The 112,630-nt window shown below is 61.2% G+C and carries 105 protein-coding genes, 4 tRNA genes and 3 rRNA genes (1 of these 112 cut by a window edge); 60 read left to right on the top strand and 52 right to left on the bottom strand.

The annotated features are described in order from the left end of the window. Window positions 1-548 carry the 5' portion of a phasin family protein gene (locus JNO51_RS11470; RefSeq protein WP_215777290.1) on the bottom strand. Its footprint begins 13 nt before the window's first position, so only the first 548 of its 561 coding nucleotides appear in the window; its start codon is at window positions 546-548; the stop codon falls past the left edge of the window. A gap of 177 nt (window positions 549-725) precedes the next feature. On the opposite strand from JNO51_RS11470, the gene phaR reads away from it, so the two are divergent. Next, window positions 726-1,277 (top strand): polyhydroxyalkanoate synthesis repressor PhaR, encoded by a 552-nt coding sequence (gene phaR / locus JNO51_RS11465; protein ID WP_215777288.1) that lies wholly within the window; start codon window positions 726-728, stop codon window positions 1,275-1,277. A gap of 186 nt (window positions 1,278-1,463) precedes the next feature. After that, the gene (locus tag JNO51_RS11460) at window positions 1,464-3,989 is read left to right on the top strand and encodes an EAL domain-containing protein (protein ID WP_252346070.1); all 2,526 of its coding nucleotides are present in this window, start codon (window positions 1,464-1,466) and stop codon (window positions 3,987-3,989) included. A gap of 92 nt (window positions 3,990-4,081) precedes the next feature. Here the strand turns inward: JNO51_RS11460 and serS are convergent, their stop codons facing one another. Genes serS through JNO51_RS11440 form a run of 4 tightly spaced genes read right to left on the bottom strand, consistent with a single transcriptional unit; the run spans window position 4,082 to window position 8,897 of the window. Beyond that, entirely contained in the window at window positions 4,082-5,368 is a 1,287-nt protein-coding gene (gene serS, locus JNO51_RS11455) for a serine--tRNA ligase (protein WP_215777285.1), read from the bottom strand. A 2-nt stretch (window positions 5,369-5,370) separates the two neighbouring features. After that, on the bottom strand, window positions 5,371-6,687 hold the full coding sequence (locus JNO51_RS11450) for a replication-associated recombination protein A (protein ID WP_215777283.1): 1,317 nt from the start codon (window positions 6,685-6,687) through the stop codon (window positions 5,371-5,373). A 2-nt stretch (window positions 6,688-6,689) separates the two neighbouring features. Further along, a complete protein-coding gene (gene lolA / locus JNO51_RS11445; protein ID WP_215777280.1) occupies window positions 6,690-7,298 on the bottom strand; it encodes an outer membrane lipoprotein chaperone LolA in 609 nt (202 codons plus the stop codon). Window positions 7,299-7,304: 6 nt separating this feature from the next. Next, window positions 7,305-8,897, bottom strand: coding sequence for an NAD+ synthase (locus tag JNO51_RS11440; protein ID WP_215777277.1), 1,593 nt, complete (start codon window positions 8,895-8,897; stop codon window positions 7,305-7,307). A gap of 190 nt (window positions 8,898-9,087) precedes the next feature. On the opposite strand from JNO51_RS11440, the gene JNO51_RS11435 reads away from it, so the two are divergent. Together JNO51_RS11435 and JNO51_RS11430 are read left to right on the top strand one after the other, a co-directional pair. Beyond that, window positions 9,088-9,178: transfer RNA gene (locus JNO51_RS11435), tRNA-Ser, on the top strand. A 161-nt stretch (window positions 9,179-9,339) separates the two neighbouring features. Then, entirely contained in the window at window positions 9,340-10,278 is a 939-nt protein-coding gene (locus tag JNO51_RS11430) for a chemotaxis protein (protein WP_215777274.1), read from the top strand. A 15-nt stretch (window positions 10,279-10,293) separates the two neighbouring features. Here the strand turns inward: JNO51_RS11430 and JNO51_RS11425 are convergent, their stop codons facing one another. Continuing rightward, complete coding sequence (locus JNO51_RS11425) at window positions 10,294-10,887, bottom strand: coiled-coil domain-containing protein (protein ID WP_215777271.1); 594 nt, start codon at window positions 10,885-10,887, stop codon at window positions 10,294-10,296. A 601-nt stretch (window positions 10,888-11,488) separates the two neighbouring features. Here JNO51_RS11425 and JNO51_RS11420 point away from each other — a divergent pair. Beyond that, complete coding sequence (locus JNO51_RS11420; RefSeq protein WP_215777269.1) at window positions 11,489-12,766, top strand: amino acid permease; 1,278 nt, start codon at window positions 11,489-11,491, stop codon at window positions 12,764-12,766. A gap of 111 nt (window positions 12,767-12,877) precedes the next feature. Here the strand turns inward: JNO51_RS11420 and JNO51_RS11415 are convergent, their stop codons facing one another. Then, entirely contained in the window at window positions 12,878-14,488 is a 1,611-nt protein-coding gene (locus tag JNO51_RS11415) for a methyl-accepting chemotaxis protein (protein WP_215777266.1), read from the bottom strand. A gap of 262 nt (window positions 14,489-14,750) precedes the next feature. Here JNO51_RS11415 and JNO51_RS11410 point away from each other — a divergent pair, with 262 nt between their 5' ends. Further along, window positions 14,751-15,653 carry a DMT family transporter gene (locus tag JNO51_RS11410; RefSeq protein WP_215777264.1) on the top strand — a complete coding sequence of 301 codons (903 nt, stop codon included), beginning with the start codon at window positions 14,751-14,753 and terminating at the stop codon, window positions 15,651-15,653. A gap of 8 nt (window positions 15,654-15,661) precedes the next feature. Here JNO51_RS11410 and JNO51_RS11405 read toward each other — a convergent pair whose 3' ends face one another. From JNO51_RS11405 to JNO51_RS11395, 3 genes are all read right to left on the bottom strand, one after another. After that, window positions 15,662-16,543: a class I SAM-dependent methyltransferase gene (locus JNO51_RS11405; RefSeq protein WP_215777261.1), complete on the bottom strand. Its 882-nt coding sequence runs from the start codon at window positions 16,541-16,543 to the stop codon at window positions 15,662-15,664. A gap of 40 nt (window positions 16,544-16,583) precedes the next feature. Next, window positions 16,584-17,366: a glycosyltransferase family 2 protein gene (locus tag JNO51_RS11400; protein ID WP_215777259.1), complete on the bottom strand. Its 783-nt coding sequence runs from the start codon at window positions 17,364-17,366 to the stop codon at window positions 16,584-16,586. Between the two features lie 84 nt (window positions 17,367-17,450). After that, window positions 17,451-18,209 (bottom strand): lysophospholipid acyltransferase family protein, encoded by a 759-nt coding sequence (locus JNO51_RS11395; protein WP_215777256.1) that lies wholly within the window; start codon window positions 18,207-18,209, stop codon window positions 17,451-17,453. A 226-nt stretch (window positions 18,210-18,435) separates the two neighbouring features. On the opposite strand from JNO51_RS11395, the gene JNO51_RS11390 reads away from it, so the two are divergent. Genes JNO51_RS11390 through JNO51_RS11380 form a run of 3 tightly spaced genes read left to right on the top strand, consistent with a single transcriptional unit; the run spans window position 18,436 to window position 20,447 of the window. Continuing rightward, window positions 18,436-18,714 carry an acyl carrier protein gene (locus JNO51_RS11390; RefSeq protein ID WP_215777253.1) on the top strand — a complete coding sequence of 93 codons (279 nt, stop codon included), beginning with the start codon at window positions 18,436-18,438 and terminating at the stop codon, window positions 18,712-18,714. Further along, window positions 18,715-19,962, top strand: coding sequence for a beta-ketoacyl synthase (locus tag JNO51_RS11385; protein WP_215777249.1), 1,248 nt, complete (start codon window positions 18,715-18,717; stop codon window positions 19,960-19,962). Then, window positions 19,959-20,447 carry a 3-hydroxyacyl-ACP dehydratase FabZ family protein gene (locus tag JNO51_RS11380; protein ID WP_215777247.1) on the top strand — a complete coding sequence of 163 codons (489 nt, stop codon included), beginning with the start codon at window positions 19,959-19,961 and terminating at the stop codon, window positions 20,445-20,447. Before JNO51_RS11385 ends, JNO51_RS11380 begins: the two co-directional genes overlap by 4 nt. A 15-nt stretch (window positions 20,448-20,462) precedes the next feature. On the opposite strand, the gene fabG is transcribed toward JNO51_RS11380, so the two are convergent. The 13 genes from fabG to JNO51_RS11315 are packed head-to-tail and all read right to left on the bottom strand — an operon-like array spanning window position 20,463 to window position 31,653. Beyond that, window positions 20,463-21,182 (bottom strand): 3-oxoacyl-ACP reductase FabG, encoded by a 720-nt coding sequence (fabG, locus tag JNO51_RS11375; RefSeq protein ID WP_215777244.1) that lies wholly within the window; start codon window positions 21,180-21,182, stop codon window positions 20,463-20,465. Window positions 21,183-21,187: 5 nt separating this feature from the next. Further along, window positions 21,188-21,634, bottom strand: a complete 447-nt coding sequence (locus JNO51_RS11370) for a 3-hydroxylacyl-ACP dehydratase (protein ID WP_215777242.1) — start codon at window positions 21,632-21,634, stop codon at window positions 21,188-21,190. Next, window positions 21,631-22,419 carry a beta-ketoacyl synthase chain length factor gene (locus JNO51_RS11365; RefSeq protein ID WP_252346069.1) on the bottom strand — a complete coding sequence of 263 codons (789 nt, stop codon included), beginning with the start codon at window positions 22,417-22,419 and terminating at the stop codon, window positions 21,631-21,633. The genes JNO51_RS11370 and JNO51_RS11365 overlap by 4 nt, the downstream gene beginning before the upstream one ends. Before the next feature lie 2 nt (window positions 22,420-22,421). Next, on the bottom strand, window positions 22,422-23,618 hold the full coding sequence (locus JNO51_RS11360; protein WP_252346068.1) for a beta-ketoacyl-[acyl-carrier-protein] synthase family protein: 1,197 nt from the start codon (window positions 23,616-23,618) through the stop codon (window positions 22,422-22,424). Between the two features lie 4 nt (window positions 23,619-23,622). Then, window positions 23,623-24,501 carry a polysaccharide deacetylase family protein gene (locus JNO51_RS11355; RefSeq protein WP_215777235.1) on the bottom strand — a complete coding sequence of 293 codons (879 nt, stop codon included), beginning with the start codon at window positions 24,499-24,501 and terminating at the stop codon, window positions 23,623-23,625. After that, entirely contained in the window at window positions 24,498-25,175 is a 678-nt protein-coding gene (locus tag JNO51_RS11350) for an alpha/beta hydrolase (RefSeq protein WP_215777232.1), read from the bottom strand. The genes JNO51_RS11355 and JNO51_RS11350 overlap by 4 nt, the downstream gene beginning before the upstream one ends. Next, window positions 25,159-27,510 carry an MMPL family transporter gene (locus JNO51_RS11345; protein WP_215777229.1) on the bottom strand — a complete coding sequence of 784 codons (2,352 nt, stop codon included), beginning with the start codon at window positions 27,508-27,510 and terminating at the stop codon, window positions 25,159-25,161. Before JNO51_RS11345 ends, JNO51_RS11350 begins: the two co-directional genes overlap by 17 nt. After that, a complete protein-coding gene (locus JNO51_RS11340; RefSeq protein WP_215777225.1) occupies window positions 27,507-28,103 on the bottom strand; it encodes a LolA-related protein in 597 nt (198 codons plus the stop codon). The genes JNO51_RS11345 and JNO51_RS11340 overlap by 4 nt, the downstream gene beginning before the upstream one ends. After that, window positions 28,093-29,007 carry an acyl-CoA synthetase gene (locus JNO51_RS11335; protein ID WP_215777221.1) on the bottom strand — a complete coding sequence of 305 codons (915 nt, stop codon included), beginning with the start codon at window positions 29,005-29,007 and terminating at the stop codon, window positions 28,093-28,095. Before JNO51_RS11335 ends, JNO51_RS11340 begins: the two co-directional genes overlap by 11 nt. Before the next feature lie 4 nt (window positions 29,008-29,011). After that, window positions 29,012-29,314, bottom strand: coding sequence for a beta-hydroxyacyl-ACP dehydratase (locus JNO51_RS11330; protein ID WP_215777218.1), 303 nt, complete (start codon window positions 29,312-29,314; stop codon window positions 29,012-29,014). Then, window positions 29,311-30,663, bottom strand: a complete 1,353-nt coding sequence (locus JNO51_RS11325; RefSeq protein WP_215777214.1) for an AMP-binding protein — start codon at window positions 30,661-30,663, stop codon at window positions 29,311-29,313. The genes JNO51_RS11330 and JNO51_RS11325 overlap by 4 nt, the downstream gene beginning before the upstream one ends. Before the next feature lie 10 nt (window positions 30,664-30,673). Continuing rightward, window positions 30,674-31,366 carry a hypothetical protein gene (locus tag JNO51_RS11320; RefSeq protein ID WP_215777209.1) on the bottom strand — a complete coding sequence of 231 codons (693 nt, stop codon included), beginning with the start codon at window positions 31,364-31,366 and terminating at the stop codon, window positions 30,674-30,676. Then, window positions 31,363-31,653 (bottom strand): phosphopantetheine-binding protein, encoded by a 291-nt coding sequence (locus JNO51_RS11315; RefSeq protein ID WP_215777205.1) that lies wholly within the window; start codon window positions 31,651-31,653, stop codon window positions 31,363-31,365. The genes JNO51_RS11320 and JNO51_RS11315 overlap by 4 nt, the downstream gene beginning before the upstream one ends. Before the next feature lie 190 nt (window positions 31,654-31,843). Between JNO51_RS11315 and JNO51_RS11310 the strand changes: the two genes are divergently transcribed. Further along, window positions 31,844-32,518, top strand: a complete 675-nt coding sequence (locus tag JNO51_RS11310) for a phosphatase PAP2 family protein (RefSeq protein ID WP_252346067.1) — start codon at window positions 31,844-31,846, stop codon at window positions 32,516-32,518. Between the two features lie 45 nt (window positions 32,519-32,563). After that, a complete protein-coding gene (locus tag JNO51_RS11305) occupies window positions 32,564-33,595 on the top strand; it encodes a hypothetical protein (RefSeq protein ID WP_252346066.1) in 1,032 nt (343 codons plus the stop codon). Here JNO51_RS11305 and JNO51_RS11300 read toward each other — a convergent pair. Then, complete coding sequence (locus JNO51_RS11300) at window positions 33,580-34,488, bottom strand: hypothetical protein (protein ID WP_215777203.1); 909 nt, start codon at window positions 34,486-34,488, stop codon at window positions 33,580-33,582. The two genes, JNO51_RS11305 and JNO51_RS11300, sit on opposite strands and share 16 nt — an antisense overlap. After that, complete coding sequence (locus JNO51_RS11295) at window positions 34,485-35,705, bottom strand: winged helix-turn-helix domain-containing protein (RefSeq protein ID WP_215777200.1); 1,221 nt, start codon at window positions 35,703-35,705, stop codon at window positions 34,485-34,487. Before JNO51_RS11295 ends, JNO51_RS11300 begins: the two co-directional genes overlap by 4 nt. Before the next feature lie 273 nt (window positions 35,706-35,978). Here JNO51_RS11295 and JNO51_RS11290 point away from each other — a divergent pair, with 273 nt between their 5' ends. From JNO51_RS11290 to JNO51_RS17470, 4 genes are all read left to right on the top strand, one after another. Beyond that, window positions 35,979-37,271: an NAD(P)/FAD-dependent oxidoreductase gene (locus JNO51_RS11290; RefSeq protein WP_215777196.1), complete on the top strand. Its 1,293-nt coding sequence runs from the start codon at window positions 35,979-35,981 to the stop codon at window positions 37,269-37,271. A gap of 127 nt (window positions 37,272-37,398) precedes the next feature. Beyond that, the gene (locus JNO51_RS11285) at window positions 37,399-37,710 is read left to right on the top strand and encodes a cupin domain-containing protein (protein ID WP_215777192.1); all 312 of its coding nucleotides are present in this window, start codon (window positions 37,399-37,401) and stop codon (window positions 37,708-37,710) included. A gap of 93 nt (window positions 37,711-37,803) precedes the next feature. After that, window positions 37,804-38,334 (top strand): YfaZ family outer membrane protein, encoded by a 531-nt coding sequence (locus tag JNO51_RS11280; protein ID WP_215777189.1) that lies wholly within the window; start codon window positions 37,804-37,806, stop codon window positions 38,332-38,334. Window positions 38,335-38,461: 127 nt separating this feature from the next. Further along, a complete protein-coding gene (locus tag JNO51_RS17470) occupies window positions 38,462-38,593 on the top strand; it encodes a hypothetical protein (RefSeq protein ID WP_256444945.1) in 132 nt (43 codons plus the stop codon). A 53-nt stretch (window positions 38,594-38,646) separates the two neighbouring features. Here JNO51_RS17470 and JNO51_RS11275 read toward each other — a convergent pair whose 3' ends face one another. Next, the gene (locus tag JNO51_RS11275; RefSeq protein WP_215777187.1) at window positions 38,647-39,486 is read right to left on the bottom strand and encodes an SPOR domain-containing protein; all 840 of its coding nucleotides are present in this window, start codon (window positions 39,484-39,486) and stop codon (window positions 38,647-38,649) included. Window positions 39,487-39,618: 132 nt separating this feature from the next. On the opposite strand from JNO51_RS11275, the gene ndk reads away from it, so the two are divergent. The 13 genes from ndk to JNO51_RS11210 all read left to right on the top strand — a co-directional run bounded on the left by ndk (window position 39,619) and on the right by JNO51_RS11210 (window position 53,045). Then, complete coding sequence (ndk, locus tag JNO51_RS11270; RefSeq protein WP_215777182.1) at window positions 39,619-40,044, top strand: nucleoside-diphosphate kinase; 426 nt, start codon at window positions 39,619-39,621, stop codon at window positions 40,042-40,044. A gap of 52 nt (window positions 40,045-40,096) precedes the next feature. Next, entirely contained in the window at window positions 40,097-41,191 is a 1,095-nt protein-coding gene (rlmN, locus tag JNO51_RS11265) for a 23S rRNA (adenine(2503)-C(2))-methyltransferase RlmN (RefSeq protein WP_215777177.1), read from the top strand. Between the two features lie 86 nt (window positions 41,192-41,277). After that, window positions 41,278-41,925 carry a type IV pilus biogenesis/stability protein PilW gene (gene pilW / locus JNO51_RS11260; RefSeq protein WP_215777175.1) on the top strand — a complete coding sequence of 216 codons (648 nt, stop codon included), beginning with the start codon at window positions 41,278-41,280 and terminating at the stop codon, window positions 41,923-41,925. A 3-nt stretch (window positions 41,926-41,928) separates the two neighbouring features. Continuing rightward, a complete protein-coding gene (locus JNO51_RS11255) occupies window positions 41,929-42,903 on the top strand; it encodes a helix-turn-helix domain-containing protein (protein ID WP_215777171.1) in 975 nt (324 codons plus the stop codon). A 17-nt stretch (window positions 42,904-42,920) separates the two neighbouring features. Further along, window positions 42,921-44,201, top strand: coding sequence for a flavodoxin-dependent (E)-4-hydroxy-3-methylbut-2-enyl-diphosphate synthase (gene ispG, locus JNO51_RS11250; RefSeq protein WP_215777167.1), 1,281 nt, complete (start codon window positions 42,921-42,923; stop codon window positions 44,199-44,201). 40 nt (window positions 44,202-44,241) lie between these two features. Next, a complete protein-coding gene (hisS, locus tag JNO51_RS11245; protein WP_215777164.1) occupies window positions 44,242-45,513 on the top strand; it encodes a histidine--tRNA ligase in 1,272 nt (423 codons plus the stop codon). A 13-nt stretch (window positions 45,514-45,526) separates the two neighbouring features. Next, on the top strand, window positions 45,527-46,156 hold the full coding sequence (locus tag JNO51_RS11240; RefSeq protein WP_215777160.1) for a tetratricopeptide repeat protein: 630 nt from the start codon (window positions 45,527-45,529) through the stop codon (window positions 46,154-46,156). A gap of 3 nt (window positions 46,157-46,159) precedes the next feature. After that, a complete protein-coding gene (gene bamB / locus JNO51_RS11235) occupies window positions 46,160-47,302 on the top strand; it encodes an outer membrane protein assembly factor BamB (RefSeq protein ID WP_215777156.1) in 1,143 nt (380 codons plus the stop codon). Between the two features lie 11 nt (window positions 47,303-47,313). Further along, window positions 47,314-48,732, top strand: coding sequence for a ribosome biogenesis GTPase Der (der, locus tag JNO51_RS11230; protein ID WP_215777152.1), 1,419 nt, complete (start codon window positions 47,314-47,316; stop codon window positions 48,730-48,732). Window positions 48,733-48,821: 89 nt separating this feature from the next. Further along, the gene (gene hfq / locus JNO51_RS11225; protein WP_215777148.1) at window positions 48,822-49,082 is read left to right on the top strand and encodes an RNA chaperone Hfq; all 261 of its coding nucleotides are present in this window, start codon (window positions 48,822-48,824) and stop codon (window positions 49,080-49,082) included. Between the two features lie 88 nt (window positions 49,083-49,170). Continuing rightward, the gene (gene hflX, locus JNO51_RS11220) at window positions 49,171-50,304 is read left to right on the top strand and encodes a ribosome rescue GTPase HflX (RefSeq protein ID WP_215777143.1); all 1,134 of its coding nucleotides are present in this window, start codon (window positions 49,171-49,173) and stop codon (window positions 50,302-50,304) included. A 258-nt stretch (window positions 50,305-50,562) separates the two neighbouring features. Continuing rightward, window positions 50,563-51,714: an ATP phosphoribosyltransferase regulatory subunit gene (locus JNO51_RS11215; RefSeq protein ID WP_215777139.1), complete on the top strand. Its 1,152-nt coding sequence runs from the start codon at window positions 50,563-50,565 to the stop codon at window positions 51,712-51,714. 35 nt (window positions 51,715-51,749) lie between these two features. Further along, window positions 51,750-53,045, top strand: coding sequence for an adenylosuccinate synthase (locus JNO51_RS11210; protein ID WP_215777134.1), 1,296 nt, complete (start codon window positions 51,750-51,752; stop codon window positions 53,043-53,045). Window positions 53,046-53,195: 150 nt separating this feature from the next. On the opposite strand, the gene JNO51_RS11205 is transcribed toward JNO51_RS11210, so the two are convergent. After that, window positions 53,196-53,282, bottom strand: a tRNA-Leu gene (locus tag JNO51_RS11205). Between the two features lie 114 nt (window positions 53,283-53,396). On the opposite strand from JNO51_RS11205, the gene pncB reads away from it, so the two are divergent. Continuing rightward, a complete protein-coding gene (gene pncB, locus JNO51_RS11200; RefSeq protein ID WP_215777131.1) occupies window positions 53,397-54,605 on the top strand; it encodes a nicotinate phosphoribosyltransferase in 1,209 nt (402 codons plus the stop codon). A 5-nt stretch (window positions 54,606-54,610) separates the two neighbouring features. Here the strand turns inward: pncB and JNO51_RS11195 are convergent, their stop codons facing one another. The 3 genes from JNO51_RS11195 to JNO51_RS11185 form a co-directional block, all read right to left on the bottom strand. Beyond that, window positions 54,611-55,663 carry an oxidoreductase gene (locus JNO51_RS11195; protein WP_215777128.1) on the bottom strand — a complete coding sequence of 351 codons (1,053 nt, stop codon included), beginning with the start codon at window positions 55,661-55,663 and terminating at the stop codon, window positions 54,611-54,613. Window positions 55,664-55,779: 116 nt separating this feature from the next. Further along, window positions 55,780-55,866: transfer RNA gene (locus JNO51_RS11190), tRNA-Leu, on the bottom strand. 45 nt (window positions 55,867-55,911) lie between these two features. Beyond that, window positions 55,912-55,998, bottom strand: a tRNA-Leu gene (locus JNO51_RS11185). Window positions 55,999-56,067: 69 nt separating this feature from the next. Between JNO51_RS11185 and rnr the strand changes: the two genes are divergently transcribed. The 9 genes from rnr (at window position 56,068) to JNO51_RS11140 (ending at window position 68,347) form a co-directional block, all read left to right on the top strand. After that, the gene (gene rnr, locus JNO51_RS11180) at window positions 56,068-58,311 is read left to right on the top strand and encodes a ribonuclease R (protein ID WP_215777126.1); all 2,244 of its coding nucleotides are present in this window, start codon (window positions 56,068-56,070) and stop codon (window positions 58,309-58,311) included. Window positions 58,312-58,611: 300 nt separating this feature from the next. Further along, a 16S ribosomal RNA gene (locus JNO51_RS11175) occupies window positions 58,612-60,149 on the top strand. Between the two features lie 259 nt (window positions 60,150-60,408). Next, window positions 60,409-63,299, top strand: a 23S ribosomal RNA gene (locus JNO51_RS11170). Window positions 63,300-63,374: 75 nt separating this feature from the next. After that, window positions 63,375-63,489, top strand: a 5S ribosomal RNA gene (gene rrf / locus JNO51_RS11165). The 16S, 23S and 5S rRNA genes sit together here, the layout of an rRNA operon. A gap of 177 nt (window positions 63,490-63,666) precedes the next feature. Continuing rightward, window positions 63,667-65,091: a sensor histidine kinase KdpD gene (locus JNO51_RS11160; RefSeq protein ID WP_215777123.1), complete on the top strand. Its 1,425-nt coding sequence runs from the start codon at window positions 63,667-63,669 to the stop codon at window positions 65,089-65,091. Next, the gene (locus JNO51_RS11155) at window positions 65,088-65,588 is read left to right on the top strand and encodes a hypothetical protein (RefSeq protein WP_215777119.1); all 501 of its coding nucleotides are present in this window, start codon (window positions 65,088-65,090) and stop codon (window positions 65,586-65,588) included. The genes JNO51_RS11160 and JNO51_RS11155 overlap by 4 nt, the downstream gene beginning before the upstream one ends. Continuing rightward, entirely contained in the window at window positions 65,585-66,928 is a 1,344-nt protein-coding gene (locus JNO51_RS11150) for a sigma-54 dependent transcriptional regulator (RefSeq protein ID WP_215777117.1), read from the top strand. Before JNO51_RS11155 ends, JNO51_RS11150 begins: the two co-directional genes overlap by 4 nt. Before the next feature lie 224 nt (window positions 66,929-67,152). Beyond that, window positions 67,153-67,515 carry a BON domain-containing protein gene (locus JNO51_RS11145; protein ID WP_215777114.1) on the top strand — a complete coding sequence of 121 codons (363 nt, stop codon included), beginning with the start codon at window positions 67,153-67,155 and terminating at the stop codon, window positions 67,513-67,515. Between the two features lie 166 nt (window positions 67,516-67,681). Further along, window positions 67,682-68,347 (top strand): hypothetical protein, encoded by a 666-nt coding sequence (locus JNO51_RS11140; protein ID WP_215777111.1) that lies wholly within the window; start codon window positions 67,682-67,684, stop codon window positions 68,345-68,347. Between the two features lie 21 nt (window positions 68,348-68,368). Here JNO51_RS11140 and JNO51_RS11135 read toward each other — a convergent pair whose 3' ends face one another. After that, window positions 68,369-68,722, bottom strand: coding sequence for a DsrE/DsrF/TusD sulfur relay family protein (locus JNO51_RS11135; RefSeq protein ID WP_215777107.1), 354 nt, complete (start codon window positions 68,720-68,722; stop codon window positions 68,369-68,371). 310 nt (window positions 68,723-69,032) lie between these two features. Between JNO51_RS11135 and putA the strand changes: the two genes are divergently transcribed. Both putA and JNO51_RS11125 read left to right on the top strand, forming a co-directional pair. Then, on the top strand, window positions 69,033-72,653 hold the full coding sequence (gene putA, locus JNO51_RS11130; RefSeq protein ID WP_215777104.1) for a trifunctional transcriptional regulator/proline dehydrogenase/L-glutamate gamma-semialdehyde dehydrogenase: 3,621 nt from the start codon (window positions 69,033-69,035) through the stop codon (window positions 72,651-72,653). 112 nt (window positions 72,654-72,765) lie between these two features. Continuing rightward, entirely contained in the window at window positions 72,766-73,980 is a 1,215-nt protein-coding gene (locus tag JNO51_RS11125; RefSeq protein WP_215777100.1) for a branched-chain amino acid ABC transporter substrate-binding protein, read from the top strand. A gap of 54 nt (window positions 73,981-74,034) precedes the next feature. Here JNO51_RS11125 and JNO51_RS11120 read toward each other — a convergent pair whose 3' ends face one another. Genes JNO51_RS11120 through JNO51_RS11110 form a run of 3 tightly spaced genes read right to left on the bottom strand, consistent with a single transcriptional unit; the run spans window position 74,035 to window position 75,750 of the window. Further along, a complete protein-coding gene (locus JNO51_RS11120) occupies window positions 74,035-74,280 on the bottom strand; it encodes a hypothetical protein (protein WP_215777097.1) in 246 nt (81 codons plus the stop codon). Then, window positions 74,277-74,984: a glutamine amidotransferase gene (locus JNO51_RS11115; RefSeq protein ID WP_215777088.1), complete on the bottom strand. Its 708-nt coding sequence runs from the start codon at window positions 74,982-74,984 to the stop codon at window positions 74,277-74,279. The genes JNO51_RS11120 and JNO51_RS11115 overlap by 4 nt, the downstream gene beginning before the upstream one ends. Beyond that, entirely contained in the window at window positions 74,977-75,750 is a 774-nt protein-coding gene (locus tag JNO51_RS11110; protein WP_215777084.1) for a YggS family pyridoxal phosphate-dependent enzyme, read from the bottom strand. The genes JNO51_RS11115 and JNO51_RS11110 overlap by 8 nt, the downstream gene beginning before the upstream one ends. A gap of 98 nt (window positions 75,751-75,848) precedes the next feature. Between JNO51_RS11110 and JNO51_RS11105 the strand changes: the two genes are divergently transcribed. From JNO51_RS11105 to JNO51_RS11095, 3 genes are all read left to right on the top strand, one after another. Next, entirely contained in the window at window positions 75,849-77,300 is a 1,452-nt protein-coding gene (locus JNO51_RS11105; RefSeq protein WP_215777079.1) for a PLP-dependent aminotransferase family protein, read from the top strand. Between the two features lie 110 nt (window positions 77,301-77,410). After that, on the top strand, window positions 77,411-78,571 hold the full coding sequence (locus tag JNO51_RS11100; protein WP_215777077.1) for an iron-containing alcohol dehydrogenase: 1,161 nt from the start codon (window positions 77,411-77,413) through the stop codon (window positions 78,569-78,571). Further along, a complete protein-coding gene (locus tag JNO51_RS11095) occupies window positions 78,568-79,482 on the top strand; it encodes a glutathione S-transferase family protein (RefSeq protein WP_215777069.1) in 915 nt (304 codons plus the stop codon). Before JNO51_RS11100 ends, JNO51_RS11095 begins: the two co-directional genes overlap by 4 nt. A gap of 72 nt (window positions 79,483-79,554) precedes the next feature. Here the strand turns inward: JNO51_RS11095 and JNO51_RS11090 are convergent, their stop codons facing one another. Together JNO51_RS11090 and fabI are read right to left on the bottom strand one after the other, a co-directional pair. Next, entirely contained in the window at window positions 79,555-79,689 is a 135-nt protein-coding gene (locus JNO51_RS11090) for a DUF3149 domain-containing protein (RefSeq protein ID WP_215777064.1), read from the bottom strand. Between the two features lie 174 nt (window positions 79,690-79,863). Beyond that, the gene (gene fabI / locus JNO51_RS11085) at window positions 79,864-80,655 is read right to left on the bottom strand and encodes an enoyl-ACP reductase FabI (protein WP_215777061.1); all 792 of its coding nucleotides are present in this window, start codon (window positions 80,653-80,655) and stop codon (window positions 79,864-79,866) included. A 184-nt stretch (window positions 80,656-80,839) separates the two neighbouring features. Here fabI and trxA point away from each other — a divergent pair, with 184 nt between their 5' ends. The 4 genes from trxA (at window position 80,840) to JNO51_RS11065 (ending at window position 83,893) form a co-directional block, all read left to right on the top strand. Then, complete coding sequence (gene trxA, locus JNO51_RS11080; RefSeq protein WP_215777058.1) at window positions 80,840-81,166, top strand: thioredoxin TrxA; 327 nt, start codon at window positions 80,840-80,842, stop codon at window positions 81,164-81,166. Window positions 81,167-81,291: 125 nt separating this feature from the next. Then, the gene (gene rho, locus JNO51_RS11075; protein ID WP_215777055.1) at window positions 81,292-82,548 is read left to right on the top strand and encodes a transcription termination factor Rho; all 1,257 of its coding nucleotides are present in this window, start codon (window positions 81,292-81,294) and stop codon (window positions 82,546-82,548) included. 83 nt (window positions 82,549-82,631) lie between these two features. Then, on the top strand, window positions 82,632-83,276 hold the full coding sequence (locus JNO51_RS11070) for a trimeric intracellular cation channel family protein (protein WP_252346065.1): 645 nt from the start codon (window positions 82,632-82,634) through the stop codon (window positions 83,274-83,276). 2 nt (window positions 83,277-83,278) lie between these two features. Beyond that, complete coding sequence (locus JNO51_RS11065; RefSeq protein WP_215777052.1) at window positions 83,279-83,893, top strand: CoA pyrophosphatase; 615 nt, start codon at window positions 83,279-83,281, stop codon at window positions 83,891-83,893. A gap of 4 nt (window positions 83,894-83,897) precedes the next feature. Here the strand turns inward: JNO51_RS11065 and JNO51_RS11060 are convergent, their stop codons facing one another. Next, the gene (locus JNO51_RS11060) at window positions 83,898-85,781 is read right to left on the bottom strand and encodes a diguanylate cyclase domain-containing protein (RefSeq protein ID WP_215777049.1); all 1,884 of its coding nucleotides are present in this window, start codon (window positions 85,779-85,781) and stop codon (window positions 83,898-83,900) included. An 87-nt stretch (window positions 85,782-85,868) separates the two neighbouring features. Continuing rightward, window positions 85,869-86,711 (bottom strand): carboxylating nicotinate-nucleotide diphosphorylase, encoded by an 843-nt coding sequence (gene nadC / locus JNO51_RS11055; RefSeq protein WP_215777046.1) that lies wholly within the window; start codon window positions 86,709-86,711, stop codon window positions 85,869-85,871. A 108-nt stretch (window positions 86,712-86,819) separates the two neighbouring features. Here nadC and JNO51_RS11050 point away from each other — a divergent pair, with 108 nt between their 5' ends. Further along, window positions 86,820-87,494: an energy-coupling factor ABC transporter permease gene (locus tag JNO51_RS11050; RefSeq protein WP_215777042.1), complete on the top strand. Its 675-nt coding sequence runs from the start codon at window positions 86,820-86,822 to the stop codon at window positions 87,492-87,494. A gap of 19 nt (window positions 87,495-87,513) precedes the next feature. Next, the gene (locus tag JNO51_RS11045; protein ID WP_215777038.1) at window positions 87,514-87,891 is read left to right on the top strand and encodes an MAPEG family protein; all 378 of its coding nucleotides are present in this window, start codon (window positions 87,514-87,516) and stop codon (window positions 87,889-87,891) included. A 6-nt stretch (window positions 87,892-87,897) separates the two neighbouring features. On the opposite strand, the gene JNO51_RS11040 is transcribed toward JNO51_RS11045, so the two are convergent. The 4 genes from JNO51_RS11040 to JNO51_RS11025 form a co-directional block, all read right to left on the bottom strand. Continuing rightward, a complete protein-coding gene (locus JNO51_RS11040; protein WP_215777035.1) occupies window positions 87,898-88,500 on the bottom strand; it encodes an HAD family hydrolase in 603 nt (200 codons plus the stop codon). An 18-nt stretch (window positions 88,501-88,518) separates the two neighbouring features. After that, window positions 88,519-89,547: a UDP-N-acetylmuramate dehydrogenase gene (gene murB, locus JNO51_RS11035; RefSeq protein ID WP_215777031.1), complete on the bottom strand. Its 1,029-nt coding sequence runs from the start codon at window positions 89,545-89,547 to the stop codon at window positions 88,519-88,521. Window positions 89,548-89,550: 3 nt separating this feature from the next. Beyond that, a complete protein-coding gene (locus JNO51_RS11030) occupies window positions 89,551-90,945 on the bottom strand; it encodes an MATE family efflux transporter (protein WP_215777028.1) in 1,395 nt (464 codons plus the stop codon). Window positions 90,946-91,020: 75 nt separating this feature from the next. Further along, a complete protein-coding gene (locus JNO51_RS11025) occupies window positions 91,021-91,323 on the bottom strand; it encodes a hypothetical protein (protein ID WP_215777025.1) in 303 nt (100 codons plus the stop codon). A gap of 423 nt (window positions 91,324-91,746) precedes the next feature. Here JNO51_RS11025 and pcnB point away from each other — a divergent pair, with 423 nt between their 5' ends. The 7 genes from pcnB (at window position 91,747) to JNO51_RS10990 (ending at window position 98,178) form a co-directional block, all read left to right on the top strand. Further along, window positions 91,747-93,114, top strand: coding sequence for a polynucleotide adenylyltransferase PcnB (gene pcnB / locus JNO51_RS11020; protein WP_215777022.1), 1,368 nt, complete (start codon window positions 91,747-91,749; stop codon window positions 93,112-93,114). Beyond that, window positions 93,111-93,614 (top strand): 2-amino-4-hydroxy-6-hydroxymethyldihydropteridine diphosphokinase, encoded by a 504-nt coding sequence (gene folK, locus JNO51_RS11015; RefSeq protein ID WP_215777019.1) that lies wholly within the window; start codon window positions 93,111-93,113, stop codon window positions 93,612-93,614. Before pcnB ends, folK begins: the two co-directional genes overlap by 4 nt. Continuing rightward, window positions 93,611-94,237, top strand: coding sequence for a deoxynucleoside kinase (locus tag JNO51_RS11010; RefSeq protein ID WP_215777016.1), 627 nt, complete (start codon window positions 93,611-93,613; stop codon window positions 94,235-94,237). The genes folK and JNO51_RS11010 overlap by 4 nt, the downstream gene beginning before the upstream one ends. A gap of 26 nt (window positions 94,238-94,263) precedes the next feature. After that, window positions 94,264-95,055 carry a 3-methyl-2-oxobutanoate hydroxymethyltransferase gene (panB, locus tag JNO51_RS11005; RefSeq protein WP_215777013.1) on the top strand — a complete coding sequence of 264 codons (792 nt, stop codon included), beginning with the start codon at window positions 94,264-94,266 and terminating at the stop codon, window positions 95,053-95,055. 16 nt (window positions 95,056-95,071) lie between these two features. Beyond that, complete coding sequence (gene panC, locus JNO51_RS11000) at window positions 95,072-95,908, top strand: pantoate--beta-alanine ligase (protein ID WP_215777010.1); 837 nt, start codon at window positions 95,072-95,074, stop codon at window positions 95,906-95,908. An 11-nt stretch (window positions 95,909-95,919) separates the two neighbouring features. Beyond that, window positions 95,920-96,300, top strand: a complete 381-nt coding sequence (gene panD, locus JNO51_RS10995) for an aspartate 1-decarboxylase (protein WP_215777008.1) — start codon at window positions 95,920-95,922, stop codon at window positions 96,298-96,300. Window positions 96,301-96,426: 126 nt separating this feature from the next. Continuing rightward, complete coding sequence (locus JNO51_RS10990) at window positions 96,427-98,178, top strand: ricin-type beta-trefoil lectin domain protein (RefSeq protein ID WP_215777006.1); 1,752 nt, start codon at window positions 96,427-96,429, stop codon at window positions 98,176-98,178. A 19-nt stretch (window positions 98,179-98,197) separates the two neighbouring features. Here JNO51_RS10990 and JNO51_RS10985 read toward each other — a convergent pair whose 3' ends face one another. After that, on the bottom strand, window positions 98,198-98,665 hold the full coding sequence (locus tag JNO51_RS10985; RefSeq protein WP_215777003.1) for a MarR family winged helix-turn-helix transcriptional regulator: 468 nt from the start codon (window positions 98,663-98,665) through the stop codon (window positions 98,198-98,200). A gap of 111 nt (window positions 98,666-98,776) precedes the next feature. Here JNO51_RS10985 and JNO51_RS10980 point away from each other — a divergent pair, with 111 nt between their 5' ends. Next, a complete protein-coding gene (locus JNO51_RS10980; protein WP_252346064.1) occupies window positions 98,777-99,235 on the top strand; it encodes a GFA family protein in 459 nt (152 codons plus the stop codon). 16 nt (window positions 99,236-99,251) lie between these two features. Here the strand turns inward: JNO51_RS10980 and rraA are convergent, their stop codons facing one another. After that, window positions 99,252-99,731, bottom strand: coding sequence for a ribonuclease E activity regulator RraA (rraA, locus tag JNO51_RS10975; protein ID WP_215777001.1), 480 nt, complete (start codon window positions 99,729-99,731; stop codon window positions 99,252-99,254). Window positions 99,732-99,733: 2 nt separating this feature from the next. Next, window positions 99,734-100,450 (bottom strand): type 1 glutamine amidotransferase, encoded by a 717-nt coding sequence (locus JNO51_RS10970; protein WP_215776998.1) that lies wholly within the window; start codon window positions 100,448-100,450, stop codon window positions 99,734-99,736. 258 nt (window positions 100,451-100,708) lie between these two features. On the opposite strand from JNO51_RS10970, the gene JNO51_RS10965 reads away from it, so the two are divergent. Then, entirely contained in the window at window positions 100,709-101,530 is an 822-nt protein-coding gene (locus JNO51_RS10965) for an aminoglycoside phosphotransferase family protein (RefSeq protein WP_215776996.1), read from the top strand. A 46-nt stretch (window positions 101,531-101,576) separates the two neighbouring features. Here the strand turns inward: JNO51_RS10965 and JNO51_RS10960 are convergent, their stop codons facing one another. The 4 genes from JNO51_RS10960 to JNO51_RS10945 form a co-directional block, all read right to left on the bottom strand. Further along, entirely contained in the window at window positions 101,577-103,070 is a 1,494-nt protein-coding gene (locus tag JNO51_RS10960; protein WP_215776994.1) for a DegQ family serine endoprotease, read from the bottom strand. Window positions 103,071-103,189: 119 nt separating this feature from the next. Beyond that, window positions 103,190-103,822, bottom strand: a complete 633-nt coding sequence (gene nth / locus JNO51_RS10955; RefSeq protein ID WP_215776991.1) for an endonuclease III — start codon at window positions 103,820-103,822, stop codon at window positions 103,190-103,192. Then, the gene (gene rsxB / locus JNO51_RS10950) at window positions 103,819-104,505 is read right to left on the bottom strand and encodes an electron transport complex subunit RsxB (protein WP_215776989.1); all 687 of its coding nucleotides are present in this window, start codon (window positions 104,503-104,505) and stop codon (window positions 103,819-103,821) included. Before rsxB ends, nth begins: the two co-directional genes overlap by 4 nt. 81 nt (window positions 104,506-104,586) lie before the next feature. After that, window positions 104,587-105,453, bottom strand: a complete 867-nt coding sequence (locus tag JNO51_RS10945) for a GyrI-like domain-containing protein (RefSeq protein WP_215776986.1) — start codon at window positions 105,451-105,453, stop codon at window positions 104,587-104,589. A 181-nt stretch (window positions 105,454-105,634) separates the two neighbouring features. On the opposite strand from JNO51_RS10945, the gene JNO51_RS10940 reads away from it, so the two are divergent. Together JNO51_RS10940 and JNO51_RS10935 are read left to right on the top strand one after the other, a co-directional pair. Then, window positions 105,635-106,876, top strand: a complete 1,242-nt coding sequence (locus JNO51_RS10940; RefSeq protein ID WP_215776984.1) for a hypothetical protein — start codon at window positions 105,635-105,637, stop codon at window positions 106,874-106,876. Between the two features lie 172 nt (window positions 106,877-107,048). Beyond that, on the top strand, window positions 107,049-108,269 hold the full coding sequence (locus JNO51_RS10935; RefSeq protein ID WP_215776982.1) for a hypothetical protein: 1,221 nt from the start codon (window positions 107,049-107,051) through the stop codon (window positions 108,267-108,269). Window positions 108,270-108,394: 125 nt separating this feature from the next. Here JNO51_RS10935 and acs read toward each other — a convergent pair whose 3' ends face one another. The 3 genes from acs to JNO51_RS10920 form a co-directional block, all read right to left on the bottom strand. After that, window positions 108,395-110,362 (bottom strand): acetate--CoA ligase, encoded by a 1,968-nt coding sequence (gene acs / locus JNO51_RS10930; protein WP_215776980.1) that lies wholly within the window; start codon window positions 110,360-110,362, stop codon window positions 108,395-108,397. A 63-nt stretch (window positions 110,363-110,425) separates the two neighbouring features. After that, a complete protein-coding gene (locus JNO51_RS10925; RefSeq protein WP_215776978.1) occupies window positions 110,426-112,111 on the bottom strand; it encodes a cation acetate symporter in 1,686 nt (561 codons plus the stop codon). Beyond that, window positions 112,108-112,419, bottom strand: coding sequence for a DUF485 domain-containing protein (locus JNO51_RS10920; RefSeq protein WP_215776975.1), 312 nt, complete (start codon window positions 112,417-112,419; stop codon window positions 112,108-112,110). Before JNO51_RS10920 ends, JNO51_RS10925 begins: the two co-directional genes overlap by 4 nt. Between the last annotated feature and the right edge of the window lie 211 nt (window positions 112,420-112,630).

Below are 112,630 nucleotides of genomic sequence, written 5' to 3'. Positions count from 1 at the left end.
GCGGCACCGCGCTTGGTCGGGGTCTTGGCGGCATCGGCCGTGGCGCTGGTGGCGGCCTTGACGCTGGTATCGGCAAACTCGGCCACTTGCTGGGCGGCACGGGTCAGACTGCCGATGGTGGCCGAGGCGGCTGCAAACGAAGACTTGATCGCATTGAGCGCGGCATCGGAACCGGCCGGGCTGTTCTGCGACAGGGTATCCAGCGAGCTGAGCAGAGACTTGTTCAGGCGAGCCAGGCTGTCTTCGGTCAGGGCAGTCAGTTCGCTTTGCGTCTGCGACACGATCTCGTACAGACCGCGGGAGTTTTTCAGCGATTGCTGGAAGGATTGGCTGAAGACCTTGTTGATCTGGCCCAGCGCCTGTTGCGGATCTTTCAGGCTGCTCAGTTCCTGAGCAATCTTGACATTCTCTTCAAGCACCTGCTTGGAGAGCTCGAACTGTTGCTTGATCAGGCGTTCGCTGCTGTCCAGAGAGATCTGCGCCAGGCGCAGCAGGTTTTCAAAACCGTTACTGGAAAACTGGCTGAATGATTCGTTGATGGCAAACATGTTGTACCCTCGCAGGAGTCGATAAAATGCGCGATGGCCATAATAAATTGACGCACCGCAACATGACGGCAGAATGTATCATGTACAATTGCCAAAATTCTAGTGCTATTGCTTTAGACTGTTGCATTTATGGTAGATTCGACAGTGTAGGCTCACACACAATACAGGGAGTATTGAATGAGTGTTGAAAAGCGGGTCATCAAAAAATACCCGAACCGTCGCCTGTATGACACGGCGACCAGCTCCTACATCACTCTGGGTGATGTCAAGCAGCTGGTGCTTGACCAGGTCGACCTCCAGGTGGTGGATGCCAAGACGCAAGAGGACATCACCCGCAGCGTGCTGCTGCAGATCATCCTGGAAGAAGAAAACGGTGGTGCCCCGATGTTCAGCTACGAGGTACTGACCCAGTTCATCCGTTTCTATGGCCAGGCCATGCAGGGCATGATGGGGCCCTTCCTGGAGAAGAACCTGCAGATGTTCGAGCAGCTGCAGCTGAAAATCCGCGAGCAGGCTCAGGCGCTGTATGGCGATAACGCCATGTTCAATACCAATCTCTGGAGCGAGTTCATGAAATTCCAGGGGCCGGCAATGCAGAACATGATGTCGAATTATCTCGAGCAGAGCACCGGCATGTACCTGGAGATGCAGACCCGCATGCAGGAACAGGCCAAGCAGATGTTCTCCGGCTTCGGCTTCCCGCCTTACGGCGACAAAGACAAGTCCTGATTGTCATGGCATACGACCCCGTCGCCGGTTTCCGGCGGCGGGGTCTTGTTTTTTGTGCTCGCCAAATCGCCATCGACTGAACCTCGACCTATTCATCTTTGTCATAGTTATTGCGGGTAAACTCAGATATAAATAGAATGCTGTTCAATTACAGGTGTAATATTAAATAGAATGTTTAAATAGTAAATGATGTCGATTTTGTTTCAGCCTGTCAGCAGCATCATGAGCCGGGAAATCCTTACAGGGCCCCCCTCCATGCTGGTGACCGAGGCTGCCCAACGCATGTCCGAACGCCGGTGCAGTGCGATTCTGATCGTGGATGAAGCCGGTCGAGCGCTGGGCATCTGGACCGAGACAGACGCGGTACGCCCAGAGTTGCATGAAGGCGCCGTCGCCCCATTACGCCTGTCAGATGTGATGACCTCCCCGGTGGCAACCCTGCCGCCGGAAACCACTGTGCAGGATGCCGTAGTGATGTTTCACGACAAGCGCATTCGTCATGCGTTGATCGAGCACGATCAGCACCCCCTGGGCATCCTGTCGATGTCCGACATCATTCGCCAACAAGGTAGTGACGCTTTTCTGGCCTTGCGCCGGCTGGATACGGTGCCGGTGCAGACGCCTTGCATGCTCGACGGACACGAGGCGCTGCAGCAGGCCGTGAGCCAGATGCGTGCGCAAGGTCGTGATGCCGTGGTGGTGCGCCTGGGGCGTGCCAGCTATGGGATTCTGACTCAGCGTGATGTCGTGCGTCTGATGGCGCAGGGCATGCCGCAGGGCCCGCTGTCGTCGTACTGCACGCGCTCGCTGTTGGCCGTCAGTGGTCGTACCACGCTGGCCGATGCCCGCAATCTGCTGCTCACCCATCACATTCGCCACCTCGGTGTACTGGACAACGAGGGCGAGCTGGTCGGGCTGGTCGGCTTCTCCGATATTCTGCACAGCATCGAGCAGGCTTTTCTGCTGGAACTGCACCAGATGCTGTTCGAGCGCGACCGGGCACTGTCCGAATCGCAGCGCAGCCTGTTGCTGGCGGAAACGGTTTTCGAGTCGACCCGCGAAGGCATCATGATTACCGACGGGGATGGCTTGATCCAGTCCGTCAACCCGGCATTCTGCCGCATCACGGGATACGCGACCGACGAAGTCGTCGGCAAGTCGCCGTCGGTTTTGTCGTCCGGCAAACAGCCGCCTGGTTTTTACCAGCATTTCTGGCATTGCCTGCTCAGCGAAGGTCGCTGGCAGGGCGAAGTCATCAATCGCCACAAAGACGGCAGTCTGTATACCGAGCATCTGAGTGTCACCGCCGTGACGGGTGAGGAGGGGCAGGCGCACTATTTCGTCGGCGTATTCTCTGACATTACCCAAAGCAAGCAGACCGAGGCTCGCCTGAAATTTCTCGCCAGTCATGATGCCCTGACCGGGCTGGCCAACCGGCTGCTGTTTACCGAACGTCTGCAGGAGGCCCTGGAGCAGGCCGCCACCAATGAAATCAGCCTGGCGCTGCTGTATGTCGATCTGGATCGCTTCAAGTTGTTCAACGATACCCTGGGGCACAAGGCGGGCGATGAGCTGCTGACGCGGGTGGCCGATACCATGCAGGATCTGATGCCGGAGGGCAGCTTGTGCGGCCGGCTGGCCGGCGATGAGTTTGTGGTGCTGATTCCGGAAATCGAGAGTGTGCAGCAGGTGGCCTGCCAGGCGCAGAACCTGCTGGATGCGCTGTCCGGCGAGCGCATGGTTGCCGGTCATGATGTCTTTGTGTCAGCCAGTATCGGGATCAGCCTGTATCCGGCCGATGGTCGTTCGGCGCAGGGCCTGCTGGCCAATGCCGATGCCGCCATGGTGCGGGCCAAAGAATGTGGCAAGAATACCTTCCAGTTCTACGCCGGGGACATGAATGCCCGTGCGCTGGAGCGACTGAGCCTGGAGTCGGCGTTGCGGCGCGGTCTGGCGCAGGACGAGCTGGAGCTGTGGTACCAGCCCAAGGTGGACCTGAGCAGCGGTGAGCTGTGCGGTGCCGAAGCCCTGATCCGCTGGCGACATCCGGAGCGGGGGCTGGTGCCGCCGGACGAGTTCATTCCGATTGCCGAAGACAGCTCCCTGATCATCAATATCGGTGAGTGGGTATTGCATACCGCCTGCGGGCATATGCGCCGCTGGCGCGATGCCGGCTTGCCTGCCGGACGCATTGCAGTCAATGTATCCGGTCGTCAGTTCAAGTACGGCAGCATCGTCGATACCGTGCGCCAGAGTCTGCAGCGGTTTGACCTGCCCAGTGAATGTCTGGAGCTGGAGGTGACGGAGAGTGTGGCCATGGACGAAGGTGAGGCCATGACCGACGTGCTGCAGCAACTCAAGCAGCTGGGGGTGTATCTGTCGATTGACGACTTCGGCACCGGCTATTCCTCGCTGTCCTATCTGAAGCGATTGCCGGTGCAGGGCCTGAAGATTGATCGCTCTTTCATCATGGATCTGCACGCCGACAGTGATGATGTGGCGATCACCCGCGCCATTATCTCGATTGCCCACAGCCTGGGGCTGGATCTGGTCGCAGAAGGGGTCGAGCGCCCCGAACAGCGAGACTTCCTCATCGCCCAGGGCTGCCATGCCGGCCAGGGATACTTCTACAGCCGCCCGATGACAGCGGAGGCCTTTGAAAGCCTGCTGCGTCGCGAGGGGCGTGCTGCGTTTACCTCGCTGCTGCAATAGCCGGCAGGTTGCCCGAGCCTTGTGCCGGGTGGCTGCCTCACGATAAAAAAAACCGCCCTGAGGCGGTTTTTTTTATGACTGTCTGCCGGGTATCAGGCGCGCAGGGTTTCCATGCCGCCCATATAGGGGCGCAGCACGGCCGGAATGGTCACGCTGCCATCGGCGTTCTGGTAGTTCTCCAGGACGGCGACCAGGGTGCGGCCCACGGCCAGGCCAGAGCCGTTCAGGGTATGAACGTACTGGTTCTTGCCGCTTTCATCCTTGAAGCGCGCCATCATGCGGCGCGCCTGGAAATCGCCGCAGTTCGAGCAGCTGGAGATTTCGCGATAGGTGTTCTGCGCTGGCAGCCAGACCTCCAGGTCGAAGGTCTTGATGGCACCAAAGCCCATGTCGCCGGTGCACAGGGTGATGACACGGTAGGGCAGTTCCAGCTTCTTCAGAATGGTTTCGGCGTGGCCGACCATTTCGTCCAGCGCGGCCATCGAGTGGTCCGGATGGGCGATCTGTACCATTTCGACCTTGTCGAACTGGTGCTGGCGGATGAAACCGCGGGTGTCACGGCCATAGGAGCCGGCTTCGGAACGGAAGCAGGGCGAATGTGCCGTCAGCTTGAGCGGCAGGTCTTCGGCCTTGAGGATGCTTTCGCGCACGGTGTTGGTCAGCGAGATTTCCGAGGTGGAGATCAGGTATTGATCCGGGCCGTTTTCGTCGCCACCCTTGGTGACCTTGAACATGTCTTCGGCAAATTTCGGCAACTGGCCGGTGCCGTACAGCACATCGGCGTTGACGATGTAAGGCGTGTAGTGTTCGCGGTAGCCATGCTCGCTGGTGTGGGTATCGAGCATGAATTGCGCCAGGGCGCGATGCAGACGGGCCATGCCGCCGCGCAGCACGGTAAAGCGGGCGCCGGACAGCTTGGCGCCGGTCTCGAAGTCCATGCCCAGCGGTGCGCCGACATCGACGTGGTCCTTGACTTCGAACTCGAAGTGACGCGGTACGCCGACCTTGCGCACTTCGGTATTGTCATGCTCGTCCTTGCCGACCGGTACCGACTCGTGCGGCAGGTTGGGGATGCTCATCAGCCACTGGTCGAGCTTGCCCTGTACGGCGGCAAAAGCGTCTTCCGCCGCTTTCAGCTCATCGCCCAAAGTGGCAACCTGCGCCAGGATGGCGCTGGCGTCTTCGCCCTTGCGCTTGGCTTCGCCAATCTGCTTGGAGCTGGCATTGCGCTGCGCCTGCAGCTCCTGCATGCGGGTCTGCAGGGTCTTGCGTTCGGATTCCAGTTGCGAGAACAGCGCGGTATCCAGCTGATATCCACGGCCGGCCAGTCGTTTGGCCACATTGTCCAGATCGGTGCGAAGCAATTGAATGTCGAGCATAGCTAGTCCTGTTTATCCTTGGCGTCCTGATCGAGCTGATGCAGGAACGCCAGTTTTTCCTGAATTTTTGCTTCCAGCCCGCGATTGACCGGAAAGTACCATTGCTGGTCTTCCAGCCCGTCAGGCAAATAGGTTTCGCCCGCAGCGTAGGCGTGCGGTTCGTCGTGGGCGTATCGGTATTCCTTGCCGTAGCCCAGCTCTTTCATCAGCCGGGTAGGGGCATTGCGCAGATGCACCGGAACCGGCCGCGAGCCGTCCTGGCGAATATGGGCACGAACCGCATTATACGCCATGTAGCCCGCATTGCTCTTGGCGGCCACGGCAAGATAAATCGCCGCCTGGGCCAGTGCCAGTTCCCCTTCCGGGCTGCCCAGACGTTCAAAGGTGTCAGCGGCATCCAGTGCCACGCGGGCGGCGCGCGGATCGGCCAGGCCGATATCTTCCCAGGCCATGCGAACCAGCCGTCGTGCCAGATAGCGCGGGTCGGCCCCGCCGTCCAGCATGCGCGTCAGCCAGTACACCGCGGCATCCGGGTTGGAGCCCCGCACCGATTTGTGCAGGGCCGAGATCTGGTCGTAGAAGGCATCGCCACCTTTGTCGAAACGACGCGCGTTCAGCGAGAGCACCTCACTGAGGAAGGCCGCATCGATGCTGTCGGTTTTGCGCGCGCGCGCCGCCGTGCGCGCCTGTTCGATCAGATTGAGAAAGCGCCGGGCATCGCCGTCGGCATAGCCGATCAGGGTGTCGACAGCGCTTTGCTCGATGCGCAGGCCGCTGAGCTCGCCGAGCTGCTGCACGCGCTCCAGCAGGGCCTGCAACTCACTGTTGGCCAGCGGTGTCAGTACATAGACCTGGGCACGCGAGAGCAGCGCCGCGTTGACCTCGAAAGACGGATTTTCTGTGGTGGCGCCGATAAAGGTCAGCAGTCCGGATTCGACAAAGGGCAGGAAGGCATCCTGCTGGCTTTTGTTGAAGCGGTGTACTTCATCGACGAACAGAATGGTACGCCGACCGTGCAGTGCCAGCACCTGATGGGCACGCTCGACCGCTTCGCGGATTTCCTTGACCCCGGCCAGCACGGCCGACACCGGGATGAATTCAGCGGCGAAGCCATTGGCGAGAATGCGGGCCAGCGTGGTTTTGCCCACCCCTGGTGGCCCCCAGAGAATCATCGAGTGCGGAATGCCGCTGTCGATCGCCACCCGCAGCGGCTTGCCGGGGCCGATCAGGTGCTGCTGGCCGATGACCGCATCCAGCTTGTCGGGGCGCAGGGCCTCGGCAAGCGGCTTGGCGGGTTCGGCGGCAAACAGGTCAGCCATGGTTACTGATCACTGATGACATCCACGCCCTTGGGCGGGGTGAAGTGGAACAGGTTGGCCGGCAGGTCCGGATTCTTCTTCATATTGCTGAAGCTGATGTGGGTCAGGTTGCCAAAGGTATCCGACAGCTCCATGACCTGCAGGACATTGTTGCTGAAGCCCATGCGGATCGCGCGGAAGGTGTTTTCATCCTTCTTCGGCGTGGCGGTCAGCCACTCCAGTCCCTTGTCGCTGCCGGATTCCTTCAGCTTGTAGTCGCGCTCGATGGCATTGCTGCCGGCCAGCAGGGCCGCCGGGCTGGAGCCCAGTGCGGCATTCAGCGGCCGGGTGGTGACCTGTGCCAGCTCCTTGTCGTAGATCCACAGCCGTTTGCCATCGCCGTCGATAATCTGGTCGTAGGGCTTGGTGTACACCCAGAGGAACTTGCCCGGGCGGGCGATCGACAGGGTGCCGCTGGCCTCGTTGCGCTTGCCCTTGCTGCTGATGACCTGCTGGAAGTCGGCCGTGAGGGTCGAGGTACTGGCAATGAAGGCCTTGAGCTGAGGAATTGCCGCAGCCTGCAGGCTGCCGGCCAGCGCCAGCAGGCTGGCGGCAAGTAGGAATTTTTTCATGGGAACTCAGCTGAAGCGGTTAGTGATCGGATAGCGCCAGTCCTTGCCGAAGCCGCGATGCGTGATGCGCGGTCCGACCGGCGCCTGGCGCCGCTTGTATTCATTGATTTTCAGCAGGCGTACCACCCGCTCGACATCGGCCCGCTCAAAGCCGGCGGCAATGATCTCGGCGGCCGACTGATTGTCTTCCATATAGCGCGCCATGATGGCGTCCAGCACATCGTAAGGCGGCAGGCTGTCCTGATCGGTCTGATCCGGGCGCAGTTCGGCGGAAGGCGGGCGGGTGATGATGCGCTGCGGAATCACCTCGCCATCACGGTTGCGCCAGTTGGCCAATTGGTAGACCAGGGTTTTGGCTACATCCTTCAGCACGGCAAAGCCGCCGGCCATGTCGCCGTACAGCGTGCAGTAGCCGGTGGTCATTTCCGATTTGTTGCCGGTCGTCAGCACCAGCTTGCCGGTCTTGTTGGAGAGCGCCATCAGCAAGGTCCCGCGGATACGGGCCTGCAGGTTCTCCTCGGTCGTGTCTTCCTTCAGGCCGGCAAAGGCGGGGGCCAGGCCGTCGATGAACCGTTCGTACATCGGCCAGATTTCGATCTCGTCGTATTTCACGCCGAGGGTCTGCACCATCTGGCGGGAGTCATTCACGCTGATGTCGGCGGTATAGCGCGAGGGCATCATGACTGCGTGAACCTTGTCGGCGCCCAGGGCGTCGCAGGCGATGGCCATGGTCAGCGCCGAGTCGATCCCGCCGGACAGGCCAAGCAAGACGCCCGGAAAGCCGTTCTTGCCGATATAGTCGCGCACCCCGAGCACCAGTGCCTGGTAGGTGCTTTCCAGTGTGTCCGGCAGGGGCGCCATGCTGCCCTGGCGGAAGTCGCCATCGACCATGTCCAGCAGCAGCAGCTCATCGCGGCAGGTGCCGGCCTGCGCCACCACCTGACCTGACTTGTCCAGGGCAAACGAAGCACCGTCAAACACCAGTTCATCCTGACCACCAACCAGGTTCACATAGGCAATCGGCAGGCCGGTCTCTTCGCAGCGGTAACGCACCACCTCGTGGCGGGTTTCGACCTTGTTGCGATGGAAGGGGGAGGCATTCAGGACCACCAGAACCTCTGCCCCTTCTTCTGCCGCCGCGGCGGCCGGTTCGACCTGCCAGATATCCTCACAGATCACCACGCCCACTTTGACACCGTTCTGTTCGAAGACCAGCGGCGCGGCGCCGGGGGTGAAGTAACGGCACTCGTCGAATACTTCTTCGTTCGGCAGCATCATCTTGCAGTAGGTGCCAAGCCGGTTGCCGTCGCGCAGCACGGTGGCGGCATTGAAGCGCTCATTGCCCTGTTTGAAGGGGTGACCGACAACCAGGGTGATCCCATCCAGATCCATCAGACGGCCCAGGCCCTTGCTGCATTCGCGGTAAAAATGATCGCGCAGCAGCAGATCTTCCGGGCTGTAGCCGGTCAGCGCCAGCTCTGGTGTGACCAGCACCTCCGCCCCCTGGGCAATGGCCTGCTCGGCCAGGGCGAGAATCTTGTCGGTATTGCCGGCAATGTCGCCGACCACCGGGTTGAACTGAGCAAGGGCTATACGCATTGTTGGTAACTTGAACAATAGGCAGATGCATTGATTCTACCCGAAGATGTCGCTGAGGTCTTGGCCGAGCCTGAGCAGACGGCGCCTGAAGGCGTAGGAGAATTCCTCAGCAAAAGGCTTGCCAAAACCCGGCCGGGCTTTTATACTGCGCAGCCTCTGAGGTCGAAAACTCGCTCAGAGGCGACAATCCGGAGAGATGGATGAGTGGTTTAAGTCGCACGCCTGGAAAGCGTGTTCAGGGTAATACCCTGACGGGGGTTCGAATCCCCCTCTCTCCGCCAGCATTCTGAAAAGCCCGATTTCAACACCAGATAAAATGGTTGGCGAAGTCGGGCTTTTTGTCTTTCTGGTGCACGGCAGATTGCCATGTGAGCCAGCGCCTGTCAGATTGCGCTGACGAATCTTTTGATTGTGCGGGCCTTAACCCTGTCGAGGTGTTTCCATGCATGCTAAAGAGGTGTCCCTGTTTTCTCCTGCCGGCGGGCAACGTGAAAGTGCCGGCGGCATGGAAATCCTGCTGTTTTCACTCGGAACGCGGGAAATCTTCGGCATCAATGTGTTCAAGGTCCGTGAGGTGGCTCAGGCACCAGCCATTACCAAGACGCCGAACATGCCGGAAGGGGTGGTCGGGGTGCTGTCGATGCGTGGGCATATCATCCCGGTGCTGAAGCTGGCTGATTTCATCCATGGCCCGGCAGACCGGGAATACCCCACCATGATCGTGACCGAGTTCAATCGCGGCTCCTACGCCTTTCTGGTGGATGCCGTGGATCGCATCATCCGGGTCGACTGGGAGAAAATCCGCTCGCCCGATCGCATCATGCTGGTCGGTGCCGGGGCAGAGCAATCCGGTCTGATTACTGCCGTGACCGAAATGGACGACGGCAGTCTGGTCTCCATTCTGGATGTCGAGCAGATTCTGACGCGCGTGACCGGCGAGGCGGTGATCCCGGATGTGCCGAGAGTTGCGCTTGCCCCGGATCAGTATGTCTTCTTCTGTGACGACTCGGTGATTGCCCGCAAGGAGATCACCACGGTTCTGGAGAAAATGGGCGTGCGCTTCCAGCAGGCCAATAATGGACGCGAAGCCTGGGAGCGGCTCAACCTGCTCGCCGGGCACCGTTTCGACGACGGCGAAACCCTGCACGATCATCTGAAGGTCATTCTGGTCGATGCGGAAATGCCGGAGATGGACGGTTATACCCTGACCCGCAAGGTCAAGTCGGACAAGCGCTTCCATGGCATTCCGGTCATCATGCACTCCTCACTGTCTTCCAGTGCCAGCAAGGCAATGGGTGCCAATGCCGGCGTGGATGCCTATGTCTCGAAATTTGACGCTGTCGTGCTGGCAGAGACGCTGGTGCCCTTTCTGCAGCGCTGAGCAGAGGAGGGGGGGCTAGCTTCCGTCCAGCCCGAGTTGCCGTGCCAGCACCGGCATGATGGTAACGATGGCGATCATGGCGCCAATGATGGCAAAGGTCATGCGGTTGATGGTGGCGTGCATGTTGCTGTGCAGCCCGTGCATCTCGGTTCGCAAATCATGTATTTCACAGCGCAGCCCCTGCGTTTCGGCAGCCAGCTCGCTGCGCAGGCTTTGGGCTTCGCTGGCCAGCTCGCTGCGCAGGCTTTGGGCTTCGCTGGCCAGCTCGCTGCGAAGACTCCGGGCCTCGGCGGCCAGCTCGCTGCGCAGGCTCTGGGCCTGGGCGGCCAGTTCGCAGCGCAGGTTCTGCGTTTCAGTGGTGAGTTCGCTGCGCAGGCTCTGGGTCTCGGCCGTCAGATCGCGGCGCAGATCTGCCATGGCCAGTACGATGGCGCTGCGCTCTGCCTCTGCCTCCGGGCGGCTGACGTAGCGGTTTTCCGCCTCCTGGCGGATCGCGCCTGTCACCATTGCCACCAGTCTGAGCACCCGGCTCGCGGTCGCATCATCCACACCGGTTTTTCGCAGCGTCAGATAGAGGCGATGGGTATCGTAAGGGGTGGTCGTGGTCATGCGGATTGCGCTCCTGTCGCGTGCGGCGGGCTTGTTCGGAGTAACCCGAATCTGACCGTTGTCTGTGCCTGTTGTTCCCCATGCTTCATCATCGGCCCAGGATCGGTCTGATGCGCCGGCTGGGCGAGGTATCCCCTTGATTCAGCGTCCTTCTGTGCGATATCACGGTTCGCTCATTCAGCTGTTCAGGCCGGGTTTTATTAGCATTCAGGCAGAATTACCCCCTTTGCTTTAAGTCAAACATATGCATTAGAGTTATTTAATGTCTTGAAAATATGTCATTGCTGAGATAGGCTTTGACTCGAGGAAGTTGGTGATTCGAAAACAGCCTCGCTTGTTTTACTACCCCCGATCTGGTTGGTGCTGCATGTTTTGAGTCAGGCACCGGACCATTCCAACCTGTCCGTTTTCCGTAAGGGAATCCGGTCAGTCAGCCTTTAATGGTTTCTCCTTGGCAGCTGTCATTTTGCCAATCCATTCTTTTTGCTTTGTGCGATGACAGACCATGCCATGCAGCGTTGTTGGCAATATCAACCTGGCACTGGGGGTAATAATGAAGTCCGAATATAAAATTGGCGTAGGTCTAGCTACGTTTCTGGTCATGGCAAATATGCTGGGCTCGGGTATTTCCATGGTTCCGGCCTATATGGCATCGATCGGCACCATTGGGATGGTCAGCTGGCTGATTGCCATCGTGGGGGCTGTTTCTCTGGCACTGGTGTTTTCCCGGCTGGCGATTGTCGATCCGGCCGAAGGTGGTGTCGTGGCCTATGCCTCCAAGGTTTCGCCGGTGCTTGGGCGTCAGACGCAGATTTTCTACGTTCTGGCCAACCTGACCGGTAACCTCGCCGTCGCAGCCACCTCGATCGCCTATTTCAGCATGCTGTTCCCGGTGCTGCAGGATCCGCTGGTCTCCTCGATCGCCATTATTGTCGAAACCTGGATACTGGCCTTTATCGCCATGATGGGGATTGGCTGGGTGGCCCGTCTGGCGACGCTGGGTGTCGTGATGATTGCGCTGCAGATTGTCTCGGTCGGCTCCTATGGCTGGGTCGATTTCAGCCCGACCCTGTTCTCGCAGAACTGGAATGTCTCCGGTACCAGCTCCATGTCGGCCATCTTCTCCGGCATTCTGGTCTGCCTGTGGAGCTTCCTCGGTGTTGAAACCGCCAGCGTCAACAGTGGCCTGGTGAAGAACCCGACCCGTACCGTTCCGCTGGCCACCATGCTGGGTGTTGGTCTGGTATGTCTGGCTTACTTCCTGTCGTGCACGGTCGTTGGTGGTCTGTTCACCATGAAGGAACTGGCCAATACGCCTGCACCGTGGGTGCTGGCCGTCAGCACGCTGTTCTCGCCGAAGCTGGGCCCGTTGGTGGCCGCTGCCGAGTCGGTGCTGTGCTTTGCCTCGCTGTGCTCCTGGATCTTCATCGTGGCCGAAGCCGCCGCCCGCGCGGGCAAGGATGGCACGCTGCCGAAAATCTTTGCTGAAACCAACGCTCGTGGTGTGCCGGCCAAGGGCATCATCATTGAAGCTGCCATCATGACCGCGGCCATGATCGTCGCCATCATCATGAAGCAGAACCTGGTCTCGATTTTCGGTACCACGGCTGTACTGGCTTCGCTGTTTGTCCTGTTCCCGTACTTCTACTCGATCCTGTATCTGCTGAAGCGTCAGGAAAAGAAGGGTGCCTTGCTGACTGCCGCCGCGATCCTCGGCATGCTGTTCTGCTTTGTCGCCATTGCCGGCGGGACGCAGGGTCAACTGGCCTTGACCTTGATCGTTGCCCTGGCGCTGTTCCTGCTGTCGGTCCGCTCTGACAAGGCCGAGTCGGCCGAAGAAGACGTGGCCAAGGTCATCCCGCAGCCACAGGCTGATTAAAACCCGTCAGTCCGCGCCGTCCGCTCCCACGGCACCGTGCCGGACTGGCAGGTAGTAGTGGTCAAAGACCCCGGAACCCGTCCGGGGTCTTTGGCCGTCCATCAGAATGACTCAGACCTTGAAGCTGGCCACCGACTGATTCAATTCACCAGCCAGCTTTTCCAGCTCCAGCACACTGTCACGCGCGGCCTGAACAGACAGGGCCGACTCTTCCACCATGTGAGCAATCTTCTCGACATTGCTGGCCACATTGCTGTTGGCGATGCTTTGCTCCGAGGTCGAGTGTGCCACTTCGCGAATCTTGTGCAGGGTTTCCGACGTCCCCTCGCTGATCTGGCGCAGGGCTTCGGCGGCCTGCGAGGCCTTGTCCACCCCGAGGGCTACTTGCGGCTTGATCTGCTGCATGCTGCCGACCACCGAGTGCGTGTCCTGCTGGATGGCGTTGATCATCTCGGTGATCTTTCCGGTCGCATTGCCGGCCCGTTCGGCCAGCTTACGCACCTCATCGGCCACCACGGCAAAACCACGTCCCTGTTCACCGGCCCGTGCCGCCTCAATGGCTGCGTTCAAGGCCAGCAGGTTGGTCTGGTCGGCAATGTCCTTGATTTCGTTGGCAATGGTGTCGATGGTGCCGGCCCGCTCATCCAGTGAGGCAATGGTACGCGAGGCATCTTCAACCTGGCTGGCGACACGCTGGATTTCCTGCGCGGCCTGATTGACCAGCTGTCCGCCTTGTTCGGACAGCTTGCTGGCCTGAGCCGAGTTGCTTTCGGTTTCGCGGGCACTGTCCGAGATCTGATCCACGCTGACCGACAGTTGTTCGATCGCCGCGGCCGTGGCGGTGGTGGCAGTCGAGGATTCGTGCGAGGCCGAGGAGATCTGGGCCATGCGACCGGAGATCGATTGCGCCGTGTCGTGCAGCTTGCGTGCCCCCTGTTGAATATCGTGGACCACTTTCTGCAGATTGTGCTGCATGACGTTGATGGCACCCAGCAAACTGTCGCTGGCCGGGGAGCCCTGGATTTCCTGGCTCAGGTCACCGCGCGCAATCGCGGTGGCCACCTCGGCGGCATAGTCGGGTTCCCCGCCGAGACGGCGATAGATCTGGCGGGCCAGCAGTGCGGCGGCAGCGATCACCAGCATCATGACCACCAGGCCGATACAGACGAATTTGATTGCCTGTTGCCAGAAGATGGTGTTGACGTCATCGATATAGGTGCCACAGCCGACCAGCCAGTCCCAGTCATCAATATGCGTGATCCCCACCAGCTTGGGGACCAGATCATTGCCATTGGGACGTTTGGTGACGGTGCTGACGAAGCCGATCTTGCTCTGGGCAACAGCCTCACGATAACCCTGCATACTGGTTCGGCCATCCGGCAAGGTGCCGCCAGAATCGATCTTGCCCTCCTTGCGGGCGTCCGGATGCACCAGCACGTAGCCATCCATCCGACGGATGAACACATAATCGTCCGCCTCACGCAGACCACGAATGGCGCTCATGGCTTGCTGTTGCGCTTGTTCGCGCGTCAGCTTGCCGGATTTTTCCAGAGCCTGATAGGTGGCAATCTCATGACTGGCTAGTCGCAGAACCAGGGACAGGCTGGTCTGACGCTCGTCGAGAATGGTTCGGTTCAGGGTGTGCAGCGCCACGCCGCCAATGGTGATGAGGCCGAGAATCGCCGCGATGACGATAACGGCCAGTCTGGTGGACAGTTTCATGTTCTTGTTCTCCGCGAGAGGGACAGTCTGCGTTGTTAGCAAACGCTTAAGGTTTGTTGTCTGGGTGTGATCGTTTTAGTTAATACTATTAATGAATATGTATAGTTTCAACGTGGATTTATTGTCCATGTGGCAGGCATGGTCTTTGGATCTGGTGCCGCTCGGCCTGCTGGGCGGCAGTCTGCGCACGGAAGACATCGCTTCCCTGAGGGGGATAGGAGTAAAGTGGTAGATAATTTATTCCATATGAAAGTGTTTGGTCATGCCTTATGTTGTCCTGCTGCTGTCCATGCTGCTGTGGGCCAGTACCTTTATTGCGGTCAAGTATATTTTCCTGAGCTTTGATCCGGTTTTCGTCCTGTTTGCCCGCATGGCCATTGCCATGCTCTGTCTGCTGCCCTTGCTCGGCGTGCTGCGCGTTTCACTACGCGTTCGGCGCGAGGACTGGCGCAGTCTGTTGCTGCTGGGGCTGTGCCAGCCTTGTCTGTATTTCCTGTTCGAGTCTGCCGCACTCAAGCTGACCAGTGCTTCGCAAGCCTCCGTGCTGGCTGCGCTGATTCCGGTGCTGGCGACCCTGAGTGCCTGGCTGTGGCTGCGCGAACCGCAGCGAGCCGGCAGCTGGGCTGGCGTGGTGATTTCCACCATGGGCGCGCTGGCCCTGACCCTGGCTTCGCCTGCCTCGGCCAATGCACCGAATCCCTTGCTGGGCAATTTCCTGGAGTTGCTGGCCGTGCTGTGCGGGGTCGGCTATATGCTGCTGCTCAAACGTCTTGCCGCACGCTATGCCCCGCTGACCATTATTTTCATCCAGACCATGATTGGCCTGCTGTGGTTTGGCTTCGGCCTGTTGACCCCATGGGGCACCTGGCCGACGGCCTGGCCGTTCTGGCCTTGTGTGTGGCTGGTGTATCTGGGGGCGGTGGTGACCCTGGGGGCATTTGCGCTGTATACCTGGGCCATCAGCCGCGTTCCGGTGGCGCATGCCGCCGTTTTTACCAACCTGATTCCGCTGTTTTCCATGGCACTGGCCTTCATGCTGCTGGACGAGCGCCTGACGCGTCTGCAATGGCTGGCCTGTCTGGCCATTTTGCTCGGGGTATGGCTGGGGCAGCGATCGGGGGGCAAGCCTGTCCCTCAGGGCGACTTGCAGCAAGTGCAGGGGTGAGGGTCGATTCAGCCCGGAATCCCTGGCGGCAAGGCCAGGCCACCCAGGCGAAACCAGCGCACCAGGTTGTGAAAATCCTGTTGTGCCTGCGCGTCCAGCGTATGCCACGCCTGTTGCCAGCGCTGTTGCAGGGGCCGGTCAATTTGTCTTCGCGTGGTACTGCGAAAGATCATCAGAAAGGGGGCCAGTGCCGTTTGATCGGTGCGGGTTTCCAGATTGGCCGACTGTAATGCGTGGCGCATTTCGGCCACGCTGAATGCTGCGCGCAGCGAGGCCAGGAAGTCGCGCGTAAAGGCGGGGGACTGCTCGCTGGCGCGATCATGGGCAAAGTAGCGTTGGCTGGCCAGGCGTTTGAGCCGCCCGAAATCGGCCAGATACAGCCCGCCGCCAGGACGCAGGACTCGACGGATTTCGCTGCAGGCCTGTCCGAGCGACCGGGTATCGGGCAAATGGTGAAGTGACATGGTGCACATCACGGCATCCTGCGAGGCCTGATGGAGAAAGTGAAGATTGGTGATATCGCCTTGCATGAGCGTGACGTTATCGATCTGCTGCTGCCGCAGCGTTTCTCCCGCCAGATCAAGCATGGCCGGAGAGGCATCCAGGCCGAAGAAGTGGCAGTCCGGATTCAGCCGGGCCATGCAGGCCAGTTGATTGGCCGGCCCGCAGGCCAGATCCAGCACGGTATCGCCCGTGCGCAGAACGGGCAGGCATTGCGTGGCATGGTAAAGATACAGAGGCTGCAGGATGCCCTGATCACGTCCGCTATCGGCAAAAGCATGCACCTGCGCCGGATCGCGCATGACAGCATCGTGCTCCGGGACTCTGGGCAGTGGATGGCGCATGACCTGCTCCATCAGCAGGTGGTAGAACATTTGTGTAGCGGACATGGACAGGCAGGTTTCGGTTCTTGACTCGGCAGTGGTACGTTTAACGGGCTTGCCGGCGTACTCTGGACAGGAGTCGCCGCGTGGTCAGCATTGGCAGGCGCAGGATGAATCCGATCATCAGACGAATGTGCATGCAGGTCAGCAGCCGATTATCCCGCCAGTAGTTGAAGTGGGAAACCCCGCCTTCTCCTGGCTGGAAGTATTTCACCGCGGCAGGCAGGTTGATTGGCCGAACGCCAAGCCAGCAGAGGCGCACGACCGCCTCCGGGTCGAAGTCGAAACGACGCATCCAGCGCTGACCGCGCATCACGCGCCGCAACGGGGCCACCGGATAAACACGGAAACCAAACAGCGAATCACCGATGCCCATGCCCAGCGTTTCCAGGTTGGCCCACCAGTTGGAGATTTTGCGCCCCTTGACCCGCAGGGAGGGTGCACTGGCATCGAATACCGGTACACCCAGTACCATCGCCTCGGGGTGCGTCTGGGAGCAGTGCATGAAGTCGGGGATGCGTTGCGCCGGATGCTGTCCATCCGAGTCCATGCATAACACATGGGTCATGCCCTGCTGACTGGCCATTTCCAGACCATGCAGGACCGCGGCACCTTTGCCGACGTTATGCGGCAAGACCATGACGCGCAGGCCGTCATCCTCGGCGGCCAGGGCCTGGAGCGCCTCGGCGGAACCGTCCGTACTGCCGTCCACCACCACCCAGACCGGATTCCAGAAGCGTCGGGCTTCCTTGACGGTGTCAATGACTTTGGGGCCCGGATTGTAACTCGGGATCAAAACCAGATGGCTGGTGCTGGGGGAATTATTCATCGGAAAGCCGGATTAAAATGGCCAGATTGGCACAGTAAAAATGAGCTGGAACATAGCTGAAATGCCATTGCATGGTCAAGAAACTCACCGGATGCGCAGATCGGGATCAATCGATCGCGTCATTTGTGATTCAAAATATTGCTGCAATTTGAGTGTCGTGATGGCCAGATTATCATCCGGCTCGAATAGCGCGCCCAATTCGGCACGATAAACCAAAGGAAACTCAGGTGGGCGCCAAATTTTCCAGCCCTTGGACAAATAAGCAGAATTCGTGCGGATCAGGATGGTTTGCAGCGGCGCGGCGGCCTTTTTGGCAATCAGGGCGACGGAGCCTTGCAGCGGGTTGACCGGCTGGCGTGTCGTGCGGGTGCCTTCCGGAAAGATCATCAGCAGATTGCCCTGTTCCACACTGCGTATGGCCGCGCGGAACATCAGATCCGGCTGCCGGTTGGAGACATAGCCGGCCAGATAGGCGCCTGCCCCCAGAAACAGATTGCTGCTGATGCTGGCCTTCATCAGACAGACGGCCTGCCGGACCCGAGACAGCACCAGAAAGGCATCAATCATGCCGGGATGATTGGGGACCAGCAGCATGCGTGAACGGCCATTCAGTGCGTCCAGTGCCGATAGATCGAGACGCATCAGCCGACAGGCTGCCGCACCGTCGAGAAATATTCGGCAAATCAGGCTGATAGACCATTGCACCAGGGGCTCGCGCAGCCACCGGGGCGTCAGGAGCAAGGGCAGTGCCAGCAGGTTGCCAGCTAGCAACATACTGCCAAGCCATAACAGCATGGAATAGAACAGGATGATTTGATGCAGGCGATGGATTTGCTTCAGCATTAACTTTAAGGTTCAAAAACAATCTGGCAATGATATGGCCTGAAAAGACCGATGACATTACGAGTCAAGTACGGTTGCTATTGACAGTTTTCGTCATTGCTTGGATATCCGCGTATTTACGACGCCAGTCCATGGATTTATGGATGCCGGTCAAGCATTTTTGCACACTTTTACTTTATAATCTTGAAGTTTGTGATATGTCACCATCCCTCATGTTGGAATGTTCATGCTAGAAGATATTGTCAAAAACTACCTGATTTCTACCAAAGGCAAGGATGTCTCGTTGTTCGACAACCCCGATTTGTCGGTATCCGATCTGGGGCTGGATTCTCTGGATATGGTGGAAATGCTGTTTGAAATTGAAGATCGCTGTGGTTTCCAGCTGCCTGATCCGATGCGTTACGCCAGTATGAGCTACAAGGCAATGCTGGCAGATATTGAACAAGTCATTCGCGAGCATCATAACGGCGAGTTGCCGGAGATGGCTCTGCAGGCAGGTAAATAATTGGCTCGCGTCCTGATTACCGGAATGGGGGCGATCAGCCCCCTGGGCGTCGGTCGCCATCAGACCTTTTCCGCCGCACTGAATGGCGAATGTGCCATTGGTCCGGCAGGAGAGGACATTGCCAAATGGTTGCCGCATGTGCTGACCGCCCCGGTCAAGGTTGATCCGCTCAGTCTGCTGAGTGACAAGCATGCCGGTCTGGACCGGGCCAGCCAGTTTGCCCTGGTGGCGGCCAACGAGGCGCTGGCTGAAGCCGGGATGACCCCGCAACCGGAAGATGCCCGTCGTATCGGCGTGTATGTCGGCATCGGCTTCGGTGGCGCCAGTACCGTCGATGCGCTCTACACGAGGCTGCAGACCACTTTGCAGCAGGGGCGCAGCCCGACCGTGGTCCATCCTCTGTCCGTGCCTCGCATGATGTCCAATGCCGCGGCAGCACTGGTTTCCATGCAGTATGGTCTGCGCGGACCGAGCAATACCTATTCTGTCGCCTGTGCCTCGTCTGCCGTCGCCATCGGCGAGGCATTCCGTGCTATTCGTGATGGCTACCTTGATGCCGCTGTCGTGATCGGCACCGAGGCCATGCTGACAGGGGGGGCCATGCTGGCCTGGAATGCCCTGCGGGTGATGGCCAAACCGGATCCCGCCGATGTAGCGCGCAGCTGCAAACCTTTTGCGCAGGATCGCAGCGGCTTTGTTCTGGGCGAAGGTGCGGCGGCCATGGTACTGGAGAGTGAGTCTCGGGCCCGGCAGCGCGGTGCCGCGGGCATTGCCGAGGTGGCGGGCTACGGTTGCAGCAGTGATGCGGCCCATCTCACGGCCCCTTCCAGCGAGGAGCAGGTGGTGGCCATGCAGCAGGCGCTGTCCCAGGCCGGATTGTCCGCCGACGAGGTGCAGTATCTGAATGCCCACGGGACGGCCACCGATGCCGGTGATGTGGTCGAGACGCAGTCGATCCGCGCCGTGTTTGGCGATGCTGCCGATGCGCTGGCGGTCAGCTCGACCAAGTCCATGCACGGACACCTGATCGGCGCCAGCGGGATTCTGGAATTCCTCATCAGCGTCATGGCCATGGAGCAGGGGGCCTTGCCGCCGACTGCCACGCTGGACCGGGCCGATCCGCGTTGTGATCTGGATTACATCGCGCGCGAAGCGCGTCGGGGCGTCGAAGTGTCGGCGGTCATGTCCAACTCGTTTGCCTTTGGTGGCAGCAATGCCTCGTTGCTGGCGAGACGTTATCAACCATGAGCCAAGCACAGCCAGACTACCCGTTGCAGCTGTCCCGCGCCGAGATCGAACAGGTCTTGCCGCACCGTGGCGATATCTTTTTTTGCCATCAACTGACGATCAACGGGCCGCATGCCTTTGAAGGCACGGCCCGCTGGTCGCTTGATCATCCGCTGATCCGGGGGCATTTTCCCGGCATGCCCATCGTGCCGGGCGTGCTGCTGATCGAGGCGATGGCCCAGCTGACCGGCGCCGGTCTGCTGGTGGGGGATCCCTATATCAAGACCCTGCCGGAAGATTCCATCGGGGTGTTGGCAGGGGTGCGCAGCTGCTGGTTCAAGCAGCCGGTCAGGCCGGACAGCGAAGTAAGATTTGACATCCAGTGCCGTCAACTGGCGCCGGCGCTGGTGCAGGCGACGGCACGGGTGCAAGTGGATGCGACGGAAGTGGCCAAGCTCGACCTCTCCATTGCCTATGTGCCGCGCCAGCAGGTACTGGCAGGCTGAACCTGCCTGGCGTGCTCAGATCATGCCGCCATTGATGGAAATGATCTGCCCGGTGACGTAGCCGGCATCTTCCGAGGCCAGATAGGCGACCAGGCCGGCCACCTCCGCCGGCGTGCCGGCGCGCTTCATCGGTACCATCGAGGCAATCTGCTGCTCGGTAAAACTGTCCTTGCTCATTTCCGATTCGATGACGCCTGGCGCAATGGCATTGACCGTGATGCCGCGGCTTGCCAGCTCCAGGGCCAGCGACTTGGTCGCCCCGTGCAGCGCCGCCTTGGCGGCGGCATAGTTGGTCTGACCACGATTGCCGGCCAGGGCGGCCACCGAGGTGATATTGATGATGCGTCCCCAGCGGGTACGGATCATCGGCATGGTCAGTGGCTGGGTGACATGAAAGAAACCATGCAATGACACGTCGATGACCCTGTGCCATTGAGCGGCGCTCATGCCCGGGAACACGGCATCGTCGTGAATCCCTGCATTATTCACTACGACCTGAATCGGACCTTGCTGCAGCAGGGTTTCCACGGCCTGCGCACAGGCCGCCTCATCCGCCACGTCAAATTGCACCGCTTCGGCCGAGTAACCCTCGGCGATCAGGGTTTCACAGAGATGCTGTGCCTGCGTCAGCTGGCGGTTGGCGTGGACGATGACATGGAAGCCTTCTCGTGCCAGTCGCTGGCTGATGGCAGCGCCGATGGCACCGCTGCCACCGGTAATCAGGGCTCGTTTCATGGTGATCAGACTTTCGGGGAATAGGCGTCGGCATCGAGAATCGCGGCCAGCCGACCGCTGGCCAGCACCTGCTCGTCCGCCAGGATTTCAAACTGATACAGGGCATTGACCGCCGAGCCCGACAAACGGGTGGCATGGACCGTCAGGGGACCCGTGGATTGATCCAGCCGCGCGACATGCCAGCGCACATCCCGCGCACTGGTGAGGAAACCGGCCTTGGGAGCCGGCGACGCTTGCGCCAGCAGGGCGCCATGCACGGCCATGGCCTGGGCGGCGTATTCAATTGCCGTCGAGATCCCCAGCCGGTCATGGGCACGCAGCGGGTTATCTGCCTGGCAGTGGCTGTCGGTCAGACAGTAAATCTCCTGCTCATTCCAGTCCCGCACACTGTCCAGCAGGCACATCTTGCCCTGATGAGGGATGTGTGCCGCGATCCACTGACGATCGATCATGCCGCCACCTCAATGGCCAGACTGGTTTCCGCCAGATAGTCGATGACGACACGGCCGCTGCCGCCCCGGGCCAGGCGCTGCAACAGGGGCAGACTGCGTGCCGAGGGGACTTGCAGGCGCAGCGACTCGAGATCGCTTTGCGCCAGGGTATCGGCTGGCTCCTGACAGAGCGACAGGCGCAAGGACGGCTGGTGTGCCGCCGTCTGCATCGGGCTCAGGACCATACCGACGCCGAAGGGCCAGGGAATCGGGCGCAAGGAGTACAAAGGCTCGGGATAGGCGGTGTCGAAGGCGATCAGCAGGCAGGGCTGGCCACTGCTCAGTGCCTGACACGCCGTTTCCAGCAGGGCGGCACCGAAGGTCGCATCGTAGGTGCACAGGCTGGTCGAGGCTGCGGTGCAGTGCGTGGCGATGCCCCAATACCCTGCGGCTGCATTGTGAACCGAGTTATGGAAGCGGGTCGGCGAAATCATGCGGTCATCCGAAGCCAGCGTATCCAGCAGGCTGTGGCAGTTCTCGCAGTCCCCGCCCGTGGAAGAAAAAATATTCGCCAGTGTGGCAGGGTCTCGTCCGGCGGCCCTGGCCGCGCCCAGGCCGATGGCCATGGAGAGACGGATGGCACTGCCCGCGCGGCGCCGTTCGGTGGCGGGAAGCAACTCGGCCACCGGCATGACGACCGGCGCCATATCGATCGGCTGCTCGCCACGCAAGACAGGCTGGGCGTCAGACCAGTTGGGCAGGCCCGGACCGATCAGACTGATACCTTCAAGATAGATAGTGTTCATGCTCATGATGCGACGCGCGAAAAAATCAGGCTGCAGTTACTGCCGCCAAAACCGAAAGAGTTGCTGAGGACGTGCTGCAAGGGCTGCGTTCGTGTGGTCAGCAGATAGTTGGCTTGCAGGCGCGGATCGGTCTCCCGGGTGCCGGCACCGCCCGGCATGAAGCCATGGCCAAGCAGCAGGGCACAGATCACGGCTTCGATCCCGCCAGCGGCACCCAGGGTATGACCAGTGTGCCCCTTGGTCGAGCTGCAGGGGGTTTGTGTGCCGAAGAGGCTGCTGACCGCGGCATCTTCCGCCGCGTCATTACTCGGGGTGGCCGTGCCATGCAGGTTGATATAGTCGATCTGTGCCGGTTGCAGGCCGGCACTGTCCAGTGCCGCCTGCATGGCGGCGAGGGCGCCCAGACCCTGCGGATGCGGCGAGGACATGTGATAGGCATCGCTGGTTTCACCGACGCCTGTCAGCAGAATGTCGCCTACGCCGGCCGGATCGTGGCGTTCCAGCAAGGCATAGGCAGCTCCTTCACCGACCGAGATGCCGTCACGGTTTGCATCCCAGGGTTTGCAGGGACTGGCCGAGACCAGCTGCAGGGACGAAAAGCCGTAGATGGTCGTCAGGCACAGAGAGTCCACGCCCCCCACCACGGCGGCATCGACCAGGCCAAGGCTGATCATGCGCTGTGCGGCGGCAAAGACTTTGGCACTGGAAGAACAGGCGGTGGAAATCACGGTGGCGGGGCCGCTGATGCCGAAATAGTGACGGACGAAGTCTGCCACCGAGAAGGTATTGTGGGTTTCGCGATAGCGATGATCGGACGGCAGTCGGCCGGTTTCCGGATCGCGGAAGCGGTAAGCCACTTCCGAACTCAGGATGCCGGAGGTACTGGAGCCGAGAATCACCGCCACGCGCTGGGCACCATGACGGGCAATCGCCTGCCTGACGTGTCCGGCGAAGCCGTCCTGTTCCAGCGCCAGCTGGGCCAGACGGTTGTTGCGACAATCAAAGCGTGCCAGATCCGGTCGCAGGGTGAAATCGTCGAGGCCGGCAACCTCGCCCATGCAGAATTCGGATGAGATGGTTTCCCAGCGCTGGCGCACGATTCCGCTGCGCTGGTGCCGCAGGGCATCCACATGGGGGGCGATGCCGGCGCCAAGCGCGCTGGTCAGTGTGTAGGCACTAAGTCTGAGGGCTTGCATCATAACGTCACGACGGATCAGTTGGGTGAGACGCGCTGGCGTCGGGTTTCAGAGAGAGGGGCAGGGCATGCAGATCACGGGCCAACGGCGGCTGGCAGGCTTGCCGCAGGGTCACGGTATGCAGATCATGTGCCTTCAGCGCCGACAGCAAGCGAGGCAAAACCTGCTGAATGATCGGCTGGCCATTGGCATCTCGTGCGGCATTGCCGTCATGCAACAGCAGAATGTCCCCGGCTTGCAGCCCGCGGATCAGTTTTGAATACACGTTATCCGGGTTTTTATCCCGAGTATCATAACCTCGTCGGGTCCAGCTCACAAGAATCAGGCCGGAGGCTTCCAGGCAGGGGGCAAGGAAGGGGTTGCGCAGCCCGGCGACCGGTCGATAAAAGCCCGTCGAATGGCCGCAGACGGCCTGCAGCGTCTGCCGGCCGTCGAGGATTTCCCGCTGCCAGCCCCGCGGGCCGGACAGGGCCAGCAACACGGGGTGTCGCTGGCCGTGATTCTCGATCTGATGCCCCTCGGCCAGGATGCGCCGGCAGAGGTCGGGATGTCGGGCTGCCCGGGTGCCGATGCAAAAAAAGGTGGCACGGGCGCCATGCTGTTTCAGGATGTCCAGCACGGCAGGCGTGACTTCGGGGTCGGGACCGTCATCGATGGTGATGGCGATTTCCTTGCGTTGTGCCGCCGCGTCAGGCAGGCGGGTCAGATTGGTGCCAAGCCACTGGCTGCGGGGCAGCAGGCCGATGGTGGCAATGAGGCCATGCAGCAGCAGCAAGGCCAGCACAACCGCGCCCCAGTGAGCCGGCCAGCGCAGCAGCAGCACCAGCGCCAGCAGGTGAAGGGCGAGACAGAAGCGCAAAAAGGGGGTGAGTGGCGGGATGGTCATGTGATCGCCTGCGCTTCGTCAGCAAACGGCCCCTGATCGAGCCAGCCGGACCACAATGCCTGCCAGGCAGGCCAGTCATGTTTCCCCCGGGTGTGGAGTATTCGTCTGTCCGCGATCAGGCTGGCCAGCATGGCCTGACCCTGCCGGAAACGATCCTGATCCGACAGGCCGAGCCAGATGGCGGGCATGGCGTCCTCGGTACGCGGCTGCCGACACAACCAGTGCCACCAGCGACGTTCGTCATGCTGTGAGCAGTCGGGCAGCCCGGCCCAGTCAGCCGGGCTGCCGGCCGCACGGATTTCCGCCAGAACGTCGCCGGTGCCGGGGTAGGGCGCGATCAGCATCAGTCCGGCCAGTTTGTCGGCATGCGCTGCCGCGCAGTGCAGGGCATTGAAGGCGCCGAGGGAAATGCCGGCCAGCCAGATCTGCCGGTAGCCCTGACGAGCTGCCGGCGTCAGGATGGCTTGTTCGATGTCTGCGGCAACGGTCTGGGCCATGACTTGCTGGTACCCGATTTCGGCCAGCACGATGTCGACATTCAGTCCGCGCGCTCGCACGGCCTGCACCATGCCCTGCTCGATCATGTCCTCCGGCCTGGCCATGGCCGGCGGCAGCAGGACCAGCAGGGTCCTGGCGTGCAAGCCGGCGCATACGGGTTCATGTATCAGCCGCATGGCGGGGCTTCCGGGTCAGTGCTGCGGCAAACAGCAGGGTCAGCAGGGCACCAATGGCCACCGTCGAGCCGATATAGGACAACACCGGTACTCGGGATGTCCCGAGCAAGCCGAAACTCATGACCGTCGCCAGGTTGGCGATCAGCAGAGAGGTTTCGATCTGTTGTTGTTCCCCGGCAGTTTCCGGTGTCTGTTCGCTGACGAAGAACAGGGCGTAGTTGGAGCCGATGGCCACCACCAGCAGCAAGCCCACCAAATGCAGGATCGTCAGTTGAATGCCACAGGCGTGCAGCAGACCGACGACGCACAGCACCGCACAGCCCAGCGGCAGGGCAATGCGTGCGGCCCGGCCCGGGCCGCACGACAGGGCCAGCAACAGCAGGATGGCGAGACATCCCAGGCCGGAGAGCAGCAAGGCTTCATGCGTGTAATTGTCGAAAATGCCGGTGGTTTCCTGCAGCAGGTCAATCACGGTGATCTGGCTCAGCCCTGCCGCCGCCAGGGCAGATTGCACCTGGTTGATATCCATGAGATCCGGCTGGGCGCCCAGGCCGCTCGGCCGCAGGGGCATCAGGACCAGATAACCGTGCTGGCGCGGGATCAGCATGGAGTCGAGCAGCATCCCTGAGGCGGTGCCTTTCAGGTCGGCACGGGTCAGGGGGGCATGCTGGCGGGCGTTCTGCAGGTCAGCCAGAAACCCTTGCAGCTTACCGGCCTGCAGGGGCAAGCCTGACAGCGCCTGCTGCAGGGTGTGGCGAGCCTGCTCCGGCGCCGGCAGTGCCTGCTGGCGCGTGTGCTGGGTCTCCAGGCTGGGCAGCAACTGGCTGGGTGCGTGGAAGCCCCCGATGACTTGTTGCCGGGTCAGGGTCTGCAGCGTCGAGGCGGCACGTTCCGAGAGGCTCAGCGCGGTTTGCTGGTCCGGCGCCACAAAACTGGCGACATAACGCATATCGTTGCCGCCGAGATCACCGCGAAGCTGGGCGTCGAGGTGGTTTTGTGCGGCGGAAACCGGGCTGAGCGCGGACAACTGGCGACTCCAGATGTCCTGTTTCTGAACCAGCAGAGGCACCACGGCCAGCAGGCTGATGACGATGACCACGCCACGCCAGCGGTACAGGCCGTCCAGCAGGGCCTGCAGCGTCCGGCCTACCCGGCTCAGGTCACGCAGCCTGGCCCGGGCCGGCATCAGGATCGGCAGCACATAGCGGGTCACCAGCGCGGCGGTCAGCAGACCGCTGATGGAGTAAAGGCCGAGCTGGGCCAGGCCGGGAAAACTCGAGCAGAGCAGGGCGGCAAAACCGGTGATCGAGGTGAGAACCCCCAGGCGGATGGTGCGCCAGAAGCTGCGTGGATGACTGCCCCCCGCCCGTTGAATGAACAGATAGATGGAGTAGTCGACCGCCTCGCCAATCAGGGTGGTGCCAAAGCCGAGTGTCAGGCCGTGGACATGTCCGAAGCCCAGACTGACGGCGGCAATCCCGGCCAGGGCACCCGAGACCACCGGCAGCAGGCCCAGCAGCAGCAGCGAGGGCGAGCGGTAGACCAATAACAGCAGGCAGACCACCAGCGCGGTGCCCAATGTGGCCAGTCGGCCGACTTCATCCTGAATGGTGTCGCGCGAGGCGACCGACATGACACTGGTGCCGCTCATGACCAGCCGGGTATCTGCCGTTTTGCCCGGCAACCGGTCGAAGGTCTGGCGCAGGGTGTCCAGCGCATGGGCCTGCGCATCGGTGTTCAGACCAGAGTCGGCCAGCTGGACCAGCAGCACCGCGCGGTTGCCATCGCGCGAAATCCAGACTTCGCCGTCGCTGCGCGGTGCGGCATCACCGATGAACTGATCCAGGATGCGCAGCGTTTCGCCGCTGGGGTCCCGGGGCAGAATCTGTTTGACCAGCAGGCCGCCGTCGCCGGCCATGTCCAGCAGCAAGGTCTGAATGGCCTCGTGCAGACCGGCCGGGCTGAAACGGTCGACACTGATCGCCGGGCTCAGCAGGTAGCGGTTGTCGAAGAAGTAACGTTGATCGCGTTGCTGGGTGGCCGAGTCGCCGTTTTGTACCGCGCTGAACAGGGCGTTGCCGTTCAGCCGCTGCACCATCTCGCGCGACAGCTGGGTGCGCTGGCTGGCATTGCCCCCTTCGATACCGAGCAGCACCAGCCGGGCGATGGCGCCATCGCGTAACTGGTCAACCAGCATCTGCTGTCTGGCGCTCGGGGTTTTCGGCATGAAGGCCGACAGATCAGCAACAAAGCGGGTCTGGCTGATGACCAGGCAGGCGGCCAGCATGGCGGCCAGCCACAGGGTCAGGATCAGTTTCTGCGAGCGGGTTTTCATCGGGTGCTGGTGATGGTCATGTCAGAACGGTCCCCGTCGGCCTGCAGGAAGGAGATGGTGCGTACCTGTGCCCGCGCGCCGCTGATACGGACCTGGCTGATGAGCTTCAGCATGCGTGCCTGCAGGGGAACCAGCGTCAGCTGCCATTGCTCGGCACGGCCGGTCAGATTGACGTTGAAATAACGCTCCAGGGCGTTGCGATCCCCTGCCAGGGTGGCACGGATGCTCTCGACGAAGGCGGCGACCTCGGGCCGGTCTGACAGCGAGACCGTGATGCGTCGGCCATCACTGCGCTCCAGCATCAGTTTGTCACCCTGCAGGATGACGGCCTCTGCCTTTGGCTTCAGTGTGCGCTTTTCCAGCCGGTCCGGTGCGGTGAAGGACAGTTCGCCGGAGGATTCCAGCGGCTGGTCGAGCACGGCCAGGGTTTTCTTTTCGACGAAGGTGGCCGTGCCGGATTTTTTTTGTCCCAGCATCTGCATCAGATCCGGCATGCCCCAGTCGGCGGCGAAGGTGGCGGTGCCGGCGATCAGCAGCAGGCTGGCGAGCAGGGGGGAGAGTCGATGGGCAAACATGATCGTTTTAAGCTTCATTCCAGAAATCGTAGAAATTGAACCAATTGAACGGCTGCGCCTGGCAGTGTCGGGCCAGTACGGCGACATAGCGTGCCATCAGATCGCTGGCCAGGGCATCGCGCGGCTGTCCTGCTGCGGCAGAAGGGTCGTCGAGACGTTCAAAGTGTAGCTGATAACGGTTGCCGCCCAGGTAAAGACCGGCAATGAAATACACCGGGTGCCCCAGCATGGCCGCCATGCGAAATGGTCCGCCGGGGAAGGGGGCCGGGGTGCCGAGGAAGGGGTGCGGCACATAGGTGTCGGGGCCGGTCGCCCGATCCGCCAGCAAACCGACCAGCGCGCCCTGCTTCAGCCGCTCGTGGACCCGGAGCATGGCATCCAGCGAGCCGAGGGGGATGATGTCCTGAACGGCCCCCGGATTGATGGCCGCCAGTGTCTGCTGGATTTGGCGTGCGTTCTCGGGGTACATGGCCATGCTGACGCGCATGTCCGGCCGCTGGCGCGCCATGCTGCGCAGGACTTCGAAACTGCCCAGATGGGCGCCGAACAGCAACAAGCCCTGGCCACTGGCGCAGTGCTGATGCAGGGCCTCGGCACCGACCAGCTCAATGTCGAACTGGTCGAAGCGGTCGCGCAGCAGATAGACCCGGTCATGGATGGTCGTGGCAAATGCCAGGACATGGCGGTAGCGCTCGTGCCAGCGTGGCGGGCGTCCCAGACTGCGTGTCAGGTATTGGCGCGAGGCACGGCCTGCCTTGCCGCCGAACAGGGTGAAATAGGCGGCGATGCCGAACAGCACCAGGCGCGAAACCGCTCTGCCAAGACGCAGGGAGAGCTGACTCATGAAGCCGAGCAGCAGTGCACTGCCGCGCTCCTTGCGCTGCATCCAGGCCGGTGTGTCCTTGACCGCGAGGCGAGGCATGTGGTCACTCATGGCAGGCGGCTGCCTCTGCGATGAATTTGCCATCGGCGACCTTTTGCGCTGCGTGATACAGACTGAAGGCCACCTGTGCGTGGCCGGCCTCGTAGCGCAGGCTGAGCGTTCCCCCTGCGCTGACCGGTGCGTAGAACTTCACCACGGCCAGTCCGGTCAGGGTCAGCCCTTCATGCTGGCTGATGGCTGCCTGGGCCAGGTCGAGCAGTACCACGCCGGGGACGATCGGCCGGCCGGGGAAGTGGCCGGCAAAGGCCGGGTGGTCGCTGGCGATGATCAGTGGCAATTCGGTCATGGCGACTCCGGTCCGTCAATGTGTTGTTGAATCAGTGCCTCCAGGGTGCGCGCCAGGATCTTGCCGTTGCCATCCCGCGGCAGCGAGTCCACGAAAACGATGGGTCTGGGCAAAAAAACCGGATCGATATGGGCGCGCAAGCCGGCCAGAATGGCCTCGCGTTGCAGGCTCGGGGCCACGACAAAGGCGGCCAGGCGCTCCACTTCGCGTGCGTGCCGTGTCCGGGGGATGCAGAAGACGCCGTCCTCCACCCCGGGCAGGCGGGTGATCAGGTTGTTGAGGTAGGTCAGCGAACTGCGCTTGCCAGCCACATTGATCATATTGGCTTTGCGATCGATGAGCCGGAACGTGTCAGCCGAAAGCAATTCAACCGTATCGTTGAGGATTTGCGGGGTTTCGTAGACCTCGCCGACAGCCCAGGTGTCTTCTCCCTGTTGTTGCAGGGTAATCCCGGCGACGTTGTGCCAGATGTCGTCGCGACAGGGTTGCCGGGTAGCCAGTTGGCCGGTTTCTGTCGAGCCGTAGATTTCCAGTACCGGGCAGCCGAGTCGTGCTTCTGCCTGGCGGGCCAGCTCAACGCTCAGGGGGGCGGTGGCCGACAGGATGGCCGCGACGGGAGGCAAGGTGATGTCCGCTTCCAGCAGTTTGCGCAGATGGAAGGGGGTGATCACCAGTAGTCTGGGGGCGGTCATCTCTGCCAGGCTGGCGGCGATGTCGGCCGGGAAGAAAGGCAGGCGGGTCGACATGCGGCCACCGGCCAGGACCGGCAGCAAGACGCTGGATTCGAGGCCATACATATGGCGAATTGGTACCGTGCCCAGTACCGAACAGCGGCCTCCCGCCGTATCCCATACTCGTTCGGCGCCGGCCAGAATGGCCAGCCGCAGCCGGCCGAAGGTCTTGTAGTGGGCGCTGGGCGTCCCGGTGGAGCCCGATGTATAGACACAGGCGACGCGGCGGTCCGCAGGGATCAGCGGGTTGTCGCGGCGCCAGTCGGCCGGGTCCTCGCCATCCAGGTTGATGTGCAGAAACGGGTGGCTCGGCAGTGGATTGTCTGCCTGGTCGCCCAGTACCAGCAGGTCTGTTTGCTCTGCGGCAACGGCTGCCAGGTGCTCGGGGGCGGCCGAGTTGGGCAGTACGGTGAGCAGACCGCGGGCAAAGGCCGCAAAAAGAGAGACGGCGAAATGATAGCGGTCCTGGCAAAGGTTCAGTAATGCGCCCTGGGCCGGCAGTCTCTCCGCCAGGCTCAGGACATCGTGCTGGAATCGGCCGCGACGGATGACCTGACCTTGGCGCCAGGTAAAGGGGGTACTCGGGTCGAGCGGCGGAAACAGGGGAATGGCATTCATGGTGACGGATTCAACAGTCTCGCGGCGCTTTGGCTTCTGTTTGCCAGGGTTTGCCCGGCGGATGATTTCGGGTGTATTCGCGGTAGGAGGCGATGGTCTGGGCGATGCTGAAATGGGGTCTGTCCGGCAGCAGGCGCAAGCGGATCAGGAATTCGCCGCCAAACATGATGCCCAGCGATACCGGGGTGAGAATGGTGGCAAAGAAGGCCCAGGCCGGCAGCGGAGCCAGGCAGAACAGACCGATGGAGATCAGCCCGCTGGCGACAAAGTAGATGGTCCAGGCGAGCGTGACGCCCCAGGTGTAGCGCAGGTAATCGGCATCCAGCACCTCACTGATGGCGATGCGGGCAATGCGTGAGCACAGGGCGCCATGGTGGGTGCCCAGTGTGCTGCCGAACATGATACCGAGCGAGACCATGGCCGCCAGGTGCTGGACAAAATACAGCCAGGCCGCATGGGTCAGCAGGGTGTCAATGTTGAGGGCAATGGCGATGGTGGCGGCCAGGCAGCCGGCCAGCGCGGGCCAGCGGAACGCGGAATGCCAGCAGGCAACCACGACCCCGGTGGCCAGCGGCAGGGAGCCGACAATGACAGCCAGAACCGGAGGGTGGTGCGAGGCCGACGCCAGATAGCTCAGCCCGGCATAGGCGGCGAACACGATGGCCAGCAGCAGGAATTTCGCCTTGCGCCACAACGACATCATTTGCTGCGGTGCTCGGCAATATAGTTGGCCAGGGCGCGCAGGGAACCAAAAATGCGAGCGTTGTCTTCGCCGTCGGCTTTCAGCTGTACGCCATATTGTTTGGACATCACCAGGGCAATTTCCAGAATATCGATTGAATCAATGCCCAGCTTGTCTCCATACAGGGGCTCTTCTGGCACAATGGCTTCCGGCGAAATATCAAGATTCAGTGCCGTAACGATCAGGCCGGCAATTTCTTGCTCCAGCGCCGGGTTATGTGCGGTGTCTGCGGAGTTTTGAATATCCATGATGGTAATTTCGCGAAAAAGAGTTGGTCAGGGATGGCTGTTATTCGCCAAGGCAATTCAGTTTCGGTATGATCTCGAACCCGATGGCGTGACCGTTATTGCGGCTAACTACTTCCCTGATGGAAAAGGGCAAAATTATAGCAAGATCAATAGCGTCCGGTATAGTGTGAAATTGCTTTAAGGAGTTGATTTGAACCAAGGAGAGGGTAGGTTCTCGCGAGACCGGATTGATATGGTGAAACTGGTTTTCACCCGTTTCTGGTTCAAGATGTTCGGAACGATGGGTTTTACCCTGATTTTTTTTGTCGGGTATATTTACCTGCTGAAAAATCCATCGGGCCCGGTACATATTATCCCGCTGACATGGTTTGATTCTTTGGTGGATTTTTCCCCTGCTGCGCTGCCGGTCTACTTGTCTCTCTGGTTTTATGTTTCTCTTCCGCCGGTTTTGATGTTGTCGCGCCGGGAAATTGCCCGTTACGGGGCGAAGGTGGCGCTGCCCTGCCTGGCGGGTCTGGCGGTATTTTATGTCTGGCCCAATGCCATTGCGCCTGCCAGCATCGACTGGGCGCTGCACCCCGGCGTCTCTTTTCTGAAGCAGGTCGATACGGCAGGCAATGCCTGTCCTTCCCTGCATGTGGCGACCGCCGTTTTTTCTGCCGTCTGGCTGTTCTGGCGTTTCCGTTTCTGGCATTTTCCCGGCTGGTTGCAGGGGTTGAATATCTTGTGGTGTCTGGCAATCGCCTGGTCCACCATGGCGATCAAGCAGCATGTGGCCCTGGATGTGCTCGCCGGCACCGTGCTGGGGCTTTTCACGGCCTGGTGCTCCGGGTTGAAGCGTCATGCCTGCCGACCGGGGGGCTGATCGCTGCCGGGCTGTTTTCCATTTGCGCATTGTTTTCTTTCTGTCATGAATGCTGAATCTCTGTGGTTTACCCAGTCTGCGGTGAGTGCGCAGGCCTTCCTGCCGCCGGGGGACAACGTGGCCGGGCTGTTGGGCATGGCTGTCATCGGTGGGCAGGCATTGGCCTGCGGCCCGGCCGGCCCGGTGCCGCTGCAATCGGTCGCTACGCCACTGCTCGGTACGGATGCACTGCAGGTCGAATCGTGGGGGGTGAGTGCCGCTTGCCGTCAGGGTACGTTCCAGGATGTGCGTTATGCCGCCTCGGCCAACCTGCTGTTTGGTGTGGTTCAGCTCGATGAGGCCGATGTCGCGACTTCTGCGGGGGATGCCCCGGCATTGCAGCAGATTGCCGAACGTGCCTATCGACAGATCTTTGCCCTGCTGGCGCAGGAGGCCTGTCCTTATCTCTGGCGCGTCTGGAACTACGTGCCGGATATCAATCGTATTGACCAGGGGCTCGAACGTTATCGGCAGTTCAATATCGGGCGTCATCAGGCTTTCTGCGCCTTTGAGCGTCCGGTGGATGCCAGCCCGGCAGCCTGTGCGCTGGGCGTGGCTGCCGGACCGCTGTCGATTGCTTTTCTGGCGGCGCGCACGCCGGCCCGGCAGATTGAAAATCCCCGTCAGGTCAGTGCCTTTGTCTATCCGGCGGAATATGGTCCGCGCAGCCCGACTTTTACCCGGGCAGCACTGGCGCGTGCGGGAGAGCAGTCGATTCTGCTGATCTCCGGCACGGCGAGCATCGTCGGTCATCAGACCATGCACCAGGGGGATGTGGCCGAGCAGACGCGGGAAAGTATGAGGAATATCTCGGTGTTGCTGGCCGAGGCCAACCGACTGGCCGGGGCCTCGCTGTTTGCGCTGGACGGGCTGGTGTATCGCGTATACATCCGCCATGCCGATGACCTGGACCTGGTGCGGCAGACTCTGGCCGGGATCATTGGCTCATCGGCCGTGCTGACTTTTGTGCAGGCAGATATTTGTCGCGCTGATCTGCTGGTGGAGATTGAAGCTCACGGGTTTCATTTGCCCGGCTGACGGCCTGATGCCTCGATGCGCAGCCACAGATCCTGTCGTTGCAAGGGGGTCTGCGGCGGCAGCTCGGGATTGGCCAGTTCGATGATGGTGCGATGGCCCAGGTCGGCGCGTGACAGGGCGTCCTGATAGTACTGCGTGAACAGCTGGTTGAAGCGGTTGTCCCTCAGGGCTTTCTCCAGGCCGTGGCGGATGGCTTCGGCCAGCACCTGATTGTGCGGGCAGACGAAAAAATACACGGCAGCGGGATAGTGCAGGACAAGATGGCGATCCACGCCCAGGCCGGCCTGCCGGTAACGGTCCAGTTCGGGCCAGATCTCGTTGACCGAGCGCGGGAAGTAGTCGAAACGCCGGTTCTGCAGCATGCGAAACAGCGCATCGTACTGGCCGCTTGAGTTCACGGGCAGACCATTGGCTCGCAGGATGCGGGTGTCGGGCCAGTCCGGGCCCTGTCCGGCAGTCAGCTGCGCCAGTGTGGCAAGCGAGTCAACGTTGGCCAGGCGCTCCGGCTGCTCTGCGCGGATCAGGGCGATGCGCCAGCCGATCAGGCCACGGTCGATCGGGATGCGAATCGGCAACAGCCTGCTTTCCCGTTCTATGGTCGTCATGCTGGCGACGACATCCACGCCGGGCTGGCAGGCTGCCAGTTCACCCAGTGCCCGCGCCTGGGGCATGGCTTGCAGACCGCGTAGCGCCTGGAAGCGATGGCCATCTTCCTGCAGCGCCAGCTGCAATAGCTGGAACTGATAATCCGAGCGGTGGTCGGTGACGGATTCGGGCGGCGGCAGGTAGACCGGTTGTGCGCCTTGCACCAGCGGGCTGAGGCATGCCGCCACCAGCCACAGGACTCGCCAGCCATGTCGCCGTTTTTTCATGCCGCCACCTTTCTTGTTCATGCCGTGTCATCCCCCCGGGGGGCAATCAGTCCGTCCGGCCCGTGCGTCATTCGGATTTGAGGTGTGCCGTGCCAGTCGGCCAGCTTGTGCAGGGTCTGGCCCAGGTCCTTGAGCAGCCGCTGACTGACGCGCACGCCCGGTTCCAGATGGAAACGGCGAATCTCGAAAATACCTTGTTGCCGATGTGCCTTGGCATCCAGCCGGCCAATCAGCTTGCCGCGATGCAGGATGGGCAGCGCAAAATAGCCGTACTGACGTCGGGCTGCGGGTGTGTAGCATTCAATGCGATAGTCGAAGTCGAACAGCTCGCGTGCCCGCTTGCGATCCCAGACGACCGGGTCGAAAGGGGAGAGTACGGCCGTGGCGCCTGCTTTGAGGCTGCCGGCCTCGGCGCGCGCCAGTTCGGGGGCCAGGCTGGCATGTACAAAGGCATCCTGCTGCCAGCCTTCGACCCGTACCGGGATCAGTTCGCCCTGATCGGCCCAGTGATGCAGCAGGGCTTCGTGACGCCCCCCCTTGATGCGGTAGTAGTCGCTCAGCCATCCCGCCCTGATGATGCCCAGGGCCCGGCAACTTTGCTGCAGCATGGTTTGTCTGGCCTGTTCCGGCGTCGGCAGGTCGCGTGCATCATTCCACTGCGGCAAGACGCGCTCGGCCAGGTCGTAGATGCGCTGGAAGTTGTGCCTGGCCCTGACCATGACCCTTCCCTGGGCGAACAGCACCTCCAGATGGCGCTTCTCCGGCTTCCAGTCCCACCAGCCGCTGCCTGTGCCGTGCTGGCGGGCAAAATCGGCCGAGCGCAGCGGCCCCTGCTGGCGCATTCTGCTCAGCAGCGCTTCGATTTCCGTGCCGTGGCGTGCCAGCCAGTCTTTCGGGCATTTCCAGCCCAGCGAGGTGGCGTCCAGCATGCGGTGGCGCAACAGGCCGTAGTCTTCGATGGGGATGAAGCAGGCTTCGTGTGCCCAGTATTCGAACAGCGCACCTTCTGCCAGTAATTCATCCAGCCAGGCGGGCTGGTAGTGACCGAGGCGACTGAAGAGCACCAGGTAAGGACTGCGGGCGACGACATTGATGGTGTCGATTTGCAGCAGGGCCATGCGGCGGATGCAGGCGAGGACATCGGCGCGGGTGGCCCGGCGGCGCGGCGGGTTCAGCAGTCCCTGAGCGCTCAGGTGCAGGTGGCGGGCAGCTTGTCGGGAAAGGTGCAGGGTTGACATGGGGGACTCTGGGGCGCTGGATGCCTTGAGTTTCTTGGGATTGCCGGGCGGGTGCAAGTAAATTGCTTGTTGCGGTGCGGCATGGTTGCGCGCGCCGATGACCATATTCTTGGGGTATAGGGAAGGAATCTGTTGCTGTCCGGCAGGAAAGATTGTTCTGCGGCAGGGAGTTGAGTACATTGGTGCGGTGCACAAGAATCATCCGGCCAGCATGTCGTCATGCTGCCCAGAGTATTTTTTGCATACCGAGCCCTGGGGGCAGAGAGAGTGCCTATGAAAATCGTGATTGTCGGTGGCGGAGCGGGTGGCCTGGAGCTGGCCTGCAAACTGGGACGTCAGTTGGGGCCGCTTGCGGTGACGCTGGTGGATTGCAATCTGTTTCACATCTGGAAGCCCTCCTTGCATGAGGTGGCCGCCGGCACGCTGGATATCCATCAGGAGGGCCTGTCTTATCAGATGCTGGCGCACGATAACGGCTTTACCTTTGTGTTTGGGGCGCTGACGGCGCTGGATGCGCCGCGCCGCATGATCAGTGTCGGCGAGACGCTGGCTGACGATGGCTCGGTGATTCTGCCTGCCCGGCAACTGGGGTATGACCAGTTGGTGCTGGCGATCGGCAGTACTTCGAATTATTTTGGCGTCCCCGGTGCTGCCGAACACACCTTGTCCCTCAATGGCCCGCATGACGCCGAGTGGTTTCGGCTGCGCATGCTTAAGTTGCTGACGCTGGCCGATTTGCAGAAGCCGCAGAATCCTCAGGTGGCGGTGGATGTGGTGATCATTGGCGGCGGGGCGACCGGGGTGGAGCTGGCGGCCGAGTTGCGTGAGGCCAGCGAGGTGCAGGGGCGGTATGGTTATCCGCGGCTCGACCCTCTGCGCGATGTCCGCATTACCTTGCTGGAGGGTGCTGCGCGGATTCTCTCGCCGTTGCCTGCCAGGGTGTCGCGTACGGCGTTGCAATTGCTGGCCGAGCGGCAGATCACGGTGCATACCGGCTGCAAGGTGACCCGGATTGATGCCGACAAGGTGCTGGATAGTGAGGGGAATGTGTATCCGGCGGATCTGATTGTCTGGGCCGCCGGTATCAAGGCACCTCCCTTGCTGGCGACGCTTGGCCTGCCGCTGGCCAGGAGCGGGCAGTTGCTGGTGAATCGACGTCTGCAGGTCGAGGGATTTGCAGACATGTTCGCGCTGGGGGATTGCGCCGCCTGCGAGTATGCCGAGGGGAAGTGGGTGCCTCCGCGGGCGCAGAGTGCGCATCAGCAGGCTGACTATCTGTACCGTCTGTTGTTGCGTCGCGTTCGGGGGCAGGCCGAGCCGGCCGCATCCTATGTCTATCGTGACTATGGTTCTCTGGTGTCGATGGGCACCCGGACCTCGGTCGGGAACCTGATGGGGAATCTGTTTGATGCCTCCTGGTTTGTGGAGGGCTTTCTGGCGCGTTGTATGTATGTGAGCCTGCATCTGCTGCATCACCGTGCTGTGCTGGGGACGATGCGCACAGGGGTGCTGGCGCTGGCGCGTTATCTGGTGAAGCGTGCGCGCCCGCTGGTGAAATTGCATTAATATGCTTTTTGATTTATTGATGATGATGTCTTGGCAGGTCTTCTGATGGGGCTTGTCGGCATGGAGGGGCAGGCAGGTGAGGACGACCTGGTGTGCCCCGTTTACATACCGCGTAAGGAGATTTGTCATGAGCGCTTTTATCTTGCACCGTCTGCCGAGTCTTGGCCGTTCGCTGATGCCGGACAGTGATCATCTGTTGACGCAACTGCGGCCATCTCAACTATTGCTGATCAATTTGCGCCCCGGTCAGTATGCTTTTGAATCCCATGTGCATCATGAATTCCTGCTTTGTCTCGAAGGGACGCTGGTGTTGGAGGATGAGCAGGGGCGCGCCTGTGAGGCGCGGACCGGCGAGATGATCGAGATTCCTTCCGGTCTGTCGCATCGCTTTGCTGCCGGGGCGGATGCCGTGATCGCCACGATTGCACAGTCGTCCTAGCCCCGTGGTTTGAGACGCGCTCTTCTGTCTGTCAGCGGGAACTCCGCGGCGTTGCCGGAGTCATGCCTTGTTTCACCGAGTCAGAGAGTGTGTATGAAACAGGTTGTTCTGAGTGGTGTCTTGCTGGCGCTGGCGGTTTCTGCCCATGCGGCGGAGTACGGGGTGGCAGCCGGTCGGGATTTTCAACAGTTCTCTCGTACCCCGGAAGGGATCATTCCCGGTTTTACACTGGATTATCTGCATCATGATCATCAGGGTTCCGCCGGGGGCCTTGGTCTGATGATGGGGGTGTCGCTCGGACCGGTTTCCCTCGGCGGCGGGGTCAAGGCCATGGCGATCGATACCGATGCCGGCTCGGCGCCGGCAGCCCTGCCGGGGGCGCGTGCCAGTCTGGCGCTGGGGCACGGACTGAGCGTCTATGCCAGCGCGTTTCAGGCGCCTTCGGCCCTGGCCAGCGGCAGTGTCGGCAAGGTGATTGATCGCTCGGCCGGTGTGCAGTGGCAGCCAGTCGGCCCGCTGACGCTGACGGCCGGTTACCGGCAGTTCGAGATCGAGCGTCAGGATGCCAGCCGCAATCGCACCCTGGCCGATGGCGCTTATCTCGGGGTGGGGTTGTCTTTCTGATGCTGCGCATGCCGCATCTGGTGCAGCTGTCCTTTTTGCCAGCTAAGTGACTGATTTTGACATGTAATTTTCATCTTTGCCTGCTATAACTAGAACTCCCCTTTTTTTGTCTACGGGAGATTGCGGCATGGATGAACAAGAATTCGATGAGTCGATGCTGGCGCCATCCAGGGACAATCTCGATACGATGAGTGCGATGGAGAGAGAGTCCTTTGCTGATTCGATACGTGACGAGTGGGATCAGGACAGTTATCTGTAATCCCCGGTCCTCTCGTGATGATCCCGCAGCGCCGTCAGGCGTCTGCGGGATTTTTATTGGTTGCTGCCGGGGACGTTGAGCATGGGGGCATAGCCCATGGCTCTGAGTTTGGCCATGGCCTGTTCGGCCTCAGCCCGGGTGCGGAATGGCGCCAGGTGAACCCGGGTCTCGCTCTGCACTTCAATGCCTTTGCTCTTGAGTTCGTTGATCAGCTTCTGGGCGTTTTCCGTGCTGCTGAACAGACCCAGCTGGACGTTGTATCCCACTGAGCTGCCTGATGGCCGTGCGATCGGGCTGGCCGAGTTCTGTGGCGGCAGGGGCTGGACCGGCTGAATGTTGGGCATGGCCTGCGGCTGGGCCGCCGGCGCCCGATAGGGCTGGTTGCCGGTGACGGCGGGTGTCGAAGGCTTGAAGGCACGCGTGTTGTCGCGATTGGCTGCGGGCGGCGCAGAGGGGGCAACCGGCTGTACGGTGACCATTTTGCTGTGCTGCTGCGGTGTCGCCTGGTTGGCGGCCGGTGGCGCTGACGGCGGCGGCGTGGTGGCTGCCGGCAGTGACAGCGGCGGTGTGGCGGTCATGCCCGGTGTCTGGTTGACATCCGGGCCGGACGGGGCCGTACCGACAGGCTGGCTGCTGGCCACCGGCGCACTGGCCGTGGGGGCGCTCGCCGGGGCCGGCGGGACCGCAGCCAGGCCGGCCGAGCTGACAATATTGCCGGCATTGTTGTCGGCCATGTCGGTCTTCTTGCCGGTGACGGTATCGAGGAGCGGAATGGCCGCCAGGGCGAGACCGACCAGTCCGGCGGCAATGGCCAGGCGAACTTTCAGTTTGGCGCCGAAGTCGGAGGCTTCGTCATCTTCGTATTGGGGCGGGTCTCTGCGCTGGTCGCTCATTGTGCTTAATTTTTATGCGGCAAATGACTAAAAAGACTGGTAATATAACGGGTTCTGCAAATTCGGCTTAAACCGCTCTGGCGCAAGCAAGTCGATAGTTTAGCCAGTCAACAAGGTAATTGGGAGATTTATATGGCAATTGAACGCACCCTGTCCATCGTTAAACCGGACGCCGTCGGCAAAAATGTGATCGGCAAGATCTATGACCGTTTCGAATCGGCCGGTCTGAAAGTGATCGCTGCCCGCATGAAGCAGCTGTCGCGCAAGGAAGCCGAAGGCTTCTACGCCGTGCACAAAGAGCGTCCCTTCTTCAAGGATCTGGTTGATTTCATGGTTTCCGGCCCGGTGATGATCCAGGTGCTGGAAGGCGAGAACGCCGTCCTGAAGAATCGTGAACTGATGGGTGCCACCGATCCGAAGAAGGCCGATGCCGGTACCATCCGCGCTGATTTCGCCGACTCGATCGATGCCAATGCCGTACACGGTTCTGACAGCGCTGAAAATGCTGCCATCGAAGTCGCCTATTTCTTTGCGGCTTCCGAAATCTGCTCCCGTTGATTCAAGACGGCGGTCGTTTCGGCGACCGCCGTTTCTGCTGCAAGAGATTTAAATGAAAACCAACCTGCTCGACTTCAACCTGAACCAGCTGACCGAACATTTTGCCGCGATGGGTGAAAAGACCTTCCGCGCCAAGCAGGTCATGCGCTGGATGCATCAGATGGGTGAAGACGATTTCGACGCCATGACCGACATTGCCAAGAGTCTGCGTGCCAAGCTGCACGAGTCGGCCGAGGTGCGCGTGCCGTCGCTGATGGCCGGGCAGGAGGCCAGTGATGGCACACGCAAGTGGCTGCTGGATGTCGGTACCGGGAACGGCGTGGAAACCGTGTTCATTCCCGAAGACGATCGCGGCACCTTGTGTGTGTCTTCCCAGGTGGGGTGTGCGCTGGAGTGCACGTTCTGCTCGACCGGTCGTCAGGGCTTCAACCGCAATCTGTCGACCGCCGAAATCATCGGCCAGCTGTGGTGGGCCAACAAGGCCATGGGCGTGACGCCGAAAAACGAACGGGTCATTTCCAATGTGGTGATGATGGGGATGGGCGAGCCGCTTGCCAATTTCGACAATGTGGTGTCGGCCCTGCAGATCATGCTGGATGACCATGCCTACGGTCTTTCTCGCCGCCGTGTCACGTTGTCGACTTCCGGTCTCGTGCCGCAGATGGATCGTCTGGCGGCCGCCTGTCCGGTGGCGCTGGCGGTCAGTCTGCATGCGCCGAATGATGCCATTCGCGACGAGATCGTGCCGATCAACAAAAAATACCCGCTGTCGGAACTGATGGCAGCCTGCCGGCGGTATCTGGCGTTTGCACCGCGCGATTTCATTACTTTCGAGTACGTGATGCTTGACGGGGTCAATGACAGGCCCGAACATGCCCGGCAGCTGTTGCAGCTGGTTCGTGACGTGCCCTGCAAGTTCAACCTGATTCCGTTCAATCCGTTCCCGAACTCCGGGTACGGCCGCTCGAGCAACAATTCGATTCGGGCGTTCCGGGAAATTCTGCAGGACGCCGGGCTGGTGGTGACGGTGCGCAAGACGCGCGGCGACGATATCGACGCTGCCTGCGGGCAGCTGGCCGGGCAGGTGCAGGACAAGACGCGCCGTCAGGAAAAGTGGATCCGGATTGCGGAGAGCGACTCAGAGTGAAAAAATACCGGTGGGAAAAGGCGCTGTTGCCGATGGTTTTTTCTGTCGGGGCATTTGCCACCTCACCGTCACATGAGTTAGCCTCCGTGCATGCCCAGCTGGCTTTTGAGTATGCAAAGGCAGATCAGCTGGCGCTGGCGCTCGATGCGGCAGGGCGAGCCGTCGATGCCGGTGAAGCCTTTGCGCCGGCCTGGCTGGCGCGGGCGCATGTCCGGGCGGCCTTGTCTCAGGACGAAGCGGCCGAGCAGGACTATCGCCGGGCCTTGCATCTGGCGCCGGACAATGGCGAGGCAAACAATAATTTCGGTCTGTTCTTGTGTCAGCGCGCCCGGGTGGACGAGGGGGTGGTGCACCTGAAGCGGGCCTTGCTGGATCCGCGCTATGAGGCGCGCGAGTCGGCTTATTTGAATTTGGGGCGCTGCAGCCTGTCGGCAGGTCAGGCTTCGCAGGCGATTGAACACTGGCTGTCTGCCCTGCAGCTCAGGCCGGCCTTCCCGCCGGCGCTGAGGCAGCTGGCGGCCTTGTATACCAACCAGGGGAGCGTCACACTAGCGTCTTATTACTTTGGCCGTCTGATTGAGCATGCCGGGCCGCTGAATGCCGATGACCTCCTGCTGGGAGTGCGCGTGGCTAGGCTGTCCGGGGATCGTGTCCGGGAAGAGGCGTTCTCTGGCGAGTTGCAGACTCGCTTTCCGGACTCCAGGGAAACACAGCAGTTGTTGAGCGGGATCTGATGGATGGAACAACAATCCGAACAGAATAATCAGCCGGATCCGGTAAGCGTGGGCAGTGCCCTGCGTGCGGGGCGCGAAGCCGCCGGGTTGTCTCTGAATGAAGTGGCCGAGCGACTCAAGCTGTCGCTGCGGCAGCTGGATGCCATTGAACGCGATGATTTTGGTGCCTTGCCGGGCGCCACGTTCGTGCGCGGATTTGTACGCAATTATGCTCGTTTTCTGGAAATCGACCCGACGCCGCTGATGGAGGCGCTGGACTCGCATTTCCCCTCGGCCGCCACCGAAGTCGCCAATCTGGCGCGCGAAGAGCATGCCGAGGAGTCTGCCGAAAAGCGCGAAAGCGCAGCCAATTCGGGGACCTGGATGGTTGTGGGGCTGGTTGGTGTGGTGCTGGGGGCCAGCGTTCTGTGGATCTTTGGTCATCACGGTGAGCAGCAGCCTGATCTGGCTCCGGTCGTCAGTGCACAGACCGCCTCGGATCTGGCGGCAGCGGCCTCCGTGCCGGTGGTGTCCACGGCGCCTGCTTCGGCATCGATGGCCAAGGCGGCTTCCGCGCCGGCAGTGGCCAAGGCTGCTTCGGCGCCCGCCGTGCAGGGCCGGCCGGCCTCCGCGCCAGCTCAGACCGATGCTTCGGCGGCCGCCGCCCGTGCCAAGGCTCGCGCCGCGGCCAAACTGAACGCCAGCAAGGCGGCTGCCCGTGCGGCCTCGGCGCCTGGTGCGGTGCACCCGGCTTCGGCGGGGGCCGGCAAGGTGACCGTGTCGGTGACCGAGCCGTCCTGGGTGGCGGTGGTCGATGCCGACGGCAAGAAACTGGTGTATTCGATGGTCGTGCCGGGCACGCCGCGCGAAGTCAGCGGGACGCCGCCCTTCAAGGTCCGGATCGGCAATGCCGAGAAGGCGACCCTCACCTACAACGGTCAGGCGGTTGATCTGGCCGAGCATACCAAGGGTGCAACGGCCAACGTTGAACTCAAATAGCGACAAGGCAGTTTGTTATGGATAGCGTGAGCATTGCTCGCCGCCCCACTCGTCAGGTACGGGTGGGGCATGTTCTTGTTGGCTCCGATGCGCCGGTCGTGGTGCAGTCGATGACCAATACCGATACCGCGGATGCCCGAGCTACCGCGCAGCAGGTGTTCGAACTGGCCGAGGCCGGCTCGGAGATCGTACGCATTACCGTCAATTCGCCCGAGGCGGCGGCTGCCGTGGCAGAAATTCGCCAGCGGCTGGATGATCTGGGATGCAATGTGCCGCTGGTCGGCGATTTTCATTTCAATGGCGAGCGGCTGCTGCGCGATCACCCCGACTGCGCGCGCGCGCTGGCCAAGTACCGTATCAATCCGGGCAATGTGGGCAAGGGTGCCAAGGGTGACGACAAGTTTGCCTACATGATTCGCACGGCGATTGAATACGACAAACCGGTGCGTATCGGCGTGAACTGGGGCAGTCTGGATGCCGCACTGGCTACCCGCCTGATGGATGCCAACAATCGTCTGAGCCAGCCGCTGCCGGCGGATCAGGTGATGCGCGAGGCCTTGATCGTCTCGGCGCTGGAAAGTGCCGAGAAGGCCATTGATCTCGGCTTGTCGGCCGACAAGATTCTGCTGTCGTGCAAGGTCAGCCATGTCCAGGACCTGATCCGGGTTTACCGTGATCTGGCCGGACGTTGTGATTTCCCGCTGCATCTCGGCCTGACCGAGGCGGGCATGGGAACCAAGGGGGTGGTCGCATCGAGCGCGGCGCTGGGCGTGCTGCTGCAGGAGGGGATCGGTGACACCATTCGCATTTCCCTGACGCCGGCGCCGGGCGAGTCCCGCACCCGCGAGGTGGTGGTGGCGCAAGAGCTGCTGCAGACCATGGGGCTGCGCTCGTTTACCCCGCTGGTCACCGCCTGTCCGGGTTGTGGCCGCACCACCAGCACGCTGTTCCAGGAGCTGGCCGAGCAGATCCAGCAATATCTGCGCGCCCAGATGCCGGTATGGCGTCTGCAGTATCCGGGGGTGGAGGAAATGAAGGTGGCGGTGATGGGCTGCGTGGTCAACGGACCGGGTGAGTCCAAACTGGCGGATATCGGCATTTCCCTGCCGGGAACCGGCGAGGTGCCGGTGGCCCCGGTGTATGTGGATGGCCAGAAGGACGTCACGCTCAAGGGGGATAATATCGCCGAGGCGTTTACCCGCATCGTCGAACAATATGTGCAGTCACGCTTCGGAGAAGGTGGCAGCCGCCGTGCCGTCGCCCCGTCCGGCAAGACGATCCCGATCAGGCAATTGTGAGCCGCGAGGCTCCGGTAGTGAATGGAAAAGACTGAATAACATGGCTCAAAAAATCCAGGCGGTACGCGGCATGAACGACGTACTGCCAAGCGACTCTCCGCAATGGCTGTATCTTGAATCCGTCCTGCGCAAGCTGCTGAGTGACTATGGCTATCAGCATATCCGTACGCCGATGCTCGAAACCACGCCGCTGTTCGTGCGCTCGATCGGCGAGGTGACGGATATTGTCGAAAAGGAAATGTATACCTTTACCGACAGTCTGAATGGCGAAAGCCTGACCCTGCGTCCGGAAGGCACGGCCAGCGTGCTGCGTGCCGCCGTCGAGCACAACCTGCTTTACAATGCCACCCAGCGTCTGTGGTATGCCGGCCCGATGTTCCGCCACGAGCGTCCGCAGAAGGGACGTTACCGTCAGTTTCATCAGACCGGTGTCGAGGTGCTGGGCTTCCCGGGGCCGGATATCGATGCCGAAATCCTGCTGATGACCGCGGACCTGTGGCAGCGTCTCGGCATTGCCGATTTTGTCGAGCTGCAGATCAATACCCTGGGAAATCGCGAAGAGCGCAGTGCCCACCGCACGGCCCTGATCGCCTATCTCGAGCAGTATGTCGACCAGCTGGATGAAGATGGCAAGCGGCGTCTTTACACCAATCCGCTGCGTGTACTGGATACCAAGAACCCGGCGCTGCAGGCCATCTGCGATGCCGCGCCGCGTTTGACCGACTACCTCGGTGCGGACTCCCGGGCGCACTATGATGGCTGGAAGGCCATGCTCGATGCGGTGGGCATCCGCTACGTGGAAAATCCGCGTCTGGTGCGTGGGCTGGATTACTACAACCTGTCGGTGTTCGAGTGGGTGACCAGTGAGCTGGGCGCTCAGGGTACTGTCTGCGCCGGTGGCCGCTACGATGGCCTGGTCGAAGAGCTCGGTGGCAAGCCGACGCCGGGGATCGGCTTCGGCATGGGCATGGAGCGCGTACTGTTGCTGCTGCAGGAGAAGGGGCTGATTCCGGCGCAGCCGGGTGTCGACGTCTATCTGGTGCAGCAGGGCGAAGGCGCCCCGTTGTATGCCATGAAGCTGGCCAAGCAGTTGCGTGCCGCCGGTCTGTCGGTGATGCAGCATCTGGGCGAGGGCAGTTTCAAGTCGCAAATGAAAAAGGCCGATGGTTGCGGTGCACTGTGTGCCGTGATCGTCGGAGAGAACGAAATCGCCAGTGGTCTGGCTATCGTGAAGCCGTTGCGCCACGAGGCCGAGCAAGTGACCGTGGCCTGTGCAGAGGTGGCGGCAGCCATCGCTGCGTTCAAAGTTTGAGGGGAGGGACGCAATGGCGTTCGACTTGCAGGAACAGGAACAGATTGATTCGCTGAAAGTATTCTGGAATCAGTGGGGAAAATGGATTGTCGCCGGCGTCGGCTGCCTGGCTGTCGGCTATCTCGGCTACAAGGCTTACAACCTCTACCAGTCGCGGCAGATCGAAGCATCGGCCGCCATCTACGCGACGGTGGAGCAGGCTGCAGGGGCGCAGGATCTGGCCGCCATCAAGCGTGGTACTGCCAGCATCGAGGCGGATTATCCTGCTTCGCCCTATGCCGCCCGCGCTGCCCTGATGGCGGCCAAGGCAGGCTTCGACAAGCATGATCTGGCCTATGCCAGCGAGCAACTGAGCTGGGCTGCCACTCATGCCAAGGAGCCGTCGCTGGTGGCCCTGGCGCAGTTGCGTCTGGCCAGTGTGCTGATGGATCAAAAGCAATACGATGCAGCAATTGTTCAGCTGAACCAGCCGCACGATGCCGCCTTTGATGCGCTGTTCTTCGATGCCAAGGGCGATGTGTTCTCGCTCAAGGGCGACAAGGCTGCGGCGCGCGACGCCTACAAGGCCGCCCTGGCCAAGCTGGGCAACGATGCCCCGAATCACGATTATATCCAGACCAAACTCGATGCCCTGGGAGGCTGATTGATGCGTCAACGTCTGCTGTTGGTATTGTTGTCCACATCCATGCTCGGCGGTTGCGCCAGCTGGTTCCAGTCTTCGTCGCGTCCCGAGCCGACGCCGCTGGCGGCGATTCAGCAGGTTCAGGCGCTGAAGGTCAACTGGTCGGAGTCGGCTTCTGCCGGCGTACCGGGCAGCTTCCTGCCGACCTATGACCGCGGGGAAGTCCTGGTGGCCGATCCGCAGGGCGAGCTGCGCATCTACAATGCCGATACCGGTCGCCAGAGCAACCGTCTGGGCCTGAAGCGCGAGCTGTCGGCCGGACCGGGTGTGGCCGGCAATACCGTGTTGCTGGGGACGAGCGATGGTTTCCTGCTGGCGGTGGATCGTGCCAGCGGCAAGACCCTGTGGCAGCAACGTCTGACCAGTGTCACCCTGGAGGCACCGGTCGTGAGCGGTTCGGTGGCCGTGGTGCGTACCAACGACGACCGTATCAGCGGTTTCCAGATCAGTGACGGCAAGCAGTTGTGGTCGCTGCCGCACTTCCAGGGCGAACTGCTGGTGCGCAATACCGGCTCGCTCACCGCCGTGGCGGGGTCGGATGTGCTGCTGGCCGGTCTGTCCGGCGGCAAGATGCAGGTCATCGCCGCGCAAAACGGCAATGTGCTCTGGGAGGGCGTCGTTGCCTCGCCGAAGGGGGCGACCGAACTGGAGCGCGTGACCGATGTGGTCAGCCGGCCGCAGTTCGCCGATCAGCAGGTTTGCGCCGTTGCTTATCAGGGGCGTGTGGCCTGCTTCGATTCGCGCAGCGGCAATCTGGTCTGGGCACGCGAAGTATCGTCCAGCCGCGCGATTGCGCTGGACGCTCAAAATGTTTACGTCACCGATGAAAATGATTCGGTGCTGGCGTTCGATCGCCAGACGGGGCGCAATGTCTGGAAACAGGATGCGCTCAAATTCCGTGGTTTGTCTGGTCCGGCCATGCTGGGTCGCTTCGTGCTGGTGGTGGATGCGCAAGGCTATGCGCACCTGCTGTCCAACGAGAGCGGCAGTATCGTCGGTCGTGTCGGTACCGGTACCGACGGCCAGACCGCGCAACCCGTATCGCTGGGCACATCGGCTCTGGTCAAGGGACCGAATGGCCGCCTGGTGATGCTGTCACTTGGATAATGCAGTTCTAGATGAAACCAACCGTTGCTTTGGTCGGCCGCCCGAATGTCGGCAAATCGACCCTGTTCAACCGGCTGACGCGCAGCCGTGATGCCCTGGTGGCCGATCAGCCGGGTCTGACCCGTGATCGCCACTATGGCCATGGCCGCGTCGGCGGCAAACCCTATCTCGTGATCGATACCGGTGGCTTCGAGCCCGTGGTCGACGAGGGCATTCTGTTCGAGATGGCCAAGCAGACCCTGCAGGCCGTCGATGAAGCCGACGCCGTCGTTTTCCTGGTGGATGGCCGTACCGGCGTCACGCCGCAGGACAAGATCATCGCCAACCGCCTGCGTCAGCTGGACCGTCCGGTTCATCTGGTGGTCAACAAGGCGGAAGGGGTCAATCAGGCGATTGCCACTGCCGAGTTCCATGAGCTGGCGCTGGGCGAGCCCTGGGCTATTTCTTCGGCCCATGGTGACGGGGTGCGCGAACTGATGGACCGCGTGCTCGAACCCTTCCCCGACGAGGTCGAGGAAGAGAACACCCGCCACCCGAAATTTGCCGTGATCGGTCGCCCGAATGTGGGCAAGTCGACCCTGGTGAACGCCATTCTCGGTGAAGAGCGGGTCATTGCCTTCGACCATCCGGGGACCACGCGCGACAGTATTTATATTGATTTCGAGCGATCTGGCCGCAACTACACCATCATTGATACCGCTGGTGTGCGCCGGCGCACCAAGATCAATGAGGCGGTCGAGAAGTTCTCGGTCATCAAGACCATGAAGGCCATCGAAGATGCCAACGTGGCCGTGCTGGTGCTGGATGCCCAGCAGGATATCTCCGAACACGATGCCACCATCGCCGGTTTTGCGCTTGAAGCCGGCCGTGCCCTGGTTGTCGCCGTCAACAAGTGGGATCACCTGGACAATGAAAAGAAAGAGCAGATCAAGCGGGATATCGCCCGCAAGCTGACCTTTCTCGATTTTGCCAAGTTCCACCATATTTCTGCGCTGGAAGGGCGGGGCATCGCCGATCTGTTCAAGTCGATCGACGAAGCCTATCAGGCAGCGATGGCCAAGCTGGCCACGCCGAAACTGACCCGGGTGCTGGAAGTGGCGATTGAACGACAGGCGCCGCCGCGAGTCGGACCTGTGCGGCCGAAGATGCGCTATGCCCATCAGGGTGGCATGAATCCGCCGATCATCGTCGTGCATGGCAATGCGCTGGAGCATGTCCCCGATAGTTATACCCGCTATCTGGAACATACCTTCCGCAAGGTGTTCAAACTGCAGGGCACCCCGCTGCGCGTGCAGTACAAGACCGGCGACAATCCTTTCGACAAGGAAGATGCCAAGCACAAGCCCAAGCTGTCCCCGTTGGCAAAGTACAAAACCAAGGTGGCAGAAAAGAAGGCGCGCGATAAGCGTATGAAAGACGTGAAAAAATAGTACACTGGTATGATTTCTGCTAAAACGTAAGCGTGTAGCCGGGCTTGGCAGTCAATCATTAAAACAATCGACGTTTCGGAGAATAACGAATGAGCTCAAAAGGGCAAATGTTACAAGACCCGTTCCTGAATACTCTGCGCAAGGAACATGTCCCGGTTTCCATCTATCTGGTAAATGGTATCAAGCTGCAGGGGCAGATTGAGTCTTTTGATCAGTATGTGGTTCTGCTGAAGAACACCGTGACGCAGATGGTGTACAAGCATGCCATCTCCACTGTGGTGCCTGCCCGTCCGGTGAACATCCCGCACGAGCATTACACTGCACAGAAACTGGATCAGAGCGAAGAGTAATCTTCCTCTCCAGGCCTGGGGCCGGCGCTCCGTACTCCGCAGGGAGTGTGGCGTTGGCCCTTTTTAATTGTCAGAAGGCAAGTTGAACGTGTTTGATCGTCCGGAAGTGGGTGACAGGGCTGTTCTGGTGTGTCTGGATTTTGGCACGCCGGATTTTGCCGAGGATGTTGCCGAGTGTGTGGAGCTGGTCACCAGTGCAGGCGTGGAAGTGGCCGAGACCGTGACCGCCAAGCGGCAGCGCCCCGATGCCGCGCTGTTCGCCGGCAAGGGCAAGGTCGAGGAGATCGCTGCCGTGGTGCGCAGCTGTGCTGCCAACGTGGTGATCTTCAACCATCAGTTGTCGCCGGCCCAGGAACGTAACCTCGAACGCCAGTTGCAGTGCCGCGTGATTGATCGTACCAGCCTGATTCTGGACATCTTTGCCCAGCGGGCACGCAGCCACGAGGGCAAGTTGCAGGTCGAACTGGCTCAGCTGTCGCACCTGGCAACGCGCCTGGTGCGCGGCTGGACCCACCTTGAACGTCAGAAGGGGGGGATTGGCCTGCGCGGACCGGGTGAAACCCAGCTGGAAACCGACCGTCGCTTGCTGGGCAATCGCGTCAAGCTGCTCAAGGATCGTCTGAAGCATGTTGAACGTCAGCGCCATACCCAGCGTCGCGGGCGTCAGCGCTCCGGCATCGCCTCGCTGTCCATTGTCGGTTATACCAATGCCGGCAAGTCGACACTGTTCAACAGCCTGACCAAGGCGCGCAGCTACGCGGCTGACCAGCTGTTTGCCACACTGGATACCACCAGTCGCAAGCTGTACCTGAATCCCGAGCTGTCGCTGGTGCTGTCCGATACTGTCGGCTTCATCCGCAATCTGCCCCACACCCTGGTTGCCGCCTTCCGTGCCACCCTGGAAGAAACGGTTCAGGCTGACATGTTGTTGCATGTTGTAGACGCTGCCAATCCGATGCGCGACATGCAAATCGAAGAAGTCGACAAGGTGCTGCAGGAAATTGGTGCCGCCGATGTACCGCAGCTGATCGTCTGGAACAAGATCGATCTGAAGGGCCAGGAGCCCGGTATAGAGCGGGATGCGGACGGTTTGCCGGTCGCTGTGCGCGTTTCGGCGCTGACCGGCGCCGGTCTGGATTTGCTGCGTACCGCCCTGGCAGAGCGCTTTGCACCGGCAGAAATGGCCGGCGAAACACAGGACGAAGATCTGTCCTGGCAGTAATGTTTTGTTTTTATATGAGCATATTCTGCGAGATGCGCGTAGAATACTGCCTGAAGAGCGTGGACGTTTTTGCGTCCACGTCATTCACAGAAGCCGCGACGCTTGTCGTTGCCGGCTCAGGCCAATAAACCCTCATCCAGGGTTGGCTGCAACCAGACATTCATTCCCGGTACCGCCACGTCAGACCCCAGGTCGTCGTGCGTCCCGGCAAACAAGGCGGGTCCCAGCGTCCCGCCTTTTATTGTGTTTCAGATCACTATGCGAAACTGGCTGTTACCCGAATACATTGCCGATATTCTGCCGGCGACCGCGCGCCAGCTGGAGACTGCCAAGTCTTCCATGCTGGAGCTGTTCCGTACGGCGGGCTATGAGTTGGTGCTGCCGCCAATGATCGAGTACATCGATTCACTGGTAGCGGAAGGTGACGACTCGCTGGAAATGAAAACCTTCAAGCTCGACGACCATTTGTCCGGTCGCCAGATGGGCTTGCGCGCCGACATTACCCCGCAAGTCGCCCGCATCGACGCCCACCTGCTGGCGGAACGCACCGGGGTGACCCGTCTGTGTTATGCCGGCAGTGTGGTGCACGCACGTCCCGCCGGCCTGATGAGTTCGCGCGAGCCGCTGCAGGTCGGCGCCGAACTGTATGGCTTCGCCGGCATCGAGGCGGACCTGGAAATTATCCGGCTGGCACTCGATACGCTGGATCTGGTCGGCGTGCAACAGCCCAGGCTGGATATCGGCAATATCGCGATTTTCCGCGGCCTGGCCGCAGCCGCCGGACTGGGGGCCGAACTGACCCGTGAAGTCTTCGCTGCCCTGCGCAGCAAGGATGCGGCCGGGGTCGCCCTGCTGGTGCAGAGCGTGGCCGAGCCGTACCGCAGTGCCTTTGTGGCCTTGCCGGAACTGTATGGCCCGCGTGCCATCCTCGATCGGGCGCGCAGCCGTCTGCCGTCGATTCCCGAGGTGGACCTGGCATTGGGCCAGCTGCAGTCGATCGCCAATGCCCTGCAGGATCGGGTCGAGATCAGTTTCGATCTGACCGAGCTGCGTGGTACGGCCTATCACACCGGTCTGATGTTTGCGATCTATGCCCCGGGCTGGCCCGACGAGCTGGCGCGTGGCGGCCGCTACGACAATGTCGGCCGTCGCTTCGGACGGGCACGTCCGGCAACCGGTTTCAGCCTGGATTTGCGCGATCTGTTGCGCATTCTGCCGGAGCGCAGCAGTGCCAGTGGCATTCGTGTGGCGGCCCGGGTGGCGGATGCCGCGGCGGCCGAGATCGCCTCGCTGCGCAAGGCTGGTGAAGTCGTGATGATTGATTACCTTGGCGAATCTGCCGCCGCGCTGAACTGCGATCGTGAATTGATCGCCGGTCCCGCAGGCTGGCAGGTTGTGCCGTTTGACTGATTTTTGTAGCAAGACAGAGAGAAGGATTCTTTCCTATGTCCAAGAACGTTGTCGTGATTGGTACCCAGTGGGGTGATGAAGGCAAGGGCAAGATCGTTGACTGGCTGACCGATCACGCTCAGGGCGTGGTGCGTTTTCAGGGTGGTCACAATGCCGGTCATACCCTGGTCGTCAATGGTAAAAAGACCGTATTGCGCCTGATTCCGTCCGGTATTCTGCGTGCCGGTGTCGAGTGCTTCATCGGTAACGGCGTGGTGCTGTCGCCGGAAGCCCTGTTCAAGGAAATCGACGAGCTGGAAGCCGCTGGCGTCAGCGTCTCCGGCCGCCTGAAGATTGCCGAAGCCTGCCCGCTGATTCTGCCGTACCACATCGCACTGGATCAGGCTCGCGAAGCCGCCAAGGGCGCCAGCAAGATCGGCACGACCGGTCGTGGTATCGGCCCGGCCTACGAAGACAAGGTGGCTCGTCGTGCCCTGCGCGTCGGCGACCTGTTCGACCCGGCCCGCTTTGCCGACAAGCTGCGTGAGAACCTGGCATTCTACAACTTCCAGCTGACCCAGCTCTACAAGACCGATGCCGTGGATTTCGACACGGTGTACAACACCATCATGCAACTGGCCGAACGGCTGAAGCCGATGGTGGCCGATGTCTCGCGTACCCTGTACGAAATGAACAAAGCCGGCAAGCCGCTGCTGTTCGAAGGCGCGCAGGGCACGCTGCTGGACATTGATCACGGTACCTATCCGTACGTGACCTCCTCCAACTGCGTCGCCGGGGCGGCTGCCCCGGGTGCCGGTGTGGCGCCGCAGATGCTCAACTACGTGCTGGGCATCGTCAAGGGTTACACCACCCGCGTCGGCTCAGGTCCGTTCCCGACCGAGCAGGAAAATGACGTGGGTGAATTCCTGGCCAAGCGTGGCAATGAGTTCGGCTCGGTGACCGGTCGCCCGCGTCGTTGCGGCTGGTTCGATGCGGCACTGCTCAAGCGCTCCATTCAGATCAACGGTGTTTCCGGCCTGTGTGTCACCAAGCTGGATGTCATGGACGGTCTGGAAACCATCAACCTGTGCGTGGGCTACCTGCTCAACGGTGAGAAGATCGACATTTTCCCGGTTGGCGCCGATGCCGTGGCGGCATGCGAGCCGATCTACGAAACGCTGCCGGGCTGGAGCGAATCCACCGTGGGCATCAAGCGCTGGGAAGACCTGCCGGCCAATGCCCGCGCCTACCTCCAGCGCATCGAAGCGATCTGCGAGGCGCCGGTCGACATCATCTCGACCGGTCCGGATCGCGAAGAAACCATTGTATTGCGTCATCCGTTCGGTCTGTAAGACCGGCAGAGACAAAAAACCCCGATGCCAGCATCGGGGTTTTTTTTCGGACGGGGTCAGGTCTTTCATTTTGCATTCCGCATGCACAATGAAAGACCTGACCCCGAAATGAAAAAACCCGTTGAGCGTGCTCAACGGGTTTTTGTAATCTGGTGCCCAGGAGAAGACTCGAACTTCCACAGTGTTGCCACCGCTAGGACCTGAACCTAGTGCGTCTACCAATTCCGCCACCTGGGCCTGGTGCAGACATGTCTGCAACCGAGGAGGGTCACTATACCTATAAGCTAGTATGGTGTCAACCCGTCTCGCATGATAAATTGCGCTGGCAGCCCCATGGATCTGGAGACCTCGATGTCATCGCAATTCGTTGTACGCAGCTTGCTGGAAAATGATCTGTACAAGTTCACCATGTGGCAGGCCCTGTTGCACCAGCATCCTGGTGCGACGGCCGAGTATGCGTTCGTCTGTCGCAACCATCCGCACTACCCGCTGACCGAGCTGAAGGCCGAGCTGGACCGGGAGCTGGATCATCTGTGCAATATGCTGTTTACCCAGCAGGAGCTGGACTACCTCAGCACGCTGCGTTACCTGAAGAGCGATTTCGTCGATTTTCTCAATGTGTTCCGCTTTCAGCGCCGCTTCATTGAAACCGGGGTGGAAGGAGAGTCGCTGATGATTCGTGCCCGTGGCCCGCTGGTGCATGTCATGGGTTTTGAAATCTTCGTGCTGTATATCGTCAACGAGCTGTATTTCCGCCGTCTGAGTCGCGGCCGGGAGTCAGCCATTCTCGCGCAGGGGCGGCAACGCCTGGCGGACAAGATTGCACGGCTGCGTCCGTCGCTGGATGCACAGGGCGATGCCGCCAGCTTTGCCTTTTCCGATTTTGGTCTGCGGCGGCGCTATAGTGCACGCTGGCACGATGAAGTGGTCGAGACCCTGCAGAAGGCGCTGCCCCAGGCATTCAAGGGGACCTCGAATGTCTATCAGGCCATGCGCTTCGGGCTGGTGCCGATTGGCACCATGGCCCATGAGTATCTGCAGGCGCATCAGGCCTTCGGCAGTCGTCTGCGCGACTTCCAGAAAGCTGCCCTGGAGGGCTGGGTGCATGAGTTTCGTGGTGATTTGGGCATTGCCCTGACCGATGTGGTGGGCATGGACGCCTTCCTGGCGGACTTCGATCTCTACTTTGCCAAGCTGTTCGACGGGCTGCGCCATGACTCGGGTGATCCCTACGAATGGGGCGAAAAGGCGATTGCCCATTACCGCAAGCTGCGCATCAATCCCATGACCAAGCGTCTGGTGTTCTCGGATGGTCTGACCGTGGAGGCGGCACTGGCGCTACATGCACATTTCGCCGGCCGCATTCAGGTGGCTTTTGGCATCGGAACCCACCTGACCAATGATCTCGGGCTGGAACCGCTCAATATTGTGATGAAGCTGGTCAACTGTAATGACCAGCCGGTGGCCAAGCTCTCGGACGCGCCGGGCAAGACGCTGTGCAGCGATGAAACCTTTCTGGCTTATCTGCGTCAGGTCTTTCAGCATCCTGCCGTCGGCTGAAACCATCAGAAGGTGTCCAGGGTGACTTCCCGCCCCTCGCGCTGGCTGACCTGTACCGCCTCGATGACCTGAATGACCTGTGCCGCCTCGAGTGCCGTGACCGGATTCGGGCCATGGCCGAGGATGGCCTGGCGCACGGCGGTGTAATAGTCGACGTAGCGACCTCTGGGCGTGGTCAGACGGGTTTCGCTCGCGCTGTCGCCATCCGCCTGCCACAGCAGGGCAGTTTGCCCGTCGACCCCGAAGGACTCGCTGTCCGGTGTCTGGCCCTGTTTCAGGGCGGCCTCCTGGGTATCCATCCCATATTTCACATAGCTGGCCCTGCTGCCGTGCACCGTCAGGCGCGGCGAACCTCCCGGCACCAGGCAGCCTGCCTGCAGGCTGGCAACGAAATCCGGATAACGCAACCGGACATCGAAGCAGTCATCCACCTGAGCCCCTTCTCTCTGGCGCAGCAACATGCCGTGTACAGCCAGCGGCAGCCCGAACAAATGGATCGCCTGATCGACCAGATGGGCGCCGAGGTCATACCACAGGCCCGCGCCCGGGCGGTCCTCCTCGCGCCAGCGCTGGCGGGTCTGGGGGCGATAGCGGTCGAAGCGTGACTCGAAGCGGCTGATGCGTCCGAGTGTGTCCTGCTCGAGAAGGGTGCGCAGGGCCAGGAAGTCCGAATCCCAGCGGCGGTTGTGGAAGACCGACAACAGACGTTGTGTCTCGCCGGCCAGGGCATGCAGGCGCAATGCTTCGTCCAGCGTGGTGGTGAAGGGTTTGTCTACCACGACATGTTTGCCGGCCAGCAGGGCAGCACGCGCCTGGGGGAAATGCAGTTCGTTCGGGCTGGCGATCACCACCAGATCAATGGCCGGGTCATGCAGTGCCTGCTCGAGATGCGGGACGACCTGGCTGCCCGGACGCTCTGCCTTCACCTCCTGTTCGCGGCGGCTGACAATCGTGTGCAGGGTCAGGCCGGGCGTGGCGCTGATCAGGGGAGCGTGAAAGGTTTTGCCGGCATAACCATAGCCGGAGAGCGCGACATTCAGGGTAGGGGGGGTGGGCATGATGGAACCTCCGCAAGACAATGCAGCGAGGATGAATCAGCGATGGGGAAAAGGCAATCTGCCGGATGCAAAAACGGCGGGCAACAAAAAACCCGCGAATGCGGGTTGTTTTGATTTGGTGCCCAGGAGAAGACTCGAACTTCCACAGTGTTGCCACCGCTAGGACCTGAACCTAGTGCGTCTACCAATTCCGCCACCTGGGCATACCTAAATTTTCCTACAGCACGGCACCGGCGATTATAATCAGCTGGTGCCCAGGAGAAGACTCGAACTTCCACAGTGTTGCCACCGCTAGGACCTGAACCTAGTGCGTCTACCAATTCCGCCACCTGGGCTTGCTTATGCTGTATCATCGCAGCGACTCGCGCTGCAACGAAGTGCGAATTATATTGACCTTACAGAGGATGTCAATGGTCGCGAAACAAAAAAAATCCAAAACGCCGACGCTTCGCCAGCAAGATCCTTATCTTGAACGCGAAAAACTCAAATATTCCAATCCCTTGCCGAGTCGTGAGTATCTGCTCTCCATTCTTGCCGAGCAGGGGGTGCCGCTGTTTCCCGACGAGCTGGCGCAGATGTTGTCGATCCATCGCTCGGAGCGGGAGTTCTTTGATCGTCGCCTGGGCGCCATGGAGCGCGCGGGTCAGATCATCATCAACCGCAAGGGTGCGGTCTGTATTTCCAAAAAGCTGGATCTGGTGAAGTGCAAGGTCATGGGGCATCGTGACGGTTACGGCTTTGCCGTGCCGGAGGACGGGGAGGGGGAAGATATCTTCCTGTCCGAACGCGAAATGCACAAGGTCCTGCATGGCGACCGGGTCATGGTGCGCATTACCGGTACGGATCGCCGCGGTCGTACCGAGGGCAGTGTTGCCGAGGTGCTGGACCGGGCCGTCAATCAGGTGGTCGGACGTATCTATGCAGAACGGGGAGTCTGGTTTGTGGTGGCGGAGGACCGTCGCATTAACCAGGATATCCTGATCGAGCAGGGGGGAGAGGGCAAGGCCCGGCACGGTCAGGTGGTGATGGCAGAAATCCTGGTGCAGCCGGACAGCCATCGTCAGGCCATTGGCCGGGTGCTGGAGATCCTTGGCGATTACGCCGACCCGGGCATGGAAATCGAAATTGCCCTGCGCAAGCACGCGCTGCCCCATCGGTTCAGCGACGCCGCCGAGGCCCAGGCGAAAAAGACGCCCGCCAAGGTGCGCAAGCTGGATCTGAAAGACCGTGTCGATCTGCGCGACCTGCCGCTGGTCACCATTGATGGTGAAACCGCGCGTGACTTCGATGACGCCGTGTATGCCGAGCGCGTCGGCAAGGGTTTCCGTCTGGTGGTGGCGATTGCCGATGTCAGTCACTATGTCCAGCCGGGCGATGCGCTGGATCATGACGCCTACGAGCGGGGCACCTCGGTGTATTTCCCGCGCCGGGTGATCCCCATGCTGCCCGAGGCACTGTCCAATGGCATCTGTTCGCTGAATCCGGATGTCGAGCGCCTGTGCATGGTGTGCGACATGCAGGTCAATGCCAAGGGTCAGGTCAAGAGCTACCGTTTCTACCCGGCCGTGATGCGTTCGCGCGCTCGCCTGACCTATAACCAGGTCTGGTCCTGGCTGAGCGAGGGCGGAACGACGCCGCTGATGGATCAGCTGCAGACGCTGTATGAGCTGTTCCAGGTGCTGCTGGCTGCACGGGAGAAGCGTGGCGCCATCGACTTTGATACCACCGAAACCCAGATGATCTTCAACGACAACGGCAAGATCGACCGCATCGTCCCGGTGGTGCGCAATCATGCCCACCGACTGATTGAAGAATGCATGCTGGCCGCCAACGTCTGTGCCGCCGAATTCATCCGCGAGCACAAGCACAAATGTCTGTATCGCGTGCATGAAGGTCCGACTGCTGATCGTCTGGAAAACCTGCAGTCCTATCTGCGTCTGGCCGGCCTGACACTGGGCGGCGGCGAAAAGCCCAGTGCCAAGGACTATGCCGACCTGGCCGACAAGATCCGCAGCCGGCCGGATGCCCTGATGCTGCAGACCATGTTGCTGCGCTCCATGCAGCAGGCCGTCTATACCCCGGACAATGCCGGCCACTTCGGTCTGGCTTATGAGGCCTATACCCACTTCACCTCGCCAATCCGTCGTTATCCCGACCTGCTGGTGCATCGAACCATCAAGGCCATCCTGCGCAGCGAGACTTACAAGCCAGGCAAATGGCCGGTGCTGGGCGAGCATTGCTCGATGACCGAGCGGCGTGCCGATGATGCCAGTCGCGATGTCGAGTCCTGGCTCAAGACCTATTACATGCGCGACAAGGTCGGCGAGGTATTCAAGGGCAAGATCAATGCCGTCACCAGCTTCGGGGTGTTTGTCCTGCTGGATGATGTCTATGTCGAGGGGCTGGTGCACATCTCCGAGCTGGGCAAGGACTACTTCCACTTCCGCAAGGACATTCAGGCCATCGTGGGCGAGAAGAGCGGCATGCGCTATCAGCTGGGCGATCCGCTGACGGTCAAGGTAGTGCGCGCGGATCTGGAAAGTTCGAAGATCGACTTCCAGCTGGTGCAGGAGCGGCCGGCCAGTGGCAGCGCGCCGGCGGCAGGAAAACCGGCTGCCAAACCACGCAGCAAGCGGGGCAGCAAGTAGGACGGAGAAAGAGATCAACGGCGGGCGCAGCCCGCCGTTTTTTTTATTGCCTTTTTCTTCAGTGGCTTAGCGTAAAGTTACCGTTTTTTGTCAGAAAGGGTGTTGACGACCCTGCGTCCGGCCGGTATAGTTCGCCTCCTCGCTGCAGCAACAACGCAGCACCGCTCTTTAACAAAACGAACAACCGATAGGTGTGAGTGCCGGGAGAGACCGACACTTGCACTGCAAGAGACAGAAAAAAACCTTACGGGGTTCTTTTGAAGTCCTTGCGTGCCAGATAGTACGAAAAGCATAGAGATTGAACTGAAGAGTTTGATCCTGGCTCAGATTGAACGCTGGCGGCATGCTTTACACATGCAAGTCGAACGGCAGCACGGGAGCTTGCTCCTGGTGGCGAGTGGCGAACGGGTGAGTAATGCGTCGGAACGTGCCGAGTAATGGGGGATAACGCAGCGAAAGTTGTGCTAATACCGCATACGCTCTGAGGAGGAAAGCGGGGGACCTTCGGGCCTCGCGTTATTCGAGCGGCCGACGTCTGATTAGCTAGTTGGTGGGGTAAAGGCCCACCAAGGCGACGATCAGTAGCGGGTCTGAGAGGATGATCCGCCACACTGGGACTGAGACACGGCCCAGACTCCTACGGGAGGCAGCAGTGGGGAATTTTGGACAATGGGGGCAACCCTGATCCAGCCATGCCGCGTGTCTGAAGAAGGCCTTCGGGTTGTAAAGGACTTTTGTCAGGGAGCAAATCCTGCTTGTGAATAATGAGCGGGGATGAGAGTACCTGAAGAATAAGCACCGGCTAACTACGTGCCAGCAGCCGCGGTAATACGTAGGGTGCAAGCGTTAATCGGAATTACTGGGCGTAAAGCGTGCGCAGGCGGTTTTGCAAGTCTGATGTGAAAGCCCCGGGCTTAACCTGGGAACGGCATTGGAGACTGCAAGGCTAGAGTGCGTCAGAGGGGGGTAGAATTCCACGTGTAGCAGTGAAATGCGTAGAGATGTGGAGGAATACCGATGGCGAAGGCAGCCCCCTGGGATGACACTGACGCTCATGCACGAAAGCGTGGGGAGCAAACAGGATTAGATACCCTGGTAGTCCACGCCCTAAACGATGTCAACTAGCTGTTGGGGGTTTGAATCCTTGGTAGCGTAGCTAACGCGAGAAGTTGACCGCCTGGGGAGTACGGCCGCAAGGTTAAAACTCAAAGGAATTGACGGGGACCCGCACAAGCGGTGGATGATGTGGATTAATTCGATGCAACGCGAAAAACCTTACCTGCTCTTGACATGTACCGAAGCCCGAAGAGATTTGGGTGTGCCCGAAAGGGAGCGGTAACACAGGTGCTGCATGGCTGTCGTCAGCTCGTGTCGTGAGATGTTGGGTTAAGTCCCGCAACGAGCGCAACCCTTGTCATTAGTTGCCATCATTAAGTTGGGCACTCTAATGAGACTGCCGGTGACAAACCGGAGGAAGGTGGGGATGACGTCAAGTCCTCATGGCCCTTATGAGCAGGGCTTCACACGTCATACAATGGTCGGTACAGAGGGTCGCGAAGCCGCGAGGTGGAGCCAATCTCAAAAAACCGATCGTAGTCCGGATCGCACTCTGCAACTCGAGTGCGTGAAGTCGGAATCGCTAGTAATCGCAGATCAGCATGCTGCGGTGAATACGTTCCCGGGTCTTGTACACACCGCCCGTCACACCATGGGAGTGGGGGATACCAGAAGTGGGTAGGCTAACCGCAAGGAGGCCGCTTACCACGGTATGCTTCATGACTGGGGTGAAGTCGTAACAAGGTAGCCGTAGGGGAACCTGCGGCTGGATCACCTCCTTTCTAGAGAAAGTCGATCCTGGTACTCACAGCCTATCGGTTGTTCAGCGAGTGGAATGGTAATCAGAGGGCCTGAGGGGTCTTGTGATTAGCGTTTCAAACGCATTGATCTTTAACAAACTGAAGAAGCCGAATACAAAATTGATTCTGAGCCAGGATGGTTTCATCCTCGTTTGGATTCAACTTTGGGTAATTGTATGTATCGACGTTTTGCCGGTAGAGGTATCGGCAAGGCGAGTGCGCAAGGCCCTTGAAATGATAGGGTCAAGCGAGTAAGTGCATCTGGTGGATGCCTTGGCGATCATAGGCGATGAAGGACGTGTAAGCCTGCGAAAAGCGCGGGGGAGCTGGCAATAGAGCTTTGATCCCGCGATGTCCGAATGGGGAAACCCGGCCCTTAGGGGTCACTCCCACCTGAACACATAGGGTGGGTAGAGCGAACGCGGAGAACTGAAACATCTAAGTACCCGCAGGAAAAGAAATCAACCGAGATTCCGTGAGTAGTGGTGAGCGAAAATGGAAGAGCCTGTACGTTTTAGCCGTTGAGTTAGTGGAAGAGTCTGGAAAGGCTCGCCATAGTGGGTGATAGCCCCGTACACGAAAACTGAATGGTGGCACTGAGCGTACGACAAGTAGGGCGGGACACGAGAAATCCTGTCTGAAGATGGGGGGACCATCCTCCAAGGCTAAATACTCATGATCGACCGATAGTGAACCAGTACCGTGAGGGAAAGGCGAAAAGAACCCCGGGAGGGGAGTGAAATAGAACCTGAAACCGGATGCATACAAACAGTGGGAGCCTCGCAAGGGGTGACTGCGTACCTTTTGTATAATGGGTCAGCGACTTACGTTCAGTAGCGAGCTTAACCGAATAGGGGAGGCGTAGCGAAAGCGAGTCCGAATAGGGCGCTTCAGTTGCTGGGCGTAGACCCGAAACCGAGTGATCTATCCATGGCCAGGATGAAGGTGCGGTAACACGCACTGGAGGTCCGAACCCACTAATGTTGCAAAATTAGGGGATGAGCTGTGGATAGGGGTGAAAGGCTAAACAAACTCGGAGATAGCTGGTTCTCCCCGAAAACTATTTAGGTAGTGCCTCATGTATCACTTCCGGGGGTAAAGCACTGTTATGGCTAGGGGGTCATTGCGACTTACCAACCCATGGCAAACTCTGAATACCGGAAAGTGCAAGCATGGGAGACAGACGGTGGGTGCTAACGTCCATCGTCAAGAGGGAAACAACCCAGACCGCCAGCTAAGGTCCCAAATGATCAGTTAAGTGGTAAACGAAGTGGGAAGGCCCAGACAGCCAGGATGTTGGCTTAGAAGCAGCCATCATTTAAAGAAAGCGTAATAGCTCACTGGTCGAGTCGTCCTGCGCGGAAGATGTAACGGGGCTCAAACTGATAACCGAAGCTGCGGATTTGCACGCGAGTGCAAGTGGTAGGGGAGCGTTCTGTAGGTCTGTGAAGGTGTGTCGAAAGGCATGCTGGAGATATCAGAAGTGCGAATGCTGACATGAGTAGCGATAAAGCGGGTGAAAAGCCCGCTCACCGAAAGCCCAAGGTTTCCTACGCAACGTTCATCGGCGTAGGGTGAGTCGGCCCCTAAGGCGAGGCAGAAATGCGTAGTCGATGGGAAACTGGTTAACATTCCAGTACTTTCATACAGTGCGATGGGGGGACGGAGAAGGTTAGGTCAGCCAACTGTTGGAATAGTTGGTTCAAGCTGGTAGGCGGGACACGCAGGCAAATCCACGTGTTCGTTAACGCCGAGAAGTGATAACGAGGGTCTACGGACCTGAAGTGACTGATACCCTGCTTCCAGGAAAAGCCTCTAAGCTTCAGCTGTATGAGAACCGTACCGCAAACCGACACAGGTGGGCAGGAAGAAAATTCTAAGGTGCTTGAGAGAACTCAGGAGAAGGAACTCGGCAAATTGATACCGTAACTTCGGGAGAAGGTATGCCTCTTAGGGTGTAGGACTTCGCGTCCGAAGCTTTGAGAGGTCGCAGAGAATCGGTGGCTGCGACTGTTTATCAAAAACACAGCACTGTGCCAACACGAAAGTGGACGTATACGGTGTGACGCCTGCCCGGTGCCGGAAGGTTAAGTGATGGGGTGCAAGCTCTTGATCGAAGCCCCGGTAAACGGCGGCCGTAACTATAACGGTCCTAAGGTAGCGAAATTCCTTGTCGGGTAAGTTCCGACCCGCACGAATGGCGTAACGATGGCCACACTGTCTCCTCCTGAGACTCAGCGAAGTTGAAATGTTTGTGAAGATGCAATCTACCCGCTGCTAGACGGAAAGACCCCGTGAACCTTTACTGTAGCTTTGCATGGGACTTTGAACAGACTTGTGTAGGATAGGTGGGAGGCTATGAAGCGTGAACGCTAGTTTGCGTGGAGCCGTCCTTGAAATACCACCCTGGTGTGTTTGAGGTTCTAACCTAGGTCCGTGATCCGGATCGGGGACAGTGCATGGTAGGCAGTTTGACTGGGGCGGTCTCCTCCCAAAGTGTAACGGAGGAGTTCGAAGGTCACCTAGGTACGGTCGGAAATCGTGCTGATAGTGCAATGGCAAAAGGTGGCTTAACTGCGAGACCGACAAGTCGAGCAGGTGCGAAAGCAGGACATAGTGATCCGGTGGTTCTGAATGGAAGGGCCATCGCTCAACGGATAAAAGGTACTCCGGGGATAACAGGCTGATTCCGCCCAAGAGTTCACATCGACGGCGGAGTTTGGCACCTCGATGTCGGCTCATCACATCCTGGGGCTGTAGCCGGTCCCAAGGGTATGGCTGTTCGCCATTTAAAGTGGTACGCGAGCTGGGTTCAAAACGTCGTGAGACAGTTTGGTCCCTATCTGCAGTGGGCGTTGGAAGTTTGACGGGGGCTGCTCCTAGTACGAGAGGACCGGAGTGGACGAACCTCTGGTGTACCGGTTGTCACGCCAGTGGCATCGCCGGGTAGCTAAGTTCGGAAGAGATAACCGCTGAAAGCATCTAAGCGGGAAACTCGCCTGAAGATGAGACTTCCCTGAGGGCTAGACCCTCCTGAAGAGTCGTTCGAGACCAGGACGTTGATAGGTCGGGTGTGGAAGCGCTGTGAGGCGTGAAGCTAACCGATACTAATGGCTCGTGAGGCTTGATCCTATCATTTGATGGGCTTTGTGCCCGATACATACGAATTCAAACCAAACGGCTTCTGCAGTTTGTAGACAGTTTATGTCTGGCGGCCATAGCGAGGTGGTCCCACGCCTTCCCATCCCGAACAGGACCGTGAAACGCCTTAGCGCCGATGATAGTGCGGCATTCGCCGTGTGAAAGTAGGACACTGCCAGACTCCCCATGCAAAGCCCAGACCTCAGGTCTGGGCTTTTTGCTTTGTGGTGCCGCGATGGCTTCGGCTGTCAGCCATACAGGGCGGGGCTGAGGAAGATTGTTCTGAATCATGCTGCATCTTTGCGTAAAATTCTGATTCGTCGTGTCTGCCTGGCTCGAACGTTCCGTGAGGATGTCCATGTTGCGTTTACCCGTCTCTTTCCGCACCCTGCTGGTTTGCTCATTGCTGCTGGTCACCATGCTGCCTTCACTGGCACTGGTCCGCATGTGGTGGCAACTCGACCAGCTGGCTTTCCAGGCCGAGGCGCGCATGGCGAATATCGATCGCTGGCAGCAGGCTCTGCGCACGCTGTCAGACCGGGAGGAGCACCTCGAGCGCAGCATGCGGCAATGGCTGTTGTTGCAGGATCCGGCCCTGCTGCAGCTGTCGCAGAGCTTTGCTCAGGATCTGGCAACGCCGGCGAATACACTGGCAGAGGTACCGGACCCGGTGCTGGGGAGTCTGCTGCGCGACGACCAGCAGCGGGTGCAATTGCTGCAGTCCTGGCTGGATGCCTCTTCTCCGCCGGAAAGTGATCGGGTGGTCGCGCAGTTCGATGCCCTGAGCAGCAACCATGCCCAGATGGAATTGCGCCTGCGGCGTCAGGTGCAGGTCGAGCGGCGCCAGTGGGCCGACAGCCTGCGCCAGCAGCACGCCGAAGCCAATCGTCTGGCATTGTTCTCGCTGTTGCTGGCCCTGATGCTGGCGATGATTCTGGGCTACATCCTGTTCGCGCCGCTGGGCAAATTGCGGCAACGCATCGGTCGGCTGGCGCAAGGTGTGCGTGGACAGTCCTGGCAAGTGGCCGGTCCCAGTGATGTGCGCGATCTGGCCGACGCACTGGCTGGTCTGGACCGACGTCTGGAGCAGCTGGAATCGGAAAAAGCCAGTTTCTTCCGTCAGGTCTCTCATGAACTGAAAACGCCGCTGGCGGCCATCAGTGAGGCCTCCGCCCTGCTGGCCGACGAAGTGCCCGGCCCGCTCAACCAGGCGCAGCGCGAAATCATCGCCATCCAGCAGAGCAATGTGGTGACCCTGCGTTCCCGCGTGGAAACCCTGCTCAAGCATGATGTGGCACGCTGGCTTGGACAGCAGGTCATTTTTCGTCCCTTCTCCCTGCCACAACTGCTGGCGTGCCGCGAGCATGACTGGCTTGCCCTGATCGAGCGTCGACAGTTGCGCATTCGTTCCGCGCTGGAGGTCGAGCAGGTGCAGGGGGATGAGCACAAGGTACAGACCATTCTCGACAATCTGCTGATCAATGCTATCCGCTTTTCTCCCATCGGCGGGGAAATCACATTGCAGGCACGTCGCGAACGCGACTGCATTTACATTCAGGTGAGCGACCAGGGGCCAGGCGTCAGCCCGGCCGAGGTCGATCGCATTTTCGACCCGTTCTATAGCGGCAAGCCTCCGCAAGGAGAGTCGGCCGGATCGGGAATTGGCCTGACCATGGCTCGCACTTTTGCCCAGTTGATGGGGGGCGATGTCCGCCTGGTGGCATCGACTGGCCCGGGAGCCTGTTTCGAGCTGTGGTGGCCGGAAAATGGAAAAACAACATGACTTTGCTTAGATCTACTTCCCTGGCGGCTTTGCTGTTGCTGGCCGGCTGTGCCTGGAACAGTACGCGCGCGCAACAGGCCCGCATGCCGGAACTGTTTTGCCATGATGCCGACTGGGCCCTGTCCGGGCTGCGCGAGCCGCGCGTCGCCTTTAACAGCACCAAGGCCGTGTGTGCGGCAGACCGGCTCAAACTGGCGGCACAGATTATCACCCAGTCGGATAGCAAGACCGACCTCGCGCGGGCGCGCAGTCTGGTGGACAGCGTGCTCAATGGTACCGAGGTACAGCGGGACACTGCACTGGCCGGACTGGCCGCGCTGCTGGACCGGCAACTGAGCGAGCGACGCCGGGCGGACGAGCGCGCCGACAAATTGTCGTCCCAGATCCGTGATCAGCAGCAGCGCATTGACGATCTGAACGCCAAGATTACCGCGTTGACCGCGCTGGAAAAGAGCATGGCACGTAAAAGCACCCGCAAACCGGGGGCCGGCTCATGAGTGCACAGATCCTGCTGGTCGATGATGATGCCGATCTGCTGCGTCTGGTCAGCATGCGCCTGACGGCTGCCGGGCATCAGGTCGAGGCGGTCGCCAGTGCCGAAGCCGCCTTGAATGTCGTGGCATCCCACCGTGTCGATGTGCTGGTGACCGACTGGCACCTGCCCGGCATGGATGGCCTCGGCTTGTTCGAAGCGGTCCGCCGGCGGTTCCCCTCGTTGCCGGTGATCATTCTCACCGCCTTCGGGACGGTGCCGGATGCCCTCGAGGCCGTTGGCCGCGGCGTCTTCGGCTACCTGGTCAAACCTTTTGAAGGGCGCGAGCTGCTGGCCAAGATCGAGCAGGCCCTGGTGGCATCGGGGGGGCAGGTGGCCGAACAGGCGCCGCAGGACTGGCAGGGCGGCATGATTTCCCGCAGTCCGCAAATGGCCGAGCTGCTGGCCCAGACGCGCATGGTGGCGGCCACCGATGCCAGTGTGCTGATCCGCGGCGAGAGCGGAACCGGCAAGGAGGTGCTGGCTCGTGCGCTGCATCGCTGCAGCGCACGCAGTCAGGGGCCGTTCGTGGCGGTGAACTGTGGCGCCATTCCGGAGAATTTGCTGGAAAGCGAGTTGTTCGGTCACGAAAAAGGCGCCTTTACCGGTGCCTCGGCCAGGCATCAGGGGCTGGTACTGGAAGCCGATGGCGGCACCTTGTTTCTGGACGAGATCGGTGACATGCCACTGGCACTGCAGGTGAAACTGCTGCGCCTGCTGCAGGATCGTGAAGTCCGCCCGGTGGGCTCGGCGCGGGCTCGTGCGGTAGATATCCGGGTGGTTTCTGCCACCCACCGCGATCTGGAAACCCTGATGCGCGAAGGCCAGTTCCGCGAAGATCTGTTTTACCGGCTCAATGTGGTGACGCTGAATTTGCCGCCGCTGGCCGAGCGGCGCGAAGACATCCCGCTGCTGGCGCAACATTTTCTCAGCCAGGTTGCGCAACGCTACCAGCGTCCCCTGCCGGTGTTTGCCCCGGAGGCGCTGGCCTTTCTGTCGTCCTCGCGCTGGCCGGGGAATATCCGCCAGTTGGCCAATGTGGTCGAGCAGTGCTGTGTGCTGTGTTCCGGGCCGGTGGTCACCCTGGCCCAGGTGCAGAAGTCTGTGAGCGAAGAGTCCGATGCCATTCCCTCGCTGGCCGAGTTCCGCCGCCAGACGGAGCGTGATTATCTGGAGCGTCTGCTGCGATTGACCGGGGGTAATGTGGCCGATGCGGCGCGGCTGGCTGAACGTAACCGGACGGAATTCTACCGGCTGTTGCAGCGGCATGAGCTGGATGCCGCCAGTTTCAAGGCTCAGGGCTGAGTGATCTGCTTGCCGGAAAAGGTTGTCGTCGATTGACGACAGCCTTTTTTCTTTTCAGATCAACAAGATAATGATTTGGTCGCCTGGCTTGTCGCCTGATGGCGACAAATCGGCACCACGCACGGCGACAGAAAAATGCAAGTCATTGAATTATCAGCGTTTGATCAGGCTGGCACGCTTGTTGCAATAGGAAGGGCAAGTCAAACCGGATAGGGAGAACCTTCATGCGTCACGCTTTGCTGTCACTCGGCCTGCTGCTGGTGCCTGCGCTTGCCTTCAGCGCGAGCATGACCCGTCAGGATGCGGTGGAGTGGTATGCCGCCGATGCCTCTGCCATTCTGGCTCAGCCCGTGTCCCTGCCGACCATTTCGGCGGCAGACGATACCCTGGCTCGCCAAGTCACCGATGCCATCTCCGGCATCATCGCCAGCGGCGCCGCCGAAGTCGACGTCGTGGCCCATAACGGACGTGTGACCCTGCGCGGCATTGCCGCCAGTGAACAGGTCGAAAGTCAACTTTTGGATACAGCCAGTGCCGTGTACGGCGTCAAGGAGGTGAAATCGGAAATTAAATTATCTGCCAGCTAATGCCTGTGTTTTGAGTTTGATCTCTACCTTTGGCCTGCCATCCCCCGGCAGGCCATTTTTTTCGCGCTGAATGGACAGCACCGGCCAGCCGTTTGACATTCCCTGTTGGCTCAGATCTGCCGCCATGTCGGCGCGTGGGTGCATGGCCATTGTTCAGGAGTGCCCGATGTCTCAGACTTCCCCTTCGATCCTGGCCTCGCTGGCCGAATCATTCAAATACGGTTCGGCAGTGCTGTCGTTGATTGCGCTGCTGTCCTGGATGGCCGGCCATGCTTTCGCACTCGGTTTCTGGGCCTCGGCCGGCTTGCCCGAGCCGCCCTTTGACCAGTCGCCCCAGGTGGTGACACTCAATGGTTTCCTGTTTGCCGCGCATAACTGGCTGCTGCTGCTCGGGGCGATGGTGTGTTTGTGTGTCGGCTGGTACCTGAAAGGCCTGGTCCGGCTGTGCCTGCCATCTGTGTCCGTCCGGCTGAAATCCTGGCTGTGCCGATGGTTCCTGCCTGGCCCGGCGGTACGCCGCCTGAGCGGATGGCTGCTGTTGCTGGCAGGGGGCGTGATGTTGCCCCTGACCGTCTGGCTCGGGGCGGCGCTGGAACAAGGCAAGGCTCGCTTTCAGCAGCTCTCTGCCAGCGTCAATGATGGCTCACCGCTGCCGACCCGGGTCGCTCTGGCTGACGGGGGCGTGCTGGAAGGGCAAATACTGGGACAGGATGAGCGCTTGTTAGTCTTGCTCAGCGCTTGCGGCGTGACGTTGCTGCAGTTGCCTGCCCCGGCGCGGGTCATGGCGCACAACCGGACCAGTCATCGTGACTGTCCGCTGCCACCGCTCTGACCCGCTCGGCCCCTGGCGTGATCAGAAGCTCAGTACCTTGTCGGCGGCCAGGGTCAGTTCGGCCAGCTCAGGCATGGTGCCGATGCCCACGCCCTTGATCAGCAGGGCTTCGTCGATACCACGTGCGGTGGTACAGGTTCGGCAGACCTTGACGGTGGCGCCGGTGGCCAGCAGATCCTGCAGCATTTCTCCCAGCGTGGCGCCGGCGGCAACCGTCTGACCTTGCATGGCCGTGACCACGGCATCGGAAAGCAGAAATAGCGTGATTTTCGGTTTGGCCTCGCTATCGGACAGGGCCAGTGCCAGGCGCAGGCCGGAAAGCGTGCGTTCGCTGCCATAAGGGCTGGCGTTGAGTGTGAACAGGATGTTTTGCATGACAATTCTCCCGGATAAAAGGCGATTGCAGTGTGCACAGGATGGCGCAAGTCGCCACTTTTTGCCACTGCAACGCCATCTTCCGCTGTCTGATGCGGCTTTGCCAGGGGTCTTGCAGTGCCTTATATCAAACTGATGGAATAAATTATATTGTCGGACAAAACATATTTGTTTGGTATATTATGATGAGTTTGAAACTGCACGCTACAGATCAATAAGCACGTGCATCGGTCGGTGCTGGGGGCGCCTCCGATGCCAGTGACCGGCATCAGCCCGGTCGCTGTCAACGTGCCCGTACAGGGGAGACCATATGCCATTCCAAGCCTTTGCCCAGGCGCAGACACCGCTGCGCCAAGCCATTACCGAAGCCTATCGCCGTGACGAACAGCAGTGTGTGCAAACCCTGCTGACCCAGGCCGCCATGACGCGCGAGCAAGTCTTTGCTGCCCAGCGCCTGGCCCGCCGTCTGGTGAGCAAGGTACGCGAGACACGCACCCGTGCCAGTGGCGTGGATGCGCTGATGCATGAGTTCTCCCTCTCCAGCCTGGAAGGGGTGGCCCTGATGTGCCTGGCAGAAGCCTTGCTGCGCATTCCGGACAAGGAAACCGCCGACAAACTGATTCGCGACAAAATTGGCCGCGGTGACTGGCGCTCGCATCTGGGCAACAGTGCTTCGCTGTTCGTCAATGCCGCCGCCTGGGGCCTGCTGGTCACCGGCAAGCTGGTTTCGTCCTACAGTGAGCAGGGCCTGTCTGCCGCCGTGACCCGACTGGCCGCCAAGGGCGGTGAGCCGCTGATCCGCAAGGGGGTGGATCTGGCCATGCGCATGCTGGGGCGCCAGTTCGTCACCGGCGAGACCATCGAGGAGGCGCTGGATAACGGCCGCGAGCGTGAGTCACGCGGCTATCGCTTCAGTTACGACATGCTGGGCGAAGCGGCCATGACCGCGGAAGACGCCGAGCGCTATTACCAGGACTATGTCACGGCCATTCATGCCATCGGCAAGGCCAGTGACGGGCGAGGGGTGTATGAAGGCCCGGGGATCTCCGTCAAGTTGTCCGCCATTCATCCGCGCTACTCCCGAGCCCAGCACCATCGGGTGATGGGGGAGTTGCTGCCGCGCCTGAAGGCACTGTTCCTGCTGGCCAAGCAATACGATATCGGCCTGAACATCGATGCCGAGGAAACCGACCGTCTGGAGATTTCGCTCGATCTGGTCGAGGCCCTGGCGCGTGATCCGGACCTGGCCGGCTTCAAGGGCATTGGCATTGTGGTGCAGGCCTACCAGAAACGTTGTCCCTATGTCATTGATTACCTGATCGAACTGGCGCGCGAGACCGGCCATCGCTTCATGATCCGTCTGGTCAAGGGTGCGTATTGGGACGCCGAGATCAAGCGTGCCCAGGTTGACGGACAGCCGGGCTATCCGGTGTATACCCGCAAGGTTCACACCGATGTGTCCTATCTGGCCTGCGCCCGCAAGCTGCTGTCCGCCCAGGACGCCGTGTTCCCGCAATTCGCCACCCACAATGCCTATACGCTTTCGGCGGTCTTCACCCTGGCGTCCGGACTGGACTATGAATTCCAGTGTCTGCACGGCATGGGCGAGACCCTGTATGACCAGGTGGTCGGCAACCACAATATGGGCCGCAGCTGCCGCATCTATGCGCCGGTCGGTTCGCACCAGACGCTGCTGGCCTACCTGGTGCGACGCCTGCTGGAAAACGGTGCCAACAGTTCCTTCGTCAATCGTATTGTCGACGAATCGGTCTCGATCGATGAACTGGTGACTGACCCGTGCGAGCAGGCAGCCGAAACCGCCGGTCTGCCACACGGCAAGATTCCGCTGCCGGTGGCGCTGTATGGCGACGAACGCCGTAATTCGGCCGGCCTGGATCTGTCGAACGAGCTGGTTCTGGCCGATCTGCAGCAACGCCTGATGGCGGCGGATCAGCGTGACTGGCAGGCTCGGCCGATGCTGGCGGATGACCGTCATGAGGGCGGCCCGGCCCGCGAGGTGCGCAATCCCGCCTGCCTGAGCGAACGCATCGGACAAGTGACGGATGCCAGCGCCGAGGATGCCCGCCGAGCTGTCGGTTTTGCGGCTGAGGCCGCTGCCGGCTGGGCGGCCACCCCGGCCGCCGAACGTGCCGCCTGCCTGTCGCGCGCGGCGGACTTGCTGGAGGCCCATTGTCCCGAACTGATGGCCCTGGCCGTGCGTGAGGCCGGCAAGACACTGAACAACGCCATTGCCGAAGTTCGTGAGGCGGTTGATTTCCTGCGTTATTACGGTGCCCAGGCTGCGCGCGAATTCAGTGTCAAGGCCCCGGCCGCGCTGGGGCCGGTGGTATGTATCAGCCCGTGGAACTTCCCGCTGGCCATTTTCCTGGGGGAGGTCAGTGCTGCGCTGGCGGCCGGTAACACCGTGCTGGCCAAGCCGGCCGAGCAGACCAGCCTGATTGCCGCCGAAGCGGTGCGCCTGATGTATGAGGCCGGTGTGCCGCGTGCGGTGCTGCAACTGTTGCCTGGCCGTGGTGAGGTCGTGGGGGCGGCCCTGGTCAATGATGCCCGTGTTCAGGGGGTGATCTTTACCGGTTCGACCGAAGTGGCACAGCTGATCAACCGTTCGCTGGCCGAGCGGGGGGGCGATGTGGTGCTGGTGGCGGAAACCGGTGGTCAGAACGCGATGATTGTCGACAGCACGGCACTGCCGGAGCAGGTGGTGACCGATGTGCTGGCCTCGGCCTTCGACTCCGCCGGTCAGCGTTGCTCGGCATTGCGCGTGCTCTATCTGCAACATGAGGTGGCCGACAAGATCCTGACCATGATCCGTGGCGCCATGGACGAGCTGGTGGTGGGCGATCCGGCCAGGCTGGCGACCGATGTTGGTCCGGTGATCGATGAGGAAGCGCGCAGCGGTCTGCTGGCGCATATCGAGAAGATGCGTCCGCTGGCCCGTGCCATGCACCAGACGGCCTTGCCGGCGTCTGCCGCCCAGGGGCATTTCGTCGCGCCGACGCTGATCGAGCTGGACAATCTGAGCCATCTGGAGCGCGAAGTATTCGGCCCGGTGCTGCATGTCCGCCGTTTTGCTGCGGATCAGCTGGATCTGGTGCTGGCCGAGGTCAATCGCTCGGGCTATGGCCTGACTCATGGTGTCCACAGCCGCATCGACGAGACCATCCAGCATGTAGCCCGGCAGGTCAAGGCGGGCAATGTCTACGTCAACCGCAATATTGTCGGCGCCGTCGTCGGTGTGCAGCCGTTTGGGGGGGAGGGCAAGTCCGGTACCGGCCCGAAGGCCGGCGGACCTTTCTATCTGTACCGGCTGACACGAGCCGCCTGGCGCCCGACGCTGGCGATCCGCCATCAGGAAGCCGCACTGCCGGGCCTGGTTGCCCTGAACGGTGCCCTGGCGAACTGGGGACTGTCGTCGGCTGAACTGGCCAAAGCGCGCGAGTTGATGACCTTCGGCCGAGTGCAAAGCCCCTTGCTGGGTGATCTTGTTCTGCCGGGGCCGACCGGTGAACAGAATACCTTGCGTTTCGCTGCCCGCGGGGTGGTGGCGTGTCTGGCACCGGAGCGCGGCGAGCTGCTGCGGCAAATGGTGGCCGCGCTGAGTTGCGACAACCGCATCCTGTTGCCGCATAGCGTGGAAAACGACCAGCTGTGCGCCCTGATGCCGGGTTGGGTGGATACGGCCGATGCCCCGCTGGACAGCGAGCCGCTGGATGCCGTGCTGTTTGCCGGTCCGGCCGGGCTGGCAGATACGGTGCGCCGTACGCTGGCGGCCCGCAGCGGGGCCATCGTGCCGTTGATCGAAGCCGGGCCGGAGGGCTATGAATTGCATCGGCTGGTGGTGGAGCGGGCCTTGTGCATCAACACCACGGCAGCCGGTGGCAATGCCAGTCTGATGAGTATGGAAGAGTAGTAGTTGCCATGGAGGTAATGCATTGAAATAATGCCTTGTTTCCATGGAATCATGGGGAAACCGTGCGCTCTCGATAGCCGTGCGGATCAAAACATAACGAGAAGGACGAACGATGCAAGCAAGCAAACTGACTGTTGTTACCCTGTCCGTGATGGCAGCGCTGGCGCTGGCCGCCTGCGGCAAGAAGGAAGATGCGTCCGCACCGGCCGCCGCTTCCGGCGCCGCGGCAGACAGTGGCGCCGCCGTGGTCAAGCTGGGTTTTGTTGCCCCGCTGACCGGGCCGCAGGCGCATTATGGTGCCGAGTACAAGAATGGCGTGACCCTGGCGATCGAAGACGCCAACGCCACCCATCCGACCCTGGGCGGCAAGCCGGTCAAGTTCGAACTGGAAGTGATGGATGACCAGGCCGATCCGAAGACCGCTACCGAAGTGGCCCAGAAGCTGATCGACGAGAAGGTCAGCGGTGTGATCGGTCACTTCAACTCGGGTACCTCGATTCCGGCTTCCAAGCTCTACTCCGACGCCGGTATTCCCCAGATCGCCATGGCGACCGCTCCGGCCTTTACGGCGCAAGGCTTCAAGACCACCTTCCGTTCCATGACCTCGGATACCCAGCAGGGCAGCGTGATGGGCGAGTATGTGGTGAAGAAGCTGGGTGCCAAGAACATCGCCATCATCGATGACCGTACCGCCTATGGCCAGGGTCTGGCCGATCAGTTCGCCAAGGCCGTGGAAGGCGCCGGCGGCAAGGTGGTCAAGCGTGAATACACCACCGACAAGTCGACCGACTTTGCGGCGATCCTGACCTCGCTCAAGGGCCTGCATCCGGACATCATCTACTACGGTGGCGCCGATGCGCAGTCGGCCCCGATGGCCAAGCAGATGAAGCGCCTGGGCATCACCACGCCGCTGGTTTCCGGCGAAATGACCAAGACCCCGGACTTCCTCAAGGTTGCCGGTGCCGAAGCCGAGGGCACGCTGGCCTCGCTGGCCGGTCTGCCGCTGGAGCAGATGCCCAAGGGCAAGGATTATGCGACCCGCTACAAGGCTCGCTTCAACGAAGAAGTCGCCACTTACTCGCCGTACGGCTATGACGCGACCCGCGTGATGATTGCCGCCATGCAAAAGGCTGATTCGTCCGATCCGGCCAAGTACCTGCCGGTACTGGCGTCCATCGATTACACCGATGCCGTGACTACCCCGCACCTGGGGTACGACAGCAAGGGTGACCTGAAGATCGGTGGCATCACCGTCTACAAGGTGGTGGGGGGCAAGTGGACCGTGCTGGAAAGCGTGGGCGGGGCAGCCGCTTCCGCTGCGCAGTAATCTGTCCTGATGTCAGCCAAGGCCCGGCGTGTCAACGCCGGGCCGTTTTTGTTTTCAAGCCGGGACGGGCCAGTCGACCTGGCGGAAGTGTGGGGTGATGGCCAGCAGGCGAGTGCCTGTCGGGCCGGTTTCGATCAGCCGGCTTTCCTGCTCAGCACAGCGTACCTCAGCCTGAAACCCCTGTGCTGGTGACAGCAGTTGCAAGAGTTGCGTGATGACCTGCTCAGCCTGCGGTACCTCGGTTTCAAAGACGCCCCACAAGATCTGGTGATGCCACAATGTGACTTTCCAACGCGTCATCGTGTCGCCTCCCATTGCTCAAGCCATTGCTGAAAGACCTTGCGCGACTGCGGCACGACGGCCTGGCCCAAACGTTGTGCCTGCTGGCGCAGTGTTTCGGGTGCGATGCCGGCATGCGCCAATTCGGCGGTATGGCCGATTAGCCAGCGTTCCAGTTTGTTCGGGTCGACTTCAAGATGGCATTGCAGGGCCAGCGCGTGGCGCTCGATGGCAAAGGCCTGAAAGGGGCATTGTTCGCTGTAGGCCAGATGCTGTGCCGAGTCGGGAATGGCAAACTGTTCTCCATGCCAGTGCAGTACCGGTAGGTGATCCAGCGGAGCGAGCACGGAGTCGCGCCCGGCTTCGGTCAGCATGAGCGGGGCATAACCGATTTCCTGGCGCGCCATCGGGCTGACCCTGGCGCCCAGCGCGCAGGCCATCAACTGAGCCCCCAGACAGACACCCAGGACGGGGCGGCGTGCTGTCAGTTGTGTCCGGATCAAGTCCAGCTCTGCGCTCAGGAAGGGGTATCGGGTCACCTGGCTGGCGCTGATCGGGCCACCCAAGACGATCAGCAGGTCTTCCTCTCCGGGCAAGACCGCCGGCAGAAGGTCTGTGCCGGCCTCCCGTTTTTCGATCCGGTAGCCGACCTGGTGCAATAGCGGTGTCCACAGGCCCGCATCTTCAAAAGCGACATGCTGGATGAGCCAGGCGGTTTTAGACATGGAGGTTCTCCTTGTCGTGTTCGGGCCAGTAATGACTGTCGGGAATGGTGCGGGCGCCGAAGATGGCCTGGCCGACGCGAACCACCGTGGCCCCTTCTTCGATTGCCAGTTCGTAATCACCGGACATGCCCATGGACAGATGCTCAAGCGACATACCCGCCGGCGCCTGCTCGCGCAACTGGTCTCGCAATAGGCGCAAGCGGCGGAAACACTGGCGGACCGCCTGGGTTTCGCTGGACAGCATGGCCAGGGTCATTAGCCCGGTGACTTGCAGGCTGTGAAACGGTCGCAGCGCCTGGAGAAAACTTGCCACCTGGTCCGGCGGCAGGCCGTATTTGCTGTCTTCGCCCGAGGTGTTGACCTGAACCATGACAGGGAGGCCCCGGCCGACCTGTTGCAGGCGGCGATCCAATTCTTCCGCCAGGCGCAGGCTATCCAGCGCCTGAAATTCGCTCGCAAATTGTACGGCGTGGCGCACTTTGTTGGTCTGCAGGTGGCCGATCAGAATCCAGCGCAAATCTTGCAGCTCGCTCAGTGTCTGCGCCTTGCCGTGGGCTTCTTGCACTTTGTTTTCACCCAACTCAAGGCAGCCAGCCTGGTGGGCGGCGCGGAGTCGTTCAAGATCGACGGTTTTGCTTACCGGCAGCAGTCGGACGCTGTCTGTTGCCCGCCCGACGCGCAGGCAGGCCTGTGCCATGCAGTGTCGGACCTGTTGCAGATTGTGGGTAATGTCATCGGCGTTACGCGCCAGGGGATAAATGGGCATCGGTGCCTCCTTGCCATGGATTTCCTATAGGCTATGTCAGCACTGGCCCGCTAAAAACATCCAGTTATAATAAAAAACATGGTCCAGAAGGAGTGCTGATGTTTCGTTCCTGGTCGTTGTCCCTGGTGCTGAACCGCCAGGATGCCCCCTCTCTGCACTTGCAATTGGTGCAGGCTTTGACCGAGGCCATCCTGTCGGGCCGTTTGCCGCCCGGTATGGTGTTGCCCGGTAGTCGCGAGCTGGCGGCACACTTGAGGGTCAACCGCAAGACGGTGGTGCTGGCTTTGGATGAACTGATCGCTCAGGGGTGGCTGCGTACCCAGCCAAGACGTGGCACCTTTGTGGCCGAATCCCTGCCCATGCCCCCCGTGCTGACGGCGTCGCCTGCCGCGGCGAGCGGTGAGGCGGCTTATGCCTTGCAAGGGGGCGAGGAGGGGGAGGGGGCCAGCCTGTTGGCCCGGGTGCCGGATGGGGCGCCGGATACCCGGCTGATTCCATTTGATGTCCTGGGACGCGCGTTTCGCAAGGCGCTGATTCACAGCGCTCGCAGTAACCGTCTGGCCTATGATGATCCACGCGGGTCATTGCCGCTGCGCGAGGCATTGGCGCAGATGCTTCGCATGGAGCGCGGGCTGGCCGTTGATGCCGACAATCTCTGTCTGGTGCGCGGCAGCCAGATGGGGATTTTCATCGCGGCACGGCTGCTGTTGGCACCGGGTGATTGCGTGGTCATGGAGCAATTAAGCTATCCGCCAGCCCGGCAGGCTTTTTTGTCTGCCGGTGCGCGCATTTTGCCGCTGGCCATGGATGAGGCCGGTGCCGACCCTGTCGCATTGGCGGCGCTGTGCCTGCGTGAGCGAGTGCGGGTGGTGTATCTGACGCCGCAGCACCAGTATCCGACGACTGTCTGTCTGTCGGCGGAGCGGCGCATGGCGATTCTGGCGCTGGCGGCTCGGTATGGCTTTGCCGTGATCGAGGATGACTATGATCACGAATTCCACTTTGCCCATCACCCAGTCATGCCCATGGCGGCCGTGGATGGTTTGCGTCATGTGTTTTACATCGGTTCTCTCTCCAAGGTGCTGGCACCTGGTCTGCGCATCGGTTATATCGTGGCGCCCGCAGCGGTCATCCGTCGCTGTGCCGGACAGGTATTGCAGATCGATCGCCAGGGTAATGCCGTCACCGAGCTGGCCGTGGCCGCCCTGATGGCCAACGGCGAGTTGAAGCGCCATGTGCGGCGGGTCACGCGCATCTATGCCGAACGACGGCGTCGGCTGCTGGCATTGCTGCGTTCTGATCGAGGTTTGTGGGACTACACCATGCCAGCAGGTGGGCTGGCGATCTGGCTTCGGCTAGCCGATGGCAGTCCTGCGGCACGGCGCTTGCAGCAAGCCGAAGTGGGAGATCTGCCCTGTGTGACGGCCAGTCAGTGTGCGGTCGTTCCCGGCTCGACTGTCTCGGCCGGCTTGCGGCTGGGCTTCGGGCATCTGGATGAAGAGGAAATGCAGCGATGCCTGGACAGGTTGCGTACCGTGCTGACCGGCTGAGACGTCGCCGCCTTGTTGCTGTCGGATTTCTTTGTAGACGACCGGTCTAATTGAGCGTAGCATGGCGCCATTCTTTGGTATCAAGACGACCAGTCCACTCAGGAGTTCGTATGCAGAATTTTGACTATTACAATCCCACCCGCATTGTCTTTGGCCGTGACACTATCGGCCGTCTGGCCGAGCTGGTGCCGGCTGGTGCCCGTGTGCTGGTGCTCTATGGCGGCAGCAGTGCCGAAAAGACCGGCACGCTGGCGCAGGTGCGCGAGGCCCTGGCCGGCCACGTGGTGCAGGAGTTCGGCGGCATTGAGCCAAATCCGCATTTTGAGACCCTGATGCGTGCCGTTGACCTGATCAAGACGCAGCAACTGGATTTTCTGCTGGCGGTGGGCGGTGGCTCGGTGATTGATGGCAGTAAATTTGTGGCCGCCGCCGCCCTGTTTGAGGGCGATGCGCTGGACATTCTGAAGCAGCGCGGCGGCAATATCCGCCAGGCCCTGCCTCTGGGGACGGTCCTGACCCTGGCGGCTACCGGTTCGGAAATGAATAGCGGCGGGGTCGTGACCCATGCCGCCACGCACGCCAAGCTGCCGTTCCGCAATCCGCTGCTGTTTCCGCGTTTTTCGATTCTGGATCCGCAAAAGACCTTCACCGTACCGGAACGGCAAGTGGCCAACGGGGTGGTGGATGCCTTCGTGCATGTTGCCGAACAGTATTTGACCGTACCGGGGCAGGCGCTGGCACAGGATCGCTTTGCCGAGGGGCTGTTGCAGTCGCTGATCGAACTGGGGCCGCAAGTACAGGCCAACCCGCTGGACTACGAGGTGCGTGCCAATCTGATGTGGGTCGCCACGCTGGCACTGAACGGCATCGTGGGGGCCGGCGTGACCCATGACTGGTCGACGCACATGATCGGCCATGAGCTGACCGCGCTTTTTGAGATCGATCATGCCCGCACCCTGGCGCTGGTGTTGCCGGCCAGTCTGTCGCTGCGCCGGGACAGCAAGCGAGCCAAGTTGCTGCAGTATGCCGAGCGAGTCTGGCAGCTGCACGAGGGCCCGGAGGCGCAGCGTATCGAACAGGCTATCGCGCTGACGCGCGATTTCTTCGAGCGCATGGGCTTGCCGACGCGCCTGTCCGACTATGGTCTGGGTGAGGAGGCGATCGAGCAGGTGGTCAGCCAGCTGCAGGCCCACGGCATGACCCGGCTGGGTGAGGGCGGTCATGTCACGCCGGATTTGGCGCGTCAGATCCTGCAGGCGGCCCGCGTATGAAGCCCGCCCTGATTCTGCATCACTATGCCGCTTCCCCCTACTCGGAAAAAATCCGTCTGATGCTGGGGCAGCGTCAGCTGCCATGGTTGTCGGTGGCGATGCCGCCAGTGTTGCCCAAGCCGGACCTGATGCAGCTGACACATGGCTACCGGCGCGCGCCGGTGCTGCAGATCGGTGCCGATATCTATTGTGATTCAGCACTGATCGCCGACGAAATTGAGCGTCGTTTCCCCCAGTCTGCGCAGCCGACGCCGCATGGTCGCGCCCTGGCCGAAGTGTTGAGCCACTGGGTGGATATCGAGTTGTTCTGGCTGACTGTGCGTCTGGTCATGGGGCGGCACGCCGAGCAGATTCCGCAGTTCATGCTGGATGATCGCGCGGCGATGCACCGGCAATATGATTTCTCGCGCCAGACCCTGGTGGCCGACCTGCCGCAGGTGACGGCACAGCTGCGCCCGATGCTGGCCTGGCTGGATGCGCTGCTGACCGGACAGTCTTTCTTTGCCGGCGCGCTGCCGTCCGGCGGCGATTTTGGCGTCTACCATCCGCTGTGGTTCCTGAATAATATCGGTGCGCTGAACGAGCTGGCACCGCAGGATGGTCCTTTGCTGGCCTGGTTCGGCCGCATGACGGCGTTCGGTCATGGCGAGCATGCCGAACTCTCCGCTGCGGAGGCGATTCATCTGGCGTGGTCGGCACAGCCGGAGAAGGCCGGGGGTGTTTCCGAACCAGGCTGGCAGGTCGGGATGCCGGTGTCGGTGATGCCGGAAGGCTATCCGCTGGAGGCCGTCCATGGGGCGCTGTGCGGATTGACGGCACAGCGCATCTCCCTGGCGGTGGAGACCCCCGCCGGCGGACATTTGCACCTGCACTTTCCGCGGCTCGGTTATCAACTGACGCAGGCTGACTAGGCAAGCAGCCCGCCTTGCCTTTCCGGCGTGGCGGGCTGAGGTGGCCACGGGGCGGCCGCAGGTCCTGCGGCTTTACTTCGGTCCGGTCTGTTTGGATTTGCGGATCAGAATGCCGGCACAGCCGACGACAACGATGGTGGCAAACACGATGGTCACCAGGCTGAGAAGGCCGACATCGTCCGAAAGAAGTTGCTGAATCAGTGCCATGGTCCGCTCCTGTTGGTTTAACGGTCGTTATCCGAATGACATTATTTCTGAATCTAAATTAACCATTGTGCTGGTATGGTTTTTTGATGCAGATCAACGGTGCGGCGGGTGGAAAAACAAAACCCCACACGGCCTGCTGGCGGTGTGGGGCTGGCGACGGAGCGTGCCGGAGGGTCAGTCTTCTTCCGGGACGTTCAGCGCATTATTGCTGTAACCGGCGTCGACATAGGTGATCTCGCCGGTGATGCCGGAGGCGAGGTCGGACAGCAGGAAGGCGGCGGCATTGCCGACTTCTTCCGTCGTGACGTTGCGGCGCAGCGAGGACTGGCCGGCGACATGGTTCAGCAGCTTGGAGAAGTCCTTGATGCCCGAGGCCGCCAGCGTCTTGATCGGACCGGCGGAGATCCCGTTGACACGGATGCCGTCACGACCGAGTGCGCTGGCCATGAAGCGGACGCCGGCCTCCAGGCTGGCCTTGGCCAGACCCATCACGTTGTAGTTGGGGATGGCACGGATGGCACCCAGATACGACAGCGTCAGCAGGGCAGACTTGCGTCCCTGCATCATCGGGCGCGCGGCCTTGGCCAGTGCCGGGAAGCTGTAGGACGACACGTCGTGGGCAATCTGGAAGGCTTCGCGCGACAGCGAGTCGAGGAAGTCGCCGTTGAGCGCTTCGCGCGGTGCGAAGGCAATGGCATGTACCAGCCCGTCCAGCCCGTCCCAGTCCTTGCCCAGATCGACGAACAGCTGTTCGATTTCGGCATCGTTCTGCACGTCGCAGCGATAGACCAGCTTGCTGCCGAATTCGGCAGCCATTTCGCGCACGCGGTCTTCCAGCTTGTCAACGACATAGGTGAAGGCAAGTTCCGCACCCTCGCGATGACAGGCCTGGGCGATGCCGTAGGCGATGGATCGGTTGGAGATCATGCCGGTGATCAGAATTTTTTTTCCTTGCAGGAAACCCATCGTCAGTCCTTCTAACTAAACATAGCCTGCCATTATACCCAAGCCGGGCAGAAAACGCAGACCATAATTGTAGGACAAAAAATTGGCCATGCCGGTTTGTGTCAACCCTGCTCAGACCAGGGTTGCCGCGCGCTGGCTGGCTTGCTAACATCCCGAGATCAAGCTTAATAAATAGAGAGCAACCATGAGCGACCTGATTCAGCATGTGACCGACAACTCCTTTGAACAAGATGTCCTGAAAGCCGACGTACCGGTACTGGTCGACTACTGGGCTGAATGGTGTGGTCCGTGCAAGATGATCGCGCCGATCCTCGAAGACGTGGCCAAGGAGTATCAGGGCCGCCTGAAGGTGGTCAAGCTCAACATCGACCAGAACGAGCAGACCCCGCCGAAATTCGGCATCCGCGGCATTCCGACCCTGATGATCTTCAAGGACGGCAATGTGGTGGCCACCAAGGTCGGCGCACTGGCCAAAGGCCAGCTGACGGCTTTTGTTGACAGCCACATTTAAAGTGTTTATTCTCGACTGAATTCTTAAGCGGGCGGCGGAAGTCGCCCGTGTCGTATCTGCTGTCCACACCTCTTGAAGAACAAACATCCCTCTCGCCAATCGTACTCGAGTCGAAACCGGCTGCTATGCATTTATCTGACCTGAAACACCTTCCTGTTACCCAGCTCGTCGAAATGGCTATTGCCAATGAGATCGACGGTGCCAACCGGTTGCGCAAGCAAGATCTGATCTTCGCGCTTTTGAAAAACCAGGCCAAAAAGGGCGAAAGCATTTATGGCGAGGGGACGCTGGAGGTACTGCCGGACGGATTCGGTTTCCTGCGCAGCCCTGACACCTCGTATCTGGCCGGCCCCGATGACATTTATGTCAGCCCGAGTCAGATTCGCCGTTTCAATCTGCATACCGGCGATTCGATCGAAGGCGAGATCCGCACGCCGAAAGATGGCGAACGCTACTTCGCCCTGGTGAAGGTTGACAAGGTCAACCACGATGCCCCGGAAAACTCCAAGCACAAGATCCTGTTCGAAAACCTGACGCCGCTGTTCCCGACCGAGCCGCTGCATCTGGAACGTGATATTCGTGCCGAAGAAAACTTCACCGGCCGCATCATTGATCTGATCGCCCCGATCGGCAAGGGTCAGCGCGGTCTGCTGGTGGCGCCGCCCAAGTCCGGCAAGACCGTGATGCTGCAACATATTGCGCATGCCATCACGGCCAATCACCCCGAAGTCGAACTGATCGTGCTGCTGATCGACGAACGTCCGGAAGAAGTGACCGAAATGCAACGCTCGGTGCGTGGCGAAGTGGTCTCCTCCACCTTCGACGAACCCGCCACCCGTCACGTGCAAGTGGCCGAAATGGTCATCGAAAAGGCCAAACGCCTGGTCGAGCACAAGAAGGACGTGGTCATCCTGCTGGACTCCATCACCCGTCTGGCGCGTGCCTACAACACCGTGGTGCCGGCTTCCGGCAAGGTGCTGACCGGCGGTGTCGACGCCAATGCCCTGCAGCGTCCGAAGCGCTTCTTCGGTGCGGCGCGCAATATCGAAGAGGGTGGTTCGCTGACCATCATTGCCACGGCCCTGATCGATACCGGCTCGCGCATGGATGACGTGATCTACGAAGAATTCAAGGGTACCGGCAACATGGAAATCCACCTCGACCGCCGGATGGCGGAAAAACGGATTTTCCCGGCGCTCAACATCAACCGTTCGGGTACTCGCCGCGAAGAGCTGCTGATTCCGCAGGAAAAGCTGCAACGCATCTGGGTGCTGCGCAAGCTGCTCTACCCGATGGATGATCTGGACGCGATGGAGTTTCTGCAGGACAAGATCCGCGCCACCAAATCCAACTCTGCCTTCTTCGACTCGATGCGTCGCTGAGGCAGGAAAACATCATTGTCAACGCCAGGTCGCTACCTGGCGTTTTTTCATCCCGCTGTCACCGCTGTCAGACGAATAAGAAAATGGATATTGCATCTCGCTTGAATTTAATGGAGTGGATCTCCGCCATTGGTACGGTCGCTTTTGCCTTTTCCGGCTATCTGGTCGGGGTGAAAAAGCGTCTTGATCTGCTCGGCATCCTGATTGTGGCCCTGCTGACTGGTATCGGCGGCGGGATTATTCGCGATGTTCTGGTTCACCGGGTGCCGGTGGTGTTCTACGATTACACCAACGTGGTGATCATTTCGATCACCCTGCTACTGTCGTGGATGACCGGGCTGCACAAACGCGAGAGCCAGACCTTCTATCGTGCCTTCATCGTGGCCGACTCGCTCGGGCTGGTCGCCTTCAGCATTACCGGCGCGCAAGTTGGCCTGATGTATGACCTCAACGCCTTTGGCGTGGTCCTGCTCGGTTTCATCACGGCAGTCGGCGGCGGGGTGGTGCGGGACATGATGGTCAATGACATCCCGTTCATCCTGCATGAAGACTTCTATGGCACGGTATCGATTCTGGTGGCCGGCGGCCTGTATGTGCTGGATCAGCTGGTGTATGTCAATTATCTGAGCTTGCAATTGCTCTTTGCTATCGGTCTGGCGATCCGCCTGATCGGGCACTGGGGCGATATGACCCTGCCGAAGATCGGGGTGGTGGGAGACAAGGAATAAACATGTTGCCGAGTGACAGGCAGGCGGCGGCCGAATGGATCGGCGCGCGGCTGGCACATGGACCGGATGACAGCTGGCGCGAAGCCATGCCGCCGCGTCATGCCTTTGAGCAGGTCTGTCCGGCAGCGGTGCTGATCGGTCTGGTCTGGCACGAGGCGGGGCCGACGGTGCTGCTGACGCGCCGCAGTGAGCACCTGCCGACCCACCCGGGGCAGATCAGCTTTCCCGGTGGCAAGCTGGAAGCGCAGGATGCCGGCCCGGTCGAGGCCGCCCTGCGCGAGGCCGAAGAGGAAATTGGTCTGGCGCGCCGGCATGTGCAGGTCCTGGGCACTTTGCCGCGTTTTGTCACCATTACCCGGTTTGCCGTGACACCGGTGGTGGCACTGGTTGATCCGGCAATGCGTCTGCAGGCAGACCCGGGGGAGGTGGCCGAAATCTTCGAGGTCCCTCTGGCTCCCGCTCTGGCACTGGATCAATACCAGCGCCATGCTTTCGAGCGCGACGGCCTGCAGGGTTACTATCTGTCACTCACCTGGCAGGATCGCTTTATCTGGGGCGCAACCGCCGCCATGCTGCGCCTGCTGGCGCTGACCCTCAACGATCCGCCCTACGCCTGAATCCTCAGTCCGTCTCCTCGTCGCACAGCAGGCCATTGACCCCGTCGGCCTTGGCCTGCTGCATCAGCTTGTCGGCACGCCGGGTAATGTCATCCAGCCTGTCGCCCAGGCGCCAGCTGGTCATGCCGCCACTGAACGTGATGCTGTGTTCGGCAAACGGAAAAATGGTGGTGGCGATCTTGCTGCGAATGCGTTCCATCACCCGATGGGCATACTTCATCGGCGTGTTTGTAAAGATCACCATGAACTCCTCACCGGCGATCCGGGCGCAGATATCGGTTGAACGCGTGCTGTCGAGCAGCTCGTTGGCCACCGCAATCAGTACATTGTCACCGGCCAGGCGGCCATATTGCTCGTTGAAGGCGCGGAACTGGTCGATGCCGAACAGCGCAATGGTCAGCGGCAGACCATAGCGCTGGCAGCGATTCATTTCGTAGATCAGGCTCTGCTCGGCGGTCTTGCGATTGACCAGCCGGGTCAGCATGTCGGTGCGGGCCATCTCTTCAATCCGTTGTCGGCTGTCCGCGAGCGATGCCGTCAGATCCTGATAGCTGGTGCGATCCTCCAGCACCATCATGCAGCGCAATTTTTGCTGCAGCCGCAGATTGTGCATGCTGACCCGGACCAGTCGTTTGCAGCCGGTTTCCAGCCGGATCTCGACTTCCTGCTGATGTGCCAGATGCCCCTGACGCAACCATTCTGCCAGGGGGCTGATATGCAACTGGGGGGCCGGACTGCCGGGCTCGGCGCCATGCCAGTCACTGTCTTCTCCGCCCAGCGCCAGCATGTGCCGGGCCGCGGCATTGGCATAGAAAATCCGTTCGTCGTCAATGTCCACCAGCAGCACCGCCACGGGCAGTGAGGACAGAATGTCGCGCCAGCGTGCCTCGCTCTCATGCAGGGCTTCGCTGCAGCTCAGCAATTGCTCCCGGATGCGCAGGTGGCGCAATTGTCGCCGCGTCGCCCACATGACCAGCATGGCCAGCATGCCCCAGGCCATGGTGTAGGTGGCCAACTGCCAGATCAGGTCGCCGCGCTCGTGATGACGCGTCATGCCCACGGTGATGATCAGCGGGTAATTGTCGAGTGAGCGCTCACTGTACAGGCGCGGCTGGTTGTCACGCGGGGAGGGGGCCTCATACAGCTGCTGCTTGTTCTCGCGCAGAATCGGCTGTCTGGCATCATTCTGCGGCAGGGGTTTGAGCCGCATCGCCGGATCGTTGGGCCAGAAGGCAGCCAACTGCCGCTGGCGGTCCTGAATGCGCACCTCGCCGTACTCACCGATGCCCATGTCGGCAAACAGCGGCTGCAGCGAGGTTTCACTGATGTCGGCCATGATCATGCCGAGTAACTGGTGTCGCTGATCGTAAATGCCCTGGGCGTGCACGATCACCCCGGTATTGCCACGCAGGCTGGCCGCCGTGAAATGGGTGTCATTGGGGCGTTTCGGCCCATGCAGCCACAGACAGGCCGAGGAGGGTTGCAGCGAGACGGGGGCACCGCCCGGGCTGGAGAACACCACATTGCAGTGTTGGTCGACGATGCGGATCTGCGACAGATAGGCGATGTGTTCGATGCCGGCGTCCAGGGCATGCTGCAGCATGGTGTGCTCGCTGCCGGACAGTACCTGCCGGTCGAGTTGCTGCAGCACCAGCGGATTGTCGGCCAGTGCATCAAAGACCAGATCGACATCACGCAAGGTGTCGCTGATCTGGCTGGTCAGACGCTCGCTGGCCGAGGTGATCCGCTGAACGGCCTCCTGTTCCCGGCGATACTGGTCGCGGGCCAGGTCAAAGCCGAGCAGGAACAGAAAGGACAGCAGGAACAGCGTACTGGCCAGTTTGATGCCGAATGCAGCCGGGAGAGCGCGCGCGGCGGCTTTTTCCATGGTATGCCACTCAAGCTAAGCAGTAGTTCAGTGTATACCATGCCGGTAAGCGGGGGCAGGCCAGTCCGAGATGGCTGGCCTGTCCGCTCAGGACTGAAAGCGCATCGACAAATCGATGGCCTGGACATCCTTGGTCAGTTTGCCGATGGAAATCCGGTCGACGCCGGTTTCTGCGATGGCGCGCACCGTCTGCAGATCGACCCCGCCCGAGGCCTCCAGCTCCGCCTGTCCCGCCGCCAAGACCACGGCTTCGCGCATGGTCTGGTGGCTCATATTGTCCAGCAGCACCAGGCGTGCGCCTGCTGCCAGAGCCTGCTGCAGCTGCGCCAGCGTTTCTACCTCGATCTGAACCGTCACGTGAGCCGGTGCCAGCTGCTGTGCGGCCCGCAGCGCTTCGGCCACCCCGCCGGCCGCCATGATGTGGTTTTCCTTGATCAGAATGCCGTCAAACAGGCCAATGCGCTGGTTGCAGCCGCCACCGACCGTCACCGCGTATTTCTGCGCCAGGCGCAAGCCGGGCAGGGTTTTGCGTGTGTCCAGAATCCGCGCGCGGGTACCGGCCACGGCATCGACATACTGTCGGGTGCAGCTGGCCACGGCCGACAGGGTCTGCAGGAAATTCAGCGCCGAGCGTTCGCCACTGAGCAGGGCACGTGCCGGCCCCTGCAGACGACACAGGGTCTGCCCCGCCGTGACCCGTTCTCCTTCGGCGGCGAGCCACTCGACCCGGACAGCCGGGTCCAACTGGCGAAAACACTCGTCAAACCAGGCGCTGCCGCACAGGATGGCCGACTCGCGTGCGATGACGGTAGCGCTGCCCGTGGTCGGGGCGGCGATCAGCTGGGCCGTCCAGTCGGCCATGCCGATGTCTTCGCTCAGTGCGCGGCAGACATCCGCAGATATGAGATGCAGGGGGGGCAGGGTAGCCATCACTCGTCCTGATTGCAAAAGCGCTATTGTACCGAAAGCCCGGATTTCATGGGTGTCACTGCTCGATGAATCGCTTATGATAAACAAATCATTTTTGCTGGTGTCCTGATGAGTTTTCCTGCCGGATTGTTCCCACTGCCATGGCTGCTTGGCCTGAACCTGCTGGCGCTGCTGGTGCTGGCAGGGCGGGTACGCCGCGTGGCCTGGCGGCGCATCCCTGCGGCGCAGGCCAATGCCTGGCTGGGTGCTTGCGTGCTGGTAATGGTGATGTGGACCCTGCGGGACGACTATCTGCCCGGACTCAGCTACCACTTGCTTGGCATGACCCTGCTCGGACTGATGATGGGGCCGTCACTGGCGCTGCTGGCCTCCGCCCTGGTGATCGTGGTCGCTGTGCTGGCCACAGGCGGGGATTGGGCATCGCTCGGGCTGGTCTGGCTTTGCTGTGGCGTGCTGCCCATTGGCGCCAGCTGGCTGGGGCTGCGCCTGACGCAGCGGCTGCTGCCGGCCAACTATTTTGTTTATCTGTTCCTGAATGCTTTTCTGGCCGGCGGGGTGGGCATGGCGCTGGCCGGACTGGCGAGCGTGCTGGTGCTGGGGGCTGCCGCTGCCTATCCCTGGGGCATGCTGTTCGATGAGGCCTTGCCCTACTATCTGCTGCTGGCCTGGTCCGAGGCGTTTACCACCGGCCTGATGATGGCGATTCTGATTGTCTACCGGCCGCAATGGGTGTTGACCTTTGAGGACGCCCGTTATTTGAATGATCGCTATTCGGGGCCTTGATGCCCCGCGGAGAACCAAGATGCCTTTTGCCTTGTGGAGTATTCTGATTGCCGCCGTGCTGCCGCTGATCTGGGCCGGTGTGGCCAAGGCGGGCGCGCCTTATGACAACAGTCGGCCGCGCGAGGTGCTGGCCCGGGCCAGCGGCCACCGTCAGCGCGCCAACTGGGCTCAGCAAAATGCCTGGGAGGCATTTTCGCCCTATGCTGCGGCGATGATCGTTGCTTTTGTCATGAAGGTGCCGGTGGCGCGGCTGGATCTGCTGGCGGGGCTTTTCCTGCTGGCTCGAGTCGGGCACGGGCTGTGCTATCTGCGCAATCTGCCCACGGCCCGCTCGTTGTGCTGGCTGTGCGGTTTTGCCTGTGTGGTGGCCCTGTTCGTGCTGGCCGCTCGGGGCTAGCCGGATTCAGCGTATCCCGAGGGATGCCAGTGCCTGCCTGACCTGTGCCAGACCGACCGTATGGAAGGCCTGCCAGCCGATGGCGCGGGCCGGGAGGATGCACTCGATATTGTCGTCGAAGAAAGCAATGCGCTGTGGCGCCACGCCGAGCTGTTCGGTGACGTACTGGTAGACCTCGGCATCCGGCTTTTTCATGTGGATCTCGTGCGAGGCGAAAATGTCGTCGAAATATTTGCCGAGATCCAGCTCGCGGGCAATGCGGTCGAAATGCGCCGCATTGTTGTTGGTCAGGGTCGCCAGGCGATAACGCCCCTTCAGGCTGTCCAGCAGGTCATGGGTGCCGGGGAAGGTGCCGCTGACCCAGCCGAGATAGGCCTCGATAAAGGCTTCGCGCGTCATGTCCAGCTGCAGCTCAGCAATCGCGCCATCGGCGAATGCCTCGACCGAGCACTGCCCGAGGTCCTGCTTGCCAACCCAGGGAGAGGTCAGCCAGAACTGGCGGGCGGCTTCGCGGTCGAGCCTGCCCCCGGTCAGCTCGACCAGCGGGGTGGTGCCATCCCATTTCACCAGGACGCCGCCCAGATCAAACAGCAAAACATCGATTTCCATGCCTTTTCCCTTTTCGTGTCAGATGATCACCGGCTCGGGCTCCAGGCGGACGCCGAAGCGCTGCTCGACCTCATCCTGGATGCGCTGTGCCAGGGCGCGAATCTCGCTGCCGCTGGCCGAGCCATGATTGACCAGTACCAGCGCCTGACGTTCATGTACGCCGGCATCTCCCTGGCGGTATCCCTTGAAGCCTGCCTGTTCGATCAGCCAGCCGGCGGCCAGTTTGCACTGGCCATTGGCTGCCGGGTAACGCGGCAGGCGCGGGTACTGTGCTGCCAGCTGATCGGCCAGGGCCTCAGGCACCACCGGGTTCTTGAAGAAGCTGCCGGCATTGCCCAGCACCAGCGGATTCGGCAGCTTGGCTGAACGAATGCTGACCACAGCCTGACTGACGTCGGCCGGCGTCGGGTGGGGCCAGCTGGCCAGTTGTTGCAACTCGCGCTCGATATCGCCATAGGCGGCACGGATTTGCGGGCGGCGCGACAGGCGGAAGCGTACGGCGCAGATCAGATAGCGGCCGGCGGCCTGATGCTTGAACAGGCTGTCGCGGTAGCCGAAGGCGCACTCGGCATTGCTCAGCACCACGGTTCGTCCCCCGTCCTGCAGATCGGCGCATACCACCTCGTGAATGCGCTCGCGCACCTCGACACCGTAGGCGCCGATGTTCTGCACCGGGCAGGCGCCGACCGAGCCGGGAATCAGGCTGAGATTTTCCAGTCCGTACCAGCCCTGCTGCAGGGTGTACTGCACCCATTCATGCCAGTTTTCGCCGGCAGCCGCTTCGACCAGCACGGTCTCGTCATCGCTGTCGAGCTCGTGGCGCCCGCTCAGCGCCACCTGGACCACCAGCCCGGGATGGTCGCGGGTGAACAGCAGGTTGCTGCCTCCGCCCAGCCACAGCACCGGTCCCCGGCGGTAGGGTTCGCTGGCCAGCAGGGCGGGCAGATCCTCCAGCGCGCTCAGTCGCAGGAAGTGTCGGGCACGGACATCCATGCCGAAAGTGTTGAGCGCCTTCAGCGGCGCGTTGTCGGTGAACGACAGGCTCACGTCTTACTCCCCGGTGGCGCCGGCAAGGTGCAAACGGCTTTGCCGCGCCAGATAGACAATCAGAAAAACGGCGGCGGCACTCAGGCTGATCACCAGTGCCGTCCAGAATCCGTACACGCCCAGCGGCCGTGCCGTCAGCCAGCTGGTCAGGCCGAGCAGGATGCCCAGGCCCAGGCCGACTCCCCAGAAGGCGCAAATGTGAATCGCCATCGGGATGCGGGTCAGTTTGTAGCCGCGCAAGGCGCCCGACGCAATCGTCTGGGTCGAGTCGGTCAGTTGATAGACGGCAGCGAACAGCAGCAGGGAGGCCCCCATGGCGATCAGGCGCGGATCGTCGGTATAGAGCCGGATGATGTCGCTGCGCCAGAGGAAGATCGCCAGCATGATCAGCAGGGCACAGGCCAGACCAAGCAGCAGGCCGACGCCGGTAATGCGCCTGGCGGCGCGGGCATCGCCGGCACCGACCTGCTGTCCGATGAGTACGGTCAGGGCGTTGCTGATGCTTTGCGGCACCATGTAGATGATGCTGGAGAAATTCATCGCCGCCTGGTGACTGGCGACTGTCAGGGTGCCCAGCGGGGCGATCAGCAGGGCAATGAAGGCAAACAGGCTGATCTCGACAAAGAAAGACAGGCTGATCGGGATGCCGAGGTGCAGAAAGTCGCGGAAGGCGCGCAGCGAGGGCGGCGAAAACCGGCTGGTCAGGCCATAGGGGCGGAAATGGCGACTGCAGGCCACATAGGCCAACAGGCCGATGGCATTGAACCAGAATGCCATGGCCGTGGCCCAGCCGCAGCCGGCGCCGCCCAGGCGCGGCATGCCGAACAGGCCGTGGATCAGGATGTAATTCAGCGGGATGTTGAGCAGCAGGGCGGCAATGCTCATCAGCATGATCGGCCGCGGGCGGTTCAGGCTGGCGGCAAAGGCGTGCACGGCACGATGCACCATGGCGGCCGGCATGGCCACCGCTGTCCCGGTAATGAACAGCATGGTCTTGTCTTCGACCTGGGGGGGCATGTGCAGGATCGGGCGCAGCAGGGGCTGAATCGCCAGCATCAGCGCCATGCCGGCCAGGCCGATGAACAGGCCGAACCACATGCCCTGACGGCCGGTTTCGCCGATCTCCTCCTGCTGGCCGGCACCCAGCATGTGCGAGAGGATGGGGTTGAGTGCGGTGACCAGCCCCATCAGCGTGACGTAGCAGGTGATGAAAATGCTCGAGCCGATCGATACGGCCGCCAGATCGTCGGTGCTGACATGGCCGGACATGGCGGCATCGACAAAACCGGTGGCCACCTGTGCCGTCTGGGCGATCATCATCGGCAGCGCCAGATGAATGATCTGGCCGGCATCGGCCAGCAGGCGGGCAGGGGGGGTACGGTTCAGTTCGAAGAGCATGTCGCGGCAATCAGGGTAAACGGTGATTATACCCGAGCCCGGCCGGGATGAGGCCGGGTTGCCGGGAGAGCGCGCTCAGCCGAAGCGGACCGGCGGGTCACGCCGCAGGTCGCAACTGATGATCAGCTGTTCGGCAAACCGGGCGTTCAGTGCCAGCGCATCGGCCAGGCTGATGCCATGCACGATCACCGAGTCTGCCGCCAGGTCGCTGCGATAGCCAAGACCATTGGCATATGTGGACAGGTCGGAGAGACTCGCGGCGTCGTCAGGGGTCGCCGGCGTGGCGGTCAGGGTTCCTGCAAGGGGTCTAGCGCATCCCACGGCATCAAAAAAAGCAAAAGAAAAATCGGTGCAAGAGTCGGTCTGGCAGTCATACATGGTCAGTTCTCCAGTCGGTTCAGGGGCTTGCGCGCCCGGCCACGACTGCCAGGCGACGCTTTAGCAGGATTTTCAAGCGCCCTGCAAGTTGTCGATTAACTCGGCGCCGGCCCCGGTCAGGAGGCCAAAACTACATGTGTGTCATGCAAAACGGCGGGATAACCGCCCAAAACAAAACCCGCTTTGCCATGACGCGAAGCGGGTGTTGATCCGTTTCAGACGCTTTAGCTGGCATTTTTACCGCGCCCGCAAGCTGTTTCAAATCGGCGCTGTTCCATCATCCGACGGCAGCATCTTACTGTCAAGCCCGGAAATGGAGATCGGATAAAGACAAAACGGGTATTTATTCGGATCGGAATCAGGCTATAATCCGGCACTTGAGATTGACGCCCCGGCGCATCCACCCAACAAAACCTATCCCTCATGATCCGCAAGCTTTTCCGAAAAATGCTCGAACTGCCCGCAGGCCTGGGCAAAGGTCGGGCCCGCCCGCGTGTGATTCCGCTGGCGCAGCATGGCGTTCGCCGCGAGCAAATCAGTCGCGCTGCGCTCAAGGTCACCACACGTCTGCAGGAAGACGGCTATGCCGCCTTCGTGGTCGGCGGGGCCGTGCGCGATCTGCTGCTCGGCGTCGTCCCGAAAGACTTTGACGTCGCGACCAATGCCACGCCCGAGCAGGTCCATCATTGTTTCCGTCGTTCCCGCATCATCGGCCGCCGCTTCCGCATCGTGCACGTGATGATGGGGCCGGAAACCATCGAGGTGACCACCTTCCGCGGCGGCAGCATCAACGACACCAATGAAACCGGCCGCATCATGGCCGACAACAGCTACGGCAGCCAGGAAGAGGACGCGCACCGGCGCGACTTCACCGTCAATGCCCTGTTCTATGATCCGTCGACCGAAACCATCATCGACTACCAGCACGGCGTCAAGGACCTCAAGGCCCGCAAGCTGGTGATGATCGGCCAGCCGGCCAAGCGTTATCAGGAAGATCCGGTACGCATGCTGCGCGCCGTGCGTCTCGCCGCCAAGCTGGGGTTCGAGATCGACGAGCACACGCAAAAGCCGATCCGTTCGCATGCCCACCTGCTCAAGCGCGAACCGGCCGCCCGTCTGTTCGACGAAATGCTCAAGCTGCTGATGTCGGGACATGCCTATGCCTGTCTGATGAAATTGCGTGACGAAGGACTGTCCCACGGGGCCTTCCCGCTGCTGGACGCCGTACTCGGCGACGAGAGCGATGATCACCGCTTCCTCAAGCTGGCCCTGGCCAGCACCGATGCCCGCATTCGTGAAGACAAGCCGATCTCGGTCGGTTTCCTGCTGGCCACACTGCTGTGGCGTCAGGTGAATCAGCGCTGGCAGTCGCTGCAGGAACGCGGCGAGCGTGCCTTGCCGGCGCTGCTGCATGCCATCGGCGAGGTGGAAGGCGAGCAGGATGAAGCCCTGGCGATTCCACGGCGCTACAGCGTGACCATGCGTGAGATCTGGACCCTGCAGTCGCGCTTCGACAGCCGCATCGGCCAGCGTCCCTATCGCTTCCTCGAACAACCGCGCTTCCGTGCCGCCTATGACTTCCTGGCGCTGCGTGCGGAGGCCGGTGAAGTGCCGCGCAGTCTGGTGACCTGGTGGTCCGAGTTCCAGCACGGTGATGCCGAAGAACGTGAAGCGCTGATGAACGAAGCCAAGGTCGGTGATACTGCCGAAGCCCGTGCACCGCGAAAGCGTCGTCCGCGCCGTCGCCGCAAACCCGGTGCCGGCGGGGGCACGCCGGAGAGCGATGCATGACGCGTGCCTTTGTCGCGCTGGGGAGCAATCTGCAGGACCCGGCACAACAGATCAGGGCCGCCTTTGCGGCCCTTGCCTTGTTGCCGGCGACCCGGCTGTTGCAGACCTCCGCACTGTATCGTACCGCACCGGTCGGCTACCTCGACCAGCCTGATTTCATCAATGCCGTCGCTGAACTCGACACCGAACTGACCCCGCTTGACCTGCTGCATGCCCTGCTGGACATCGAGGCCGGCTTCGGTCGGGTTCGCAGCTTCCGCAACGCACCACGCATCCTGGATCTGGATCTGCTGTGGATGGCCGGCACTACCCTCGAGACGACCGAGCTGACCCTGCCGCATCCGCGCATGCATGAACGTGCCTTCGTCCTGCTGCCGCTGGCGGAACTGGCGGCCGATTTGTCGCTGGGCGCCCATGGTCTGGTCGGCGAACTGGCGGCACGCCTTGTGCCGGAGGGCATTGAACGCCTGCCGGCCGACGACAACGAGAGACCTGAATGAATACCAAACGCTACGTGGTGGTGGAAGGCCCGATCGGTGCCGGCAAATCAACGCTGGCCCGACGCCTGGCCGATCACTGGGGCATGCAGCTGGTGGCCGAGCGTCCGGAGGAAAACCCCTTCCTGCCGCGCTTCTACAGCCAGTTCCAGCACCATGCCCTGTCGGCGCAGCTCAGCTTCATGCTGGCGCGGCGTGAAATCGCGGCCCAGATGCAGCATGGCGAACTGATGAATCAGCCGCGGGTGGCCGACTTCATGTTCGAGCGCGATGACCTGTTTGCCGGCATCAATCTGGATCGCGACGAGCTGGCGCTGTACCGCCGTCTGGCGGCCGCCCTGCAGGTCGAACATCCGGTACCCGATCTGGTGATCTATCTCGAGGCCTCGCCGGACACACTGAACAGCCGGCTGGCGGCACGCGAGCAGGCCAGCTTCCCCGATGGCTACATCAAGCGAGTGCATGAGGCCTATAGCCAGTTCTTCTATGACTACGAGGCGGCACCGCTGTTGATCGTCAATACCGACCACCTGAATCTGATTGATAATCAGGAAGATTTTGATTTATTGTTGCGCTGCATCAACGAGATGCGCGGACAACGCAGCTACTTCAATAAAAGCGTCTGAGTTCCGACGCCACGAGGATGATGGGCATGAAAATGACTGTGAGCACGTTGGGCAAGATGGCACAGGAAGGTCAGAAGATCGCCATGCTGACTTGCTACGACGCCAGCTTTGCCACCCTGCTGGATGAGGCCGGCGTCGATATTCTGTTGATCGGCGACTCGCTCGGCATGGTCGTGCAGGCCAACGATTCAACCCTGCCGGTGAGCCTGGACGACATGGTCTACCACACACGCTGTGTGGCGCGCGGTGCCAAGCGGGCCCTGATTCTGGCCGACCTGCCGTTCGGCAGCTACCAGGAATCGCCACAGCAGGCGTTTGCCAGCTCGGCACGGCTGATCCAGGCCGGCGCGCATATGGTCAAGCTGGAAGGCGGCGCCTTCATGGCGGAGACCACCCGCTTCCTGGTGGAGCGCGGTATTCCGGTGTGCTCGCACATCGGCCTGACGCCCCAGTTCGTCAATGCCTTTGGCGGTTATCGCGTCCAGGGCAAGAGCGAGTCCGATGCCGAGCGCATCCTGCACGATGCCACCTCCCTGGCCGAAGCGGGCGCCAGTCTGGTGCTGATGGAGTGTGTGCCGGCCGAACTGGCCGGCCGCATCAGCCAGGCCGTGCCCGTACCGACCATCGGTATCGGTGCCGGCGTCGACGTCGGGGGCCAGGTGCTGGTGCTGCATGACATGCTGGGCGTCTATCCGGGCAAGAAGGCCCGCTTCGTCAAGAATTTCCTCCAGGGGGCCGACAGCATTCAGGACGCTGTCGCCGCCTATGTGCGTGCGGTGAAAGATCAGAGTTTCCCGGCGCCCGAACATTGCTTCTGAAAGGACTGACATAAAAATGGAAATCATCCGCACGATCGCCGACATGCGCGCCTGGCGCAAGACGGCTGGCCGGGTGGCATTTGTTCCGACCATGGGTAATCTGCATGAAGGGCATCTGGCGCTGGTGAGCGAAGCACATCGCCAGGCGCCGAAAGTGGTGGTCAGCATCTTCGTCAACCGGCTGCAGTTCGGTCAGGGTGAGGATTTTGGTGCCTATCCGCGTACCTTCGAGGCCGATTGCCAGAAGCTGATCGACGCCGGCGTCGATGTGCTGTTTTTCCCCGATGAGCACGAGCTCTACCCGCGCGTGAAGCAGGACTTCAACGTCGAGCCGCCGCATATCCAGAATGAGCTGTGCGGGGCATTCCGTCCCGGGCATTTCCGTGGCGTGGCCACGGTGGTGACCAAGCTGTTCAATATCGTCAAGCCGGATGTCGCCTGCTTCGGCAAGAAGGACTTCCAGCAACTGCACGTGATCCGCGCCATGGTGGCGGATCTGGATGTGGACATCGAGATTGTCGGCGTCGATACCGGCCGTGCGGCGGACGGACTGGCGCTGTCCTCGCGCAATGGCTATCTGAGCGCGGAAGAACGTGCCGAGGCCCCGCGCCTGTATCGCAACCTGACACAAATCCGTGATCGCCTGCTGGCCGGCGACCATGACTATGCCGACATGGAATGCCGTGCCAGACAGGATCTGGAAGCCCATGGCTGGCAGGTCGACTATGTCGAGGTCCGTCAGGCCGATACCCTGGAAATTGCCCATGCCGGTGAGAAACACGTTGTGGTGCTGGTCGCTGCCCGCCTGGGCAAGACCCGCCTGATCGACAATATCGACGTGCGCCGCGCCTGAAGGAGAGCCCTATGCAACGTACCATGCTGAAATCCAAGCTGCACCGCGTCACCGCCACGCATTCCGAACTGCACTACATCGGATCCTGCGCCATTGACGAAAACCTGCTCGAAGCCGCCGACATCCGCGAATTCGAAGAGATCCAGATCTGGAATGTCACCAACGGCGAGCGCTTTGCCACTTACGCCATCAAGGCCGAGCGCGGCTCCGGCATCATTTCGGTCAATGGCTCGGCGGCGCGTCGTGCGGCGGTGGGCGACCTGCTGATCATCGCCACCTTTGCCCAGTACGAGGAGCATGAACTCGCCGGGCTGCGCCCGCGTCTGGTCTTTGTCGATGACAAGAACCAGATGACCGAGCTGCAGCACGCCATCCCGACCCAGCCAGCCTGAGGCTGACGGCCGATGACGACACCCCGCCCGATGGCGGGGTGTTTTTGTTTCCGGCCCCTGCCGCGCCAACTGGCCTGCGTGCGTCAGCTTGGCTAGCGTGAACGCTCTTCTTGTCAGGAGACGATCATGCGCTATTCCCGTTGTCTGCATACTGCCCCCTTGCTGTTCAGTACCTCGCTTATGGCGATGACGCCGGATGCCGCCGCCTTGCTGGCTGCGCTGGCCGGTCAGGCGGCCCGGCCGCTGACGCTGATGCCGGGTCAACCCTTTCCCCCCTTGCCGCAGCCCGGACAGGGGCCGCTGGTTTTCGATCAGCGGGTCGCGGGCCTTGCTGAGGCGGCGATGCTCACGCGCCGATGGCTGGGGCTGTCAGTGTCCTTGCCGCTTCTGCTGGTGTCGCGCCAGCCGGATGGCAGTCTGGCCGTGCTGGCCGGTCAGGCGGGCAGTGCGCCGCAGCTCGCCGCCGCCTGGCGCGAACAACAGCACTCGCCCCGGCGCATACGGCGCAGCCTCGGCCTCAGCCAGACGCTGACCGCACATACCCTGTCACTGACGCTGGTGCACGGTCCGCAGCCTTGTCCGCTGGCGCGGGATATCGGCAAGGGGTTTCTGGGGCGCATCAGTCTGGAGAATCCGCAAGATGCCTGCGAGGGCAGGGCGACATTCCAGACCCGTCTGCGTCTGGATCATTTTTCTTCCGACAGCCCGGGGGCACCGCCCGGCTGGCCGGCCGGCAAGTATCTGCGCCTGTCGCTGGGCGCCGGTGAGGCCGGGGGCAGCGGCTGGCATCTGTCCCCGCAGCAGCATCAGCAGTTGACGCTGGATCGTGGCCGGACCTTGCGGCACAGCTGGTTCGGGCCTTATGCCGGCCACTATGCCATCACGATCGAGCCGGATGGCCCTGCCCATCTGCAATTGCTGGAGCATGAGCCGAGAAATCAGGCGCGCGGGACCACGGTCGATATCAGCCGCAGTGCGACGCAGCAGCGGCAGCTCCAGGCCGGACTGTCCCTGCACGGCAGCAGTGCCGGCGTTTCCCTGGGGGAGAGCCGGCAGTCTGGCGAAACCCGCTCCACCACCCTGCGCTATCCATTGCAGGAGTATCGGGTGCTCAACCGAACGCGCGGCAATCTGCTGGACCTGCAATGGCAGCTGGGTCTGGACGAGCAGATGTTCCGCAGCGACGACGAGATCCGCGAGGGGGCGCTGCCGGTACGCAGCGAATTGTTCAGCGGGCTGTCTCATGCCAATTTCCTGCCCGGCATGCTGGCAACCTGGCAGGTGCCGGTGGACGAACAGGGCAGTACACGCTTTCAGATCCGCGCCGAGGCCAGGGTCATGGCGGCCCTGTCACGCATCACGCCCACGCAGATTGCCCACTATGCCAGCAGCCATGATCTGTCGCTGGCGACAACGGTCACCGTGGACTGGTCCGCACCGCTGTTCCGGCCTGAACTCCCCTTGCAGGTGCGTGCCTGGCGTCATGACGCCCAGTATTGTCTGACCTGGCACCGGGAAGGCGGGGAGGTGTCCGGGCGGGCTTGCGATCAGTCTTCCGGACAGGGGTGGGCACTGAATCGTCAGCGGCAACTGTATGCGGTGGCGCGACCGGTGCTTTGTCTGACCCTGGCCAGGGATGGCCGCTTGCGCAGCGAGCGCTGCCAGCCGGGGGGGCATTTCGAGTGGCGCTGGCAGGGCGAACATCAGGACCGGCTGGTCAATTTGTTGCAAGAGCAGGTGCTGAGCATCCGCGCCGAGAATCGCCAGGCCGGTGCGGCCCTTCTGGGGCTTGGCCGCCAGTGTGACGACCCGCTGCAGCCGGCTTGCGCCTGGCGAGCCTACCCGCTCACGCCGGCGAGCGGGGGCATCACGCCATAGTCAAACCTGGTCTGGGGGCTTAGTGGCGCCGCAAGATGCACTGAAGCAGTCGCCGCAAGGTGTCGGCATCCTGCTGGCCGAGTCCGGCCAGCAGGCGATTGTGAGCCTGGCAAATCCTCTCGAGCATCGCCGGGCACAGCGCGCGTCCGGCCTCGGTGAGTTCGAAGCGGAAAGACCGCCGGTCCTGCGGGTTTTGCGCGCGACGCAACAGTCCCTTGTGCTCGATACGGTACAGCAGCCGGGTCATGGCACCAGGGTCGTAATCCAGCAGCCGGCAGAAGCCGGCCGGCGTGTTTTCTTCGCCGCGGTAGAGCTGCATGATCACGGCCGATTGTGCCGCAGTCAGGCCCAGTGGCGCCAACTCCTCTTCCAGTATCTCGGTCAGTCGCCTTTTGGCGCCGAGGATGAGATAGCCCAATGCTTCGGAGGAGGGGACGCAGGTCAGGTCTTCCGGGGTGACCCGAAAGGGGGTGTCATTCCATGTCATGGACGGACAATATATTGCCCAGGCAACCATCGTCAAATGGTTTACTTGGCATTTCTCCATGCGACATGCATAGTAGGGACACCGTCACCGCCGTCGGCAAAGGAGTGCAGCATGCAGGATCAACTCACCGGAGGTTGTTTGTGCGGCTCGATTCGCTATGTGGTGCGAGGCGTCCCGGGCTACCTGACACACTGCCATTGCAAGACCTGCCGCAAGGCCAGCGGGGCCGCCTTTGTGTCCTGGTTTACCGTCCGGGTCTCGGAGGTGGAGTGGCGCGGCGAGGCGCAGGCGCTGTATCGGTCTTCGGCCGCGGTGGAGCGCGGCTTTTGCCGGCGTTGCGGCACCACGCTCAGTTATCGCCATGAATCCGATCCGGGTGAGGTGGATCTGACGCTGTGCTCGCTGGATCAGCCGCAGTGGCTGCAGCCAGAGCATCATACCTGGTGGGCTAGCCACCTGCCCTGGGCCGAGCCGGCACAACTGGGGGGGCTGCCCGTGCATGAACGTTCGGTGGAAGAGGGCAGCCAGCCCCATCCGCGCCGGCGTTCGCACCAGCTCGAATCCGGCTAGGCCCTGGGCGGGCAGGTCAGAGCAGGGCGTCGGCGCTGACGATGATCCCGTCCTCATCGGCATACAGCCAATGACCAGGCTGGAGTGTCACGCCGGCAAAACGCAAAGACAGATCCCGCTGACCTTCCCCGCGCTTGATCGATTTCATGGGGTGAGTATTCAGGGCACGAATCCCGAGCGGCAGTTTACCCAGCGCGACCGAATCCCGGATGGCGCCAAAGACCAGCACCCCGGCCCAGCCGTTTTGCACGGCCAGCTCGCCCAGCTGATCACCCAGCAGCGCACAGCGCAAAGAGCCGCCGCCGTCCACCACCAGAACGCGGCCCCGTCCCGGCTCGGAGAGTGTGCTGCGCACCAGGGCATTGTCCTCAAACAGCTTGAGCGTCACCATCTGGCCGCCAAAACGTGTCCGGCCGCCATAGGCGCGGAAGAGGGGCTCCAGCACCTGCACCTTGTCCGGCTGGGCATCGCACAAGTCCGTGGTCAGAAAATCCATGCTTACCCTTTCTGATAAAGTGCCTGACTCCAGCGTTGATAAATGGCATCGGCCATGCGGTTGGACAGGCCCACCTTGTCCGTCAGGTCCTGCTGCATGGCCTCGGCAGACTGCGCACAGGGCAAATGTGCCCATTGGGCCGGTTCGTGGCTGCTGCTGCGACACCAGGCGCGGATCTTGTCGGCGGTAATTTCGATATGGAATTGCATGCCCAGATGCGGCCCATGACGGAACATCTGGTGAGCGCAGTGTGCATTGCCCAGCAGGAGTTCTGCGCCTTCTGGCAGGCTCCAGCTCTCGTTATGCCACTGAAACACCTCTCCGAGCCGGAACATCCCGGTCCAGTCCGGATGCCGGTCGTCCAGTGCTTCCACCCGATGCCAGCCGATTTCCACCGGGGACGGTGCATTGGCCCGAATCTCGCCCCCCAGGGTGCGCGCAAGCAGCTGACTGCCCAGACAGTGCCCCAGAATCGGGATCTGATGCGCGATGGCTTCTTCCATCAGCAGCGTCTCGTATTCGATGAAGTCCAGCCGGTCATTGACACTCATCGGTCCGCCCAGCGACACCAGGGCAGAGAACGGCTGAATGGTGGTCGGCAAGGCCTCTCCCATATCGCCGCGAAACAGGACGACAGGCAAATGGCTGCGTCGGGCGAAATCAAGAAAGTAACCGGCACCGTCGTCGGGGTGATGTTGGAACAGGGCAATCGGTTTCATGTCGGATGGGTAGAATCAGCGATATGGCATCATAGCAGCAGCGCCTATAGCCATGCCAAGTGAGTTGCAGTTCGCACGTTCCACGAACCATCATGGTTTGCCATGCCACTTTGACGAGACAGTCTTTTTCTGCGTTGGCAGGAATTTTCTTGTGTCCTCCATAGTCCACTCTGCTATCAGCCACCGATAGAGGGGGGCTTGCCGTGCCATGCGGCACCCGTTTGTCCCGCCGGGCTTGTTCCATCACGAGGATGTTTCATGACTGCCGAGCAACAACCATCTGATCTGTTGGCGCGCTATATCGCGCATTGGCAACTGCGTCGCGACGCCGCCCCGTTTCATACCGCCAGCAGTGTCCTGCAGGCGGTACGCTGGCGCGGTCAGCCGGCGATGCTGAAGATTGCCCTGACCGAAGAGGAAATCCGCGGCAATCAGTGGATGGCCTGGCGTGACGGACGCGGTGCCGCGGCGGTGCTGGGGCTGCATGGGCCGGCCTTGCTGATGGCGCGCCTGTTGCCCGAGCCTTCGCTGCCGCTCATGTCACAACAGGGGCAGGATGATCAGGCGACCCGGGTGTTGTGTCGGGTGGCGCGCGAGTTGCATCGGCCTGGGGCAGAACCCTTGCCGGTCCTGATGCCCTTGTCGCAATGGTTCCAGGATTTGCTGCAGTATCAGGCCGGAGGGGAGGTCGCGTTGCGTCAGGCTGCCGGCCTGGCGGCTTCGCTGCTGAGCAGTCAGCAGGAGGTCACTTTGTTACACGGCGACCTGCACCACGGCAACGTCATGCAGGGGGTGGGGGGCTGGTGTGCCATCGATCCCAAGGGGCTGTATGGAGAGCGTGGTTTCGACTATGCCAATCTGTTTTGCAACCCCTGTCTGGACGTCGTGCTGCAGCCGGGAAGGCTGGAACGTCTGCTGGCCCTGGTCTGCGAGGAGGCCGGGCTGGTGCCTCAGCGGCTGTTGGGCTGGATTGCCGCCTGGAGCGGACTGTCAGTGCTGTGGCATCGGCAGGATGGCGGCGATGAACGGGCGGCCCGCCATGTACTGGAGCAGGCACTGTCCGCACTGCGGCTGGCCTGAAAAAAAGCCCGACCGTCTGGTCGGGCTTGTCCTGGCAGGCTGCAGATCAGTTCAGTTTCAGCGGTACATACAAGGTGTCGCTCATGCGGCGGACCAGCAACGCAATATTGCCGTGCGCACTGGACAGCGCCTGCTCGAAGCCCTTGATGGTGGTCACCTCGGTCTGGTTGACGCCGATGATGACATCTCCGCCCATCAGTCCCGAACGGGCCGCCAGCCCCTTGACCTTTTCCACCAGCAGACCGCCGCGCAGGCCGATCTGGGCCAGCTGTGCCGGCGGGATTTCGCTGACCACCAGCCCGAGCTTGCCGAACTGATAGCTCTGCGGCTGGTTCGGCTCGGTCGCCGGTTGCGCGGCCGTGTCATTGGAGAGCTCGCCCAGCGTGGCAAACAACTGCACTTCGCTGCCTTTGCGCCAGATGCGCAGCTTGACCTTGCTGCCGGGCTTCATGCTGCCCACGACCTGCGGCAGATCCTTCGAGCTGGTGATGGTCTTGTCATCCAGTTGCAGGATCACATCCCCCGGGTGGACACCGGCGCGGGCTGCCGGGCTTTGCGGCTCGACGCGAACGACCAGTGCTCCGCGAGGCTGTGACAGCCCAAAAGACTGCGCCAGCTCCTGCGTCATTTCCTGAATGCTGACCCCCAGCTGACCACGGCTGACCTTGCCCTTGACCTTGATTTGATCGGCGACATTCATCGCCAGATTGATCGGGATGGCAAAGGAGATCCCCATGAATCCGCCCGAACGGCTGTAAATCTGCGAGTTGATGCCGACGACTTCGCCGCGCAGGTTGAACAGCGGGCCGCCGGAGTTGCCCGGGTTGATGGCCACATCGGTCTGAATGAACGGGACATAGGTTTCATCCGGCAGGCTGCGGCCCTTGGCCGAGACAATGCCGGCGGTGACCGAGTTTTCGAAGCCGAACGGTGCGCCGATGGCCGCCACCCATTCGCCCGGCTTGAGCTGGTCCGGATCGCCCACTTTGACCACTGGCAGCGAGGAGGCGTCAATCTTGAGCAAGGCCACATCGGTGCGCTTGTCCAGGCCCACCAGTTTGGCCTTGAATTCGCGCTTGTCGGTCATCACCACCTTGATCGGGTTGCCACCCTGTACCACATGGGCATTGGTCATGATGTAGCCGTCCTGGCTGATGACAAAGCCCGAGCCAAACGAGATGCTGTCCGATGGCGCTTGCTGGTCCTGGCCTTCACTGCCCTGATCGTAGGGGTTGGGCATGAAGCGCTTGAAAAAGTCGAAGAAGGGGTCATCCTGCCCGCCGGCATCGGTGCTTTCCTCCTCGCCGGCCGGGCCATTGCGCACAGCCTGGATATTGACCACCGCCGGTCCGGCGCGCTCGACCAGCTGGGTGAAGTCTGGCAACAGCATGCCGATCTTGCCGTCCTGCTGTGCCGGAATGACCGCCGGGGCGGTCGGCGCAGGCGGTTCTTTGTGGAACCATTGTCGCACCTGATCACAGCCAGTCAGCAGAGTCAGCGTCAAGGCGGCGGTGCACAACAGACGAACACGGGCAGTCACAAGGCTATCCTTTAGGCTGATGGAGTCGATATGACCAGATTGTTATATTGGCTGAATTTCGGGGCCGAAAGACAGTTTTCAAGCAGGATTGTTCCGAAAACAGACCTGCCTGCGGGCTATCATACCGTTTTTGCAGAATATTCGCAGAGATCGGCGATCAGGCAGCGCTGGCACAGGGGTTTGCGTGCCTTGCAGACATAGCGTCCGTGCAGAATCAGCCAGTGATGGGCATCCAGGCGGTATTCTCTGGGCACTTTGCGCATCAGGCCGTCCTCGACGGCGCGGACATCCTTGCCCGGCGCGATGCCGGTGCGATTGGCCACGCGGAAGATATGCGTGTCGACTGCGATGGTTGGCTGGCCGAACGCGGTGTTGAGCACCACATTGGCCGTTTTGCGGCCCACGCCGGGCAAGGCTTCCAGCGCGGCACGCTGGTCCGGTACCTGGCCGCCGTGCTTCTCCAGCAGCAGGTGGCAGGTGGCCATGATATGGCGCGCCTTGCTGCGGAACAGCCCGATGGTCTGGATGTGCTCGATGACGCCGGCCTCGCCCAGCGCCAGCATGGCCTCGGGCGTCGGGGCCGCGGCAAACAGACCGACGGTGGCCTTGTTGACACTGACGTCGGTCGCCTGGGCCGACAGCAGTACCGCGATCAGCAATTCGAACGGGTTGCGGTAATTCAGCTCGGTGGTCGGCTTGGCCGTCTCGGCGGCGAAGCGGCGAAAGATCTCCAGACGTTTGGCGCTGTTCATGATTTGTCCCCGGCCTTGCGGGCCGCCTGCAGTTCGGCCGCTCGACGCATGGCGGCCGCAATCACGGCCTTTTTCTGCTCGTCGAGGGTGTTGGCCGCCACGGGCGCTGCCGGGGCGTCCGGGCTTGTCGCCGGCGCGGTCTGACGGGCGGCCAGCCGGGCTGCCTTCTCGGCCCGGTCGCGTGCCTGCCGGGCCTCTCTTTGCAGGTAGCGTTGCCGCGCATGCTGCGACTGGGCGGCGCTCAGTCCCATGGTCAGCGGTTGCAGCGGCACCATGCTGATGGCGTCGACCGGGCAGGGTGCCACACACAGTTCACAGCCGGTGCACTCGTCCCCGATCACGGTATGCATCTGCTTGGCAGCCCCCAGAATCGCATCGACCGGACAGGCCTGAATGCACAGGGTACAGCCGATACAGTTTTCTTCATCGATCACCGCCAGGGCACGCGGCCTGGGCTGGGGCGCATCCGGTGCAAAGCCGAGATAAGGCTTGCCGGTCAGTGCCGATAACCTGCGGATGCCTTCTTCGCCACCGGGCGGGCAGCGGTTGATGTCGGCCTCGCCGCGGGCAATGGCTTCTGCGTAGGGCCGGCAGCCTTGATAGGTGCATTGGCGGCACTGGGTTTGCGGCAGGATGGCATCAATGGCTTCTGCGCTGACGAGCGGGATGACGGGTCGGGACATGCGGCGGATGGCAGGCGGCTGAAAGGGCCTCATTATCCGATGATCTGCCGGTGGCTTCAACCGCACTGCAGGCAGGGCGGCTTATTTCAGCGGCAGATAGATATCGGTTTGCAACTGGTGCTCCGGGGTATGGACCAGCAGACTGAGGTAGTGGAAAAACAGCGGGAAATCGCGCAATTCTTCGCCGCTGTGTGGCAGCCATTCACGATACAGGTACAGCACGGACTCCCCCAGATGGTCATGGCTGCCATGATGGCGCAAGCGGGCACAGCGCCCGGCGACAATCACGCCGTTGACCACCCCTTGCTCATTGGCCGGCACCGGCGCCAGGACCGAGCCGGCGACATCGAAGCGAAAGGCTTCCGGCGCGGTGGTCTCGGGGTTGTCATGGGCAATGCCGAAGGTCTGGCTGCTCTCCAGCGGAGACAGGCCGCTTTCCCGTCGCCAGTCGATAAAGCGCCGTACTGTGTTCGGGATCAGAGAGGGGGCGCCACGGTGGGGCAGGATGGCCACCGCCGTTTGGGGAAAGTCGACGATGTCAACCTCCCGGTTCAGCGGACGCTGCCGCTTGTGTTGCTGGTAGCGACGCGCCCAGGCCTCCCAGTCCGGCTTGCGGCGAAAGGCACTGGGCGTTTGTCCGAACAGTTGCTTGAAGGCACGGGTAAACGACTCCGGGTTCTCGAAACCACTCTCCAGCGCAATGTCGATGATGCGTTCCAGCGGGTTGAATGCCAGGCGGAATGAAGCACGCTTCATACGCATCAGCTGAATATAGCGACTGACGCTGATGCCGCAGTAGTCGGTGAACTGGCGCTGGAAATGGTATTTGGAAAAATTGGCCACCTGGCTGAGCCGTTCCAGCGAAAGGTCTTCATCCAGATGTTGGTCGATGTAATCAAACACCCGGTTGAAGCGCCGGGCATACGCCTGGGCGCGTTGTTCGGTCATGGAGATCTCCTGGCCGTCACTATGCCAGTTTATTGTCAGAATGTCCTGATCTGCCGACAGGTCATTTGCCTGCTTTTTCCTGCGACGTCAGTGTTTCCTTTCGTACTCATCCGATTTTTGGCACCCATTGTGTGCGAGAGCATCGCCTCTCCGGTTTTTAACCCTCTCAATGGAGTTTTGGATGCGTCTGCCTCTTCAGTTGTCTCGCTCTCTGATTGCCGGTGCACTGGCCTGCCTGACCATGCCGGTCATGGCACAAAGCCCGGTGATCGTTCACGTACTCTATAACCAGGCCTCGAATGATGTGAATGGCTTTGCGGCTGGTCCGGTTGCGCATGTGGGCAGCCAGTTCTGGAGCGGCGGCCTGCAACGGACCATGAAACAAGCGGCGATGACCCCCCAGACCGCCTTGCTGGTGGGGGGCAAGGAGGGGAATGAGGGCTGGACACGTGGTATCGAAGGCGATACGCCTAACCATGAGCCGGTCAACATTCACCTGAGTGCCATCGCTCAGGATGGCAGCAAGCTGATCGGTAATCTGGCACCGACCTGGTTGCCGGACCAGGCTCATGCATTCTGCATAAGTGATGCCCAGAAAGGGCAATACCAGATGGCGCCGGACGCTGGTGATGTCAGTGTGGTCAATGCCAGCTCGCTCAATGGCGACGTCGTGGTAGGCGGTGTGGGTACCGGCGACCAGCAGCGTGCCTTTGCCTGGGGCTGCGGCAGTACCGGGCTGGACCTGATCGGCAGCCTGGGCGGGCGTTCGCAAGCGACCGCCATTTCCCGTCGCGGCGACTATATTGCCGGTGAAGCGGACGGCAGTACTTTCAGCGGCCACGCTTTCCTGTTCGATAGCGTCAACAGCAAGCAAATTCAGGATCTCGGCTCGCCCGGTAACGCCGCGGTCCGTCCGGTTGCCGTGTCGGACGGTGGTCAGGTGGTGGCGGCGACTTATGATGCCGGCACCGCTTCGCAGTCGGTTGTTTATGTCAAGGGGCTGGGCTGGCGAAACCTGGGCACGCTCGGCGGTCGCTATGCCGTGACGGTGGCCATGTCGCGTGATGGCAAGACGGTGATGGGCTATTCCGCCCCGGCAACCGGTTTTGATCATGTCTTCCTCTTCAACCAGGTGATGGAAGACCTCGGCACACTGCCCGGGGCGCAGGATTTCCGCCCGGCGGCCATGTCGGATGATGGCAAGGTGGTCATCGGTGCTGTGCAGGTGAATCAGCAGCCCCACGCTTTCTACTACAGCGCCGCCACCGGTCTGGTGGACATGAATGCGGATCTGGCACGGACCTTCGCTAACGATGGTGTTGTCCAGTCCCGATTCACGGCACTGTCGGCCGATGGTCACGTTGTCTCGGGCGACTTCACCGATCAGCAAGGTGTACAGCACGCCTTTGCCATTCTGTTGTAATCCGGTTGTCTGACCGTTTTGCGCCCCCGCCAATCTGCAGGTTGGCGGGGGCGTTGTATTGGGTGCTGACGAGCGCCTTGAGTCAGAGAGGCCTTTCGGATCTTGCTTATATTGGCCGACAGCCATGTCGTAAACAATGCTTCTTCCTTTGTGGCGTTTAATGGAGAGACTCATGCATTTGCAACAGCATTTTACCCGTACCCTGGTCATGGGGGCCCTGGCCGCCATGTCGCTGCCGGCTCTGGCACAGAGCCATCAACCGGTTACCGCCAGTGCCGGTGGCTTTGATTTCCTGTACGACTTCGTTTCCGATAACGGGACCGTGTTCAGCGAAGGCCCGGTCACCCGCGGCCCGGACGGTCGCTGGCTGGCCAGCGTGGTACAGACCCCGGCCGACAAGTCGCTGCCGAATGATGTGATGCTGGTGACGGAAGATCGCAACGTCGACATCATGGGCAAGAAGGACTACCACTATTCGGTGCAGTCCATGGCGCGAAATGGCAGCTCGCTGCAAGGCAATATGGTTTCCGCTTTCGATGATCGCATGACGCATGCTTATCGTCTGGATATCATCTCCGGCAAGTTTCAACAGCTGGATGGTGGCAACAATGTGACCTTTGCCAATGCGGCTTCGCCTTCCGGTCAGCAAATCGTCGGCCGCGTTGGTTTGGGTGGCAGCCAGCATGCCTTCATTTGGAGCCTGGGTGGCACTGTCAAGGATATCGGCACCCTGGGCGGGGCAACTTCGGAAGCGACGGCTGTTTCCTCGTCTGGTGACTGGGTGGCGGGGGTATCCGACGGCTACACCACGACCGGTCATGCCTTCCTGTATAACAATGCAATTGGCATGAAGGATCTGGGCACCCTCAATAACCACAGTGTGCGTCCGGTTGCAGTGTCGACCAGCGGTTCTGTCGTGGCAGGCAATACATCCAACCATCGCGCTTTCCGCTATGTCGACGGTCGTGGCATGCAGGATCTGGGGACGCTGGGCGGCAAGGAGGCCACGGTGGTGGCCATGTCCGATAATGGGAACGTGATCATGGGTTATTCCGCGCCTGCCGTCGGCAAAGACCATGTGTTTGTCTACACCCAGAACGGCATGAACGATCTGGGCACCCTGCCTGGCGCCGGCGACTTTCATCCGGCGGCCATGTCGGCGAATGGTGGCGTCATCGTGGGTGATTTCGAGAAGGATGGCCACCGCCATGCCTTTTACTATGTTGCAAACGGCCAGCTGGTTGACCTGACCGATACCCTGAATGCGGCCTATGCTGACCAGGGTGGCGTCAGGGATGCCTATCTGACCCAGCTGTCCTCCAGTGGTGATCTGATTTCCGGCAATCTGGTCGATGGCCAGGGCGTGCAGCACGTCTTTGCTTTGGCACGATAAGCTGTCTTGCTCGTGAGGTAGTCGCATGAAAAACGCCCGGCACATGCCGGGCGTTAAGATTTGTGCTGCATGGTTTTATGCCGCGCCCGGTCTCTGCCGGGCGCCATCCTGCCGGTTTGAGCCGATCAGGCCGATTGCTGCAGTTGTTGCAGGATCTGCGGATTTTCCAGCGTCGACACGTCCTGGGTGATCTCCTCGCCGCGTGCCAGCGAACGCAGCAGACGGCGCATGATCTTGCCGGAACGGGTCTTGGGCAGGTTCTCGCCGAAGCGGATTTCATCCGGCTGGGCAATCTTGCCGATCTCGTGCGCCACCCATTGCTTGAGGTTGTCGGCCACCTTCTTGGCCTCGTCCCCCTGCGGTCGGGGTCCCTTCAAGACCACAAAGGCCACCACGGCTTCCCCCTTGATCTCGTGCGGCTTGCCGACCACGGCGGCTTCGGCCACCAGCGGGTTGGCCACCAGCGCCGATTCGATCTCCATGGTCCCCAGGCGGTGACCGGAAACGTTCAGGACGTCATCGATCCGGCCCATGATCCAGAAGTAGCCATTTTCATCGCGGTGGGCAGAGTCACCCGCCAGATAGTATTTGCCGTCGAACTCTTCCGGGAAGTAGGTCTTTTTGAAGCGATCGGCGTCGCCCCAGATCGTGCGGACCAGGCTGGGGAAGGGGCGCTTGATCACCAGGAAGCCCCCCTTGCCGGCCTCGACCGGTGCGCCGGACTCATCCACGATGTCGGCCATGATGCCCGGCAGCGGCAAGGTGCAAGAACCCGGTTTGGTCGCCACGGCGCCAGGCATCGGGGCGATCATGGCCGAACCGGTTTCGGTCTGCCACCATGTGTCGACGATCGGGCAGCGGCCACCGCCGACCACTTCGTAGTACCACATCCAGGCTTCCGGGTTGATCGGTTCGCCCACCGTGCCCAACAGCCGCAGCGAGGACAGGTCGAACTGCTTGGGTGCCTCGGCACCGAGCTTGATCAGCGAGCGGATGGCGGTCGGCGCGGTATAGAACAGCGTGACCTTGTGTTGTTCGATCATGCGCCAGAAGCGGTTGGCATCCGGATAGGTCGGCACCCCTTCGAAGATGACCTGGGTGGCACCGATGCCGAGCGGGCCGTAGCAGATGTAGGAGTGACCGGTGATCCAGCCGACATCGGCGGTGCACCAGTAAACGTCGTTCGGCTTGTAGTCGAAGACCCAGCGGAAGCTGTTGATGGCGCCGAGCAGGTAGCCGGCGCTGGAGTGCTGGATACCCTTGGGTTTGCCGGTGGAGCCCGAGGTATAGAGGATGAACAGCGGGTCTTCGGCGTTCATCCATTCCGGTTCGCACTGTACCGGCTGACTGGCGACCAGCTGGTGCCACCAGACATCGCGGCCTTCGCTCCAGCTGGCGGGCTGAGCGGGGGTGCGCTGGTAAACCACGACATGCTGGATGCTCTCGCAACCGCCCATGGCGATGGCTTCATCGGTCGTGGCCTTGAGCGGGACGGTCTTGCCGCCGCGCAGACCTTCGTTGGCGGTAATCACCACCTTGGCCCCGGCGTCCTGTACGCGATCGCGCAAGGCACCGGCGGAGAAGCCGCCGAACACCACCGAGTGGATGGCGCCGATCCGGGCGCAGGCCTGCATGGCCACGATGGCTTCCACCACCATCGGCATATAGATCACCACGCGGTCACCCTTGGTGACGCCAAGGTGCTTGAGGCCGTTGGCGAACTGGCAGACGCGCTGATGCAGTTCGTTGTAACTCACCTTGCTGACGGCGCCATCATCGGCTTCGAAGATCAGCGCGGTCTTGTTGCCGCTGCTGGCCAGATGACGGTCCAGGCAGTTGTACGACACGTTCAGCACGCCGTCGTCAAACCACTTGAAGAAGGGGGCCTGGCTTTCGTCCAGTACCCGGGTGAACGGTTTTTTCCAGGTCAGGAGCTCGCGTGCCAGGTCGCCCCAGAAAGACTGGTATTGGTCGTTGGCCTGATCACACAAGGCATTGTAGGCCTCCATGCCCGGGATGGCCGCCTTCTGGCGGAAATCGTCGGACGGGGGAAAGCTGCGGGTTTCCTTGAGGATGGATTCCAGGGCGGACATGAATTTCTCCTTGATAAAGCCATTCAAATGCGCGCCGCCCGAACCGGGCGGCGCTGTTGCGTCTTAATGCTTGGATGCGCCGCTGGCACCGATGCCGGTCATGGCACGGACAAACTGGGCGTCAAATTCGGCCTTTTCCTTTTCTGCCTGGGCCGAGCTGTCGGTAATCGAGAACAGCCAGGTGGTCAGGAAGGCCAGGGTCATCGAGAACAGGGCCGGGTTCTTGTACGGGAACAGGGCTTCCTTGTGCTTGAGCACATCCACCCAGACCGTCGGGCCGACAATGATCAGGCCGACGGCACAGATCAGGCCGACCAGACCGCCGACGACGGCACCACGCGTGGTCAGGCCGCGCCAGAACATCGACAGGAACAGCACCGGGAAGTTGGCCGAAGCGGCGATCGAGAAGGCCAGGCCGACCATGAAGGCGATGTTCTGCTTCTCGAAGGCGATGCCCAGGACGATGGCGACCAGCCCCAGGATCACCGTGGTGATCTTGGAAACGCGGATTTCATCGGCCTCATTGGCCTGTCCCTTCTTGATGATCGACGCGTAGATGTCGTGCGACACCGCCGAGGCGCCGGACAGTGCCAGACCGGAAACCACCGCCAGGATCGTGGCGAAGGCCACGGCCGAGATGAAGCCGAGGAACAGATTGCCGCCGACGGCATCGGCCAGGTGGATGGCGGCCATATTGTTGCCACCGATCAGCTGGGTGACGGGCTTGCCCTCCTTGATCACGGTTTCCATCATGCCCGGCTGGTTGAGCACCAGCATGATGGCGCCAAAGCCGATGATGAAGGTCAGGATGTAGAAGTAACCGATGAACCCGGTGGCGTAAAACACCGATTTGCGTGCAGCGCGGGCATCGGCCACGGTGAAGAAGCGCATCAGGATGTGCGGCAGACCGGCGGTACCCAACATCAGCGCCATGCCGAGCGAGATGGCGTCAATCGGGTTGGAAACCAGACCGCCCGGGGACATGATCGCCAGGTGCTTGCTGTGGACGGCGGTGGCCTGCTGGAACAGGGTTTCGAAGCTGAAGCCGGCGTGCTGCAGCACCATGAGGGCCATGAAGGTGGCGCCACACAGCAGCATCACCGCCTTGACGATCTGTACCCAGGTGGTCGCCAGCATGCCGCCGAAAGTGACGTACAGCACCATCAGGATGCCGACCAGCAGCACGGCCGAGGTGTAGTTCATGCCGAACAGCAGCTGAATCAGCTTGCCGGCACCGACCATCTGGGCAATCAGATAAACCGCCACCACCACCAGCGTGCCCAGTGCGGCGAAACTGCGCACCGGGGTCTGGCTCAGGCGGTAGGAGGCCACGTCGGCAAAGGTGTATTTGCCGAGGTTGCGCAGGCGTTCGGCAATCAGGAACAGAATGATCGGCCAGCCGACCAGGAAGCCCATGGAGTAGATCAGGCCGTCATAGCCCTTTTCGTACACCATGGCGGAAATACCGAGAAAGGACGCTGCCGACATATAGTCGCCGGCAATCGCCAGACCGTTTTGCAGACCGGTGATGCCGCCTCCGGCTGCGTAGAAATCCTTGGCGGAGCGGGTGCGTCGTGCCGCCCAGTAAGTGATGCCCAGGGTGGCCAGCACGAAAATGAAGAACATGGTGATGGCCGGAATGTTCAGCGGCTGGCGTTTGACCTCGCCGCTGATGGCCTCGCCGGCCTGTGCCAGCGGTGCAGCCAGCAGCAGCAAGGCGGTGCCGATCGGGATCAGGCGGTTTTTCATTGTTGTGCCTCCTCTACCACTTGCTTGTTGAGTGCATCGAATTCGCTGTTGGCCTTGCGGACATAAATGCCGGTCAGCACGAAGGCCGACAGGATGATCAGTACCCCGACAGGGATGCCGACGGTGGTCACCATGCCCGCGGCCAGCGGCGTACCCAGTGTCTTGGGAGAGAAGGCCAGCAGGGCGATGAAACCGTAGTAAATCACCAGCATGATCACACTCAGAGTCCAGCCCAGACTGGTTTTCTTGTGCACCAGTTCGATAAATTTGGGATTGGACTGTACTTTTTTCAGTACATCTTGATCCATGGTCGTCTCCTTTGTAGTGCGGGTATTACACCGCTGTTTAACCATATAGAGGGGGCGTCCGGATGGCTAATCGCAAATTTTGATGCCTGTTATTTGTCATGCCGATGATGCAATGCAAAAACCATTTAAAAACAATCTATTGCAATAGATTTTTTGCTCCATTCCTGATGGATTGTCAGACAGGTTGCCTGTGGGTGTCGGGCTTGTTTTG

The sequence above is a fragment of the Paludibacterium sp. B53371 genome, assembly GCF_018802765.1.
Classification (GTDB): Bacteria; Pseudomonadota; Gammaproteobacteria; order Burkholderiales; family Chromobacteriaceae; genus Paludibacterium.
This window is presented reverse-complemented; position numbering and strand designations above follow the sequence as displayed.

Bases quoted from the DNA above. Each gene is read 5' to 3' on its own strand.
- phaR (WP_215777288.1), top strand. From the start codon at position 726: ATGAGTGTTGAAAAGCGGGTCATCAAAAAATACCCGAACCGTCGCCTG.
- JNO51_RS11460 (WP_252346070.1), top strand. From the start codon at position 1,464: ATGATGTCGATTTTGTTTCAGCCTGTCAGCAGCATCATGAGCCGGGAA.
- serS (WP_215777285.1), bottom strand. From the start codon at position 5,368: ATGCTCGACATTCAATTGCTTCGCACCGATCTGGACAATGTGGCCAAA.
- JNO51_RS11450 (WP_215777283.1), bottom strand. From the start codon at position 6,687: ATGGCTGACCTGTTTGCCGCCGAACCCGCCAAGCCGCTTGCCGAGGCC.
- lolA (WP_215777280.1), bottom strand. From the start codon at position 7,298: ATGAAAAAATTCCTACTTGCCGCCAGCCTGCTGGCGCTGGCCGGCAGC.
- JNO51_RS11440 (WP_215777277.1), bottom strand. From the start codon at position 8,897: ATGCGTATAGCCCTTGCTCAGTTCAACCCGGTGGTCGGCGACATTGCC.
- JNO51_RS11430 (WP_215777274.1), top strand. From the start codon at position 9,340: ATGCATGCTAAAGAGGTGTCCCTGTTTTCTCCTGCCGGCGGGCAACGT.
- JNO51_RS11425 (WP_215777271.1), bottom strand. From the start codon at position 10,887: ATGACCACGACCACCCCTTACGATACCCATCGCCTCTATCTGACGCTG.
- JNO51_RS11420 (WP_215777269.1), top strand. From the start codon at position 11,489: ATGGCAAATATGCTGGGCTCGGGTATTTCCATGGTTCCGGCCTATATG.
- JNO51_RS11415 (WP_215777266.1), bottom strand. From the start codon at position 14,488: ATGAAACTGTCCACCAGACTGGCCGTTATCGTCATCGCGGCGATTCTC.
- JNO51_RS11410 (WP_215777264.1), top strand. From the start codon at position 14,751: ATGCCTTATGTTGTCCTGCTGCTGTCCATGCTGCTGTGGGCCAGTACC.
- JNO51_RS11405 (WP_215777261.1), bottom strand. From the start codon at position 16,543: ATGTCCGCTACACAAATGTTCTACCACCTGCTGATGGAGCAGGTCATG.
- JNO51_RS11400 (WP_215777259.1), bottom strand. From the start codon at position 17,366: ATGAATAATTCCCCCAGCACCAGCCATCTGGTTTTGATCCCGAGTTAC.
- JNO51_RS11395 (WP_215777256.1), bottom strand. From the start codon at position 18,209: ATGCTGAAGCAAATCCATCGCCTGCATCAAATCATCCTGTTCTATTCC.
- JNO51_RS11390 (WP_215777253.1), top strand. From the start codon at position 18,436: ATGCTAGAAGATATTGTCAAAAACTACCTGATTTCTACCAAAGGCAAG.
- JNO51_RS11380 (WP_215777247.1), top strand. From the start codon at position 19,959: ATGAGCCAAGCACAGCCAGACTACCCGTTGCAGCTGTCCCGCGCCGAG.
- fabG (WP_215777244.1), bottom strand. From the start codon at position 21,182: ATGAAACGAGCCCTGATTACCGGTGGCAGCGGTGCCATCGGCGCTGCC.
- JNO51_RS11370 (WP_215777242.1), bottom strand. From the start codon at position 21,634: ATGATCGATCGTCAGTGGATCGCGGCACACATCCCTCATCAGGGCAAG.
- JNO51_RS11365 (WP_252346069.1), bottom strand. From the start codon at position 22,419: ATGAACACTATCTATCTTGAAGGTATCAGTCTGATCGGTCCGGGCCTG.
- JNO51_RS11360 (WP_252346068.1), bottom strand. From the start codon at position 23,618: ATGATGCAAGCCCTCAGACTTAGTGCCTACACACTGACCAGCGCGCTT.
- JNO51_RS11355 (WP_215777235.1), bottom strand. From the start codon at position 24,501: ATGACCATCCCGCCACTCACCCCCTTTTTGCGCTTCTGTCTCGCCCTT.
- JNO51_RS11350 (WP_215777232.1), bottom strand. From the start codon at position 25,175: ATGCGGCTGATACATGAACCCGTATGCGCCGGCTTGCACGCCAGGACC.
- JNO51_RS11345 (WP_215777229.1), bottom strand. From the start codon at position 27,510: ATGAAAACCCGCTCGCAGAAACTGATCCTGACCCTGTGGCTGGCCGCC.
- JNO51_RS11340 (WP_215777225.1), bottom strand. From the start codon at position 28,103: ATGAAGCTTAAAACGATCATGTTTGCCCATCGACTCTCCCCCCTGCTC.
- JNO51_RS11335 (WP_215777221.1), bottom strand. From the start codon at position 29,007: ATGCCTCGCCTCGCGGTCAAGGACACACCGGCCTGGATGCAGCGCAAG.
- JNO51_RS11330 (WP_215777218.1), bottom strand. From the start codon at position 29,314: ATGACCGAATTGCCACTGATCATCGCCAGCGACCACCCGGCCTTTGCC.
- JNO51_RS11325 (WP_215777214.1), bottom strand. From the start codon at position 30,663: ATGAATGCCATTCCCCTGTTTCCGCCGCTCGACCCGAGTACCCCCTTT.
- JNO51_RS11320 (WP_215777209.1), bottom strand. From the start codon at position 31,366: ATGATGTCGTTGTGGCGCAAGGCGAAATTCCTGCTGCTGGCCATCGTG.
- JNO51_RS11315 (WP_215777205.1), bottom strand. From the start codon at position 31,653: ATGGATATTCAAAACTCCGCAGACACCGCACATAACCCGGCGCTGGAG.
- JNO51_RS11305 (WP_252346066.1), top strand. From the start codon at position 32,564: ATGAATGCTGAATCTCTGTGGTTTACCCAGTCTGCGGTGAGTGCGCAG.
- JNO51_RS11300 (WP_215777203.1), bottom strand. From the start codon at position 34,488: ATGAACAAGAAAGGTGGCGGCATGAAAAAACGGCGACATGGCTGGCGA.
- JNO51_RS11295 (WP_215777200.1), bottom strand. From the start codon at position 35,705: ATGTCAACCCTGCACCTTTCCCGACAAGCTGCCCGCCACCTGCACCTG.
- JNO51_RS11290 (WP_215777196.1), top strand. From the start codon at position 35,979: ATGAAAATCGTGATTGTCGGTGGCGGAGCGGGTGGCCTGGAGCTGGCC.
- JNO51_RS11285 (WP_215777192.1), top strand. From the start codon at position 37,399: ATGAGCGCTTTTATCTTGCACCGTCTGCCGAGTCTTGGCCGTTCGCTG.
- JNO51_RS11280 (WP_215777189.1), top strand. From the start codon at position 37,804: ATGAAACAGGTTGTTCTGAGTGGTGTCTTGCTGGCGCTGGCGGTTTCT.
- JNO51_RS17470 (WP_256444945.1), top strand. From the start codon at position 38,462: ATGGATGAACAAGAATTCGATGAGTCGATGCTGGCGCCATCCAGGGAC.
- JNO51_RS11275 (WP_215777187.1), bottom strand. From the start codon at position 39,486: ATGAGCGACCAGCGCAGAGACCCGCCCCAATACGAAGATGACGAAGCC.
- ndk (WP_215777182.1), top strand. From the start codon at position 39,619: ATGGCAATTGAACGCACCCTGTCCATCGTTAAACCGGACGCCGTCGGC.
- rlmN (WP_215777177.1), top strand. From the start codon at position 40,097: ATGAAAACCAACCTGCTCGACTTCAACCTGAACCAGCTGACCGAACAT.
- JNO51_RS11255 (WP_215777171.1), top strand. From the start codon at position 41,929: ATGGAACAACAATCCGAACAGAATAATCAGCCGGATCCGGTAAGCGTG.
- ispG (WP_215777167.1), top strand. From the start codon at position 42,921: ATGGATAGCGTGAGCATTGCTCGCCGCCCCACTCGTCAGGTACGGGTG.
- hisS (WP_215777164.1), top strand. From the start codon at position 44,242: ATGGCTCAAAAAATCCAGGCGGTACGCGGCATGAACGACGTACTGCCA.
- JNO51_RS11240 (WP_215777160.1), top strand. From the start codon at position 45,527: ATGGCGTTCGACTTGCAGGAACAGGAACAGATTGATTCGCTGAAAGTA.
- bamB (WP_215777156.1), top strand. From the start codon at position 46,160: ATGCGTCAACGTCTGCTGTTGGTATTGTTGTCCACATCCATGCTCGGC.
- der (WP_215777152.1), top strand. From the start codon at position 47,314: ATGAAACCAACCGTTGCTTTGGTCGGCCGCCCGAATGTCGGCAAATCG.
- hfq (WP_215777148.1), top strand. From the start codon at position 48,822: ATGAGCTCAAAAGGGCAAATGTTACAAGACCCGTTCCTGAATACTCTG.
- JNO51_RS11215 (WP_215777139.1), top strand. From the start codon at position 50,563: ATGCGAAACTGGCTGTTACCCGAATACATTGCCGATATTCTGCCGGCG.
- JNO51_RS11210 (WP_215777134.1), top strand. From the start codon at position 51,750: ATGTCCAAGAACGTTGTCGTGATTGGTACCCAGTGGGGTGATGAAGGC.
- pncB (WP_215777131.1), top strand. From the start codon at position 53,397: ATGTCATCGCAATTCGTTGTACGCAGCTTGCTGGAAAATGATCTGTAC.
- JNO51_RS11195 (WP_215777128.1), bottom strand. From the start codon at position 55,663: ATGCCCACCCCCCCTACCCTGAATGTCGCGCTCTCCGGCTATGGTTAT.
- rnr (WP_215777126.1), top strand. From the start codon at position 56,068: ATGTCAATGGTCGCGAAACAAAAAAAATCCAAAACGCCGACGCTTCGC.
- JNO51_RS11160 (WP_215777123.1), top strand. From the start codon at position 63,667: ATGTTGCGTTTACCCGTCTCTTTCCGCACCCTGCTGGTTTGCTCATTG.
- JNO51_RS11155 (WP_215777119.1), top strand. From the start codon at position 65,088: ATGACTTTGCTTAGATCTACTTCCCTGGCGGCTTTGCTGTTGCTGGCC.
- JNO51_RS11150 (WP_215777117.1), top strand. From the start codon at position 65,585: ATGAGTGCACAGATCCTGCTGGTCGATGATGATGCCGATCTGCTGCGT.
- JNO51_RS11145 (WP_215777114.1), top strand. From the start codon at position 67,153: ATGCGTCACGCTTTGCTGTCACTCGGCCTGCTGCTGGTGCCTGCGCTT.
- JNO51_RS11140 (WP_215777111.1), top strand. From the start codon at position 67,682: ATGTCTCAGACTTCCCCTTCGATCCTGGCCTCGCTGGCCGAATCATTC.
- JNO51_RS11135 (WP_215777107.1), bottom strand. From the start codon at position 68,722: ATGCAAAACATCCTGTTCACACTCAACGCCAGCCCTTATGGCAGCGAA.
- putA (WP_215777104.1), top strand. From the start codon at position 69,033: ATGCCATTCCAAGCCTTTGCCCAGGCGCAGACACCGCTGCGCCAAGCC.
- JNO51_RS11125 (WP_215777100.1), top strand. From the start codon at position 72,766: ATGCAAGCAAGCAAACTGACTGTTGTTACCCTGTCCGTGATGGCAGCG.
- JNO51_RS11120 (WP_215777097.1), bottom strand. From the start codon at position 74,280: ATGACGCGTTGGAAAGTCACATTGTGGCATCACCAGATCTTGTGGGGC.
- JNO51_RS11115 (WP_215777088.1), bottom strand. From the start codon at position 74,984: ATGTCTAAAACCGCCTGGCTCATCCAGCATGTCGCTTTTGAAGATGCG.
- JNO51_RS11110 (WP_215777084.1), bottom strand. From the start codon at position 75,750: ATGCCCATTTATCCCCTGGCGCGTAACGCCGATGACATTACCCACAAT.
- JNO51_RS11105 (WP_215777079.1), top strand. From the start codon at position 75,849: ATGTTTCGTTCCTGGTCGTTGTCCCTGGTGCTGAACCGCCAGGATGCC.
- JNO51_RS11100 (WP_215777077.1), top strand. From the start codon at position 77,411: ATGCAGAATTTTGACTATTACAATCCCACCCGCATTGTCTTTGGCCGT.
- JNO51_RS11095 (WP_215777069.1), top strand. From the start codon at position 78,568: ATGAAGCCCGCCCTGATTCTGCATCACTATGCCGCTTCCCCCTACTCG.
- JNO51_RS11090 (WP_215777064.1), bottom strand. From the start codon at position 79,689: ATGGCACTGATTCAGCAACTTCTTTCGGACGATGTCGGCCTTCTCAGC.
- fabI (WP_215777061.1), bottom strand. From the start codon at position 80,655: ATGGGTTTCCTGCAAGGAAAAAAAATTCTGATCACCGGCATGATCTCC.
- trxA (WP_215777058.1), top strand. From the start codon at position 80,840: ATGAGCGACCTGATTCAGCATGTGACCGACAACTCCTTTGAACAAGAT.
- rho (WP_215777055.1), top strand. From the start codon at position 81,292: ATGCATTTATCTGACCTGAAACACCTTCCTGTTACCCAGCTCGTCGAA.
- JNO51_RS11070 (WP_252346065.1), top strand. From the start codon at position 82,632: ATGGATATTGCATCTCGCTTGAATTTAATGGAGTGGATCTCCGCCATT.
- JNO51_RS11065 (WP_215777052.1), top strand. From the start codon at position 83,279: ATGTTGCCGAGTGACAGGCAGGCGGCGGCCGAATGGATCGGCGCGCGG.
- JNO51_RS11060 (WP_215777049.1), bottom strand. From the start codon at position 85,781: ATGGAAAAAGCCGCCGCGCGCGCTCTCCCGGCTGCATTCGGCATCAAA.
- nadC (WP_215777046.1), bottom strand. From the start codon at position 86,711: ATGGCTACCCTGCCCCCCCTGCATCTCATATCTGCGGATGTCTGCCGC.
- JNO51_RS11050 (WP_215777042.1), top strand. From the start codon at position 86,820: ATGAGTTTTCCTGCCGGATTGTTCCCACTGCCATGGCTGCTTGGCCTG.
- JNO51_RS11045 (WP_215777038.1), top strand. From the start codon at position 87,514: ATGCCTTTTGCCTTGTGGAGTATTCTGATTGCCGCCGTGCTGCCGCTG.
- JNO51_RS11040 (WP_215777035.1), bottom strand. From the start codon at position 88,500: ATGGAAATCGATGTTTTGCTGTTTGATCTGGGCGGCGTCCTGGTGAAA.
- JNO51_RS11030 (WP_215777028.1), bottom strand. From the start codon at position 90,945: ATGCTCTTCGAACTGAACCGTACCCCCCCTGCCCGCCTGCTGGCCGAT.
- JNO51_RS11025 (WP_215777025.1), bottom strand. From the start codon at position 91,323: ATGTATGACTGCCAGACCGACTCTTGCACCGATTTTTCTTTTGCTTTT.
- pcnB (WP_215777022.1), top strand. From the start codon at position 91,747: ATGATCCGCAAGCTTTTCCGAAAAATGCTCGAACTGCCCGCAGGCCTG.
- folK (WP_215777019.1), top strand. From the start codon at position 93,111: ATGACGCGTGCCTTTGTCGCGCTGGGGAGCAATCTGCAGGACCCGGCA.
- JNO51_RS11010 (WP_215777016.1), top strand. From the start codon at position 93,611: ATGAATACCAAACGCTACGTGGTGGTGGAAGGCCCGATCGGTGCCGGC.
- panB (WP_215777013.1), top strand. From the start codon at position 94,264: ATGAAAATGACTGTGAGCACGTTGGGCAAGATGGCACAGGAAGGTCAG.
- panC (WP_215777010.1), top strand. From the start codon at position 95,072: ATGGAAATCATCCGCACGATCGCCGACATGCGCGCCTGGCGCAAGACG.
- panD (WP_215777008.1), top strand. From the start codon at position 95,920: ATGCAACGTACCATGCTGAAATCCAAGCTGCACCGCGTCACCGCCACG.
- JNO51_RS10990 (WP_215777006.1), top strand. From the start codon at position 96,427: ATGCGCTATTCCCGTTGTCTGCATACTGCCCCCTTGCTGTTCAGTACC.
- JNO51_RS10985 (WP_215777003.1), bottom strand. From the start codon at position 98,665: ATGACATGGAATGACACCCCCTTTCGGGTCACCCCGGAAGACCTGACC.
- JNO51_RS10980 (WP_252346064.1), top strand. From the start codon at position 98,777: ATGCAGGATCAACTCACCGGAGGTTGTTTGTGCGGCTCGATTCGCTAT.
- rraA (WP_215777001.1), bottom strand. From the start codon at position 99,731: ATGGATTTTCTGACCACGGACTTGTGCGATGCCCAGCCGGACAAGGTG.
- JNO51_RS10970 (WP_215776998.1), bottom strand. From the start codon at position 100,450: ATGAAACCGATTGCCCTGTTCCAACATCACCCCGACGACGGTGCCGGT.
- JNO51_RS10965 (WP_215776996.1), top strand. From the start codon at position 100,709: ATGACTGCCGAGCAACAACCATCTGATCTGTTGGCGCGCTATATCGCG.
- nth (WP_215776991.1), bottom strand. From the start codon at position 103,822: ATGAACAGCGCCAAACGTCTGGAGATCTTTCGCCGCTTCGCCGCCGAG.
- rsxB (WP_215776989.1), bottom strand. From the start codon at position 104,505: ATGTCCCGACCCGTCATCCCGCTCGTCAGCGCAGAAGCCATTGATGCC.
- JNO51_RS10945 (WP_215776986.1), bottom strand. From the start codon at position 105,453: ATGACCGAACAACGCGCCCAGGCGTATGCCCGGCGCTTCAACCGGGTG.
- JNO51_RS10940 (WP_215776984.1), top strand. From the start codon at position 105,635: ATGCGTCTGCCTCTTCAGTTGTCTCGCTCTCTGATTGCCGGTGCACTG.
- JNO51_RS10935 (WP_215776982.1), top strand. From the start codon at position 107,049: ATGCATTTGCAACAGCATTTTACCCGTACCCTGGTCATGGGGGCCCTG.
- acs (WP_215776980.1), bottom strand. From the start codon at position 110,362: ATGTCCGCCCTGGAATCCATCCTCAAGGAAACCCGCAGCTTTCCCCCG.
- JNO51_RS10925 (WP_215776978.1), bottom strand. From the start codon at position 112,111: ATGAAAAACCGCCTGATCCCGATCGGCACCGCCTTGCTGCTGCTGGCT.
- JNO51_RS10920 (WP_215776975.1), bottom strand. From the start codon at position 112,419: ATGGATCAAGATGTACTGAAAAAAGTACAGTCCAATCCCAAATTTATC.